We start from the raw sequence: 110,019 nt of genomic DNA, 5'->3' as shown, positions 1-110,019 counted from the left end.
AAGCTCCTGCGCGCCATTTTCGGTGAAAAGGCATCCGACGTGCGCGACACGTCCATGCGCATGCCGCCCGGCACCTACGGCACGATCGTCGAAGTGCGCGTCTTCAACCGCCACGGCGTTGAAAAGGACGAGCGCGCGATGGCAATCGAGCGCGAAGAGATCGAGCGTCTTGCAAAGGACCGCGACGACGAACAGGCGATCCTCGACCGTAACGTCTACGGCCGTCTGATCGACATGCTGCGCGGCCAGTCCTCCATTGCCGGCCCGAAGGGCTTCAAGAAGGGCACCGAGCTGTCGAACGCCGTCGTTTCCGAATATCCCCGCTCGCAGTGGTGGATGTTCGCCGTCGAAGACGAAAAGGTCCAGAGCGAGCTCGAAGCACTCCGCGGCCAGTACGACGAATCCAAGTCGCGCCTCGAACAGCGCTTCATGGACAAGGTCGAAAAGGTCCAGCGCGGCGACGAAATGCCTCCGGGCGTCATGAAGATGGTCAAGGTCTTCGTCGCTGTTAAGCGCAAGATCCAGCCGGGCGACAAGATGGCCGGCCGTCACGGCAACAAGGGTGTCGTATCGCGCATCGTTCCGGTCGAGGATATGCCGTTCCTCGAAGACGGTACGCATGTCGATATCTGCTTGAACCCGCTCGGCGTGCCTTCGCGCATGAACGTCGGCCAGATCCTCGAGACCCATCTTGCCTGGGCTTGCGCAGGCATGGGCAAGAAGATCGGCGAGTTGCTCGAAGAGTATCGCAAGACCATGGACATCACCGACCTGAAGCGCGAGCTGACGGACGTGTATGCTTCCCAAGCCAAGGACGAAGTCGCCAACTTCGACGACGCCTCGCTCGTCAAGCTGGCTGAACAGTCCCGCAAGGGCGTCTCCATCGCAACGCCGGTCTTCGACGGTGCGCATGAGCCCGACGTTGCCTCGATGCTGAAGAAGGCAGGTCTGCACGAGTCCGGTCAGTCGGTTCTGTACGATGGCCGTACCGGCGAGCCCTTCGACCGCAAGGTCACCGTTGGCTACATGTACATGATCAAGCTGAACCACCTTGTCGACGACAAGATCCACGCTCGTTCGATCGGCCCGTACTCGCTCGTTACCCAGCAGCCGCTGGGCGGCAAGGCGCAGTTCGGTGGCCAGCGCTTCGGCGAAATGGAAGTCTGGGCGCTTGAAGCCTACGGCGCAGCCTACACGCTGCAGGAAATGTTGACGGTGAAGTCGGACGACGTGGCCGGCCGCACCAAGGTCTACGAAGCGATCGTCCGTGGCGACGACACCTTCGAGGCCGGTATTCCGGAAAGCTTCAACGTTCTCGTCAAGGAAATGCGCTCGCTGGGTCTCTCGGTCGAGCTCGAAAATTCCAAGGTCGAGGATCTGCAGGCTGCAGGCCAGCTGCCGGACGCTGCCGAATAACCACTTGATAGGGTGTGCGCTCTTCGAAGGGGCGCACACCGTTCCCGCCATGGCCCCGTAATGTGTCGGTCGGGCAGGGACGCTTTCGCCGCATTCTGCGGTTATTGTCGTTTAAGCGATGGCGCGGCTCCCGGGAATTGGCCGCCAACCCTCGCAAGATAAGGGCGCTTTCGCCCATGAAGGAGACAGGCATGAACCAAGAGGTCATGAATCTTTTCAATCCGCAGGTGCCTGCACAGAACTTCGATTCCATCCGGATTTCGATCGCCTCTCCGGAGAAGATTCTTTCCTGGTCCTATGGCGAGATCAAGAAGCCGGAAACCATCAACTACCGCACGTTCAAGCCGGAACGCGACGGTCTCTTCTGCGCGCGCATCTTCGGACCGATCAAGGACTACGAGTGCTTGTGCGGCAAGTACAAGCGCATGAAGTACAAGGGCATCATCTGCGAAAAGTGCGGCGTCGAAGTCACGCTGTCGCGCGTTCGCCGTGAGCGCATGGGCCATATCGAGCTCGCCGCTCCCGTCGCCCACATCTGGTTCCTGAAGTCGCTGCCGTCACGTATTTCCACGCTGCTCGACATGACGCTGAAGGATGTCGAGCGCGTCCTCTACTTCGAACACTACATCGTCACCGAGCCGGGTCTCACCGCGCTCAAGGAGCACCAGCTCCTGACGGAAGAAGAATACATGCTCGCCGTCGACGAATATGGTGAAGACCAGTTCACGGCCATGATCGGTGCGGAAGCCATCTACGAGATGCTGGCATCGATGAATCTCGAAAAGATCGCTGGCGATCTGCGCTCCGAGCTTGCCGACACCACGTCGGATCTCAAGCAGAAGAAGCTGATGAAGCGCCTGAAGATCGTCGAGAACTTCATGGAGTCAGGCAATCGTCCGGAATGGATGATCATGAAGGTCGTTCCGGTGATCCCGCCGGATCTGCGCCCGCTCGTTCCGCTGGACGGCGGTCGTTTCGCGACGTCGGATCTGAACGATCTCTATCGCCGTGTCATCAACCGTAACAACCGTCTGAAGCGTCTCATCGAACTGCGCGCACCGGGCATCATCATCCGCAACGAAAAGCGCATGCTGCAGGAATCTGTCGATGCGCTCTTCGACAACGGCCGCCGTGGCCGCGTCATCACCGGCGCCAACAAGCGTCCGCTGAAGTCGCTGTCCGACATGCTCAAGGGCAAGCAGGGCCGCTTCCGTCAGAACCTGCTCGGCAAGCGCGTCGACTATTCCGGCCGTTCGGTCATCGTGACCGGTCCGGAACTGAAGCTGCATCAGTGCGGTCTTCCGAAGAAGATGGCGCTTGAGCTCTTCAAGCCGTTCATCTACGCCCGCCTCGACGCCAAGGGTTACTCCTCGACCGTCAAGCAGGCCAAGAAGCTGGTTGAAAAGGAAAAGCCGGAAGTTTGGGATATCCTCGATGAGGTCATCCGCGAGCATCCGGTTCTCTTGAACCGCGCGCCGACGCTGCACCGCCTGGGCATCCAGGCCTTCGAACCCATCCTGGTCGAAGGCAAGGCGATCCAGTTGCATCCGCTCGTCTGCACGGCCTTCAACGCCGACTTCGACGGTGACCAGATGGCCGTTCACGTGCCGCTGTCGCTCGAAGCCCAGCTCGAAGCCCGCGTTCTGATGATGTCGACCAACAACATCCTGCACCCGGCAAACGGCGCACCGATCATCGTTCCGTCGCAGGACATGGTTCTCGGCCTCTACTACCTCTCGATCGTAAACCAGAACGAGCCGGGCGAAGGCATGGCCTTCTCCGATCTCGGCGAGCTGCATCACGCGCTCGAAAACAAGGTCGTCACGCTGCACACCAAGATCCGCGGCCGCTTCAAGTCGATCGGCGAAGACGGCAAGCCGTACTCGAAGATCTATGAGACGACGCCGGGCCGCCTGCTCATTGGTGAGCTCCTGCCGAAAAACGGCAAGGTGACCTTCGACATCTGCAACCAGGAAATGACCAAGAAGAACATCTCCAGGATGATCGACGCGGTCTACCGTCACTGCGGCCAGAAGGACACGGTCATCTTCTGCGACCGCATCATGCAACTCGGCTTCACCCACGCCTGCCGCGCCGGCATTTCGTTCGGCAAGGACGACATGGTCATTCCGGAATCCAAGGCGAAGATCGTTGCCGACACCGAAAACCTGGTGAAGGAATACGAGCAGCAGTACAACGACGGTCTGATCACTCAGGGCGAAAAGTACAACAAGGTCGTTGACGCGTGGGGTAAGGCCACGGAGAAGGTCGCCGAAGATATGATGGCCCGCATTAAGGCTGTCGAGTTCGACGATAAGACTGGTCGCCAGAAGCCGATGAACGCCATCTACATGATGTCGCACTCGGGTGCCCGTGGTTCTCCGAACCAGATGCGTCAGCTCGGCGGTATGCGCGGCCTCATGGCCAAGCCGTCAGGTGAAATCATCGAGACGCCGATCATCTCGAACTTCAAGGAAGGCCTGACGGTCAACGAGTACTTCAACTCGACGCACGGCGCCCGCAAGGGTCTGGCAGACACCGCCCTGAAGACTGCGAACTCCGGTTACCTGACTCGCCGTCTCGTCGACGTCGCGCAGGACTGCATCGTCACGCACGTCGATTGCGGTACCGAAACCGGCCTCACTATGACCGCCATCGTCGATGCCGGTCAGGTCGTTGCTTCGCTCGGCGCCCGCATCCTCGGCCGTACGGCCCTCGACAACATCGACCACCCGGTTACCGGCGAGCGTATCGTCGATGCCGGCAAGATGATCCTTGAGCCCGATGTCACCGAGATCGAGAAGGCTGGTATCCAGTCGATCCGCATTCGCTCGGCACTGACCTGCGAAATCCAGACGGGCGTCTGCTCGGTCTGCTACGGCCGCGACCTCGCGCGCGGTACGCCGGTCAACATGGGCGAAGCCGTCGGCGTTATCGCGGCTCAGTCGATCGGCGAGCCGGGCACGCAGCTCACCATGCGTACCTTCCACCTTGGTGGCACGGCAACGGTGGTCGACCAGTCGTTCCTGGAAGCCTCGTATGAAGGTACGGTGCAGATCAAGAACCGTAACATCCTGCGCAACTCCGATGGCAACCTCGTTGCCATGGGCCGCAACATGACCGTCCAGATCCTGGACGAGCGTGGCGTGGAGCGTTCCTCGCAGCGTGTTGCCTATGGTTCGAAGCTGCATGTCGACGAAGGCGACAAGGTTAAGCGCGGTCAGCGTCTGGCGGAGTGGGACCCCTACACCCGTCCGATGATGACGGAAGTAGCCGGTACGGTTCAGTTCGAAGATGTCGTCGACGGCCTCTCCGTTCTCGAAGCGACCGACGAATCCACCGGTATCACCAAGCGTCAGGTTATCGACTGGCGTTCGACCCCGCGCGGTTCGGATCTGAAGCCGGCCATCGTCATCAAGGATGCAAGCGGCAATGTCGCGAAGCTCTCCCGCGGTGGCGAAGCCCGCTTCCTGCTCTCGGTCGACGCGATCCTATCCGTCGAGCCGGGCCAGAAGGTCTCCCAGGGTGACGTTCTTGCCCGTTCGCCGCTGGAAAGCGCCAAGACCAAGGACATCACCGGTGGTCTGCCGCGCGTTGCAGAATTGTTCGAGGCTCGTCGTCCGAAGGACCACGCCATCATCGCAGAGATCGATGGTACGATCCGCCTCGGCCGCGACTACAAGAACAAGCGTCGCGTCATCATCGAGCCGGCAGAAGACGGTGTCGAGCCTGTCGAATACCTGATCCCGAAGGGCAAGCCCTTCCACCTTCAGGAGGGCGACTATATCGAAAAGGGTGATTACATCCTCGACGGTAACCCGGCTCCGCACGACATCCTGGCGATCAAGGGCGTGGAAGCCTTGGCTTCCTACCTCGTCAACGAAATCCAGGAAGTCTATCGTCTGCAGGGCGTTGTCATCAACGACAAGCACATCGAGGTGATTGTCCGTCAGATGCTGCAGAAGGTGGAGATCACCGATGCAGGCGACTCCACCTACATCGTCGGCGACAATGTCGACCGTATCGAGCTGGAAGACGTCAACGACCAGCTCATCGAGGAAGGCAAGAAGCCTGCCAGTGGCGATCCCGTTCTGCTCGGCATCACCAAGGCATCGCTGCAGACCCCGTCCTTCATCTCGGCCGCTTCCTTCCAGGAAACGACCAAGGTGCTGACGGAAGCCGCGATTGCCGGCAAGACCGATGGCCTGCAGGGTCTGAAGGAAAACGTCATCGTCGGCCGTCTGATCCCGGCCGGTACCGGTGGCACCATGACCCAGATCCGCCGCATCGCGACGGCTCGCGACGACCTGATCCTGGAAGAGCGCCGCAAGGGCTCCGGGGCAGCGGCTGCAACGCCGATGCTGCAGGACCTGGCGAACGAAAGCGCGCCGGCCGCCGAATAACAGGCAGTCCAGAGTTTAAAAATTCAAGGCCGCCCGGAGAAATCCGGGCGGTTTTTCTTTGTCCGGAAATATCTGGATACCTCATTCCAAGCGGAAAACGATAAAGCCGCCGGCTTGCCGGCGGCTTTGCGATGAATGTCGAATTTGCTGGGGGCCGTTGGCGACGGTATCGCGATAACACGCTGCAGGTTCGCCGCCCTCATATATCTGCCAAAATGGAAAGGCGAGGGCGGGGGATCAGGCCCGCGCGGCGCGCAGCCCCGTTCTTTGTCTATAGGCTCAGCTGAAACGGATGATCGAGACTTCGCCGTCCAGTGCACCCTGATAGGCGGAGGCGTGCGGTTCTTCGGAGGGCACTTCGGTCAACATGCCGATCTGGTCGAGATCGGCCTCGATGAAGCCCTCCTCGGCAAGTGCGTTCAAGGCTTCCCGCACGGCGCTGTCATCGTCGGCAGCCTTCAGCATGACGTGCAGGTCCACGCCCTCGCTTGTATCGGATTCATAGCCCTTGCCGATGATGATGAAGATCATCGGTCCGTCGAAATTGTTGTCGTTGTCCGGTGTCCCGATCATTTTTTTGTCCTTCGGCTCTCTAAGAATCGCAATATGCAGGTCCCATATAAGGGCTTGATGTCTGCAAATACTGATTCCTATCTGTTTTTGCTGCAATGCCCAAGTTTATCTTGCCGGGTATCTTTAACCGGCTTAAAGAGCCTGTAAACAGCGTGTTCTCCGGGCATTTGAAGCTGCCGGGGCGGAGATTATTTCTTAACCGGCCTTGACGAGCAGGGCGGAAACCAGTAGTACGCCCGCCATCGGATCCCATGTGAGGTTTGGCTGTTCGGGGCGACGCGCCCTGAAGAACGCCTCAAACAAGGTTCTAAACGCACGTTGAAGTCATGATGCTGCACGCATGACGCACCTTTTTGCGTCCTCTGCTCTATGTGGTCCATCTGCGGAAGCGGATCGGGCCATATTTTGCGCATTGAGGGAAATATGTGTGGCAATGCCGGAAACGGCGAAGTTCGAGCCCGCAAGGGTACTGAGACAAACGTAAGGGATGGTTGAATGCCTACCGTAAACCAGCTGATCCGCAAGCCTCGCCAGGCGAACGTAAAGCGTAACAAGGTTCCCGCTCTTCAGGAGAACCCGCAGAAGCGCGGTGTTTGCACCCGCGTTTACACCACGACGCCGAAGAAGCCGAACTCGGCTCTGCGTAAGGTCGCAAAGATCCGCCTCACCAACGGCTTCGAAGTCATTGGTTACATTCCCGGTGAAGGTCACAACCTTCAGGAACACTCCGTCGTCATGATCCGTGGCGGCCGCGTCAAGGACCTTCCGGGTGTTCGCTACCACATCATCCGCGGCGTTCTCGATACCCAGGGTGTCAAGAACCGCAAGCAGCGCCGTTCCAAGTACGGTGCGAAGCGTCCGAAGTAATTTCGCCCCGGGCGATACCGCCCGGAAAGGCTTGAAAGTGAGATTCCGGCGCTGCGCGAGGTCCTCCGCGTGGTGAAGCGCCTTAACAGTTAAAGAGACGAGAAGTATGTCCAGACGCCATAAAGCAGAAAAGCGCGAGATCAATCCGGACCCGAAGTTCGGTGACCTCGTTGTCACGAAGTTCATGAATGCCATCATGCTGGACGGCAAGAAGTCCGTCGCCGAAAGCATCGTGTACGGCGCGTTTGACTCCGTGCAGGGCAAGTCGAAGCAGGAACCGCTCACGGTTTTCCATTCCGCGCTCGACAACATCGCTCCGCACGTTGAAGTCCGCTCGCGCCGCGTCGGTGGTGCGACCTACCAGGTTCCGGTCGATGTCCGTCCGGAGCGCCGCCAGGCTCTTGCCATCCGCTGGTTGATTGCTGCTGCGCGCAAGCGCAACGAAACCACCATGATCGATCGTCTTTCGGGCGAACTTCTCGACGCGTCCAACAACCGCGGTTCCGCGGTCAAGAAGCGCGAAGACACGCACAAGATGGCTGATGCCAACCGCGCGTTCTCGCATTATCGCTGGTAATCCCGAACGATATCGAAAGGCAGTCCATAATGGCTCGCGAATATAAGATCGAAGACTACCGCAATTTCGGTATCATGGCGCACATCGACGCCGGCAAGACCACGACGACCGAGCGTATCCTTTATTACACCGGCAAGTCGCACAAGATCGGTGAAGTCCACGATGGCGCAGCCACGATGGACTGGATGGAGCAGGAACAGGAACGCGGCATCACGATCACGTCCGCTGCCACCACGACCTTCTGGAAGGGCCGTGACGGCAAGATGCGCCGCTTCAACATCATCGACACCCCCGGCCACGTCGACTTCACCATCGAAGTCGAGCGTTCGCTGCGCGTTCTCGACGGTGCCATCGCGCTGCTCGACGCCAACGCTGGTGTTGAGCCGCAGACCGAAACCGTCTGGCGTCAGGCTGAGAAGTATCATGTTCCGCGCATGATCTTCTGCAACAAGATGGACAAGACCGGTGCGGATTTCTACCGCTCCGTCGAGATGATCAAGACCCGTCTCGGTGCGATCGCCGTCGTCATGCAGCTGCCGATCGGCGCTGAAAGCGACTTCAAGGGCGTGATCGACCTCGTCGAGATGAACGCTCTGATCTGGCGCGATGAATCTCTCGGCGCCCAGTGGGATGTCGTCGAGATCCCGGAAGATATGAAGGCCAAGGCTGAAGAATATCGCGAAAAGCTGATCGAGACGGTTGTCGAGATCGATGAAGCTGCGATGGAAGCCTACCTCGAAGGCGTCATGCCCGACAACGACAAGATCCGCGAACTTGTTCGCCGCGGTACGATCGACGTCAAGTTCCATCCGATGTTCTGCGGCACGGCCTTCAAGAACAAGGGCGTGCAGCCGCTGCTCGACGCCGTTGTCGACTACCTGCCGTCGCCGCTCGACATTCCCGCGATCAAGGGCATCGACTTCAAGACCGAAGCCGAAATCGAGCGTCATGCAGACGACGCCGAGCCGTTGTCCATGCTCGCGTTCAAGATCATGAACGACCCCTTCGTCGGTTCGCTCACCTTCGCCCGTATCTACTCCGGCAAGCTCGAAAAGGGTTCGTCGGTCATGAACACGGTCAAGGACAAGCGCGAGCGCGTGGGGCGCATGCTGCAGATGCACTCCAACTCGCGTGAAGATATCGAAGAAGCCTTTGCCGGCGACATCGTTGCTCTCGCAGGTCTCAAGGAAACCACCACGGGTGACACGCTCTGCGACCCGCTGAAGCCGGTTATCCTCGAGCGCATGGAGTTCCCGGAGCCGGTCATCCAGATCGCTATCGAGCCGAAGTCCAAGGGTGACCAGGAAAAGATGGGCCTCGCGCTCAACCGCCTGGCAGCCGAAGATCCGTCCTTCCGTGTGAAGACGGACCAGGAATCCGGTCAGACGATCATCGCCGGCATGGGCGAACTGCATCTCGACATCATCGTCGACCGCATGCGCCGTGAGTTCAAGGTCGAAGCAAACGTCGGCGCGCCGCAGGTTGCTTACCGCGAAACCATCACGCGCCAGCACGAAGAAGACTACACGCACAAGAAGCAGTCCGGTGGTACCGGCCAGTTCGCACGCGTCAAGATCGTCTTCGAACCGAACCCGGATGGCGACGACTTCAAGTTCGAATCCAAGATCGTCGGCGGTGCTGTTCCGAAGGAATACATCCCGGGCGTTCAGAAGGGTATCGAAAGCGTTCTGTCTTCCGGTCCGCTGGCTGGCTTCCCGATGCTGGGCGTCAAGGCGACGCTCATCGACGGCGCCTTCCACGACGTCGACTCCTCGGTTCTGGCATTCGAAATTGCTTCCCGCGCTTGCTTCCGTGAAGCGGCAAAGAAGGCTGGAGCTCAGCTTCTCGAGCCGATGATGAAGGTCGAAGTCGTTACCCCGGAAGACTATGTTGGTGACGTCATCGGCGACCTGAACTCCCGCCGTGGTCAGATCCAGGGTCAGGAAAGCCGTGGTGTCGCCGTTGTCATCAACGCCAACGTCCCGCTGGCCAACATGTTCAAGTATGTCGACAACCTGCGCTCCATGTCGCAGGGCCGTGCTCAGTACACGATGACCTTCGATCACTACGCGCCGGTCCCGTCGAACGTCGCAACCGAAATCCAGGCAAAGTATTCCGGTCAGAAGTGACCGGAATACCAATTGACCGATAACAAGAATTAGCGCCCCTCGGGCCAAAGAATGGAGAGCCGAAAATGGCAAAGAGTAAGTTTGAGCGCAACAAGCCGCACGTCAACATTGGCACGATCGGCCACGTTGACCACGGCAAGACGTCTCTGACGGCAGCGATCACGAAGTACTTCGGTGAGTTCAAGGCGTATGACCAGATCGACGCGGCACCGGAAGAAAAGGCGCGCGGCATCACCATTTCGACGGCTCACGTCGAGTACGAGACGCCGAACCGCCACTATGCGCACGTCGACTGCCCCGGCCACGCTGACTATGTGAAGAACATGATCACCGGTGCCGCGCAGATGGACGGCGCGATCCTGGTCTGCTCTGCTGCTGACGGCCCGATGCCGCAGACGCGCGAGCACATCCTGCTCGCCCGCCAGGTTGGCGTTCCGGCGATCGTTGTGTTCCTCAACAAGGTCGACCAGGTCGACGACGCCGAACTGCTCGAGCTCGTCGAGCTGGAAGTGCGCGAACTTCTGTCGTCCTACGACTTCCCGGGCGACGACATTCCGGTCGTCAAGGGTTCGGCGCTTGCTGCGCTTGAAGATTCCGACAAGAAGATCGGTGAAGACGCGATCCGCGAGCTGATGGCTCAGGTCGACGCCTACATCCCGACGCCTGAGCGTCCGATCGACCAGCCGTTCCTGATGCCGATCGAAGACGTGTTCTCGATCTCGGGCCGCGGTACGGTTGTGACCGGCCGCGTCGAGCGTGGCATCGTCAAGGTTGGTGAAGAAGTCGAGATCGTCGGCATCCGTCCGACCTCGAAGACGACGGTGACCGGCGTTGAAATGTTCCGCAAGCTGCTCGACCAGGGCCAGGCCGGCGACAACATCGGTGCGCTGGTTCGCGGTGTGAACCGTGACGGCGTCGAGCGTGGCCAGATCCTGTGCAAGCCGGGCTCTGTCAAGCCGCACAAGAAGTTCAAGGCCGAAGCCTACATCCTGACGAAGGAAGAAGGCGGCCGTCATACGCCGTTCTTCACGAACTACCGTCCGCAGTTCTACTTCCGCACGACGGACGTGACGGGTATCGTGACGCTTCCGGAAGGCACGGAAATGGTCATGCCTGGCGACAACGTCACCGTTGACGTCGAGCTGATCGTTCCGATCGCGATGGAAGAAAAGCTTCGCTTCGCGATCCGCGAAGGCGGCCGCACCGTCGGTGCAGGCATCGTTGCTTCCATCGTCGAGTAATCCATTCGGCTGCTCCGGTGGAGCAGCCGATTCGATGACATTATTATGAAGCAGGCGGCGCTGGCCGCTTGCTTATTACACAGAAATGTTGCAAATGGCGCGCGAGCGCGATTTGCGTACCGCTTTGGATGACGAAGCGGTGACTAAACAAACAATAAGGTGGGTCAAAAGGCCCTGAAGAATGGATAGGGATGCCGTAACAGGCATTTCTCTCGATCTTTGAAACCGGTGGTCCGCCTTAGGAAGAAAGAACAACCCATGTCTTGCCCAAAGACATGAGGGAAAACAAACACAAGGATAACGTCGAATGAACGGCCAAAATATCCGCATTCGCCTGAAGGCGTTCGATCACCGGATTCTCGATGCTTCCACGCGCGAGATCGTGTCGACGGCGAAGCGCACCGGTGCAAGCGTCCGGGGCCCCGTTCCGCTTCCGACCCGCATCGAGAAGTTTACGGTCAACCGGTCCCCGCACATCGACAAGAAGAGCCGCGAACAGTTCGAGATGCGCACGCATAAGCGCCTGCTCGACATCGTAGATCCGACCCCGCAGACGGTAGACGCGCTGATGAAGCTCGATCTCGCCGCAGGTGTCGATGTTGAGATCAAGCTCTGAGCTTGCTCGAGCTGAGTTGGAAGGATTGAACCGATGCGTTCAGGTGTGATTGCACAGAAGGTGGGAATGACCCGCGTCTACAACGACGCCGGCGAGCATGTCCCGGTAACGGTACTGCGTTTGGATGGCTGCCAGGTCGTGGCCCAGCGCACCGTAGAAAAGAATGGCTATACCGCGCTTCAGCTCGGTGCTGGCCAGGCCAAGGTAAAGAACACGTCCAAGGCGATGCGCGGCAACTTTGCCGTTGCTAACGTTGAGCCGAAGGCCAAGCTCCAGGAATTCCGTGTTTCGGAAGACAACCTGCTCGATATTGGCACTGAGCTTAAGGCTGGCCACTTTGCTGCTGGCCAGCTCGTCGATGTCACCGGCACCACGGTCGGTAAGGGCTTTGCCGGCGCCATGAAGCGCCACGGTTTCGGCGGTCTGCGCGCCACGCACGGTGTGTCTGTTTCGCACCGCTCGCATGGTTCGACGGGTTCGCGCCAGGATCCGGGCAAGGTTTTCAAGAACAAGAAGATGGCTGGTCATATGGGCCAGACGCGCGTGACGACGCAGAACCTTGAAGTGGTTTCGACCGACGAAGATCGTGGTCTGATCCTGATCAAGGGTGCAGTACCCGGTTCCAAGGGTGCCTGGATCATCGTGCGCGACGCCGTCAAGTCGGCAGCGAAGTAAGGGAGCCAGACCAATGGAATTGAACGTCAAGACCCTCGAGGGCAAAGACGCTGGGAAGGTTTCCCTTTCTGACGCGATTTTCGGCCTTGAGCCCCGCGAAGACATTCTCGCCCGCGTCATCCGCTGGCAGCTTGCCAAGAAGCAGCAGGGCACCCATCAGGCAAAGGGCCGCGCGGACGTTTCCCGCACCGGCGCCAAGATGTACAAGCAGAAGGGTACGGGCCGCGCTCGTCACCATTCGGCTCGTGCTCCGCAGTTCCGCGGCGGTGGTAAGGCCCACGGCCCGGTCGCCCGCAGTCATGAACACGACCTTCCCAAGAAGGTTCGCGCGCTCGGCCTGCGTCATGCGCTGTCCGCCAAGATCAAGGCAGACGAACTGATCATCATCGATGATCTGGTCGCCAACGAAGCAAAGACGAAGGCTCTGGCCGGCGTATTCGCCTCGCTGGGTCTCACCAACGCCCTCTTCATCGGTGGCGCCGAGCTCGACGGTAACTTCAAGCTCGCTGCTCAGAACATCCCGAACGTCGATGTTCTGCCGATCCAGGGCATCAACGTTTACGACATCGTCCGCCGCGGCAAGCTCGTGCTTTCCAAGGCTGCCGTTGAAGCGCTAGAGGAGCGATTCAAGTGACCGATCTTCGCCACTACGATGTGATCGTTTCTCCTGCGATCACCGAAAAGTCCACGCTGGTATCGGAAAACAACCAGGTTGTTTTCAATGTCGCCAAGAAGGCGACGAAGCCGGAAATCAAGGCTGCGGTCGAGGCGCTCTTCGGCGTCAAGGTCACGGCCGTCAACACCCTGCTGCGCAAGGGCAAAACCCGCCGGTTCCGCGGTTTTGTCGGCAAGCAGCAGGACGTGAAGAAGGCTGTCGTGACGTTGGCTGAAGGCCAGACGATCGACGTCTCCACCGGTCTCTGAGGAATAAAAAGATGGCATTGAAAACATTCAATCCGACGACCCCGAGCCAGCGCCAGCTGGTCATCGTCGACCGTTCGGGCCTCTACAAGGGCAAGCCGGTCAAGTCGCTGACGGAAGGTCTGACCAAGAGCGGCGGTCGTAACAACCTCGGCCGCATCACAGCCCGCTTCATCGGCGGCGGTCACAAGCGTACGTATCGCATCATTGACTTCAAGCGTCGCAAGTTCGACGTCGAAGGGACGGTCGAGCGTATCGAATACGACCCGAACCGTACGGCTTACATCGCGCTCGTCAGCTATGCCGACGGCGAGAAGGCCTACATCATCGCTCCGCAGCGTCTTGCTGCCGGCGACAAGGTCATCGCTTCCGACAAGGCCGTCGACGTCAAGCCCGGCAACACGATGCCGCTGCAGTACATTCCGGTCGGCTCCATCATCCACAACGTGGAAATGAAGCCGGGCAAGGGCGGTCAGATTGCCCGCTCCGCCGGTTCCTACGCACAGCTCGTCGGCCGCGACCAGGGCATGGCGATCCTTCGCCTGAACTCCGGCGAACAGCGCCTCGTGCACGGCACCTGCCTTGCTTCGATCGGTGCTGTGTCGAACCCTGACCATGCCAATATCAACGACGGCAAGGCCGGTCGTACCGTTTGGCGCGGCAAGCGTCCGCATAACCGCGGCGTCGTCATGAACCCGGTCGACCATCCGCACGGCGGTGGTGAAGGCCGCACCTCTGGTGGTCGCCATCCGGTGACGCCGTGGGGCAAGCCGACCAAAGGCAAGCGCACACGCTCTAACAAGGCGACCGACAAGTTCATTATGCGCTCGCGTCATCAGCGCAAGAAGTAAGAGAGGAAGTCCTCAATGGCTCGTTCAGTATGGAAAGGTCCGTTTGTTGACGGCTATCTTCTCAAGAAGGCTGAGAAGGTTCGTGAAGGCGGACGTGCAGAAGTAATCAAGATCTGGAGCCGTCGCTCCACGATCCTGCCGCAGTTCGTTGGTCTCACCTTCGGCGTCTACAACGGCAGCAAGCATGTTCCGGTCAGTGTCAACGAAGACATGGTCGGTCACAAATTCGGTGAATTCTCTCCGACCCGTACCTATTACGGTCACGGCGCGGACAAGAAGGCAAAGAGGAAGTAACGATGGGTAAGGCTAAAGCCGAACGCCGGCTGAAGGACAACGAGGCGCAAGCAGTCGCCCGTACGCTCCGCGTCAGCCCACAGAAGCTCAACCTGGTTGCTGCGGCTATCCGCGGCAAGAAGGTCGAGCGTGCACTCGCTGAGCTGGAATTCTCCCGCAAGCGTATCGCAGGTGCCGTCAAGAAGACGCTCGAATCTGCGATCGCCAACGCCGAGAACAACCATGACCTCGACGTCGACGCTCTCGTCGTCGCCGAGGCCTATGTCGGCAAGTCGATCGTCATGAAGCGCTTCCACGCTCGCGGCCGCGGCCGCGCATCGCGCATCGAACGTCCGTTCGCTCACCTGACGATCGTCGTTCGTGAAGTGCAGGCACAAGAGGAGGCCGCATAATGGGTCAGAAAATCAATCCGATTGGTTTCCGTCTTGGCATCAACCGTACCTGGGATAGCCGCTGGTTTGCGGACAATGCCGAGTACGGCCAGCTCCTGCACGAAGACCTGAAGATGCGGAAGTTCGTCATGAGCGAACTGAAGCAGGCCGGTATCTCCAAGGTGGTCATCGAGCGTCCGCACAAGAAGTGCCGCGTCACGATCCACTCGGCCCGTCCGGGCCTGATCATCGGCCGCAAGGGCGCCGACATCGACAAGCTCCGCAAGAAGCTGTCGGACATGACGAACTCCGAAACGCATCTCAACATCGTTGAAGTGCGCAAGCCGGAAATCGACGCGACGCTCGTCGCTCAGTCGATCGCCCAGCAGCTCGAGCGCCGTGTGGCTTTCCGCCGTGCCATGAAGCGCGCCGTTCAGTCCGCGATGCGTCTTGGCGCCGAAGGCATCAAGATCACCTGCGCCGGCCGTCTCGGCGGTGCAGAAATCGCTCGTACGGAATGGTACCGCGAAGGCCGCGTTCCGCTGCACACCCTGCGCGCCGACATCGATTACGGTACGGCTGAAGCCGAAACCGCATTCGGTATCTGCGGCATCAAGGTCTGGATCTTCAAGGGCGAAATCCTTGAGCACGATCCGATGGCTTCCGAACGCCGCGCGCTGGAAGGCGATGCACAGGGTCCGGCAAGCCGCGAACGCGACCGTGGCGATCGTCGCCGCGAACGCGACAACGCGTAATTAGCGCTGGCGAAAGATAAGCTCGGAGAAGTAAGAAAATGTTGCAGCCAAAGCGTACTAAGTACCGCAAGCAGTTCAAGGGCCGCATCAAGGGCGTAGCCAAGGGCGGTTCTGACCTGGCCTTCGGCGAATTCGGCCTGAAGGCTCAGGAGCCGAACCGCGTTAACGCACGCGAGATCGAAGCGGCCCGCCGCGCGATCACGCGTTACATGAAGCGCGCCGGCCGTGTTTGGATCCGCGTGTTCCCGGACGTTCCGGTAACCGCAAAGCCTACCGAAGTCCGCATGGGTAAGGGTAAGGGTTCCGTGGAATACTGGGCATGCAAGGTCAAGCCCGGTCGTATGATGTTCGAGATCGACGGTGTCTCCGAGGAAATCGCGCGCGAAGCGCTTCGCCTCGGCTCGGCCAAGCTCTCGGTCAAGACGCGCTTCGTTCAGCGCATCGCAGAGTAAGGAGAAGGCACGATGAAAGCCGAAGAAGTACGCGGCCTCACGGCCGACCAGCTCAAGGACAAGCTCGCCGACCTGAAGAAGGAGCAGTTCAACCTGCGCTTCCAGAAGGCGACCGGCCAGCTTGAGAAGTCCTCGCGCATCAACGAAGTCCGCAAGGACATCGCCCGCGTCAAAACCATTGCCCGCCAGAAGGCGGCAGAAGCAAAGGCTTAAAGGAAAAAAACATGCCGAAGCGTATTCTGCAGGGCGTCGTGGTTGGTGACAAGAACGAGAAGACTGTCGTAGTTCGCGTTGAGCGTCGTTTCGCTCATCCGCTGCTCCAGAAGACCGTTCGTCGCTCCAAGAAGTACAAGGCCCACGACGAAAACAATCAGTACAAGATCGGCGATATCGTCTCCATCGAGGAGTGCGCACCGATCTCCAAGGACAAGCGCTGGACGGTTATTGCCGCCCAGGCCAAGTAAGAATTTCGCGCGAGGCCTTGCGTCTCGCGGAAATTTCTGTATGAAGCAGCGTCGGAACGCTCGAATGCCGGGCGTTCTTTTGCTTTAAGCGCACGGAAGGTCCCATCTGGGAAACCACCCTGGCAACGATCGATCCCGCGCTATTCAAGCTATTGCCGTGCTTTCGCTGTTCCTGTGACGAGCGGCCGGCAGACAATTTTCATAAGCCGGGAGAGGGGGCTTTGCCCAACCATTCCGGTAAGAACAAGAAGGCGACCTGATATGATTCAGATGCAAACAAACCTCGACGTCGCGGATAATTCCGGCGCCCGTCGTGTCATGTGCATCAAGGTGCTGGGCGGCTCGAAGCGCAAGTATGCCTCGATCGGCGACGTCATCGTCGTTTCGATCAAGGAAGCTATTCCGCGCGGCCGTGTGAAGAAGGGTGACGTGATGAAGGCGGTTGTAGTTCGCACCGCCAAGGACATCCGTCGTCCGGATGGCTCTGTCATCCGCTTCGACACCAACGCAGCAGTCCTCATCGACAACAAAAAAGAGCCGATCGGCACCCGTATCTTCGGACCGGTTCCGCGCGAATTGCGTGCGAAGAACCACATGAAGATCATCTCGCTGGCTCCCGAAGTACTGTAAGGAGCGAGAACGATGCAAAAGATTCGTAAGGGCGACAAGGTCGTCATGCTCGCAGGCAAGGACAAGGGCCGCACTGGCGAAGTCATCCAGGTCCTGCCGAAGGAAGATCGCGCCGTCGTTCGCGGCGTAAACGTCGTAAAGCGCCATCAGCGCCAGACACAGACCCAGGAAGCCGGGATCATTTCCAAGGAAGCTTCGGTCCACCTGTCCAACGTCGCGATCGTCGACAAGGACGGCAAGCCGACCCGCGTCGGCTTCAAGGTTGTTGACGGCAAGAAGGTCCGCGTGGCCAAGCGTTCGGGAGAAGTGATCGATGGCTGAGGCAAAGTACGAGCCGCGGCTCAAGAAGGAATATGTCGAGCGGATCCGTAAGGCGATGCAGGAGAAGTTCTCCTACGCCAACGAGATGATGATCCCGAAGCTTGACAAGATAGTTATCAACATGGGTGTGGGCGAAGCCACGGCTGACTCGAAGAAGCCGACCGTTGCTGCTGCCGACCTGGCTGCCATTGCTGGCCAGAAGCCGGTTATCACCCGTGCACGCAACTCTATCGCTGGCTTCAAGGTCCGCGAAAACATGCCGATCGGCGCGAAGGTCACCCTGCGCGGCGCCCGCATGTACGAGTTCCTGGATCGCCTGGTCAACATCGCGCTTCCGCGCGTTCGCGACTTCCGCGGCCTGAACCCGAAGAGCTTTGACGGCCGTGGCAACTTTGCCATGGGCATCAAGGAGCACATTGTGTTCCCTGAAATCAACTACGACAAGGTTGATCAGATGTGGGGCATGGACATCATCGTTTGCACGACGGCCACGACCGACGACGAAGCTCGCGCTCTCCTCACGGAGTTCAGCTTCCCGTTCCGTCAGTAACCGTAACGACGAGCGTAGAAAAGGAACCTGACATGGCGAAGACAAGCGCAGTTGAAAAGAACAAGCGCCGCCGTAATACGGTCGCAAACCAGGCTGCCAAGCGCGCAGCTCTGAAGGCGATCATCATGAACCAGGCTCTTCCGATCGAAGAGCGGTTCAAGGCCTCGATCAAGCTGGCATCCCTGCCGCGTGACGGATCGAAGACCCGCATTCGCAACCGTTGCGAAGTGTCCGGTCGTCCGCGCGCTTATTACCGTAAACTGCGTATGTCGCGTATCGCGCTGCGCGAACTGGGCAATCTCGGCAAGGTGCCGGGCATCGTCAAGTCGAGCTGGTAAGGAGCAGGTTAGATGACAATGACTGATCCGTTGGGCGATATGCTCACCCGTATCCGCAACGGTGCTTCGCGTCGCAAGTCGTCGGTTTCGACGCCTGCTTCCAAGCTCCGTGCACGTGTTCTCGATGTCCTCCAGTCCGAAGGCTACATCCGTGGCTACTCCGTCGTCGATTTCGGCAACGGCAAGTCCGAACTGAACATTGAACTGAAGTACTATGAAGGCGCATCGGTGATCCGTGAGATCGGCCGTGTGTCCAAACCGGGCCGCCGGGTTTATGTCTCGGTCAAGTCCATTCCGCAGGTCGCGAACGGCCTCGGCATCACCATCCTTTCGACCCCGAAGGGCGTGATGGCCGATCACCAGGCTCGCGAACAGAACGTTGGTGGCGAGGTTCTCTGCTCTGTCTTCTAAGACAGCGCAGGGTCTCCATAGCGAACAGACAGGATTGAAACATGTCTCGTATCGGTAAGAAGCCCGTTCAGGTGCCTGCTGGGATCACGGCTACGGTCGATGGCCAGAAGGTTACCGCTAAGGGTCCGAAGGGCGAGCTGTTTTTCGTCGCAAACGACGAAATCAGCCTCAAGCTCGAAAACAATGCGGTCGTCGTAACGCCGCTCAGCCAGACGAAGAATGCTCGTTCGAAGTGGGGCATGTCCCGCACGATGATCGAAAACATCTTCAAGGGCGTCAAGGACGGCTTCGAGCGCAAGCTCGAAATCAACGGCGTTGGTTACCGTGCTTCCCTGCAGGGCAAGAACCTGCAGCTAGCGCTCGGTTTCAGCCACGACGTGGTCTACGAACCGCCGCAGGGCATCACGATCGCTGTACCGAAGCCGACGGAAATTATCGTCACCGGCATCAACAAGCAGCAGGTCGGTCAGGTCGCCGCCGAGATCCGCGAATATCGCGGTCCGGAGCCCTACAAGGGCAAGGGCGTCAAGTATGCCGAAGAGCGGATTGTCCGCAAAGAAGGCAAGAAGAAGTAAGGATCACGCGAAATGGCTAGCAGGAAAGAAGCACTTGCACGTCGTGCCAACCGCGTGCGCCGTCATCTCAAGTCGGTGGCCAACGGCCGTCCGCGCCTGTCGGTTCATCGCTCCTCGAAGAACATCTATGCTCAGATCATCGACGATGTTGCCGGCAAGACCCTTGCCGCTGCATCGACCCTCGACAAGGATCTGCGCGGTTCTCTGAAGACCGGTGCCGACACCGCAGCAGCAGCCCTCGTTGGCAAGCTCGTTGCAGAGCGCGCCTCCAAGGCAGGTGTCACTGAGGTCGTATTCGACCGTGGCGCCTTCATCTATCATGGCCGCATCAAGGCCCTGGCAGATGCAGCCCGCGAAAGCGGTCTGACCTTCTAATCAGTTTCCGGCCGAAGGCCTTTAAGCCTCGGCCGGATTTCACCGGACCGCAAACCGTTCCCTTGGGGAAGCCGATGCGGTCCTCGTTTTGTTTGCCGATTGCACCCGGAAAAGAAAAAGGAAGAGGACAATGGCACAGGAAAGAAGGCCGCAGCGGGAAGACCGCCAGAGCCGCGAAGAGCGCGATAGCGAATTCGTCGACAAGCTGGTCGCGATCAACCGCGTCGCCAAGGTTGTTAAGGGTGGCCGTCGCTTCGGCTTCGCCGCTCTCGTCGTCGTCGGCGACCAGAAGGGCCGCGTAGGCTTCGGCCATGGCAAGGCACGCGAAGTGCCGGAGGCCATCCGCAAGGCAACCGAAGCCGCCAAGCGCGAACTGATCTTCGTACCGCTGCGTGACGGCCGTACGCTGCATCACGACGTCCATGGCCGTCATGGCGCCGGCAAGGTTCTGCTGCGCTCGGCCAAGGTCGGTACCGGTATCATCGCCGGTGGTCCGATGCGCGCCGTCTTCGAAACGCTCGGCGTCCACGACGTCGTCGCCAAGTCGACTGGTTCGTCGAACCCCTACAACATGGTTCGCGCCACCTTCGACGCTCTGAAGCACCAGGTTCACCCGAAGGACATCGCAGCCCAGCGCGGCATCAAGTATGCTACGCTCCAGGCTCGCCGTGCCGCTTCTGGCAACGCCTCTGAAGAATAAGAGGAGCTGACCAATGGCCAAGGCTACCAAGAAGGCTGAAGCGAAGACTGTTACGATCGAACAGATCGGCAGCCCGATTCGCCGTCCGGACGTCCAGCAGCGCACGCTGATCGGTCTCGGACTGAACAAAATGCACCGTCGCCGCACGCTGGAAGACACTCCGGCCGTTCGTGGCATGATCCGTGCAGTCCAGCATCTCGTTCGCGTTGTCGACGAGAAGTGAGACCGGAGTAACGCTCATGAAACTCAATGAAATCAAGGATAACGAAGGCTCTACCCACAGCCGTAAGCGTCTCGGCCGCGGTATCGGCTCGGGCTCCGGCAAGACCGGTGGTCGCGGTGTAAAGGGTCAGAAGTCCCGTTCGGGCGTCGCCATCAACGGCTTCGAAGGCGGTCAGATGCCCATCTATCGTCGCCTGCCGAAGCGCGGCTTCAACAACATCTTCGCAGCCGACTACGTCGTCGTATCGCTGGCACGCATCCAGGCTGCCGTCGATGCCGGCAAGCTCGACGCGAAGGCAACGGTTGATGCGGCTGCTCTCAAGGCCGCCGGCGTCATCCGCCGCGCCAAGGACGGCGTTCGCGTTCTCGCCGACGGCGAGCTCAAGGCCAAGATCACGCTCGAAGTTGCAGGCGCTTCCAAGTCTGCCGTCGAGAAGATCGAAAAGGCCGGCGGCAAGGTAACGCTTCTTTCTGCCGCAGCGGCAGAATAATAAACTCATGATATATCGCCCGGGGTGCTTCACACCGGGCGATTTTGCTCCCATATGTGAGCCTCACAAAAACCTGCTTGGACGCATCCGCGTCGGGACGGTAAGACTGAAAACGAGGGTGAGGCATAGGGTTGCGCCAGCGATCCGTCCGAAGCCCGGTTTTTAAAAGAAATTCATACTGATTCCGGTGCCGGCCGACTCGAGAGCGCCCGGAATTGGTAGCGCGGAGAAACGCATGGCTTCTGCAGCGGAACAACTGGCTTCAAACCTCAATTTTTCGACCTTCGCCAAAGCCGAGGATCTTAAGAAGCGCCTGTGGTTCACACTGGCAGCTCTCCTCGTCTACCGGCTGGGTACCCATATTCCGCTTCCAGGCCTCAATCCGCAGGCCTATGCCCAGGCCTTCCAGGGTCAAGCTGGCGGCATTCTCGGCCTCTTCAACATGTTCTCCGGCGGCGCCGTACAGCGCATGGCGATCTTCGCGCTCGGCATCATGCCCTACATCTCCGCTTCGATCATCGTGCAGCTCATGACTTCGGTCGTGCCGGCGCTCGAAAACCTGAAGAAGGAAGGCGAGCAGGGCCGCAAGATCATCAACCAGTACACCCGCTACGGCACGGTCATCCTCGGCGCGCTCCAGGCCTACGGCATTGCCGTTGGTCTCGAAAGCGGTAACGGCCTCGTCGTCGATCCGGGCTGGTTCTTCAAAATTTCGACCGTTCTAACGCTTCTCGGCGGCACGATGTTCCTGATGTGGCTCGGCGAGCAGATCACCTCGCGCGGTATCGGCAACGGTATTTCGCTGATCATCTTCGCAGGCATTGCGGCCGGTCTTCCGACAGCCCTTGCCGGTACGCTGGAACTCGGCCGTACCGGTGCGCTGTCGACGACGCTCATCCTCGCCGTCATCGTCGTTGCGATCGCCGTCATCGCCGTCATCGTCTTCGTCGAGCGCGCGCAGCGCCGCCTTCTGATCCAGTATCCGAAGCGTCAGGTCGGCAACCGCATGTTCCAGGGCGACACCTCGCACCTGCCGCTGAAGCTGAACACCTCGGGCGTTATCCCGGCAATCTTTGCATCCTCGCTGCTGCTTCTGCCGGCGACGCTCGCAGGCTTTGCCAGCACGACGGCGATGCCCGCCTGGGCGACCGCCGTCGTTGCAGCGCTTGGCCACGGCCAGCCGCTTTACATGGTGCTCTATGCGGCACTCATCGCCTTCTTTGCCTTTTTCTACACGGCCATCGTCTTCAATCCGAAGGACACTGCCGATAACCTGAAGAAGCATGGCGGCTTCATCCCCGGCATCCGCCCGGGCGATCGCACTGCCGAATATATCGACTACGTGCTGACCCGTATCACGGTGATCGGCGCTATCTATCTCGTATTCGTCTGTATCCTGCCTGAGATCCTGGTGTCGCAAACCGGCATTCCATTAGCCCTTGGTGGGACTTCGCTTTTGATCGTGGTTAGCGTAACTCTTGATACGGTGGCACAGATCCAGGGCCATTTGATCGCACAGCAGTACGAAGGCCTGATCAAGAAATCGAAGTTGCGTGGAGGAAAGAGGGGGCGATGAGACTTATACTTTTGGGGCCGCCGGGCGCGGGTAAGGGGACCCAGGCCCAGCGGATCGTGGAAAAGCATGGTATTCCGCAGCTTTCCACGGGTGACATGCTGCGCGCCGCCGTTCAGGCGGGTACTGAAGTCGGCAAGCGCGCCAAGGCTGTCATGGACGCCGGAAATCTGGTCTCGGACGAGATTGTCAATGCCATCGTCTCCGAACGAATCGATCAGCCCGATTGCGCTAACGGTTTCATCCTCGACGGTTTCCCGCGCACGCTGGTGCAGGCGGATGCTACTGAGGCGATGCTGAAGGCCAAGGGTCTTGATCTTTCGGTCGTCATCGAATTCCGTGTCGACGACAAGGAACTGGTCCGCCGCGTGGCAGGTCGCTACTCCTGTGCTGAGTGCGGCACGGTCTATCACGATACGGACAAGGTTCCAGACAAGGAAGGTGTCTGCGACAAGTGCGGTTCGACCCACTTCAAGCGCCGTCCCGATGACAATGCCGAGACCATGACCAAGCGCCTCGAGGTCTACTACAAGGAAACCTCGCCGCTGATCGGCTACTACTACGCCAAGGGCAAATTGAAGTCCGTGGATGGCATGGCCGAAATCGATCAGGTTACCGCCGAGATCGAAGGCATTCTTTCCAAGCTTTAAAGCTTTGAAAATAAACTTGGCGGGAACGGTTGCTTTTTTGCACTGATTCCGCTAAACCGCGCCAACTCGCGACATCCCCTGCGATCGGCGCGGATTTCCCGAAGGAAATCCGGGTTCGGTCGTTTTGTGATGTTGCGAACCCGAATTTGAACGAGCGGCCTTTTGGCTGCATAACGAAGCCCTATTGCCGGACGGCAACTGGAATGCAAGGAGAATAGGCGTGGCACGTATCGCTGGCGTCAACATCCCGACTGCAAAGCGCGTCGTCATCGCGCTGACCTACATTCACGGGATCGGACAGAAATTCGCGCAGGAAATCGTCGAGAAGGTCGGTATTCCGGCTGATCGCCGCGTTCATCAACTCACGGATGCTGAAGTCCTTCAGATCCGCGAAACCATCGACCGCGACTATCAGGTCGAAGGTGATCTTCGTCGCGAAACCTCGATGAACATCAAGCGCCTGATGGACCTCGGCTGCTACCGCGGCCTGCGTCATCGTCGCGGCCTTCCGGTCCGCGGTCAGCGCACGCACACCAATGCTCGTACCCGCAAGGGTCCGGCAAAGGCAATCGCTGGTAAGAAGAAGTAATTTCCGGGAAACCGGGATGGGGAGGCTGGCGGTCTGCGCCGGCCTCTTTTGAGTTTGGAGCGGGGTCATGTAGGCACCGTTCCGGTGTAGCCGCTGGGATTACGGCGGTGAAGAGATCAACGAAAGGAATACCATGGCTAAGGAAGCCGTCCGCGTTCGCCGTCGCGAACGCAAGAACATCTCGTCGGGTGTCGCTCACGTCAACTCGACTTTCAACAACACGATGATCACCATCACCGACGCGCAGGGCAATGCAATTGCCTGGTCGTCGGCTGGCGCCAAGGGCTTCAAGGGCTCGCGCAAGTCGACCCCGTTCGCTGCCCAGATCGCTGCTGAAGACTGCGCCAAGAAGGCCCAGGAACACGGCATGAAGTCGCTGGAAGTCGAAGTTTGCGGCCCGGGCTCGGGTCGTGAATCGGCTCTGCGCGCGCTCCAGGCTGCCGGTTTCATGATCACGTCCATCCGCGACGTGACCCCGATCCCGCACAATGGCTGCCGTCCGCGCAAGAAGCGCCGCGTCTGATCATCGCTATCGTCACCGGTGAGCGCCTCAGCGCTCCCGGTGGTTTTCAAGCTCGGTTGCCACGATTGGATGGTGGCAACGAACGGAAGGCAAAATTATGATTCAGAAGAACTGGCAGGAACTGATCAAGCCGAACAAGGTGGAGTTCTCTTCGAGCTCGCGCACCAAGGCGACTCTCGTTGCAGAGCCGCTTGAGCGCGGTTTCGGCCTCACGCTCGGCAACGCGCTGCGTCGCGTTCTGCTCTCCTCTCTGCGCGGTGCCGCTGTTACGGCCGTGCAGATCGACGGCGTGTTGCATGAATTCTCCTCGATCCCGGGCGTTCGCGAGGACGTTACAGACATCGTGCTCAACATCAAGGAAATCGCCATCAAGATGGATGGCGACGATGCCAAGCGCATGGTCGTGCGCAAGCAGGGTCCGGGTGTTGTAACCGCTGGCGACATCCAGACGGTTGGCGATATCGAAATCCTCAACCCCGAGCATGTCATCTGCACGCTCGACGAGGGTGCCGAAATCCGCATGGAGTTCACCGTCAACAACGGCAAGGGCTATGTCCCGGCCGAGCGCAATCGTGCGGAAGATGCTCCGATCGGTCTTATCCCGGTCGACAGCCTCTATTCACCGGTCAAGAAGGTGTCCTACAAGGTTGAAAATACCCGCGAAGGACAGGTTCTCGACTACGACAAGCTGACCATGACCATCGAAACCGATGGCTCAGTCTCCGGCGAAGATGCCGTCGCTTTCGCGGCTCGCATCCTGCAGGACCAGCTTGGCGTCTTCGTCAACTTCGACGAACCGCAGAAGGAAGCCGAAGAAGAAGCCGTCACCGAACTGGCCTTCAACCCGGCGCTCCTCAAGAAGGTGGACGAGCTCGAACTGTCCGTTCGTTCGGCAAATTGCCTGAAGAACGACAACATAGTCTACATCGGTGACCTCATTCAGAAGACCGAAGCAGAAATGCTCCGCACCCCGAACTTTGGTCGCAAGTCGCTGAATGAAATCAAGGAAGTTCTCGCTTCCATGGGCCTGCACCTCGGCATGGAAGTGCCGGCATGGCCGCCCGAGAACATCGAAGATCTCGCCAAGCGCTACGAAGATCAATATTAAGAACCAAAAAGGCAGGCTCTTCACGGCTGCCTTTCCCCGTCAAACAGCAGGCCTATCGCCTGCATGTGCCAGGAAACGGCAGGCCCGGTAACGAAGTAAGGGCACTGCATTAAAGGAGAATAGCAATGCGCCATGGTAAAGCCGGCCGCAAGCTGAATAGAACTGCAAGCCACCGCAAGGCGATGTTCGCCAACATGGCGGCTTCGCTCATCACCCACGAGCAGATCGTAACGACCCTTCCGAAGGCCAAGGAAATCCGTCCGATTGTCGAAAAGCTCGTCACCCTCGGCAAGCGCGGCGACCTGCACGCTCGTCGTCAGGCGATCTCGCAGATCAAGGACGCCGCTGTCGTTTCGAAGCTCTTCGACACGATCGCTTCGCGTTACGCAACCCGCAACGGCGGCTACCTGCGTATCATGAAGGCGGGCTTCCGCCAGGGCGACAACGCCGCTCTCGCCGTCATCGAATTCGTTGACCGCGACGCCTATGCAAAGGGCGCAGCCGACAAGGCTCGCGTCGCTGCCGAAGAGCAGTCTGTCGCTGCCTGAGATTTTCCGGTTTCGGAAAAGCAGAAAAGCCGGGCCTTGCGCCCGGCTTTTTCGTAGGCAATAGAAGGCTGGCAGACCGTTTTCGCTCAGGTAGACTGAAGCGATCGATCGTCGCCGGCCTGTCACCGAGGACGGCTTGATGACATTGCGCACGCCGCAACGATCCTGGCCATGCCATGGCGGCGTCTCATTCCAGAACATCGAACGGTATAGCCTGCGGAAGTAACCGGGCGCTCCGAATCTAAAAACCAGCAGTCTCTCGCACCTCGATTGCCCCCATCCGAGCGAGCGAGTCCCGCTCTGCGATCTCCATTGCCTCCGCAAGGTTCTTCGCTTCAATGAGCAGGAAGCCGCCCAGATGCTCCTTAGTCTCTGCGAACGGCCCGTCGCTCCAACTGACCTTGCCGGCGCGAACGCGCAGTGTCTTTGCAGTCTTTGGGTCAGCAAGCGCGTTGGAGGCGAGATAGTGGCCTGATCGTTTGAGTTCTTCATTGGAAGCGAGAGACTCCCGGTCAATCTCGGCCCATTCCTCCTTGCTGGCGGCATCAGCAAGAGTTTGATCGATGTAGAAGAGACAGAGGTAGCGCATTAGGTTCTCCATGGTGCTGTCGATATTAGTCGCTTTTGGAGGCCACGATTCGACAAAGACCGAAAAAGAATCCTGCCACAACAGAGTCGCTTGGACTTCCGGCTCGCCTCTCCCGGACAGCGCAGCGGCAGCTACCATTGCCGCTATGACGCCGATTATCTGTGCGTCAAGATCGCCGAAATTGGTGCTGACATCGTCATCCCGGCGAAACGCAACCGCAAGCTCCAGCGCTCTTACGACGCCGTCTTCTACAGGGAGCGCAACCGTATCGAACGCTTGTTCAGCAAGCTCAAACAGTTCAGACGCGTCGCAACCCGATACGACAAGCTGCTCGCAAACTTCATGGGCTTCGTCAAAAAGCCCTGACCTCCGCCCCGTCAATCCTCGAGATGCACGAGAATACGCAAGCACGGCTTAAATTCCGTCACCTACCGTAAGGATGGGCGGCTTTGATCCCAGCCTCTGATCGTCTGGACAGGGAGGAAACCATTCTGCGATTTTCCCGGTTGAGATTTCCGGGGACACCAACCCGACGTCACGTAGCAGGCGAGCGTCAAACCGCGAAAGTTTGCTCAAGCTTCGGCGGTACCTTCGCTGATGCTTCAGCAGTACCCAAACCGCTTGCAAGGTGCGCACGACACTGAGGTGCTGCGACTGTAGTTGGACTTGTTCGGAGTGCTCAATGGAAACCATGGTTGGCTCTTCTTCTTCGACTAGCTCACCCTTAGTCGAAGGCGACAGGCCGAAATCGACACGCCGGTTTCAGGAACTTGACCCGCGTAGGCGACAAGACGGGTGAGCGGACCATGAGGCATCGTTTGATGCGTGACACGATCTTGAGGGAATAGAGCCGGCCGATCTGCAGGATTTTGCTAAGGTGCCTCCCGCAACGGCATTGCCTCCCCGACGCGACGCTGCCCTTCAATGCCTTGCTGAAGGTTGCAGACCGCGCTACTGGGACGAGCAGCTGCGGACCCACATATAGACGAGCCCTGCTCGCATTCGGCGGTGCATCTACCGGTTTGCTGGTTCGCTGCCTGTTTTTGCATTCATTCCGGCACGTGGATCTTGTATTTGATGTGCTTGAGGTTCGCGACGATCGTGAAGGTCATGATCACCAGCAGGCACCACGAACTCCATTTGCCGATATGCACGGTCGACCACGCGCCGATCTGGTTCGGATAGCGCCACACGCCGAAGAAGGTGCTGATGTTTTCCGCAAGCCAGATGAAGAAGCCGATCAGGATGAAGGCGAGAAGCAGGGGCATCTTGCGGTCCTGATCATAGGGCCTGAAAATGACGGTGGTGCGCGCATAAAGACCGAGCGTGCAGGCGGCGATGTACCAACGGTAGTCGCCGATATAGTGATGGGTGAAGAAGTTGGCGTAGATCGCCAATGCCATGAGCCCGGCCATCCAGTAGGGCGGATGATGTCTCACGCGCAGATCAAAAAGGCGCCAAGCCTGAATGACGTAGCTGCCGACAGCCGCATACATGAAGCCGGAAAAAAGCGGGACGCCAAACAGTTTGGTATAGGCGAAATCCGGATAGCTCCACGATTGGATGCTGCCTGAGGTCTTGAAGACCTCCAGTGCAAAACCAATCAGATGAAAGACAGAGATCGCCTTCAATTCGTCGATGGTTTCGAGCTTTGCCCAGACCATCCAAGCCTGAATCGCAAGAGCGATAATCAGCAGCAGATCATAACGCGGAATACCGATGATGCCTGCATGCGGGACCAGGAAGACCGACAGAAAAAACAGGCCTGCGAAGAGGCAGGCTCGGGCCTCCTTGACGGCAAAATAGAAGAATTCGACGATGAAGCGTTCGATGCCATTGCGTTGAAGATCGGCCGGCCGGTCGATCAGATGCTTGTCCAAAAGAGGAAGTAATTCCGGGAGTGCGGCGACTTTTGGCATATGCTGGCGAGCAACCTCTGTTTTGAAACAGTGCGAACCTACCGAGTGACGGCGACAGCTTGATATCTTGATGATTGGAAATTAGGCAGCGGAACTCGGTTAGAATTGTGGTTGCCTTTTTGAATTCACACAAGATTATTCGGCGCATCCATGCCCAGCGCCTCGCGGCCCTGCTGCTCATCATCATTTCCGGTTTGACACTCCGGCGATTCGGTTATGCGGCCGATCTTCCCTTCTTCATCGTCAAATACGGCGGCTCACTGCTCTGGGGATCGATGGTTTATGTCCTGCTTGCATTTATCATCGCAGGCCTCTTTGGGAGCATTCGCCCCGCAGGAATTGCTCTTATGGCGCTATGCGTTGCGATAAGCGTCGAGTTGTTCCGGCTCCATCACACGCCCTGGCTCGATGCGTTTCGATCGACGACCGCCGGCGCCTTGCTGCTTGGGAGAGTCTTCTCGCTCTGGAATATCGTCGCCTATTCTATCGGGATAGCTGCGGCCTATGCGCTTGATCCCGCACGCAGGCGATTGTCTTCCGAGCCGTAACGCGGATCTCTATGACGCTGATGATGCTACGGTTCGTCCGCGTGCCCGTCCTTGACCCATCTTTCGGCTCCGCCCGATGGGCTTGTAGGAGCGGTAGAGGATCAGCGCGATGATCAGCCCGACATAGATATATTGCTCGAGGTCCAGGATCTTCGTCGACAGAGCAAAGTGCAGTGCTGCCGATGCGGCAACGATGTAGACGAGGCGATGGAGCCAGATCCAGTTCTTGCCCAGCCTGCGGATCGAGAAATTATTGGATGTGAGCGCGAGTGGAACGAGCATCGCCAGTGCACCCATGCCGAACATGATGAAGGGTCGCTTCACGACGTCATCGATGACGGCAGCGACGTCCAGCGCCTGATCGAGCACCATGTAGACGGTGAAATGCATCAGAGCATAGTAAAACGTCAGAAGGCCGAGTGCGCGGCGATAGCGCAGGTAATTCCAGCCGAGAAGATCGCGGGCAGGGGTAACCGCAAGCGTCAGGATCAGGAAGCGGATGGTCCAGATGCCGAGGAAGAGCTCGAAGGTCTTCACCGGATCGGCGCCGAGCTGGTCCGTTGCGCCGAGATAGAAGTTCCAGGCTGCGGGCAGGAGCCCCACACCATAGAGCAGCCAGACGGATGCCGGCTGCAAGCGCTTCGGAATGGCGAGCGAAAACGCTGCCATCAGAAGTTCACCCGGAGATCCATGCCGTCGTAGAGACTGGCGACTTCGTCGGCATAGCCGTTGAAGGGCAGGGTGGGATGGCGGCTGGCGCCGAAGAAGCCGCTTTCGCCGATGCGCCGCTCCGTCGCCTGGCTCCAGCGCGGATGATCGACGGCCGGATTGACGTTGGCATAGAAGCCGTATTCCTGCGGGTTTGTCACCTGCCAGGTATTCTTCGGCTGCTGGTCGGTCAGCGTGATGCGCACGATCGACTTGATGCCCTTGAAACCGTATTTCCAGGGGACAACGAGACGCACCGGTGCGCCATTCTGGTTCGGCAGCGTTTCGCCATAGAGCCCGACGGCAAGCAGTGTCAGCGGGTGCCGGGCTTCGTCCATGCGCAGACCCTCCACATAGGGCCAGTCGAGCGACTGGAAGAAGCCGGCCTGACCGGGCATCTCCTCCGGCCGCACAACGGTCTCGAAGGCAACATATTTGGCGCTGCCCTGCGGTTCCACCTTGTCGAGAAGCGAAGCAAGCGGAAAGCCGCTCCACGGAATGACCATCGACCAGGCCTCAACGCAACGCATGCGGTAGACGCGTTCCTCGATGGGGAATTCCTTCATCAGCGCTTCGATATCGAAGGTGCCGGGCTTATTGACGAGGCCGTCGACCTTTATCGTCCAGGGCAGCGGCTTGAACTTGCCGGAAAGGGCTGCAGGATCGCCCTTGTCGAGGCCGAATTCGTAGAAGTTGTTGTAGGTGGTCACGTCCTTGATCGGCGTCAGCTTGTCATCGACCGTGTACTTGCTCTTGACGGTCGTAAGCGCCGCAGCGCTCGCCTTGCCAGCGCCGTAGAGCGCCATGGCGCTGAGTGTCGCGGCGCCAAGAAATTCCCGGCGCTTCATATAAACCTCGCGCGGCGTGATCTCGGAAGAAGGGACCTTGGGCGGACGATAGGTTGGCATGTCGAATTCCTCTTGGGCGGGGCAGCCCGCGTGAATCTTAAACGCAAATTACGCGCTTTGGATCAGTGTGTATGCCTTGAATCCTAGCGACGAAAAGCCAATTTTTTGTGTTCGTCCGTGATGGAATAGGCCGTAACAAAAGAGAGCTTGCGTCCGTATATACCCGATGGTGCTACCCGTACCGCTTTGGGCGTTCCCGGTAGTGACAGCTAGGGTCGATTGGATTAGGACAATTCCAAAAAGCAGCGACTGCCCGGCCTCCGCAAATCCTTTTGCCGCCCCGCATCGCCAGACAATTCCTGGATATTGAGGAAGACACCGATGCCAGCTTATCGTTCCAGAACCACGACCCACGGCCGCAACATGGCGGGCGCGCGCGGCCTTTGGCGCGCCACGGGCATGAAGGATTCGGATTTCGGCAAGCCGATCATCGCCGTGGTGAATTCCTTCACCCAGTTCGTGCCCGGCCACGTCCACCTCAAGGATCTCGGCCAGCTGGTCGCCCGCGAAATCGAAGCGGCCGGCGGCGTTGCCAAGGAGTTCAACACGATCGCCGTCGACGACGGTATCGCCATGGGCCACGACGGCATGCTCTATTCGCTGCCCTCGCGCGAACTGATCGCCGACAGCGTCGAATACATGGTCAACGCCCACTGTGCCGACGCCATGGTCTGCATCTCCAACTGCGACAAGATCACTCCCGGCATGCTGATGGCGTCGCTCCGCCTCAACATACCCACTATTTTCGTTTCCGGCGGCCCGATGGAAGCCGGCAAGGTCGTCCTGCATGGCAAGACGCATGCGCTCGACCTCGTCGATGCCATGGTCGCTGCTGCCGATGACAAGATCTCCGACGAAGACGTCAAGGTCATCGAGCGCTCTGCCTGTCCGACCTGCGGTTCATGCTCCGGCATGTTTACCGCAAACTCCATGAACTGCCTGACGGAAGCGCTCGGTCTGTCGCTGCCCGGCAACGGCTCGACGCTTGCCACCCATGCCGACCGCAAGCGCCTCTTCGTCGAAGCCGGCCACCTGATCGTCGATCTCGCTCGCCGCTATTACGAGCAGGAGGATGAGAAGACCCTGCCGCGCACGATCGCCTCGAAACAGGCTTTCGAGAATGCCATGGCGCTCGATATCGCCATGGGCGGCTCGACCAATACGGTTCTGCACATTCTGGCGGCTGCCCATGAAGGCGAGGTGGATTTCACCATGGCCGACATCGATGCGCTGTCGCGCCGCGTTCCCTGCCTTTCGAAGGTCGCTCCGGCCAAGTCCGACGTGCATATGGAAGACGTTCATCGCGCCGGCGGCATCATGTCGATCCTCGGCGAGCTCGATAAGGGCGGCCTCCTCAATCGCGACTGCCCGACGGTTCATGCCGAAACGCTGGGTGACGCGATCGATCGTTGGGATATCACCCGCACCAACAGTGAGACGGTTCGCAAGTTCTATCGCGCGGCTCCCGGCGGCATCCCGACCCAGGTTGCCTTCAGCCAGGAAGCCCGCTGGGATGAACTCGATACCGACCGCGTCGGCGGCGTCATTCGCTCCGTCGAGCATCCCTTCTCCAAGGATGGTGGTCTGGCCGTCCTCAAGGGCAATCTGGCGCTCGACGGCTGCATCGTGAAGACGGCCAGCGTCGATGAGTCGATCCTGAAATTCTCCGGTCCTGCCAAGGTCTTTGAAAGCCAGGACGCGGCCGTCAAGGGCATCCTCGGCAATGAAGTCGTTGCCGGCGATGTCGTCGTCATCCGTTATGAAGGCCCGAAGGGCGGCCCTGGCATGCAGGAAATGCTCTATCCGACGAGCTATCTGAAGTCGAAAGGCCTCGGCAAGGCTTGTGCGCTCATCACTGACGGCCGCTTCTCGGGTGGCACCTCCGGTCTCTCGATTGGCCATGCCTCGCCGGAAGCTGCCAACGGCGGCACGATCGGTCTCGTGCGCCAGGGCGACATGATCGACATCGATATTCCGAACCGTACGATCAGCCTGCGTGTCAGCGATGCGGAGCTTGCTGCCCGCCGCGCCGAGCAGGATCAGAAGGGCTGGCATCCGGCCGAGCCGCGCAAGCGCAACGTCTCGACTGCGCTCAAGGCCTATGCGGCTTTCGCAACAAGTGCCGACCGTGGCGCCGTACGCGATCTGAACGCCCGCTAAGACGTATAGTATTTCAAACCTACGACCCGCTGACTAAGAGTCAGCGGGTCGTGGCGTTTTCAGAGATGCCGCGTTTCGGTCGGCACATTCCACCAGCTATTGTTCCTGCCGTCGAAATATTGCACCGGCGCTTCCGCAAGCTCGGCGGGATCGAGATCGTCAAGGCAGGCGAGATTAATCGAGACATAGGCGCCGCCGACTGCCTCGACATAGCCGTCGCCGTAAGCCGCCACCCCGCAGTTGGCGCAGAAGCGGTGATGGCCGGAGAAGGTGCCGAACTGGTAATCGCTGATGCCGGTCTCCTCGCACAGAAGACGGAAATCCTCGGGCTTGATGTTGGCGCCCCAGTAGCGGCGCTTCCAGCAGATTGAGCAGTTGCACTTTCCCGTCCCGGCCTGAATGTCGATATCGGCCTCGTAGCGGATACGGCCGCAATGGCAGCTTCCGTGATAGGTCTTCTTCATGCGCTCCTCCTTGCGTGTTGCTGCACCATATGACAACATATTGTCATTATCAATGAATGACAATATGTTGTCAAGATGATGAGAAAACGTATGCCTGACGGCGATGCTTTTGCCGCCCTCTCTATCGCGGTGATCCGCCTTTCCTCCCACTTGCAGGCTGAAGGCGATGCGCTTGCCAGACCTGCCGGGCAGACCAGTGCGCGCTGGCAGGTGCTTGCTGCGGCCGACCACGCGCCTATGTCGGTTGCCGATGCAGCGCGTGCGCTCGGTCTTGCGCGCCAAGGCGTACAGCGGATCGCCGATCTTCTTGAAGGCGAGGGGCTGATTGCCTACCGCGCCAACCCGGTCCACCAGCGCGCCAAGCTGATGGAGCTGACCGAGGCGGGAAAGAAAGCGCTTGCAGATATCTCCGCCCGCCAGGCAGTATGGGCAAACGAACACGGTGCCACCTATGGCGAAGAACGGCTGCGCCAGGCCGCCAGCCTCATCAACGAGATGATTGCCGATTTCCAGGGCCGGGGAGATCAGGACTGAACGTCCTCAGAGCGGACGATTGATGTGCTTGTAGGTCTCACCGAGCTGCTTCAACCGTTCCTGATAGGCAGCACCAATGCAGGCGGCATCTGCGCCACAGGCCTGCCGCTTCTTCAGCCACGCGGTCTGCTCGTCCTGCAGCGTACCGCGCGCACCCATGGCGAGCAGGCCGGACAACAGCTCGAAGGTCGTCACCATCTTCACATCGGCATCGTTGAGTGGTCGGTTCTCGCAGATCACCTTCTCATCCGGCTGCAGCTCCTTTGCATCGCAGTTGAAGCTCGCCGCCTGCGCGCCATTCGGTGCAAGAGCGAATAACGTGGCGCAGATGGCGGCGGATAGGATGGCGGTCTTCATAATCTCTCCAGCTGTAAGGGCACTCTGTTTCGGCCTCACGGCAAAGATGATGCAGCTCCGTTTTATGGCAAGGATCAAACCCGCCGGGCCGCTTTCAAGATGATGTCCCTGCCCGGTGACTACGTCCTGCTTTTGAGCTTAGATATCAGTAACCTGCTTGATTTTGCTGATTCAAATTCCCAAATCCGCGATGCCTTTGTCTTCCATGCTTCCGCCCTCTTTCCTTTCTAGCGTCGGGCGCTACAACATTTTTCGTGAGAGCATTTCAAAAGGATTCCCATGCAAGGCCTGTTCAAGCACGCCTCCGTTTCGCTTCTGGCACTGACGCTCCTGCTGCCCGCCTACGCTCAGGCGCAGACCAAGACCGTGCCGGAAAGTCAGATGCAGATGCAGCTTTCTTTCGCACCTCTGGTCAAGCAGACCTCGGGCGCTGTCGTGAACGTCTATGCTGAAAAGACCATTCAGCGGCAGTCGCCCTTTGCCGGCGATCCCTTTTTCGAGCAGTTCTTCGGCCAGCAGATGCCAAACCGCTCCGAAAAGCAGTCTTCGCTCGGCTCCGGCGTCATCGTCGAGGCGAACGGCACCGTCGTGACCAATAATCATGTCGTCGAGGGTGCAGATGATATCAAGGTGGCGCTGTCGGACGGTCGCGAGTTCCCCTGCAAGGTGGTTCTGCGCGACGACCGCGTCGATCTCGCCGTGCTGAAGATCGACAGCAAGGCGGATTTCCCGGCACTGCCGATCGGCAATTCCGATGCGGTGGAAGTGGGCGATCTCGTGCTGGCAATCGGCAATCCCTTCGGCGTCGGCCAGACCGTCACCAGCGGCATCGTTTCGGCACTTGCCCGCAATCAGGTGGTCAAGAACGAATTCGGCTTCTTCATCCAGACGGATGCCTCGATCAATCCCGGCAATTCCGGCGGCGCGCTGATGAACATGAAGGGCGAGCTGATCGGCATCAACACGGCGATCTTCTCGCGCGGCGGCGGGTCTAACGGTATCGGCTTCGCCATTCCTGCCAATCTCGTCAAGGTCTTCCTCACCTCGGCCGATTCCGGGGTCAAATCCTTCGAGCGGCCCTATATCGGCGCGAGTTTCGATCCGGTGACCTCTGAGGTCGCCGATGCACTCGGCCTCGACAAGGCGCGCGGTGCGCTGATCGCCAAGGTCACGGCGGATAGCCCGGCAGCCAAGGCCGGCCTTAAGGCGGGCGAGGTGATCACTGCCGTCGACGGCGTCTCCGTTGAACATCCAGATGCGCTTCTTTATCGATTGACGACGGCTGGCCTCGGCAAGTCGGTCAACCTGACGGTCATGGAGAACGGGCGCGAGCAGCAGGTAACGCTTGCCCTTGCCCGCGCGCCGGAAACCCAGCCTCGCGATCAGCGCACGATCGGCGGACGCACGCCCTTTACCGGTGCGGTCGTGGAAAACCTTTCGCCGCGTGTCGCAGATGAGCTGAGGATGCCGCTCGATTCGACGGGTGTGGTTATCTCCGATGTTGAGGGCGGGTCTCCCGCTTCCCGCCTCGGCTTCGAGCCGAAGGATATCATCGTTTCCATCAATGGGGCCGAAGTGAAAAGCAGCCGCGACCTGGAGGCGATCGCCGATTCCGATCCCAGCCTCTGGCGGGTCGAGATCGAGCGCGATGGTCAGCGTATCAGGCAGTTCTTCCGATGAGTGATGATCTCTTCGCGCCGCGAGTTCCGGAAGAGGTCGCCAGCCGGCGGCCGCTTGCCGATCGCCTGCGGCCGAAGACGCTCGGTGAAGTCACCGGCCAGGAGCATCTGACCGGTGAAGACGGCGTTCTGCGCCGCATGATCGAGAGCGGCTCTCTCGGCTCCATGATCTTCTGGGGGCCACCGGGTACCGGCAAGACGACGGTTGCGCGGCTGTTATCGGGCGAGGCGGGGCTGGCATTCGAACAGATCTCGGCGATCTTCTCCGGCGTTGCCGACCTGAAGAAAGTCTTCGAGGCGGCCCGCATGCGCCGCATGGACGGTCGCCAGACGCTGCTCTTCGTCGATGAGATCCATCGCTTCAACCGCGCCCAGCAGGACAGTTTCCTGCCGGTCATGGAGGATGGCACTGTCATCCTCGTCGGCGCGACGACGGAAAACCCGTCATTCGAGCTCAACGCCGCCCTTCTGTCGCGCGCCCGCGTGCTGACCTTCAAGTCGCATGATGAAGAGAGCTTGGAGGAATTGCTGAAACGCGCCGAGACGGTCGAGGGAAGGCCACTGCCGCTGACCGAGGACGCACGCGCCAGCCTGATCCGCATGGCCGACGGCGACGGCCGCGCGGTGCTGACGCTGGCTGAAGAAGTCTGGCGCGCCACCCGCGAGGGCGAGACCTTTGATACCGAAGGCCTGACGCGCATCGTCCAACGCCGAGCTCCGGTCTATGACAAGGCGCAGGACGGCCACTACAATTTGATTTCGGCGCTTCACAAGTCCGTACGCGGCTCCGATCCCGATGCCGCCCTCTATTATCTCGCCCGTATGTTCGATGCTGGCGAGGATCCGCTCTATCTCGGCCGGCGGCTGGTGCGTATGGCGGTGGAGGATATCGGGCTTGCCGATCCGCAGGCGCTGGTGATCTGCAACGCCGCCAAGGATGCCTATGACTATCTGGGCTCACCGGAAGGCGAACTGGCCTTAGCGGAAGCCTGCGTTTATCTCGCAACCGCACCGAAATCGAACGCGGTCTATACCGCCTTCAAAGCGGCGACCATGGCCGCGAAGCAGAACGGTTCGCTCCTGCCGCCGAAGCATATCCTGAACGCGCCGACAAAGCTGATGAAGGGCGAGGGATATGGCGAAGGCTACCGCTACGATCACGACGAGCCGGATGCCTTCTCGGGCCAGGATTATTTCCCGGAAAAAATGGGCCGCCAAACCTTCTACGATCCGCCCGAACGCGGTTTCGAACGCGAGATCCGCAAGCGGTTGGACTGGTGGGCAAAACTTCGTAAGGAGCGCAATCCGCGCTGAAATCGGGCAGCGCTGATATCAGGCGCGCTTCTGTGTGGCTGGAGCGGTGATCAGCTTGACGGAAGAATCCGCCAGCCCGTGATGGCCTTCCATATCGACGACGATATGCCAGTGGCCGCTTTCGGGAATGGCGAGCTTGACCGGCGACTTGCGCGCGACGCCGCCGATATATTTGAAATCGAGCACTTCGGTGAACCGCTGGAAATTGGGAGCCGTCATCAGCCGCACATTGTTCACGGCGCTCAGCGACACCTCGACGATCGTTCCGGCGCGCTGTTCCTTGATATCATAATGGGTGAAGCGGAAGTTCGGTTTCGGCATTGGTCTCGCGGCATATGTAGTCTCTGCATGCGGGACTTTATCAGGACGGCAGTTAAGGAAAAGTTGGAAATCTCCGCCGTGTTGCCGCTCCTGCTGTGCCAAAACGGCAGGAACGGCACAGTATTCAGTGGATATTGCCGGTGCTGCGCGCAAGAGGTGCAAAATCGAGCACCGCGCCCGTTGCCGCACGGCAGATCTCATCTGGATTGTGGTTGCACTCTTCCGCTGCGAAATGGAGGGCCGCAGCTTCATTGACGAAGAGACCGCCGACGAGCCCCTCGCGATCCTGGACGATCCAGCGGCCACCCTTGTCGCGGCCGACGGTGAAGCGGGCCGGACGGGCGGCGACGGGAGCCGAAATCTGTCGGCGTTGGTGTACATTTGCCATTGTCGTCATCCTCGATCCGGCTCTTACTGGGAAATAAGGTGGAGGCTCACCTGCACGAGCCCGGCAAAGGCCATGACGGCGCCGAGCCGGAGTGCGACGGCCACAAGACCGGCAAAGAGCGGATGGGAAGGATCAACCGCAGCCGCATGGGGGCTTGCGCCACGTTGCAGCGGGTCAGTCTTGGTACAGGTATCAGTTAGGCGTGACATCGTTTGTCCTTTCGAAGTCTAACTCAACCGCCGTTTGAGTGTCGCGGCGGTGTCACGCTGATCAAGATAGATGCCGGCGGATAGGGTTTCCATTTGGCGCCGAAAGCGAAAATATTAAAATCTCATAGGGATAGCGCCATGCGCGCGACGCTGCCGCCGATGAAGGGGGCAAGCGACTTGGCGATCGCAAAGCAGCTGCCGGACTCAATCGGCACAAGCGGAAGGCGAAGATCCGAAGGCGTGCCGCGCAATATCTGCAGCGCATATTTCAGCCTTGCAGGATCGTCCTCGGGGCCGAGTGCGGCCACAACCGGCAGCAGCCTGTCGCTGAGCGCGAATGCCGCCGAGATATGGCTTCCATAAGCGGCCTTCTGCAGTGACGTGACGAGCTGGGGAAGGATATTTGCGGCCGCGGACACGATACCGTCGCCGCCCGAGAGATGGAAGGAAAGGGCGGTGGCGTCATGACCGGACAGGAATCGGAAGCGTTGCCGCAGCGCCGGCGGCAGGTTGGCGAAGCGGGCGATATCACCGGTCGAATCGACGATCGCGACGACCGCTTCGAACGCGGCAAGCCGCTCCAGCGTTTCCATGGTCAGATCGCTCGCCGTCCGCGCCGGCGCATTCTCGATGAGAACAGGCAGATCGGTTGCTGCGGCAATACGCTCGAAATGACGGACGATACCCTTCTGCCCCGGCTTGGAGTAATAAGGCGCAGTCACCAGCACGGCGCGGGCGCCGCACTCTTTCGCGTCCCGTATCAGAGCGATCGTGCTTTCGGTGCAATTGGTTCCGGCCGCGGCGATCACCGGGATACGGTCCGCCGCGGTCCGGATGCAGATGTCGAGCACCATGCGGCGTTCCTGAGGCGAAAGGGTCGGCCCTTCGCCCGCCGCGGTGCAGATCGCGAGTCCATCGACGCCGCTCAGCACCTGCCATTCAACAAGGTCCTCCAATGCTGCGCCGTCGACCTCACCGTCTCGGAACGGCGTGACGAGCGCGGTGATCGCGCCGCCTGGGCGCAGTTTTCCCGTATTGTTCATGATGGGCTCTCAGAGCGAGCTCAGGACCACATAGAGTTCGACGCAGGCGAGCACGATGCCGAACACCATCAGCGCCTGGGCCGTGCGCTTTTCGCGCATCTGCCTCTTGCCGCGCGTGATCCGGTGCGGGCGAAGCGGCTGGTATTGGGGGGACATGACATCTCGCATGGTGGTAACCTTTGTTGTTGTGTCAAAGGCTACTGCCACGTCCGATAGGAAATCCATTCGGGGTGGAGAGCGAAGATATAGGAATAGCATAAAGAGGCGGCTGTCAGCCGCCGCGCTGGTTTTCCTTGTCGAGCTGCGTGACGAGCGCCAGTATCACCTCGGAAACGGGCGTCGGCACTTTGGCCGTGCGCCCGAGCGCGACAACCATGCCGACGAGCGGCACGATTTCCAGCGCTTTGCCGGCCAGCAAGTCCTGCAACATCGAGGTGCGCACCGGGCCGATATGGCGTGACTGCTCAAGTCTCTCCTCAATGGTGATGCTGAATGTTGCACCAAGGGCGCTGCCGACAGCACGCACTTCGTTCATGATTTTACCGACCATGTCGAAAAGCGCAGGATCGGCCATGATATCGGTCATCAAGGCTCGCGTCAGCGCGCTGATCGGGTTGAAGGCTGCATTGCCCGTCAGCTTGTTCCAGATCTCGTCACGAATGCGCGGCGTGGTCGAGACAGTGAGGCCGGCCCTGGTGAAGAGACCGGCGACGGTTTCGAGATCGGCCGACATGTCGCCGGAGGGTTCGCCGAGCACGAAGCGGCCATTGTTGGAAAGGCGGATTTCGCCGGGATTGACGACTTCCGCACCCTGCATCGCCACACAGCCGATCACCCGCTCCGGGCCGATCAGGCGCCACAGCTTGCCGCCGGGATCGAGCTCATCGAATTGCAGCTCGGCATGGCCGCTTTGCATATCACGATGGAAATACCACCAGGGAATGCCGTTCAGCACCATGACGACCCGTGTATCGTCCTTCAGTAACGCGGCCATGCCTTCCGCCGCCGGGCCGAGCTGATGCCCCTTCAGTCCGGTGATGATGAGGTCCTGCGGCGGCAGCGTCGCGGGATCGTCCGTTGCCGTGATCCGCACATTGATCGGCCCATCGGCACCGGCTTCATGCAGGGAGAGGCCATCCTTGCGGATCGCCTCCAGATGCGCGCCGCGCGCGACGACCGAGACGGTCGCGTGATCGCCAAGCCGGCTTGCAAGCTTGACGGCGATCGCGCCTCCGAGGGCGCCGGCTCCGTAGATACAGATGGATGTGCTCGCCATGCCCTGCCTCTTCCTATTCGTGATGACGCGGTAGACATAGGCCATCGAAGCGCCGGGGCGAATGAAAATCTTGACCTGTTGAACGCTCTTCACGCTGAAATGAAACAAGCGCGCCGGCGGGCGCGCTTGTTGTTGTGGGGAAAGTCAGGCCTTCTCAGGCGGTCTGCTCGAAGTCCGTGGAGACGGCGAGCTTGCGCCATTGGGCAAGTTCCTTTTCCACATTGGCATGTTCTTCTTCGATCCTGGCGACCGTATCGCTGCCGAACGGCATGCGCAGCGGCGGGTGGGCGGCGTTCACCATTTCGATGATGCCGGCAGTCAGTTTGGCCGGATCGCCCGGCTGGGCATGGTTGGCGCTGGCTGCGAAGTCGCGCATGTTGCCGGCCGGTGTGCCGACATAGTCGGGGATGGAGGCAGGGCTGATCGCCAGCGAATTGTCATGCAGGAAGTCCGTGCGGAAGAAGCCGGGCTCGATGATCGTGACCTTGATGCCGAAAGGCTCGACTTCGGTCGCCAGCGATTCCGACAGACCCTCGACAGCAAACTTCGTGGAACCATAGACGCCCCAGCCGGGGAAGCCCGCATAACCGCCGATCGAGGAGAAGTTCAGGATATGGCCGGCGCGCTGGCGGCGCATGTAAGGCAGCACGGCGCGGGTGACCTTCAGCAGGCCGAAGACGTTGGTGGCATAGATCTTCTCGATCTCGGCGGCAGTGGCTTCTTCGACGGCGCCGAGCAGGCCGTAGCCGGCATTGTTGGCGAGGATGTCGATGCGACCGAAGCGGGCAACGGCGGCAGCGGCAGCTTGCCTAGCCTGGTCTTCATTGGTGACATCGAGAGCGACGGCAAGCAGGTTCGGATGATCGCCGAACTGTTCGGTGATGGTCTTGGGGTTGCGGGCGGTGGCAACGACAGCGTCGCCGTTGGCAAGAGCACCCTTGGTCATCAGCGCGCCAAAGCCGCGCGATGCACCCGTGATGAACCAGACTTTCATGGCAATTTCCTTTCGTCAGATTGTTTGTTTCAGCAGTTCGTTGCTGACGGAGAGGAATTTGACGCAAATCTCGCTCATGTATAAGATTTGTTATTTAAGAGATTGTGATGAGTGAAATTCAGCAATGAGGGCAACCGAGCTTTCCGAAATGGCAGCGTTCGCCGCTGTCGCCAGACACAAGAGCTTCCGCAAGGCGGGAGAGGAAAGGGGCGTGACCGCCTCCGCGATCAGCCACGCCGTCCTCAATCTGGAGGACCGCATCGGCATTCGCCTCTTGAACCGCACGACCCGCAGCGTCTCGCTGACGGAAGCCGGCGAACTGCTCCGGTCTCATCTCGATCCGGCCTTCGGCGAAATCAGCGCCGCGCTCGATGCGCTGAACCGCTTCCGCGATACACCTTTCGGTCGGGTCCGCATCAATGTCGGCAATTCCATTGCGCCTTTCGTCGTCGGTCAGGTCATCGGGCCGCTTCTGATGAAGAACCCCAATCTGCAGCTCGAAATAGCCGCAACGGACCGGCTGGTGGATATCGTCGAGGAGGGTTTCGATGCCGGCATCCGTTTCGGTGAGCGTGTCACGGAGGGTATGATCGCCGTTCGCATCAAGCCGCGCATGCGTCTCGTCGTCGTCGGTTCGCCCGCCTATTTCGAAACTCGACCATTGCCGGAAACGCCGCATGATCTGAAGCGGCATATCTGCATACAGAACATGTTTCCGTCAGGCGCGCGTTATCCCTGGGATTTCGAAAAAGACGGCCAGGCCATCACCTTCCATCCTACGGGTCCGTTGTCCCTCGACGACCATGAATTGATGACAACGGCTGCCCTCAGCGGTGTGGCGCTCGCCTATGTCTGGGAAGGCAGGGTGGCACCGCTGATTGCAAGCGGCCAGCTTGTTCAGGTGCTGGACGAATGGTGCCAGCCGGAAGAACCGCTTTATCTCTACTATCCCAGCCGGCGGCACATCTCGGCGGGCTTCCGCACAGTGATCGACGCGATCCGCGGCGATTAGAGTGCCGTGCGTCCAATCGGACGCACAGAGGATACTCTAACTCTTTGAATCCGCACATCAGGCTTTCCGAAAATCGATGCCGATTTTCGGGCCGATGCTGTAGTCGTCAGAGTTTTTGGAACTCCAGGCGGTAGACGACATCCTCTCCCGTTATCGGATCGGTGGCGGGTGCATCGCTGATGACGAGTATGTCGCCCTCGATATGCACCGGGCGGATCAGCGGCCGCTCCCATGTCGGATTCCAGGCGGCCTCGACATGATGGATCACTTTGTCGCCCTCCAGCGTATAGGCGGCGGTATAAGCCAGCATCGTATCGAAAAGTGCGGCCTTTTCGTTGTCGTTGGGGGCTTTGCCGTTGGGTCTCGGCCTGCGTCGGTTGGTAGCGAAAGCCATCATCCGGCCATCGGCATGATAGGCGATATATCCAATGGGATCGGCACCCATGGCATCGCTGACTTCCCCGGTCGCAACAACGGTTCGCGTCCACGAGATCATGCGCCACGTCCCGATGAGGGCGGCTCTGTCCATGATCTTCCCCTCCTTAAAGTAGTCTAGCACAACCAAAAAATGCGGACTACGAACCCGTAGCCTTTTCTGGTCAGAATACCCCAAGCTGACCGGGAAAAGCTCTCGGCAATCAGTCAAAACTCCCTTTTGACTCTCGGTGGCGAAGTGGAGAAGATGCGCCGCAAGAAGGAAGATCAGCGCCGGAGGGGCGAATGAGAAAGCCGTTTTTTTCTGCTGGCAGTCGGTGGAAAATGGAATGTCGCAAAGGGCTGCTGTCAGTGTTTGCAGCGATGATGTTGTCTGCCTTTCCGCTGGAAATATCGGCGCAGGAAATGCCGGCACAAACACCGGCTTCCAAGGAGCAGGTCGAAAAGCTGCTTTCCCGCTGGAAAGAACATTTCAAGGGTGCGGAGACCCTGCGGGATCGTCGCACCGCTTTCCGCGATTTCATGGAATCGCTGCCCGAGCCGACACGCATCCAGATCCGGCATGTCGATGCCGATGGCGTCGATGCCGAACTTGTCTGGCCTGCGCGCCTTCATCATCCGATCGGCCGGCGCGCCATCCTCTTCATCCATGGCGGCGGCTTCTATGGCGGTTCCATTCGCACACATCACCTGATCGCCGGTTCGCTCGCCAAGGCAGCGTCCAGCGATGTGTTGCTGATGGATTACAGACTGACGCCTGAATATAACTACCCGGCGCAGGTCAATGATGCGCTCACCGCCTACCGCTGGCTGCTTGACAGCGGCTACAGCAACGGAAATATCGTGGTGATCGGCGATGGTGCCGGTGGCAATCTGGCGCTCGAAGCCGTGTTGCGGCAGATGCGCTCCCGCCAGCCGCTGCCGGCAGCCGTCGTGGCGCTGAGCCCGATCACCGATCTATCCGCCTCAGGTGCATCGGTCACAGAGAATGCCACCAATGATCCGGTGCTGGACAAGGATGCGCTGGAAGCGTTGCGCAAGGCCTATCTCGGCAATAATTCCGCGACGGATCCCAACATTTCTCCGCTCTATGCCGATCTCTCGGGTTTTCCGCCCTTGCTGCTGCAGGTCGGTTCCGGCGAGCTGCTGCTCGACGATACGCTGCGGCTTGCCGACAAGGCGCACAAGGCGGGCGTCGACGTGACGACGCAGGTCTGGCCGGGAATGCCGCATCAATGGCAGCTTTTCCCCTCGGTGCTGGATGATGCTGACAAGGCAGGCCAGGAGATCGCCGAATTCGCGATCGCGCATTTTGCAGATCCGCCAGCGCAGTAAGGGCCAATCCGGAACCACACGATCGCAGTTCTTACGAGTGGCTCGAATTCAGCCCCTCGATCGGCCGGCCGATGGCTAGATTCTGACGCAGCTTGGGATCTAGCCGCTCGGCATAGGCGTGATCGGGCGCGGCACCCAGCGCATCCAGCATCTTGGAGAAAAAGCAGCGCGCGGCGGCTGCCGCGGTGACATCGAAGATCTCTGCGTCAACAAGCCCGTGCCGCTTCAAGCCATCGATGTCCTGCTGCGTCACCGAGGTCGCATCGCGCGCCACCTTGGCGGCAAAATCCATGATTGCCCGCTCGACGGCATCAATGGGCGCCTTCTCGCTGCCGCCAGCCACTGCCGAAAGGCTGTCATTGGTAAAACCGTCGCGCAGCAGTGCGGAACCATGGGCCAGCATGCAATAGGATGACTTGAGCTCTCTGGCTGCCGCCAGCGTGACCAGTTCATAACGCCGCTGGCTCATATGGCCGCGAATGCTGGCAAGCAGCGTCCCCCAGTTTTCCATCACTTCAGGCCGGTGTCCGAAGGCGCGGTACATGTTCGGCAGGTAGCCGTAGCTCGCTTCGGCCGAGGCGTACATCGAAGCCGTCTTCTTGCTGGCGGATGCATCGGGGGTCTGAATGAAGGCCATGGCGTGATCCTCCCTTGATCCAGTGGGAGAATAGAGCGGTGCCTGATGACATCAATCCGCCCGCCGATCGCTTTCCGCAAAACTGATGCCGGATACCTTGGCTGGTCGCCGGGTTTCCCGTTGGCGGTAGAATGGCAGGATGTGATGTTCCGTCAGGGATGCCATGATGATCTCGCCCGGCTCGGCCGGCGATATCCAACGGACCTCCTCGATCTCCGCCGTTGCCTTGATGTCGTGATCCTGTGCATGCATCAGAAAGACATCGGCGATGACGATATGATCCGGCTCGTTGGCGGCAGGCGCCTGAAACCGCCCCAGAAATTCGAACTCGGTGGCCGATGCGGTGACGCCGATCTCCTCTGCCAGCTCTCTGATCAGAGCGTCCTCAGGCGTCTCTCCGGGCTCGATCTTGCCGCCCGGCTGCATGAAGGCCACGGTGCCGCACTTGCGCACCAGAAGCGTATGGCCATCATCCCGCAACAGAAGGGCCGCCGATATTCTGATCATCTTCGTCATGCGCGGATCTGATCGGATTCGCTGTCGCAATTCAATTGCCGCGCTCGGGATCGGCCGTTTGTCAAAGGCAGTTTCACTGCCTATATCAGCGGTCTCGGAAACAGGAAGTGGATGTGACAATGTTCCAGGCGGCATCGATCGAATTAGGCAACAAGGTCGAGTTCTATCGCGAGCTTGCCCAGCAGCTGCAAGGCCTGCTCGAAGGCGAGCCGGACATGATCGCCAACGCCGCCAATACCTCGGCGCTGATGTACCAGATGATGCCTGACCTAAACTGGGCGGGCTTCTATCTCCTGAAAGGCGATGAACTCGTGCTCGGCCCCTTCCAGGGTAAGCCGGCCTGCGTGCGCATTCCCGTCGGCCGAGGCGTTTGCGGCACGGCGGTCAAGGAAGGCGCCTCCATTCTGGTGGAGGATGTCCATGCGTTCCCCGGCCATATCGCCTGCGATGTCGCGTCCCGGTCCGAGCTCGTCGTTCCCATCAGAAACGGCGACCGGATCGTCGGCGTCATCGACCTCGACAGCCCGCTTCCCGCCCGTTTCGATGCCGACGACCAGGTAGGGATCGAGCGCCTGGCGGAGATCTTCGCCGCGGCAACTCGCTTCTGAGTGGACTATCCCTTTGGGCTTGGCGACGCTCCCCCGGTAGCGTTGCGGCGCACAACGTTGAAAACGCCCTGATCGCGGCAGAAGCGCATCTGACGGAACTAGACAGCATAACCGGGGATGAGGCTTAGTCTCGGCTCCGGCAGCCGGTGGGTAAGACGCGGCTGCAAACGTCTGCAGGCTGCGTGAATGACGAAATCTTGATTGCCCACGCGGTTCCCGGAGCTTCGGACCAGCCTATCTGCCTAGCGATGACACGAGCCTGTAATGAGGTTCCGATGTCGTCGCTTATCGGTATGGGGGTAGATAAAATGTCCCAATTTCGAAAACTGCTGGCAGCCGGGGCAGCTGTCGTCGTCATAGCCTTGGCATCGTCCTGCACGACGAGCTCGGATAGTTCGATCCAGACCGGCTCGGTCGGGTATGGGCAAAGCGCCGACATTGGGCTCCGACCGGCGTGCTTGGGTGGATTTGGCAACGATAGACCTTGCAGTTATTGACAAACTGCCGAGCCGCCAGACGAAGCTCGGAAGTTGACTGAATGCTGGATCGCTAGCGCAGCGGACCGGGGGACGACGGCTTTCTCCGGTGAAGCCATTGAAAACGATCCAATATTGTCAGATAAGCAGAGGTGATGCAAAAGGACGCAGTTTTCTGTGATGGCGGAGCTTCGCATATTGCTGCCGGTGACATAGAGTGCAAGAAATCGATAATCGCTTGATCGCACCACGCCGACCTCGCTTGGTAGGCGGCACATTTTCATAACCTATGGGAGCTGCATGATGGAATATCGTCGTTTAGGGAAGTCGGGTCTGAAGGTGAGCGAGTTCTCCTTCGGATCGTGGGTCACGTTCGGCAAGCAGGTCAATGGCGGCGATGCCGTCGACCTCATGAAGCTCGCCTACGACAATGGGATAAACTTCTTCGACAACGCGGAAGGGTACGAAAGCGGCAAGTCCGAAATCGTCATGGGCGAGGCGCTGAAGTCGCTTGCCTGGAGCCGCGACAGCTACGTCGTATCCAGCAAGGTCTTCTGGGGAGGTCAAAAGCCGACGCAACGCGGCCTGTCGCGCAAACATGTGACGGACGCCTGCCACGCAGCGCTCAAGAGACTGCAGGTGGATTATCTCGACCTCTATTTCTGCCACCGCCCGGATATCGACACGCCGATCGAAGAAACGGTCCGCGCGATGCACGATCTCGTTGCCCAGGGCAAGGTGCTCTACTGGGGCACGTCGGAATGGTCCGCGCAGCAATTGACGGAAGCCTACGCCGTCGCCCGCGATCTGCGCATCACGCCGCCGACCATGGAGCAGCCGCAATACAACATCTTCGAACGTCAGAAGGTCGAAGCCGATTACCTTCCGCTCTACGACCTGATCGGCCTCGGTACCACCATCTGGTCGCCGCTTGCCTCGGGCGTGCTCACCGGCAAATACAATGACGGCATACCGGCCGACAGCCGCATGAACCTGCCCGGCTACGAATGGCTGAAGGAAAAATGGTCCACCGATGCCGGCGTCGCCCAGCTCGAACAGGTTCGCCAGCTTGCAAAGCTCTCAGACGAGATCGGCCTGTCGATCACCCATCTCGCCCTTCTCTGGTGCCTCGCCAACAAGAACGTCTCTACCGTCATCCTTGGAGCATCGCGCGCAAGCCAGTTGCAGGATAATCTCGCAGCCCTCTCGCACAAGAACAAGGTGACGGCTGACGTAATGGAGCGGATCGACAGCATCGTCGGCAACAAGCCGGAAGCACCGCGCCGCTTTTAGGCAAGGCCAAAGCCAGATCGGGTATCTTTGCCCTTGTCTTTATTCCAATACGAAAATGGCCGGACCTTTGGTTCGGCCATTTCATTTTTACTGCGCTTCATTGACCGCGCGTCAGAGCGGGGAGCTGATCGCTGTATCTGTCACAGGCTGATGGTCACCGTGGTCCCTGTCGGATTACCTTCGAGAGTTACACTCCCGCGGTGACGGGTCACGATCTGCTTCACGATGCTCAATCCGAGGCCGGCACCCGTGCTCCGTGGTGTGACCCTGTAGAATGGTTCGAACACGAGGTCTCGATGCGCTGCTGGAATTCCCGGGCCTTCGTCCGAGACCGAGATGCCTCCCCATTCGGACACGCGAACCGATATCGCGCCGCTATTTCCGCCATGGTCGATCGCATTGCGCACAAGGTTGCCTATGGCGCGTGCCATCGCCGACCGACTTACCAGGCGATAAAGCTCGTCCACGTCACTGTCGAACGAGATCTCATATCCATTTCTTATGGCAAGCGGGGCTTGGTCGGCGACGACGTTCCTGGCGATTTCTACCAAGTCGGCTTGTTCATATGGCTCCGGAGACTGCTCGCTCCGTTCGAAGTCGAGCAATTGCTCCGCCGTCTCCCGCAGACGCCCGATGTCATCCATCATGGTCTCGCGTGTGCTTCCTTCCAGGGTCGTATCGATACGCGTCTGCATGACGGCGATCGGCGTGCGGAGCTCGTGTGCGGCGTCGATCAGGAAACGTTCTCTGGCTGCGAACTGCTGCTCGAGGCGCTCCAGGACGGAATTGAACGCATGGATAAGCGGAACGACCTCGCTCGGAACCCGATCCACCGGCAGCCGGGATCCTGGCTGGCGAGGGTCGATCTCCGGCGCTTTCTGTACGACGTGGCTCAGCCCTAAGAGCGAACGCCTGACCAGTCGCGGCACGGCGAAGAAGAGGGCGGGCAAAGTAAACGCGAGCAGAGGCACGTAGATCGGATATGCGCTGCCGAGTATCGCAAGGAATGTCGACTCGCTTCCGTTGCGACCGCCATAAAGCACCCTGATCTCGGTCGTATTGATCTCAATGTCGTCGACTGAAGCTGGCACCGGGCCACTTGCCGACGTGTCGCGAATATCGGCGTCCTTGATAAGCGGCACGAACTTGGTGAGCTGTGTGTACGCAGGTGGAATGTTCCCATATGCCACAGCCGTTCCGTCTGGGGCCGCAGCGTAGAAAAAGAGATTGGGGGTATCATTCTTCAACGCTGTGAGCTCTTCGCTGTCCTTGATGCGAAGTCCTCGTCCAGGTTCGTAGTTCAAGGACCCCTCCAGGGCATTCAGAAGCCGGTGCTGCATACCGACGTTCGGAGAATGGATCATCGCCCCATAAATGCTCAGACCGACGATCTCCGTTGCCGTGATGACGACGAATGGCACGCTGAGCTGCCAGCTCAGTCTCCACCACAGCGACGACGTATTCGGAAATCGCATCAATGTTCCCTAAGCAGGTATCCGACCCCGCGGATGTTGTGGATGGACACGCCGGCATCCGCGTCGGCCAGGCGTTTTCTCAGTCGCGACACGTGAGCGTCCAGCGCGTTGGATTGGATCGTCTCTTCGTAATTGTATATTTCGGTTTCCAGCGCCGATCTGAGGACGGTCTTACCTTTTCGCTTCGCAAGGGTAACGAGCACCATCAGCTCTCGACGAGGCAGGTCGAGCTGCAGCTCGCCGACCATGACGTCCATCCGGATCGGATCCACGGTGATCCGTCCGACCACGATGGACGGCTCCGCCAGGCCCGACGGGCGTCGCAATAGCGCGCGCAGTCGAGCGAAAAGCTCCTCCATCAGAAACGGCTTGCCCAGGTAGTCGTCGGCGCCGAGGTCCAGGCCTGCGACCCTTTCTTTCGGTTCGTTTCTGGCCGTCAGGACGATGACCGGCGTTACGACGCCGGAGCTTCGTAACCAAGGGATGAATGTAATGCCGTCGCCGTCCGGCAGGCGTCTGTCGAGCACGATGGCATCGTAGGTCTGTTGTCGAGCGAGTTCGATTGCATCCCCAAGGAAAGCGGTGTGGTCCACCGTGATGCCGTTCTTGCCGAGCGAGGCCGCAATCGCTTCCGCCAGCCTTGTTTCGTCTTCGACCAACAGGATCTTCATGTCTCGTCCACCTTTCTGATCCTATGTTCACGACGACTATTGTGACAGGATTACGGCGCGAGCGTTAGAACGAGGGGAGGACGTGGGGGCGCTGCGAGTCGAATACAGCGGATCCCATGAGAGATTGCCGACCGCTCTGAATAAAGACTCCAGACGCGTGGCGCCTGGAGCTGTTTTCTGATCGGCCTGTCGATGACCGATCTCGCTTTTCTCTGGTGCCTCGCCAACAAAAACGCCTCGACCGTCATCCTCGGCGCTTCGCGCGCGAGCCAGTTGCAGGACAATCTCGCCGCTGTCTCGCACGAGAGCAAGCTGACGTCTGACGTGCTGGATCGGATCGACAGCATCGTCGAAACAAGCCGGAAGCACCGCGTCGTTTCGGATCCCCCTGGGCGAGGCCGAGCCTATCCGGCCCAAGCCTCATTGCTTCTATCAGTATTCCGATATGAAAATGGCCGAACCTTTCGGGTCCGGCCATTTTCAATTTCTAGCTCACTTCAATGACCGCGCTGCTTGTTAAAACCTTTTGAATAGCTTTTGCGATGGTGGGGTTGAAGGAGCAAGATATTCCTTCGCAGCAGCGGCAGGCCATAAGACCGTTGCGAGAAAGAGTAAATGCGAGGAGGAAACAACGATGGCCACCGAGCTCACTACATCCCATCTCCTGGATAGCGCCACGGACATTAAACGGCCGCCGCTACCCACGACCACGGGGGAAATCACCAACACGCTGAACCATTATTACCGCGGCGAGCTCGCGCGGATGACCAGTTGGCGGGACCGCATCGACCGGACGTCGAACTGGGCGATCACCGTCGTGGCGGCGCTGCTCTCCGTGTCCTTGTCGACACCAACGTCCCATCATGGCGTGTTGCTGTTTGGCATGATGCTGATCACATTGCTGCTGATGATCGAGGCGCGACGTTATCGGTTCTTCGACGTTTATCGGGCGCGGGTGCGGCAACTGGAGCGCAGCTATTTTGCGCAGATTTTGATGCCCGAAGCCGAGCTCAATCCCGATTGGGCGCTATCGATTGCCAAGAGCCTGCGTGCACCGCGGCTTCTCCTCGGCTATTTCGAGGCTATGCAGCGGCGGCTGCGGCGGAATTATTGCTGGATGTATGCGATTCTGCTGATGGCATGGATCTTGAAGATCTCGACGCCAAAGCTGCAAGCGGAAGGCGCGCCGCAAGAGCTGGCACATTCGTGGAGCTATATTGTCGACAACGCGGCACTCGGACCGATTTCCGGCTGGCCGGTTATCACGATGGTGGCTGTCTTCTATGTCGTCATTCTCTGCGGCACACTACGCCGCAAGTTGGACGATGGTGATTTTCCCCATGGCGAAGCGCATGTCTGATCGTCTGGCAATGCCGGACTAGTGCAGGATGAATTCTCCCTTCGCCGCCCGGCATTCGGTCGCCGAGATCGACCGGCGGTGAACATAGCTGCATCGCCATACAGTCATGATCCTCGCTATAGTGCCTGCTTTCAGGCGCATATCAAATGCACCCTCGCTTCCGCATGCGCTCCATCATCTTCGCCTTTTTTTCCACTTCGTTGCCGGGCCTCTTGCCACCTGAAGTATGCGACAATCGCTGCTGCATCTGCTCGCAGGTTCTGCGAGGACTGTTTTCATCGCGATCTCGTCGGCGGGCGTCGGCAAAGTCTACGCCTCCCACCAACATCGCCGCAAAAACAATGCATGCGAGTGCGATTTTCACTGGGGCCTCCGGTAAGACACCATCAATATCTTTATCCCGCATCCAAGGAACGGCAACAGGTTCGTGAGGACATGACAAGTCCATCGGACGCGGTTTGCCTTGCGCGGGAGACGATTTCTTCGGATTATTCAAGGAAATCGTCGCCCGTATGATGTTTGAGTGGGCACGACACCGATATGAAAACGGCCGGACCTTTCGGGTCCGGCCATTTCAATTTCTAGCTCACTTCAATGACCGCGCTTCAAACGAGTGGCGGCGGCCAGGATTTTCCGAAAAAATCAGCTGCAACCACTCGTCGCACCGCACGTGTCGCACTTCTCGCAGGTACCATTGCGCACCATCGTGAAGTTCTGGCACTCGCTGCACATATTACCTGTGTAACCCTGCATGATCGAGCGAGCGCGGCGTTCAGCCTCTACCTTCTTGGCTTCCGTCTTGGCGGTTGCAGCGTCGGCTGCGGCCTTGTCGGAGAAGAGGGCGGTTGCGTCTGCGCCTGCTTCTTCGAGCACTTCCTCGGCAATCTCTTCAGCCAGCTCCTTGGCGCGCTCTTCGTAATCGCGCTTGAAGGCGACGATTTCGGAGGTGGAGATGGCGACTGTCGGCTCCAGCTTGCGGGCGGCTGCACCTGCAAAGGAGGTTACCGAACCGCTCGAGGAGGCGCGGGCTGGGGCTGCCGTTGCCGCACCCTTCGGCTCGCCGAGCTGACGGTCGCTGCCGGTGTTGGAGACCAGCGTCGGCTTGTAGCCGCGGGTCCAGCCAGTCGAGACGAGGTTCGTCTTGCCTTCCTGGATACCCTTGCCGAGCGCCGTGTTGGAGAAATCCGACGTATCGACATGGGCGAGGTCGTGACGGCCGAGGTAGGAGACAGCGAGTTCGCGGAACACGTAGTCGAGGATCGATGTTGCGTTCTTGATCGCGTCATTGCCGATGACGATGCCGGCCGGCTCGAACTTGGTGAAGGTGAAGGCCTCCACATATTCTTCCAGCGGCACGCCATATTGCAGGCCGAGCGAGATCGCGATGGCGAAGTTGTTCATCATCGCACGGAAGGCTGCACCCTCCTTGTGCATGTCGATGAAGATTTCGCCGAGGCGGCCGTCACCGAATTCGCCGGTGCGCAGATAAACCTTGTGACCGCCAACGGCAGCCTTCTGGGTATAGCCCTGGCGGCGGTTCGGCAGCTTCTCGCGTTCACGGGAAACACGCTCGATCACCTTTTCGATGATCTTTTCGGTGACCGTTACGGCCTGGGCGGCGAGCGGCTGCTGGATCAGATCTTCCAGCGCATCCTCGTCGCTCTCGTCTTCGATCAGCGAGGCGTTGAGCGGCTGCGACAGCTTGGAGCCGTCACGGTAAAGCGCGTTCGCCTTCAGGCCGAGCTTCCAGGAGAGCATATAGGCGTTCTTGCAATCCTCGACCGTTGCCTCGTTCGGCATGTTGATCGTCTTGGAGATCGCACCCGAGATGAAGGGTTGGGCAGCCGCCATCATGCGGATATGGCTTTCGACCGAGAGGTAGCGCTTGCCGATCTTGCCGCAGGGATTGGCGCAATCGAAGACCGGCAGATGTTCTTTCTTGAGGAAAGGTGCGCCTTCCAGCGTCATCGCACCGCAGACGTGAATGTTGGCGGCCTCGATATCCTTCTTCGAGAAGCCGATATGGTCGAGCAGGCTGAAGCTCATGTCGGTGAGCTGCTCGTCGGAGACCTTCAGCGTGGTCTTCAGGAAGTCCGCGCCGAGCGTCCACTGGTTGAAGACGAACTTGATGTCGAAGGCGCTCTTCAGAGCCGCATTGACGGCTTCCACCTTCTCGTCGGTGAAGCCCTTGGCCTTCAGCGTCGAGGGATTGATGGCCGGAGCCTGGTTCAGGTTGCCGTGGCCGACAGCATAGGCTTCGATCTCGGCGATCTGGCTTTCCGAATAGCCGAGTGTGCGCAGCGCATCCGGAACGGCGCGGTTGATGATCTTGAAGTAGCCGCCGCCGGCGAGCTTCTTGAACTTCACCAGCGCGAAGTCAGGCTCGATGCCCGTCGTGTCGCAATCCATGACGAGGCCGATCGTGCCGGTCGGTGCGATGACCGAAACCTGCGCATTGCGGTAGCCGTGCTTTTCGCCGAGTTCCAGCGCCCTGTCCCAGGCAGCCATTGCATGGGCTGCCAGATCCTGGTCCGGGTTTTCCTGATGGATCAGCGCGACCGGGTTAACCGAGAGAGCCTCGTAGCCGGCATTCTCGCCATGGGCGGCGCGGCGATGGTTGCGGATGACGCGCAGCATATGCTCGCGGTTCGGCTCGTAGTTCGGGAACGGGCCGAGTTCGGCAGCCATTTCGGCCGAGGTCGCGTAGCAGATGCCGGTCATGATTGCCGTCAGCGAGCCGGCAATGGCGCGGCCTTCGGCGCTGTCATAAGGGATGCCCGAAGACATCAGCAGGCCGCCGATATTGGCGTAGCCGAGGCCGAGCGTGCGGTATTCGTAGGAAAGCTCGGCAATGCGCTTCGACGGGAACTGCGCCATCATGACCGAGATTTCGAGCACGACGGTCCACAGGCGAACAGCATGTTCGTAGTCGCCGATATTGATGCGCTTGGTGGCCTTGTCCTTGAACTGCAGGAGGTTCAGCGAAGCAAGGTTGCAGGCCGTGTCGTCGAGGAACATGTATTCCGAGCACGGGTTCGAGCCGCGGATCGGGCCGCCGGCCGGCGACGTGTGCCAGTCATTCATCGTCGTGTTGAAGTGGATGCCCGGATCGGCCGATGCCCAGGCGGCATAGGAAATCGTTTCCCAGAGATCGCGCGCCTTCAGCGTCTTCATGACCCTACCGTCCTTGCGGGCGGTCAGGTTCCAATCGCCATCTTCCTCGACAGCGCGCAGGAAGTTGTCCTTGATCGAGACGGAGTTATTGGAATTCTGGCCGGAGACGGTGAGATAGGCTTCCGAATCCCAGTCCGTGTCGTAGGTCTTGAACTCCATGTCCTTGTAGCCCTGGCGGGCGAACTGGATCACGCGCTGGACGTAGTTTTCCGGAACCTGGGACTTCTTGGCGTCGCGGATTTCGCGCTTCAGAGCCGGGTTCTTGGCCGGGTCGAAGCAATCGCCATTGTCGGCTTCACAATTGACGCAGGCCTTCATGATCGCCTTCAGATGCTTGGCGACGACCTTGGAGCCGGTCACGAGAGCGGCAACCTTCTGCTCTTCCTTGACCTTCCAGTTGATATATTCCTCGATGTCAGGATGGTCGATGTCGACGACGACCATCTTGGCCGCGCGACGGGTCGTACCACCAGACTTGATGGCGCCGGCAGCGCGGTCACCGATCTTCAGGAAGCTCATCAGGCCGGAGGAACGACCGCCGCCGGAAAGCTTCTCGCCTTCGCCGCGCAGCATGGAGAAGTTGGAGCCGGTGCCCGAACCGTACTTGAAGAGACGGGCTTCACGCACCCACAGGTCCATGATGCCGCCTTCGTTGACGAGGTCGTCTTCGACGGACTGGATGAAGCAGGCATGCGGCTGCGGATGTTCGTAGGCCGACTTGGACTTGGTGATCTTGCCGGTGAAGGGGTCGACATAGAAATGGCCCTGGCCGGGGCCGTCGATTCCATAGGCCCAGTGCAGGCCGGTATTGAACCACTGCGGGGAGTTCGGGGCGACGCGCTGCGTGGCGAGCATATAGGCAAGCTCGTCCTTGAAGGCTGCGGCATCTTCCTCCGAAGAGAAGTAGCCACCCTTCCAACCCCAATAGGTCCAGGTGCCGGCGAGACGATCGAAGACCTGGCGCGCGTCGGTTTCCGAGCCGGTCTGTTCGTCCTTTGGCAGGGTCTTCAGCGCCGCGTCGTCGGCAACGGAGCGCCACAGGAAGGAGGGGACATCGTTCTCTTCGACCTTCTTCAGGCGGGCCGGGACGCCGGCCTTGCGGAAATATTTCTGCGCCAGAACGTCTGTCGCGACCTGGGAGAACTGCGCGGGAACGTCGATGTTTTCGAGGCGGAAGACGATAGAGCCGTCAGGGTTCTTGATCTCGCTCGTCGCCTTGCGGAATTCGATATCCGCATAGGCGCCCTGACCAGCCTTCGTAAACCGACGTTCGATGCGCATGTCCTTAACCTCTTGTTGGCACCCGAAAGGGCGCAAAATTCCCTTCCGGCTACACGTTGTCCCTTCGTGCAGCCGGTGCTCGTTCCGTCTTGTGACAGGATGTCATCCAAAGATGTCTTTCCTGTATCTTGTGGTGAGGCTGGCTGCAAACGCTAAATATAGTGTTAACAGCTAAATTTTACCAGTCCTCGATATCGCTTTTTGAGGCTAGAAAAAGGCGCAAAAAACCTTACGGGCGTCACCGTTTTCGACGGTTCAACACCCTGATTCCGCGTTCAATTCTCCTTGGGAGAACCGGGCTCGTTACCTCCGGTTCAGTCGCCGCCGCAACATCTGAAACATTAAGTTTGAAACGGCTGATTCCGTCAAGGGGTGGAACGTAACCGTTTGCTAACCACAACATCTTGTGGATGTCCTTGTGGAGACTGGGGAAAACACGGGTAAGCCTGAAAATACAAGGGCTTGCGGCGGCGGTTTAATGACGGAAGCAGCGGAATGTCAGAAAAATCGAGTGCGGCAAAAGTTAGGGTGGCTTTTACGACGTAAATGCGCTTATCGATTCGTTGAGAGAAATCAGCAGTTTCTAGAGGGCGTCGATGGCGATCGTGACGGTCGCGGTGCCGATCGGCTTGCCCTTTTCGTCGGTGACGACGAAGCTCGCCTGAGTCTCCAGATGCTGCGTCGACTCGTCGCGCTCAGCCCGGCCGACATAGATATCCTGCGAACCGAGGGCGAAGGTTTTCAGAAACTTGTCCTCGTCACCCTGCCAGTAGTCCGTCGTGATGGTGCTCTGGCCGACATTCAGCCCGTAGCGGTCCGTGACGAAGAACTCGATGATCGCTCCCTGCGAATCGTCCTGCTTCGATTTGAGATAATGCGAGATGGATTTAGCCATCAGCGCCTTGACCATCTGGAAGTCGCCCTGCGCGACCTCCGCCCGGTAAGTTTCGTCGAGCACCCGCATGTCCATCTCGCTGACATCGCCGAATTTGGCGTTCTGCTCCTCGATCGCCTTCATGACGACAGGAGCCTCGACCATCGGCCGGACCAGCTTTTCGACATAGTCGCGCACAACGCCGATATAGGCCGGCTCAGCCCCGACAGGCGTATAAGGAAACAGGCAGCAGATCAGCCCGAAGGCTGCTGCCGTTCGAATCTTGCCCCAGCATGCCATTGCGCTTCCCCAACCGCATTCAGCCGCACTTTGTATCCGGCCTCTACGACCGGTAGTTGCCTGACGCTATGCTAATAAAATAAAACGGACGTTACCGAACGGGGCTGGAATCCGCTATCGGGGAGACAAAAATTGGGACAATTTCCGGTCGTAAAACTGGAGGTTGCTCGTGTTTGCGCTGTTAGAGCAATTCCAGCAAAAGTGCGTAGCGGTTTCGCGTCCGGAATTGCGTGAAAACAAAGAGAATACTCTAGCCGCGGGCGCCCTTGGCGATCGGCTCCTGGTAGGTGAAGCCCATATCCCAGGGGAAGTAGATCCAGGTGTCCTGGCTGACTTCGGTGATGAAGGTATCGACCGTCGGCACGCCCTTGGGCTTGGCGTAGACGCAGGCGAAATGCGCCTTGGGCAGCATGCCGCGCACCTGGGCGGCGGTCTTGCCGGTATCCGTGAGATCGTCGACGACGAGAACGCCTTCGCCGCCGTTTTCCATGAGTTCGGGCGCAATGCCCTTGAGCAGCACCATGTCGCCCTGATTGACGTAGTCATGATAGGAGGCGACGCAAACCGTTTCGATGAGGCGGATGTTCAGTTCGCGCGAAATGATCGCCGCCGGAACAAGGCCGCCGCGCGTGATGCAGACGATCGCCTTGAATTCCTGGCCGAGGCCGGCAAGCCGCCAGGCAAGCGCGCGCGCATCGCGGTGGAACTGATCCCAGGAAACGGGAAAGGCTTTATCGGGAAGGGACATCGGGCTGCTCCGCGGCATGAAAAAAACGACACGCCGTTTGCCGGCGACCGAGGGGACATCGGCTGGCAAAACGCAAATCGCGCAGCCGGAACTGCGCGATGGATGCCGAAGCCTGATATCATCGGTCGCCGCAATTAGCGGGATTTGGAGGCAAAAGGCAAGAGCGGGCTTAACGCGAGAGCAATGTCAGCGCCGTCATGGACTGCAAAAGCGTCTTCGTCGTCCCGCCGAAGATCGCCTGCCACAGCCAGGAATGCGTGTAGGCGCCCATGACGAGAAGGTCGATACTGTCGTCCGAAAGCCGGTTCTCGATGATGTGCGAGGCGTTCTTGTCGCCGCTTGCGGCCGTGGCGAGCGTTACATTCACGCCGTGACGGGCAAGCGTTGCGGCGATCTCCGCGCCGGCTGTCGTTGGCGACTGCGTGGCCGTTTCGGCCGGATCGACCGAGAAGATCTCCACCGCTTCGGCAGCCTTCAGGATCGGCAGGGCGTCGAAAGTGGCGCGTGTGGCTTCCTTGGAGCCGTTCCAGGCAATCAGCACGCGCTTGATCGGCTTCGGTTGGCGAATGATGTAGGGGATCATCAGCACCGGGCGGCCGCTTTCGAACAGGAAGTCATCGACATCAACATGACTGTCGGAGGGCCTTGCCGGATCGGCCTGCGAGGCGATCAGCAGATCTGCGCTGCGCGCGCTTTCGATCAGCGGCGCCGAGCCGTATCCCGTCGATGTGGCAAAGGCGCGCCATTCGAAGGAAGCACCGGAAGCCTCGCCACGGGCGCGGAAAATCCGCTCGACCTCGACAGTTTCGGAATGGGCCATATCCTGAAGCGCCTGCACGGCGACCGGATCGGGAATTTCCATTGGAGCGAGCAGCGGCACGGCGGCGATCGTTTCGGCATGCAGGCCGATCACATGGGCGCCGCTTTCAGCGGCAATGGCAAAGGCGAAATCGGCAACGGCGCCGCTATTGTCTGCTGTATCCAGAATGGCGAGAATGGTTTTATAAGACATATCAATTCTCCTTTGCGGCTGAAATAATGGCCCGCGAGGAAAGAAATGCGCCGGGACGCGCTGCGGTTCCTTGACCGGGATCAAGACCGCAGAACCTCCTTCACGCTTCCGCCTGATAGTTCTCGGCAATGTCCTTCCTGCGTCTGATATCCTCGATCATGGCCCGCACGTCCGCACCCGCAGCCTCGATCACATCCTGCGAGCGACCGCGCACGACGATTTCGGTCGAAAATTTCTGCCCGACATACCGGGGATAGGAGCCGATGCTGGTTTCCGGATGTGCCTTCTGGATCGCAGTGAGCGGCGTGCCGATCTCGCCTTCGCCATAGGGGCAGGCGATAGCGAGCGACAGGACGGGCGTGCCTGTCCTCAGCGTCGGCAGCACATTGTCGACCATGGCCTGGAAGACCTGCGGAACGCCGGCCATCACATAGACATTGCCGATGACGAAGCCGGGCGCTGTCGAAACCGGGTTGGCGATATGCGCAGCACCGCGCGGCATGCGCGCCATGCGCTGGCGGGCCTCGGTGAATTCCATTTCGCGGCGCCTGTACATTTCCGCAAGCAGCGCCATCGCCGCCGTATCATGCTCGCAGGGCACGCCGAAAGCCTTCGAGACGGCATCCGCGGTGATATCGTCATGCGTCGGCCCGATACCGCCCGAGGTGAAGACATAATCGTATTTGCCGCGAAGCGCATTCAGCGCCGCGACGATTGCATCCTCATCGTCGGCAACGATGCGCACCTCCTTCAGGTCTATGCCCGAAATGGTCAGCATGTCGGCGAGGTGGCCGATATTCTTGTCCTTGGTGCGGCCGGAAAGAAGCTCGTCGCCGATGGCTAGCACGGCGGCGGTAACGACGGTCTCATTGCTCATGGGGATATTTCCGTAGTGTGAAGCTCGGAAATAGGTAGCGCCGTTTGGCCACTTTGCAAACGGCAAAGCGACGCGGCCCAAGGGTCGAAACGAAACGGCAAGTGAAATTTCGTCTACAGGCGGTGAACAGTGAGTTCTTGCGTGCAGGACTATGTTGAACCGGACGCACTGGTAGAACGGTCGCGGTCACGAAATTCAACCAGTCCTCGTTGGAGATAACAATGGCGAAGATTCTCGTCCTCTACTACTCGGCTTACGGCCACATCGAAACCATGGCTTATGCCGTAGCCGAAGGCGCGAAGTCCGCCGGCGCTGAAGTTGTTGTCAAGCGCGTTCCGGAACTGGTTTCCGAAGAAGTCGCCAAGGCCTCCCACTACAAGCTCGATCAGGCAGCGCCGATCGCCACCGTCGACGAACTGCCTGACTACGATGCGATCATCGTCGGCGCCGGCACGCGTTTCGGCACGGTTGCATCGCAGATGCGCAACTTCTGGGACCAGACGGGCGGCCTGTGGTTCACCGGCAAGCTCGTCGGCAAGGTCGGCTCGATGTTCACCTCGTCCGCGACCCAGCACGGCGGCCAGGAATCGACGATCCTCGGTTTCGTTCCAACCTTCCTCCATCAGGGTATGGCCTATGTCGGCCTTCCCTATGCATTCCAGGGCCAGATGGGTACGGAAGAAGTCAAGGGCGGCTCGCCCTACGGCGCATCCACCATCACCAACGGCGACGGCTCCCGCCAGCCTTCGGCAATCGAACTCGAAGCTGCCAAGTATCAGGGCGCGCACGTCGCCAAGATGACTGCAAAGCTCGCCTGAGTTCAGTCTAAATCTTTCTCTGAACGGCGGTCCTTCGGGCCGCCGTTTTATTTTGGGACAGCGATATCCGAGACAGGTTTCCCGAGCAGTCGCAACACCACGCAAACATTGTCTTGACGAATCCGCCCAAGTCGTTGATCTGGACGGCGCGCGAGCGTGGCGAAACTGGTAGACGCAAGGGACTTAAAATCCCTCGGCCTTAGGCTATACGGGTTCGATCCCCGTCGCTCGCACCACATTGAATTATCGTTTGAAAAGCAGCTTATCCTCCCTCGAACAGAAATCCCGATATTTCCTGGGGGAGGGGCAGCCGGGGCGCGGACGCGGAGACTAGGCCAAACAGGCCATAACGTTGTTGGATGGATTTCTAACAAACTCCCGGACTGCTTGTTGCCTTGCAGACATGGTCGATTTTGCAAAGAAAGTATAGGCCTCATCTATCTTCACGGATGTTAAAGCGCTGGCTGCTTTGCCCGCCTCGCATCATCAGTTGACGCTAATTTAGATAGGTGATCGCAACGGCCTGCGGTAGAATGGGCCGAGACCGCCAATTCCGGTCTGGTCATGGCGAATCCTTTGTTGGCAAATCGATGAAACAAAGACTAGCAGCAGTCCTGGCGGCCGACATGGCAGGCTATAGCCGACTGATGGAGGCGGACGAAGCAGGCACGCTCGCCCGCCTCAGAACCCACCGGATAGAGTTGATCGACCCTGCCATCGCCAAGAACGAGGGCCGCATCATCAAGACGACGGGCGACGGTATGCTGGTCGAATTCCAGAGTGTGACCGACGCTGTGAGATGCGCCGTGGAAATCCAGCAGCGCATGAAGCGGCGCAATTCCGACGTGCCGCAGGATCGACGGATCGAATTCCGGATCGGCATCAATGTCGGCGATATCATTTTCGACGACGATGACATTTTCGGTGATGGTGTGAACATTGCCGCGCGCGTCGAACAACTGGCCGATGTCGGAGGCATCTGCATCACGGCCGCGGTGGCGACGCAAATTGCCGACCGACTCGAAGTGGCCATCGAGGATCTTGGCGAGAAGGCACTGAAGAATATCAGCCGTCCGGTTCACCTTTATCGGGTCGGGGTCGATGACACCGTCCTGGCGCCCGCGGCGGATGCTGCGGGCGCCAGGCGGACCGCTTCCAAACCCACGATCGTCGTTCTTCCCTTCAACAACATGAGCGGCGATCCCGAGCAGGAGTTCTTCGCCGACGGCCTGACTGAGGATATCCTCACCGAACTGTCGCGCCGCCACGAGCTCTTCGTCATCTCGCGCAACTCCAGCTTCGTCTACAAGAACCAACCCGTCAATGTGCGCGAGGTGGCCGAGAAGCTCGGCGCCCAGTACCTGGTCGAAGGCAGCGTACGGAAAATCGGCGACAGGGTGCGCGTCACGGTCCAGTTGATCGATGCGGTCAACGATGCCCATGTCTGGGCGGACAAATACGACCGCAAACTCGACGACATTTTCGCCATCCAGGACGAGGTGACGGCCGCGATCGCCGCCACGCTTCCCGGGCGCGTCGAGGCGGCCCAGCGAGACCAACTCGCACGCACGAAGCCGGCAAACATGGCCGCCTACGAGTGTGCGCTCGCGGCCAAGGTGCTGCACCATAGAAGCAGCGCCTCGGACAATGAGCAAGCCCAGGCGCTGATCGACAGGGCCATCGAACTCGACCCAGGCTATGCGCATGCCCATGCCTGGCGGGCTTGCATCCTCGGGCAGGCCTGGGTGAATGGCTGGTGCAGTGACAAAGATGCGGCTTGGGCGCAAGTCAATTCCGAGCTGGAGCGGGCGCTTGCGCTCGACGACAACGACGCCGACGTGCATCGCATTCTCGCCGCGGTCAATGTCAACAACAACCAGCTGACGACGGCACGATATCATCAGGAGCGCGCCCTCTCGCTCAACCCCAATTACGACCTGGTGGTGGTTCAGCAGGGTGAGTTGCTGACCTGGCTCGGCCGGCCGGAAGAAGGAGTCGAATGGATCCGCAAGGCCATGCGGCTCAACCCGCATCATCCGGCACGTTTTTGGAGTCACCTCGGAAAGGCCCATTTCACCGCCCGGCAATATGGCGAGGCGATCGAGGCCTTCATGCATCTTTCCGCCATGGACCACGTCCAGCACGCTTTCGTCGCGGCCTGCTATGGCTGGCTCGGCGACGATATTGCCGCATCCGCACATATGAAGCAGGTCAAAGCGCTTGCGCCCGACTTCAGCATCGAGCCGTTCCTCGCTACGCTGCACTACACCCAAGAATCCGATACGCAGCATATCCGCGAGGGGCTGATCAAGGCGGGTGCCGGCGAGATCGTCTCAACGGCCAGCGACCTGGAGAAACGCAGGAACCTTGGCTGAATTCCACATCTCTCGACAGTTGGCAGCGCCAGATCCCCGCAACACCGCGACAAGAAAGCCGTGGATTGGCGTAGCGAGATATCCGTGGTTGCTGCTCGGCGCTTGTACCGCCGGTGAATGTGAGTGTCCCCTTGATACTCGGGGGAGTATGCTTTCAAGGTATCCTGAAGCGAGGGCGGCGCGATCGAAGCGCCTCGCAGCAGTTTGATACTGAGCGCTGACTCAAGAGGTAGAGTTGTGACAGAAGCGAGCATCTTTCTGGGATGCTCCCGTGGGTTCGATCCCCGTTGCTCGCACCATCTTTATAAACCCGTTCGAATATGCTTGTATAATGTGGATAAACCATAGGCAGCGCTTGTCTATGGTCTCAACGGTGCAAAAAATGTAGGCACTGTGCGGTTGAGTAAGTGTTGTCTTAGTGGGAGTAAGACGATGGTTTACGACTGGAATGGTGCAAGGACGCGTCGCATCAGACTTTTCAAGATGAGTGCCCTCCTGCTGTTGGGAACGGCAGTGGCAGCGGTGCCGTTGTTCTTCTGGGCCTTGCAACTGCGCGGACTTTAACGTCCCTGTTTACGGTCAGCGTCTGGCAAAGTCTGTGGCGGCATCCGCCATGGCTCTTGCCTCCCGCCATTTGTTGAAGGCCCAGCCGGCGACTAGGCCGACTGCTGCGCCTGCTGCCTTGACGCCTGCATCGTGAAGGCGCGCATGCCGCGTCGGCGACAGGTACTGCAGATATTCGATCGCGATGGCACCGAAGATCAGCAGCGCGGCGACCATTTTCCATTGTCTCGGATAAGCAAGAGCGAAAGCCAGCCCTGCCGCCAGGTAAGCCGCAGCGCGGTCGATGTCAGGTGTCTCGATCGTGTGAGGTCGCAATTCGATCGGTGAAACTGTCACGAACAGGATGAAGGCGAGAAGAAGCCATGCCAGTAGCTTTGTGATCTTGGATGTCATCTTGCTGTCATATTAGCAATTGCTGTGCGACATCAAGTTAAAAGCCGTCCACGTGACCTGGATCTTGGGCGCAATCTGGAGACGCGCTTAAGGAAGCCTTTCATCGGGCGAACCGCAAATGGCGCAAACGGGCTTCTTTCCACAAGCGGCCTGTGTCATAGCAACGTCTGGATTTTTGAAGAATGGACGAACGCCCGTGACAAGACACGATGTCGAAGGCGCCGAAGAGGCGATGCGCAGCCTTTTCCCCGCAACGCCGCTACAGCTCAATGATCACCTTTCCGCCCGCTATGGCGCCGATATCTGGCTGAAGCGCGAGGATCTTTCGCCGGTGCGATCCTACAAGATCCGCGGCGCATTCAATTTCTTCCGCAAGGCGATTGCCAAGGGCGCGGGCGGCAAGACCTTCGTCTGCGCCTCCGCCGGCAATCATGCGCAGGGCTTTGCCTTCGTCTGCCGCCATTTCGGCGTGCCGGGCGTCGTCTTCATGCCGGTCACCACGCCGCAGCAGAAGATCGACAAGACCCGCATGTTCGGCGCCGGCTTCATCACCATCGAACTCATCGGTGATTTCTTCGACCAGTGCTATCAGGCGGCCCGCGATCATGTGGAGGCGATCGGCGGCGTCATGGTGCCGCCCTTCGATCATGCTGATATCATCGAGGGGCAGGCGACGGTCGCCGCGGAAATCATGCAGCAGCTTCCCGAGGGAACAGTACCGGATATGATCTTCTTGCCGGTCGGCGGCGGCGGCCTTGCCGCCGGTATCACCGGTTTTCTCGACGGCGTTGTGCCGCAATCCGACTTCGTCTTTGCCGAGCCTGCCGGCGCGCCGAGCCTGCGCCGCAGCCTCGAAGCGGGGCAGATCGTCACGCTGTCGAAGGTCGACAATTTCGTCGACGGCGCAGCGGTCGCCCGCATCGGCGACCTGAATTTCGCAGCGCTGAAGAGTTTTTCGGCCGAACAGGTCAGGCTGATGCCGGAAAACGCCATCTGCGTCACCATCCAGGAGATGCTGAACGTCGAAGGCGTGGTGCTGGAACCGGCCGGAGCCTTGGCGCTGACGGCGATCGCCGCCATGGATCGCGAGGCCATCAAAGGCAAGACGATCGTTGCTGTCGTCTCGGGCGGCAATTTCGATTTCGAGCGGCTGCCCGATGTCAAGGAAAGGGCCATGCGCTACGCCGGTCTGAAGAAATACTTCATCCTGCGCCTTGCCCAGCGTCCCGGCGCGTTGCGCGATTTTCTCAATCTTCTCGGACCGCATGACGATATCGCCCGCTTCGAATATCTCAAGAAATCGGCGCGCAATTTCGGTTCGATCCTGATCGGCATCGAGACGACGGCTCCGGAGAACTTCGCGACGCTGGTCGCCAATTTCGAAAGATCAGGCATGGGCTTCGAGGACATCACCGAAAACGAGATCGTCGCAAACCTGATCATTTGACTTTGCGTAGACAGCACTGCGTGCTAAAGGCGGATTATGGCTTCGTTCCTTTCAAACATTCTTTCGGTCTTCTCCGGCGGTGGCAAATCCTCAGATGAGGCGGCTGCGGGTCCTTCCGGCGAGCCGCAGCTCTATGGCGATTGCACCATCTATGCCGAGCCGCAGAAGGAAGGCGGCCAGTATCGTCTAGCCGGCCGGATCGAGAAGAAAGTCGGTGAGGACGTTCTCGTGCGCAAGTTCATCCGCGCCGATCTCTTCTCCTCGTCCGATGATGCGATCGAATGCACGGTGCGTAAGGCGCAGCAGATTATCGACCAGCACGGCCCCTCTCTTTTCAGCGATGGCGAGAAGCTTCGGCAGGTCTGAGGGCGCGAGCCGGGCGAACCTTGTCCGAGCTGACATTTCCCGTTGTTTTTCAAAACTATGACAGCATTTCGGTGACGGAAACTGCTGGTTTGATCACCTAATCTTAAAGGATTATGGCGAAGGTGGCGCCTGCAGGTTTTGCAGGGCGCCGCTTGTGTTTGAGCTTTCCGGACGATTGACCAGAAGATCCGCCGCGGTGGCTGTGGCTCGCTCGTGCGCTCCTGTTGTCGGCGGAGGGCAGTGATGGAACTCCTCAACACCGCGCTCTTCATCGTCGAAGCCGTCAGCTATTTCGTGCTGATGGTCAGTCTCCTGCATTTTCGACAGCGCCTCGGACTGGGTGTCTTCCTGACGGCGCTCGGCGTCATGCATTTCATGGAGACCTATCTTGCTGCGGTCTTCTATGTTTCCCTGCCATTCGGGAACGTATCGCCGGGGTCTTCGATCTTCTTTTCCGGCAAGCTGATGATGATCCTCATGCTCTACCTGCAGGAGGATGCGGCGACCGTCCGCCAGCCGATCTATGGTCTGTTTCTCGGCAATCTCCTGACCGTCGCCATTGCCTGGGTGCTGCAGCTTCATCAGCCGCTGGATCTGTCGCCCGGCCATCCGGCAGACGTTAATTTCCTGAAGGAAATGGGGTGGCTGATGGTGTGGGGCACGGCAATCCTCTACCTCGACTCGCTCGGCATCATCCTGCTCTACGAGAAGCTTGGCGATTTCACGCGTCGCCGCGTCGTGCTGCGCTTCATGATCTCGGGCCTTGTACTTCTGACATTTGACCAGATCCTCTTCTTCAGCGGCCTGCATTATTTCGTGGGCGTGCCGATGACGGCCTTCTGGGCTGGATGGAAAGCCAAGATGCTGGCCGTCTGCCTCTATTCACTGATGTTCGCCGTCTATGAATACCGTATCCGCCGGGACGGTGTTGCCGCCTCGGCCCGCTCGATCAGCGACCTCTTCGGGGATCTGACATTCCGCGAGCGCTATAACGATCTCCTGGAGCGCACCGGCCGCGACATGTTGACCGGCGTCTATGACCGCAGCCGCATGGAACTGGAGGCGCCGCTGATGGTGCGCGAAGCGCTGCGGCAGGGCCAGTACGCGACCGTTCTCATCATCGATGCCGACCATTTCAAGGACGTCAATGACGGCTTCGGCCATCTGCAGGGCGACAAGGTTCTGAAGGCCATTGCCTCGAGGCTAGGAACGACGCTGCGCTCCAGCGACCGTATCTTCCGATTCGGCGGCGAAGAGTTTGTCGCCGTTTGTCCAGGCACAAGCCATGAGGAAGGCTTGCTGCTCGCCGAGCGCCTGCGCTGGACGATCGTGACCAGTGTGAAGACGCCCGATGATGCGTCGGTATCGGTGAGCATAGGGGCTGCAACCGCCGACGAAGACGGTACCAGCTTCACGACCGTGCTTTCGGCGGCAGACAGCCGCCTCTACGAGGCAAAGAAGAGCGGCCGCAACTGTGTCGTCGGCCGCTCCGGTGTCGTGAAAGTCAGCTAGCTTCCGCCCGCTCAGGCGGCGCGGAAAAGCTTGGCGCCGGAGGGAGCGCTCGTCATACCGCCGTCGACGGTAATTTCGATCCCGGTGACATTGCTGGAATCGCTGGAGGCGAGATAGAGCGCGGCCTTTGCGATCTCATCTGCTTCGCTCATGCGGCCAAGCGCGCTCATGTTCCCGAGCTTTTCTTCGAGTGCCGACATCGCATCTTCGGTCTGCGCATAGGGCGACCAGATCGGTGTGCGCGTGCCGCCCGGCGTTACCTGATTGACGCGGATACCGCGGGGCGCAAGCTCGGAGGCAAGGTTGCGCGTCATGGAGCGCACGGCACCCTTGGTGGCGGCATAGGCCGACCAGCCGGGCGCGCCAAGAACGGCATGGACCGAGCCGTTGAGGATGACAGAAGCGCCATCATTCAGATGCGGAAGTGCCGACTGAACCGTGAAGAAAACCGAGGTCAGGTTGGTGCTGATGATCTTTTCGAACTGTTCCAGCGAGGTCTGGCCGAGCGGCGTTGCGCCGCCGATGCCGGCATTGGCAAAGACGACATCGAACTTGCCGACGGCAGAAGCTGCCTCGGCGAAGACCTTCTCCGCCGCCGCAACGTCTGTGAGATCGATCTTCAGCGTCAGCACGTCGCCGCCAAGTGCTTTCTTGGCCGCTGCCAGCGTTTCGGGGTTGCGGCCGGTGATGATGACCTTCGCGCCTTCGGCAACGAAAACCTTGGCAGTGGCAAGCCCGATACCGCTGTTGCCGCCGGTAATGAGCGCGATCTTGTTCTTGAGACGCATGGAATGGCTCCTATTGGAAAATGGCTCGATCTGGATTATGATCGATATCTACAAGGATTATGATTATAATCCACATAAGTCAAGTCCGCATATCGGGAGATTTTCGATGGGTCATTCGCAATTGGAAAAGCAGAAGACGCACGACAGGATCGTCGAGATCGCTTCCAAGCGTCTGCGAGAGAAAGGACTGGAAGGGCTCGGCGTGGCCGATCTAATGAAGGAGGCGGGGCTGACTGTTGGCGGCTTCTACAAGCATTTTGCCTCGCGCGACGAGATGGTGGCCGAAGCCATGAAACTGGCTTTCGGCTCCTGGGAAGCGAAGGTGCGTTCGGAGGGCAGGGCACCCGCAGATATCCCGATGGCGGAATATTCCGCCAATTATCTGAGCCCGCATCATCGCGAGGACGTGAGCGGCGGCTGCCCCTTTGCTGCTCTGACGGCCGACCTTGCCCGTAGCGGCGAGAAATGCCGTTCGCTTGCGACCGATCAGTTGAAGGCGAATCTGGGAAATATGGCCGGACGTGTGGCAGCGGCCGATGAGGCGCAGGCACGTCGAAAGGCGATTATCCTCTCCAGCCTGATGACGGGCGCCGTCGGCCTCGCACGCATTGTCGACGACGAAGAGCTCTCCGACGAAATCCTGGAAACGGTCCGCTCCTTCACCGATGACTTCGCGGGAAAATGAAAGGGCCGGCATCGCGCCGGCCCCGTCGAGTGGTACTTCTTAGTTCACGGATTAAGCAGCAAGCGCGAGCTCTTCGACGCGCGACTTGGCAGCGCCGATGGCCTTCTCCGCTGCTTCCGGGCCGAAGGCGAGACCTTCGACATAGATGGTTTCGATATCGGTGATGCCAAGGAAACCGAGAACCGACTTTAGGTACGGAACGGCGTGGTTCATGCCGGCGGCCGGACCCTGGGAGTAGACGCCGCCGGAGGCGAGAACGACATAGACCTTCTTGCCGGTCGCGAGGCCGACCGGGCCGCTTTCGGTGTACTTGAACGTAAGGCCTGCGCGGGCAACGTTGTCGATCCAGGTTTTCAGCGACGAATAGATGTTGAAGTTGATGAGGCCGGTGCCGATGACGATGCTGTCGGCGGCGAGAAGCTCGTTGACCAGCTCATCAGAAGTCTTCACGGCTGCAGCTTCCTCAGCCGTACGGGCTTCCGGCGGCTTGCGGATGGCAGCAGTGAACAGGTCATCAATATGCGGCAGCGGATTTGCGGCGAGGTCGCGACGAACGACGACGCTACCCGGGTTCTGGCTCTTGAGCTTGTCGGCGAGCTCGGCAGCGATCGACGTGGAAAGTGATTCCGAACGCGGGCTGGACGTCAGAAGAAGAATGGAAGACATAGTTGAATTTCCTCTCGAATTGGATTTCAGCTGCCGGTTGGAAACGGCAAACCGCTGTGTTCGAGTGTGAAAATAAGGCTGGCCCGCTATCGAAAAAACTGGGATAATGTCGATCAAAATTATCGATGGATTGGATGGAAGATGCTTCCCAACCCGACACTGGATCAATTGCAGGTTTTCCTGACGGTCGCCGAAACCGGCAGCTTTTCGGCCGCCTCGCGCGTGCTGAACCGCGCGCAGTCGGTGGTCAGCTATACGATCGCCAATCTGGAAGCCCAGCTCGAAGTGCCGCTCTTCGAGCGTTCCGGCGCCCGCCAACCGAAACTGACGGATGCCGGCAAGGCGATGCTGGAGGATGCCCGCCGGCTGATGGCCGACCTCGAAGTCATGCGCGCCCGCGTGAAAAGCATCAAGCAGGGGTTGGAGGCGGAGCTTTCTCTGGCAATCAGTGTCATGGTGCCTGCCGATGCCGCTATGATGGTGCTGCGCGAGTTCCGCGAAAAATTCCCGGGTGTAGCCCTCAACCTCAATGTCGGCGAGCTCGGCATGGTCATGGACATGGTGATGAACGACAAGGCCGATATTGGGATTGGCGGAGCGCTTGTGAGGCAGGACGATTCGCTTGTGGCCGAAAAGATCGGCTACTCGTTCATGGTTCCCGTGGTCGCACCCGATCATCCGCTGGCGAGCATTGGCCGCCCGCTGACGCTGGCTGATGTGCGCGAAGAGATCCAGCTTGTGGTTTCCGATGCCTCCGGCCTGACCAAGGGGCGGGACTTCAACGTCCTGTCTTACAGGACATGGCGTGTCAGCGACATTGCGACCAAGCACCAGCTCATCAGGGGTGGTCTCGGCTGGGGTGGCCTTCCGGTTTCGGTCGTCGGAGAGGACATCATGAAGGGCAATCTGGTCGCCATCAAGCTGGAGGCTTACGAGCAGGGCGAATATCCGATCTATGCCATGCGCAGGGCCGCAAATCCGCCAGGCCCCGCCGGGCAATGGCTGGTCGAGGCCTTTCGCGGGCGGCTCTCCATGTGCCCGAGCCATGGCGAAATGATCAACATACTGGGCATTGACGGGCTGCATGCCATTCCCGAAGCTGCCGAATAGCTGCACGGTTGACGGGTTTCCGGCCTTTGCTATAACGGCGTTACGGTCTGCAGTTCACCGAGGCGTCGCCGTCCCGCAAGGGAAGCTAAACCTGCTCCAGAGAGATGATCAGCACTTGTCCTGTGCCGAAGTCGAAAGCCGGCGACCACCGACACCTTTTTCAGGGAACGGCGCGTTGAGGATAAGACGTGACCAGATCTATCTTTCCAATGGAAATCGCCGATCTTTCGGCTTTCGCCAAATCTCTCCGCAAGCAGATCGAAGCGCTCGCTGACAATCCGAGCCATGTCGAGATGCTCAACCTGCTGACCCGCGCGGCGGGTTATCGCAACTACCAGCATTTCCGCAGCGTGGCGCAGTCCGCTGCGGTCCTGAAGGACTGGAGCCTGAAGCTGGATCCCGAGCCTTTGCCGAATGAAGACCGCGTGCTGAAGGCATCGCGCCATTTCGATGGCAACGGGCAATTGATCCGCTGGCCGGGCAGGAGGGGGCTGCAGGAACTTTGCTTGTGGTTCCTGTGGTCGAAAATACCGGCGGATACGGAACTGACGGAACGCGAAATCAGCGATTTGCTGAGCCGCCTGCACCTCTTCGGCGATGCCGCACTGCTGCGCCGCGAGCTTTTCGATTTCGGGCTTGTCCACCGCACCCGGGATGGCAGGCAATATCGCAGGATCGAAAAGAAGCCGCCGGCCGAACTCGGCTTGCTTGTTCGTCGCATCGAAGCTGAGGCGGAAACTGCTTGAGCGAAAAGGGCGCGGTTGAAGAAACCGCGCCCCTGCGGCTTTAGAGAATCAGTCTGAATTTTGTGAAGCCCTCGGCGCCTTCGCCGGCATCCTCGATCTTCACGCTCTTGACGTCGGCAAGGTACTGCTTGGCCTTCGGGCCGCTTTCGAACACGACGGTCGTGCCGGGCAGCGGCTTGAAGGTCCAGTTGCCGTCGGCGGACGGGTTGATCGTGCCCTGATCATGGACATAGCGGACGATGACGTCGCGGTTGGTATCCGGCGCCTGGAAGATCACCTTATCGGAGGCGATGTCCGGGAAGTTGCCGCCGCCGCCTGCACGGTAGTTGTTGGAGACGACCACAAATTTCTGCGCCGGATCGATCGGCTTGCCCTCGAAGGCCAAGTTCTGGATTCGATTGGCGTCCGGATTGATGGCCTTGCCCGACGAATCATATTTCGGCGGCTGCGACAGGTCGATCTGATAGTTCACACCGTCGATGATGTCGAAATTGTAGGACGGAAAGTCCTTGTTGAGGAGGACCGCGTCCTTCGCGCCGGGTTCGATATGGTTGAACATGCCGGCGGACATCTCCAGCCACTCCTTCACCTGCGCGCCGGTGATGGCGACGGCCTGAACCGTATTCGGATAGAGATAGAGGTCGGCGACGTTCTTGATGGCGATATCGCCGGCTGGAACATCCGTATAGTAGTCCGCACCGCCGCGACCGCCGGCCTTGAAGGGGGCTGCCGCGGAGAGAACGGGCAGATCCTTGAACTGCGTATCCGCCAGCATCTGCTTGATATACCAGGTCTGCGCCTGTGAAACGATCTGTACCGACGGATCGTCGGCGACGAGCGCAAAGTAGGAATAAAGCGGCGCGGAGGTCTTGCCGACAGGCGTGCGGACATAGGCAAGCGTTGCCTCATGCTCTGCCTTGGCTGCCTCGACGACTTCCTTCTTGTCGGCAACATCGGCAACGACTTTCTTCTTGTCGTCGCGATGGTAGATCGGCCGCGCCTCGGAGGTGAAGTCGACGATCTTCCAGCTGTTGCCGTCTTTTTCCAGCAGGAGGTCGATCAGGCCGAGATGCGAACCCCAGAAGCCTGCCATGACGGCGGGCTTGCCATGCAGCGTGCCCTTGACCGGATCGGCATTGCTTATGCCATCCCAGCTCTTCGGACCGGGGAAGACAAGATGCTGGTGACCGGTGAAGATCGCATCGATGCCCTCGACGGCAGCGAGGTGGAGCGAGGCATTTTCCATCTTTTCGGACGGGGCGGAACCGTCGATGCCGGAATGGGAAAGGGCGATGACGATGTCGGCGCCGGCTTCCTTCATGGCCGGCACCCAGGCCTTGGCCGCCTGGACGATATCGCGGGTCTGCGCCTTGCCTTCGAGATTCTTGACATCCCACAGCATGATCTGCGGCGGCACGAAGCCGATAAAGCCGATCTTGACCGGGCTTTCATTGCCGGAGCCATCCTTGATCTGCTTTTCGACGATAATGTAGGGCTTGAAGAACAACTCGTCCTGCTTCGGGTCGGAGGCGAGCTGGCCCTTGGTCAGGTTGGCGCAGACGAAGGGGAAGTTCGCGCCGTTCAGCACCTTGAACATGAAGTCCAGGCCATAGTTGAACTCGTGGTTACCGAGCGTGCCGACGGTGTAGCCGAGCGTGTTCATCCCCTTGATGACCGGATGGATATCGCCGTCCTTCATGCCGTGCTGATAGGCCATATAGTCGCCCATCGGATTGCCCTGCAGCACATCGCCATTGTCGATCAGCAGCGAGTTGACGGCTTCTGCCCGGATTGTGTCGATGATGGTTGCCGTACGTGACAGGCCCATCGTGTCGTTCGGCTTGTCGGCATAATAGTCATAGGGGAGGACGTTGACATGGATGTCGGTCGTTTCCATCAGCCGCAGATGCGCCTGGTTTGCGGCAGCGCGGGCGCTGAATGGGTGCAGCAGCACGAGAGCGGAAGTGGCGGCGAGACCGCCGAGCAGGGAACGGCGCTCATCGTAGGCACATCGAAAATGGAAGACACGGCAACACTCCTTTTGACATCATGCATCACCCGGTTCGCTGAACTTAGGATGATTGGCGAAGGAGTACATCGCGAAAATGACAGAAGAGCAACAACGATGCTGCAAAGGCGGCATCGTTTTGAAAAACCTTAGCGAACGCGCGGCACGTCGCGATGGAAGAAGCGGAAATAGGAGGCAATGAGCGCACGCGCATTGGAATTCACGTCGAACTGGATGCCGACGCGGCCATTGTGTTTCCAGCGGATGACGCCGTCGAGCAGGCCGAGATCCTCGGCTTCGATGCGTACTTTGCTGCCGGAGGCCGCGTAGAGCGGCGCCTTGACCTCGAGCGCTGCTCCCGTGGCGGAAAGATCGAGGATGCGGGCATCCACCTGGCTGTTCATATAGCGGATCTTGCCGAAGACGCGGCAGTTCTTGCGGTCAGCCTTCCGGGCAGTGATCTTGAGATTACGTGTCATGCTTGTCCCCCTGAAGAATTCGGGAAAAGCATAGGCGCGGAAGATTGAAATGCCTTTAGAGGCTTGTCTAAAATTGCGCCGAAAGTCTCAATTCCGCACGGCCGCCCGCCGCGCCACGACATGTTCGCGCCAGACTGTGAAGATACCCGCCGCGACCACGATGAGCGAGCCGACGATCATGTTCAGCGTCAGCGTTTCCCCGTAGATCAGCACCCCGAGGATGGAGGCGTAGACGAGCTGGATGTAGGTGAGCGGCTGGACCGCGGCCGCATCGAGAGCGTCATAGGCGCGGATCAGGAAATAATGGCTCGACGTGCCGGTCAGGCAAACCGCAAGCATCCACATCCAGTCCCATCCATGGACCGGCGCCCAGTAAAAAGGCCCGGCAAGCGTCATGACGGCGGCTCCGACGACACCCGTATAGAAGAAGCTCGTCATCGCCGAATCCTGCCGGCTCACGTAACGCGTGGCGATCACATAAAGCGCGAAGTTGAAGCAGGAAACGACCGCGAGAAGCAGATTCACATCGAAAAATCCGCCTTCCGGCTTCAGGATCAGCAGCACGCCGAGAAGCCCGACACCGATCGCGGTCCAGCGGCGCCAGCCGACCTTCTCGCCGAGAAGCGGAATGGCAAGCAGTGCGACGATGATCGGGGTGGCGGCAAAGATCGCCTGCGAATGCGCAAGGCCGATCAGCGCAAAGCAGGTGATTGCCAGCACCACCTGCGTGGCAAGCAGAACACCGCGCGAGAACTGAAGAAAGGGATGTTTCGTGCAGGCGGTGGCAGCGATGCCGCCGCGCATCCTTGCGGCCAGGATCACGGTGAACAGACCGAAAGCCCAATAGCGCACCATTGTCACGAAGATGGGCGAATAGGTTGAACCAAGATGTTTCGAGATTGCGTCCTGCGCTGAAAAGATGGTGAGCGCGAGAAGCAGGAAGATATAGCCGTGGGTCTTGGATTTCATGTCTTGCCGTTGAAGCGGAAGATGCCCGCAGAGCCAAGCTAGGGCAGGGTTTCACTCGCTTTGCAAGGGCTCAGAAGCCGACATTCGGCCTGTCGATGATTTCGCGGAGCGCAAAGCTGGAGTTGATCTTCACCACATGCGGCAGCGCCGAAAGCCAGTCGCGATGGATGCGCTCATAATCTTCGAGGTCACGTGCGGCGACCCGCAGGATATAGTCGTACTCGCCGGACATCAGGTAGCAGACGAGCACGTTCGGACAGCGCTTCACTGCCGCCTCGAATTCCGACAGCGTCTTGGCGAACTGGCCGGACAGCGAGATATGCACGATGGCGATCATCTTGTAGTCGAGCGCCTTATGCGAAACCCGCGCATGATAGCCGCCGATAACGCCACTCTTTTCGAGAATGTCGAGCCGCCGAGAACAGGCGGAAGGCGACAGTCCCACCTTGTTGGCAAGCTCCGCATTGGTGATACGCGCATTGATCTGCAACGCCTTCAGAATCGCAAGATCGATATTATCGAGGTCGGACATTCGAAGAACTTTCGAAAAATGGAGGAGTGACGCAATAATCTTCGAAACTTCGCCTCAAGGCAAATCCTCTTTGCAAGGACATTTCGTGGCCGTGGTGGTTGGATTTAGGGGCAAGAAAACGCTCCGCGGAATGCGGACATAAGATGAGAGGAACGCGAATGCGTGTCGGCTGCCCGAAGGAAATCAAGAACCATGAATATCGCGTCGGTCTGACGCCGGCTTCTGTGAGGGAATATGTCGCCCACGGCCATGAGGTTTGGGTGGAAACGAAGGCAGGTGCCGGCATCGGTGCCGATGACGCGGCCTATGTGGCTGCTGGCGCGAAGATCGCCGCCTCGGCCAAGGATATCTTCGAAAAATGCGACATGATCGTCAAAGTAAAGGAGCCCCAGCCTTCGGAATGGGCGCAACTCCGCGACGGGCAGCTGCTTTATACCTATCTGCATCTCGCGCCAGATCCGGAACAGACCAAAGGCCTGCTCGCTTCCGGCGTCACGGCCATTGCCTATGAGACGGTGACTGACGATCGCGGCGGGCTGCCGCTCTTGGCGCCGATGTCTGAAGTCGCAGGCCGCCTTTCGATCCAGGCCGGTGCGACCGCCCTGCAGAAAGCCAATGGGGGCCTCGGAATCCTGCTCGGCGGTGTGCCTGGCGTTCTGCCGGCCAAGGTTGCCATCATCGGCGGCGGTGTCGTCGGCCTGCATGCGGCCAAGATGGCTGCCGGTCTCGGCGCTGATGTCAGCATTCTCGACAAGTCGCTGCCGCGCCTGCGCCAGCTCGACGACATCTTCAATGGCCGTATCCACACGCGCTATTCCAGCATCCAGGCGCTGGAAGAAGAGGTCTTCTCTGCCGATCTCGTCATCGGCGCCGTACTGATCCCTGGCGCTGCCGCGCCTAAGCTCGTTACCCGTGAAATGCTCTCGGGCATGAAAAAGGGTTCCGTCATTGTCGACGTTGCCATCGATCAGGGCGGCTGCTTCGAAACCTCGCACGCGACGACGCATTCCGAGCCGACCTATGTCGTCGACGGCGTCGTGCACTATTGCGTTGCCAATATGCCGGGTGCCGTTCCCGTCACCTCTGCTCACGCGCTGAACAATGCGACACTCGTCCACGGTCTGGCGCTCGCCGATCGCGGCCTGCGCGCCATTGCCGAGGACAAGCACCTGCGCAACGGCCTGAACATCCACCGGGGGCGTATCACCAACAAGCCTGTTGCCGAGGCCTTGGGTTATGAAGCCGTGGCCCCGGAGAGCGCGCTGAACGTGGCTTAAACGTGCTGACTCAAGGTCAGATAAAAGCGCCGGCTTCCGCAGGGGCCGGCGCTTTTTCTTTGTCGATCCGGCACTGGTAGCAATTGTTGCGTGCCGATCGCACATGCACATAGGCAATGCCCGGCCGCGTGAGCAATTCGGTCGCATAGGCAGGAATCCTCTCGATCGGCGTCACTGCACCGGTGCCGTAGACGATCCTGTCGCTCTCGCCATAGCCGCGGACAATGAAATCCGGGCTCGTGGTCAGCACCGGAGGCAGAACCTCGTTGGCGGAATAGCGTTCGCAGGGCTGTTTGTGCAGGAAGATCGGGCCGGTCTCGGCATAGGGCTGTAGTTCCGGAAAGGGCCGATAGGCGAAGACGAGCAGCTCTTCTCCCGCGCCGATGTTCCGCAGGCAATGCCGGCAGGGATTACCGTCGCCATCTGAGACCATTGTTTCCGGCAAACGGTCATACGCGTCGCGGCCGCCATTCCATAGCGCTTCTGCATCTGCTGTCGGCATGGCGGAAAATTGAATGCTGGTCATGGCAAATCTCCTTTGAGCTTTGCCACACTTTCTGCTCAGGCAACCTCTGAAGCCACCCGATTCTTGCTTCGAAGAGACTGACCGCTGCGCGTGCAAACGCGTCAGCCTCTTCTGGCTATTTCCAGCAGTTCCTTGTCGCTGAGCGGTCTGACGATCCCGGTACCTGTGGAGACGGGAGAGAACCCAAACATCTGGTAGAGCTGCAACGCGCGCGGATGGTCCAGATTGTTGGTGGTCGTCGTGACCTTCTTCGGATTCAGCGTCCAGATGGCGTAGAGTGCCTGAAGCAGAAACCATTTGCCGATGCCGAGGCCGAGCGCGTGTTCGAAAAGCCCGAAATGGCTGAGCTCGATCGTGTCCTCATCCTCACAGAAATATTCAAAGAAGCCAGCCGGCGCACCGTTGACATAGAGCACGCTGATATTGTTGCGCTTGTCATGGAGCGTTGCGGCAAGCTCTTCGTCGGTCATCCGCATCCGGTCGACCCACTGCCAACGCGCGCCGACCTGCCGATAGAGGTAGCGATAGAAGGCAAGCGGAATGCCGGGCGCGCGCATGATCGCCGTCTGAATGTTGACGGGCACGGGCAGGCTCGTCTTTGGCGGCGCGACCATTTCAAGTCGCGTGATATGGGCCTTGAGCGAGGCGGGCGTCTTTCCCATGGCGTTCAGGCTTTGACCGGTTCCGGCGGGCCGGTCACGACGGGCGTGTCCTCGCGGCTGCCCCATTCGCTCCAGGAGCCGTCATAGAGCTTGTTGTCGGTATGGCCGAGCGATTCCAGTGCCAATGTAATGATCGCCGCGGTGATGCCTGATCCGCAGGAGGTGACAACCGGCTTGGAGAGATCGATGCCGGCATCCTCGATCGTCTGCTTCAGTTCGGGCAGTGATTTGAAGCGGCCCTGATTGGCGAAGACGCCTGATGGCAGGCTGCGGGCGCCGGGCATATGACCGGAGCGCATGCCGGCGCGCGGTTCTGGCTCGCTGGCTGCGAAACGGCCGGCGCTACGGGCATCGGCGATCTGCAGGGCCGCACTCGAAACGATATCGCGCATCTGATCGAGGTGGACGACGCGGCTGGCGTCGTAATTCGCCTTGAAGGCTGCCGGTGCATAGCGTGGTACTTCGGTTTCGAGTGGTCGTCCTTCGGCCTTCCAGCCATCCAACCCGCCGTCGAGCACGAAAACGTTCTTTGCGCCCATCACCCGGAACAGCCACCAGACGCGCGGCGAGGCGAACATGCCGATGCCGTCATAGACGACGATGCGATCATTCTCGCTGATGCCGAGCTTGCCGGCTTCCGCCGCGAAATAATCGGGTGAGGGGATCGTGTGAGGCAGGTTCGTCGAGTGATCGGCGATCTTGTCCTGGTCGAAGCGGATCGCGCCGGGAATATGCCCGGCGGCATATTCCGCGTCGGCGTCACGCTTCTGCGCCGGAAGATAGAAGGATGCGTCGAGGACGCGCAGGTCCGGCTTGCCGAGTTCGGCCTGCAGCCACTCGGCCGAGACGACGAAACGGCTCTTGGTGTCGCTCATGATGATCTCCCCAGATATCAGAATTCGGCTATCAGGATTCGTTGCCGGGCGCGCCGAAGCGAATGCGGAAGCGCCGGTTCTCTTTGCCTTTCTTCTCGATCTTGGCAATATGAATCTGGCCGACTTCTTGTGTTTCCGAAACATGCGTGCCGCCGCAGGGCTGGCTGTCGATGGCGGAGTTCTCGCCGATGCAGACGAGGCTGACGCGGCCGAGTCCAACAGGCGGGCGCACATTCTTCGATTTGACGATGCCGGGATTGGCCGCAAGCTCCTCGTCCGTAATCCACTGAAGGTAGACCGGATGGTTCTGGTTGACGAGATCCATGAGCTTAGCCGTCACATCATCCTTGTCGATCGTGTCGGTCATGTCGAAGTCGACGCGGCTTTCTTCCTCGCCGACGGCGGCCCCGGTGATCGGATAGGAACAGACGACGGAGAGGAGATGGCAGGCCGTGTGCATGCGCATGAGCTTGTAGCGGCGCGGCCAGTCGATGTGCAGCACCAGCTTTTCGCCGATTTCCGGCTGTGCCTGACCTTCCAGCGGCATATGGATGACGACGTCCTTGGTCGCGCCATGTTTCGCCTGGCCAAGCTCTACCTTGGAGCCGTCGCCCCGTTCGAAGAAGCCGGTATCGCCTGGCTGCCCGCCCGATGTTGCATAGAAGCAGGTCTGGTCCAGTTCGATGCCCCCGTCCTCGTGAACGGCCGTGACGACCGCTTCGCACGTAGAGAGATAGAAGTCGTCACGGTAGAGGGCATCGACTGGCATCGGGGCTCACGCTGCGGGTTCGTAGGGTATTTTGATATCCGTCGAGCCGACCATCCATTCGGGAATGGGAAGGCCCTTAGATGAGAGGAAATCCGGATTGAAGAGCTTGGACTGATAGCGGTTGCCATAATCGCAGAGGATTGTCACGACCGTGTGGCCGGGGCCGAGATCCCTGGCGAGCCGGACTGCGCCGGCAATGTTGATCGCCGTGGAGCCGCCAAGGCAAAGCCCCTCATGCTCGACGAGATCGAAGAGGTAGGGAAGCGCCTCGGCATCGGTGACGTGATAGGAAAAGTCCGGCGTGAAGCCCTCGAGATTGGCGGTGATCCGTCCCTGGCCGATGCCTTCGGTGATCGACGAGCCCTCGGACTTCAAGGCGCCATTCTTGTAGAACTCGTAGAGCGCCGCACCCTCGGGATCGGCAATGCCGATCTTGATGTCCTTGTTGAAGGTCTTGAGACCTGCGGCGACACCGGCAAGCGTACCGCCCGAGCCGACCGAGCAGACAAAGCCGTCGAGCTTGCCGTCCGTATCCTTCCAGATCTCGGGTGCGGTGGTTTCGATATGCGCCTGCCGGTTCGCGACATTGTCGAACTGGTTGGCCCAGATCGCGCCGTTCGGCTCGCTCTTGGCAAGCTGCTCGGCAAGACGGCCCGAAACCTTCACGTAGTTGTTCGGGTTCTTGTAGGGAACGGCTGGAACTTCGACGAGCTCTGCACCGAGCAGCCGCAGCGCATCTTTTTTTTCCTGGCTCTGCGTTTCCGGGATGACGATGACCGTGCGATAGCCAAGCGCCTTGGCGACGACCGTCAGGCCGATGCCGGTATTGCCCGCCGTGCCCTCGACGATCACACCGCCAGGCTTGAGCAGCCCCTTCTTCTCAGCATCACGAATGATATAGAGCGCCGCTCGGTCCTTCACCGACTGGCCCGGATTGAGGAACTCGGCCTTGCCGAGAATGGTGCAGCCGGTCGCCTCGGAAACACCCTTGAGCTTGATGAGGGGCGTGTTGCCGATAGCCTCGATTACGGAGGGGTGGAAGGTCATGGAATCTGCCTCGTTTACGCATAGTTTAGGAACGGTCTTTTCCCTTCACAAGGCGCCATTGGCAAGAAATCCTATTCCATGCCTTCGGAGCCCGCGATAAAATTAGTCTTCCGTTTCCAGCCTTTCTCCCAGCTCGGGCAAGTAGTGATCCGAAGATTGACTTTCGACGTATGGATGACGACAAAGCAAGCGCGGGCGCAGGAACAAGGCGTGTCCGAATCTGAGATGGTTCACGAGAATATCGATACGATCGATGCATTGATGGCGCATTATGTTGCTGGCTCCCTTCCGGGGCCGGCTCGCGCACTCGTGGAATCCCACCTGGAAATGAAACCGGACAATCGCAGCCTGGTGGCTGACCTCGAACGGCTGGCGGGAGAGGCGCTGGAAAGTATCCCGCCAAGCCTGGTTGGCGACCGCGATGCGAAGCTTGCGTCAATCTTCGGCTCGAAGGCCCCGGCTTCCCGTCCGAAGCTCTCGCCACGTCCGCAGGGTGCTCTTTTCCCGCGCGCCTTGCGCAATCTCATCGGTTTCGAAGCTGATGACGTGCCATGGCGCAAGCGGCTTCCGGGCTTCAAGGAATATGCGACCGATATTGACGGCTGCGAGGTCAGCCTGATGTGGATACGGCCGGGCCGCGCGCTGCCGGCCCATACACATGCGGGCATGGAGCTGATCCTCATTCTCGACGGAGCCTTCCGCGATGAACGTGGCCGTTTTGGGCCGGGAGATATCTCGGTTGCTGACGCGACCGTCGACCATCGCCCTGTCGCCGAGAAGGACCGGCCCTGCATCGCCTTCGCCGTTTCGGACGGCCCAATCAAGCTCACCGGATCGTTCCGGCAGATCATTGGCGACCTCATCGGCTGAAAGCAGCCATAATGCTGTGATAGAGCCATGGTCCCGGGGGAGATGAGAAGCTTCCGGGCCAGTATTCGTGTTCAAATCGACAGACCGGAGGAAGTGTCATGCGTAATTTCATCGCCCGCCCGGAGCATGGTATCGTCTGGATTTCCGGCGCGAGTTCCGGAATAGGCCGGGCGCTGGCGCTGAAGCTCGCAGGCGAGGGATACGGGGTCGCCGTCACCGCCCGCAATCACGAAAAACTGGTGGAATTGCAGGTCGATGCAGCTGAACTGCCCGGCAGCATCATCGTTCTCGATGGCGATGTCACCGATGCCGAAGACATGGAACACGTCATGGCCTCGATCGAATATGAGCACGGCGCGCTCGCCATGGCGATCCTGTGTGCGGGCATCTATCAGCCCGTCCATGGCGAGGATTTGAACCGGGCTGATTTCGAGAAGACTTTTGCCGTCAACCTGTCAGGCATCGTCAATTGTCTGCTGCCGGCGATCCGCCACATGAAGGCGAAAGGGCAGGGGCAGATTGCGATCGTTTCCTCGGTGACGGGCTACACGGGATTGCCGACCGGCGCCGCTTACGGCGCGACCAAGGCCGCCCTGATCAACATGGCCGAAAGCCTGAAATTCGATCTCGACAAGATCGGTATCCGCATCCAGCTCATCAATCCGGGTTTCGTCGACACGCCGGCAACGCGCAAGAATGCCTTTCCCATGCCGGCACTGGTTTCGCCCGAGACGGCGGCGGAGCGCATTGCGGCGGGCCTTAAATCGCAGGCTTTCGAAATCACCTTCCCGAAGCGCTTCACCTACGTACTGAAGTTCCTGCGGATCTTGCCTTATGGTCTCTATTTCGCACTGGTGAACCGCTTCACCGGTTGGGGTGAGCGACGCGCCAACTCCGGTCACCGCCCGGTGACACCGCATCCAGCCGAGTGATCAAGGCCGCGAAAAGACCACCTGCCGCACATCGATGTTGCGGGCACGAAAGCCTGCCTCGCAGTAGAAGAGGTAAAATTCCCAGAGCCGCTTGAACCGGTCGTCGAAGCCCAGTGGCCTGAGTTTGTGCCAGACGGACCAGAAACGCTCGCGCCATTCCGCCAGCGTACGGGCATAATCAAGGCCGAAACCGAAGTCCCTGACCAGTAACATGTCCATCTTCCTGCCGAGTTCGGCGAGATGGTGGCGCGTCGGCAGCATGCCGCCGGGAAAGACATATTTCTGTATGAAGTCCGGATTGCAGCGATATTGCTCGAAAGCTTCAGGCCGGATGGTGATGATCTGCAGCCCAGCCTTGCCGCCCGGCTTCAGGCATTGTTTCAGCTTGGAAAAATAAGCTGGCCAATATTTCTCGCCGACAGCCTCGAACATCTCGATTGAGACGATGCGATCGTAGACCCCTGTTTCGTCGCGATAGTCCTGGAAGCGGAAATCGACCTTGTCGCTGAGGCCTGCCTTGCTGATGCGCGCCTGCGCGAAGGCAAGCTGCTCGCGGCTGATGGTCAGGCCCGTCACCCGGCAACTCAGTTCGCTTGCCGCGAACTCGGCGAAGCCACCCCAGCCACAGCCGATTTCCAGCACGTGATCGCCGGGCTTGATGCCGGTTGCCTCCGCCAACGCGCGATATTTGGCATTCTGCGCCGACTGCAGGTCATTGGCGCCGGTCGAATAGAGCGCCGAGGAATAGGTCATGCTCGGATCGAGCCATTGCTTGTAGAAGTCGTTGCCGAGGTCGTAATGAGCCGAGATGTTGCGCTTCGAGCCTATTCTGGTGTTGGCGTTCATCCAGTGGCGGATGCGCTCGACGAGGCGGCCGACACCGCCCTTGCCATGCGAATAGCTATGCGCGGCCTCGCCATTGACGAGGAAAAGCTCGAGGAAGGCAGTGATGTCGGGGCTGTCCCAGTCGCCATCCATATAGGTTTCGGCGACACCGATCGTGCCGCTGGTCAGAGCCCGGTCTGGAAGGTTCCAATTCCGGAGCGTGAGCGCTGCGTTCGGTCCGGCGATCCTTCCCTTGATGAACACCCTGCGCCCGTCGGGCAGGGTGACGGCAAGCGAACCATGCTGCATGCGCAGCAGCCCCCGCAGCGCAAGCTTGGCCTTGAAAGGCAGGCCTTTGACGATGCGCGAGACGTTCTCTGCCGTCAATGTCACGGCATCCCGGGCAGTTTGGTTCCAGTCTTGTGTTTTGCTCATCCTCCGTCCTCCCGCATTTTCTGGCCGGTTGGGGACGACGCCTGCGCCTCTCCTCCGGCGATCGAGGCGAACGCTAGATTCATTCCGCAGCTTCTGCAAGCCGGCTTGGGGGGCTTCACGCTGACGGGCGGCGGAGGCGGTGGCCGGCGAATATAGACGGCGCCTTTCAGCCAGAGTTTCAGAGCCTCCCAGTGAATTCCAGCCATGATCTTGACGGTCAAGAAGGGAATGGCCGCAAGAAGATAGCCGAGCGTCCAGCCCGTCAGCGGCTTTTGCCGGCCGCTGAATGTGGCTGCAAGAAGCGGCCCCTCTGCATCGGTCTCAAGTATGCGCCAGCGGATAGAGGCAATCGGATCAACAGTTTCAGCAGGCGGGCATGAAAAAGGCCGGTCAAGCCGGCCTCTCTCAACGAATGGGTCTTTGCCCGATCAATTGTCATATTCGCGGCATGCCTCACTGATCGAAGCGCCGCTTTCACCGCCGCGCGTATCGATGCCCGTGCGCTGCTGCGGCATTCCCGGGCATTCGATTGCCTGGCCACCGATGCTCTGCGTTGTGGTCGGGTCTACCGGACTTGCGGGAACCGGATGAATGCCGTTGCTGTCACTCGTATAGTCGGACGAGTAATTGCCCGAATTTGGGTCCGTGGAACCGCCATTGGTCGGGCCTATGCTGTCGGGATTGGACTGGGCAAATGCCGACGACGCCATGCCGATGGCAAGCAGCGATGCGGCGATAAGGGATTTACGCATAGGGCTATCCTCCTTCGATTTTCATCTTTGGTGACATTCCCCTAACCCCTCAGCGAACTCCTTGTTCCGAAATTTGATCGGAGCGGTTGCGGCGACAATGACTTATGCGATGGATTTTCCAGCCCTCGCGTGGGTTTTGGAGCTTTGTTTCTTTAGTCTATAAATTTAATAGATAATTTTGGTTGAGCTGCGTCGCAGCAGATTGCTGCGCATTCGCCAGGAGATAGCCCAGGAGATAACAGTGACAAAAATCCTGATCGTGCCGGGTCTGTTCGGTTCTGACGAGGGGCATTGGCAGCGCTATTGGCTCCATGATGTGCCGCAGAGCCGGCTGATAGAACAGGACGACTGGAACCACGCGCGTCTGGACCACTGGATGGAGCGGCTGGAGCAGGCGCTGCTGGAGGCGGGAGAAGCCTATATCGTTGCCCATAGCCTCGGCTGCATCCTGACGGCAAGGCTCGCCGACCGGCCCCTGGCTTATAGAGTAAAGGGGGCACTTCTGGTCGCCCCTTGTGATCTGCACGCAACGGAGCGACTGCATCCCGGTTCGCTCGCCTTCGGCCCCATGCCCACAAACCCGCTTCCGTTTCCGAGCCTCACCATCGGCAGCCTCGACGACAAGTACATGTCGCTCGACCGTTTGAGCTTCTACACCCGCCTCTGGAAAACCGAGGTCCGCAATATCGGTCTCGCAGGCCATATCAACATTGCCAGCGGTTTCGGCCGCTGGACCGGCGGCTACGCATTGTTCGATGCGGTAAAAGGCAAGGCGAAGGCAAAGAGACCGCAGATATCCACGTTTGCGGCAACCGCCGCATCGGCCTGACGCTTTATCGGGGCATGCGCAAGAAACGGGTTGAACTTAAGCTTCCGCGGTACGATTCTAATGACCAACGGACGTGAGGGCTTCACCATGGCTCAGAAAGTGCATCAATATCTGATCTTCGAAACCGCTGGCGGCTTTTGTGGCATTGCCTGGAGCGACGCCGGCGTGACGCGGTTCCAGCTGCCGACGAAGAGCGCCGAGTCGACCGAACGCCTGCTGTTGCGCCGTTTGACGGTTGCTGAACCGGGCGCACCGACGCCACTGATTCAGGAGGCGGTTGCCGCTGTGAAGCGCTATTTCGAAGGTGAGGAAATCGACTTCTCCAGCGTGCCTGTCGATCTCGACGGTCAAGACGCATTTTTCCGCGATATCTATGCCGCCGCGCGCCGCATCGGTTGGGGCCATACGACGACTTATGGCACGCTTGCCAGGGAGCTCGGAGCAGGGCCGGAAGCAGCACGGGATGTGGGGCAGGCGATGGCAAAGAACCCAGTCGCGCTCATCATCCCCTGCCATCGCGTGCTTGCCGCAGGCGGCAAGATTGGAGGTTTTTCCGCACCCGGCGGTTCGACCTCCAAGCTTCGCATGCTGGAGCTCGAAGGCGTGCAGGTCGGCCCGCCTGCGCCGGCTCAACAATCGCTGGATTTTTGAGGGCGTAGTGCAAGCAAGTGCTTGGAATGTGTTGAGAAACCTCGCTATAAATCTCTGTCTGTAGCGAGGTTTTTTCATGAAGAAGATTTTCAATCCGCCATCTGTCCGCCGCCCCTTTGGAAATTACAATCACGGCCTCCTCGTGCCGCCGGGCGCGTCCCTGCTGGTCACGTCCGGTCAGCTCGGCATCAGCCTCGATGAAAAAATCCCTGACGATGTGACGGCACAGGCCGAGCTCTGCTTCGAAGCGATCAAGGCGATCCTTGCCGAGGCCGAGATGAGCTTTGCCGATGTCATCCGCATTTCCGGCTTCGTGACGAAGCGGGAAGATTTCCCTGCCTATATGGCGGTGCGCGACCGGTTCACGCTCGACCCAAAACCTGTTTCGACGCTCATCATCGTCAGCGGTTTTACCCGGCCTGAATTTCTGGTCGAAGTAGAAGTCACGGCCGCAAAGGTCGTTTGACCTCTACGGCTTGATCGCAAGCTCTGCGTGAAAACAAAGAGATAGAGCATTTCCGTGGTTCGGAGATAAACGGAAATTCTCTAGAAGCGTTCCATCGCGGTCTGCACCTTGGCGAGAAATGCTGCCCGCGTTTCCGGCGTGCAGTTGTTCATGTCGTAATGGGCGAGAAAGGTGACCGGTTTGAGCGGGTTGATCTGCGCCCGCAGAACCCGTTTCACGATCTTTTTCGGGGGATTGCCGGCGACAAAGGCACGGAAAGGTGTCGCGCCATAGGTCAGCACCGCTCCGAGCTTTTTGATATGGCGGAGGCGCGATTCAACCTTGCCGTCCACGAGTTCGAAGGAGACGCCGGGAAGCCAGACTCGATCGAAATAACCCTTGAGGATGGCCGGGAAACCGAAGTTCCACACCGGTGTGCAGATGACCAGCGCCTCGGCCTGCCTCAGTCTGTCGACATAGGGTTTTACCAGAGACGTATTCTCCGGATAGTCGTGATAGACCAGCCGGTCATGCTGGGAGAGAACGGGATCGAATTTTTCGGCATAGAGATCGCAGGCGTCCACCTCATGCCCGGCCCTGGCGAGGCTCTCCAGGGTCTGCCTGTAGAGCGCTTTGCCGTAGCTTTCCTCGACCGGGTGCGAGTGGATGACGAGAACCCTCATGAGGCCTCCATGACGGCCGCAAGACCGGGGAAGAGGTAATTCTTGCCGGCGTTGAAGTCGAAATTGGGATTCTCCCAGGCGATCATCTTGCCGGGGTTGAGCAACCCCTTCGGGTCGGTCTCATGCTTGAAGGCGAGCTGTACCTTGTCGGTGCGCTTCATGCCGCCTTCTTCCAGCGTATAGCGGTGCGGATTGAAGATTGGGCAGCCGTGGTCCTGGTGGATCTTGATGATTTCTTCCAGCCGTTCCTCTGTCGTGTAGCGTACCAGCGGCAGGCCCGAGCACTGGATCTGCCCGTCGAACCTGATGAATTCGAGATGACCCGGCACCTCGTCGCCGAAAATCTCGACCATTTTCCGCACCTTGGCGACATGATCCGGCCCCGGATACTGCACCTGCAGATAGGTGAATGTCGGATCGACCTTGAGCGCACGCAGCGTCGTATGGTTCCAGGCAAGCTCATAGGCATGCGGAATGCCGCGCATGCTCTCGACCTTGTCGGAGCGGAACATGATCTCACCCTTCTGAGCTGCAGTAAACGCAAGGAAGGCATCCATGGAATGCGGCGCGATCATCAGCACGACAATCGACTGGCCCTGACGGATATAGGGCTTGTGCCGGGTGAAATAGTCATGCGGGATGGGAGCGGCGATCGGCGCGATTTCCTTGACGAGAATGCCGTTGCACTTCGCCAGCGCATCGGAGAAACGCACCGCATCCATGAAGTCGTCATAGCCGACGAGAACGTCCACCCAGTCATAGGCGGGTGCGAGCGGCATTTCGATTTCCGTAATGATGCCGTTGGTGCCATAGGCGTGGCTGACTTTCTGCAGGTCCCAGCCAGTGAGATCGAGCACCCGGGGCTCCGCCTCCATGGTCACGACGCGCAGGCGTAGGATATTGCCAAGGTCGCGCAATCCGCCCCAGGTGATCGAACCGACGCCGCCAGAACCGCCGGCAATGAAACCGCCGACCGTCGCCATCTGGGCGGTCGAGGGGTGGAAGCGCAATTCCTGGCCGGAATGCGCCTTGGTCTGCTTGTCGAGCTGGGCGATCACGATACCGGGTTCGCAGATGACGCGACCGGGATGGATCTCCTTGATCTTGTCCATGGCGGCAAGGTTCAGGATGATGCCGCCGGAAAGCGGCATGGCCTGGCCGTAATTGCCGGTGCCGCCGCCGCGCGGGGTCACTGGGACGCCATGGGCATAAGCGACCTTCAGCGTCTGGATGACCTCGGCCTCGTTCTTTGGTGTGACGACGATATCGGCCGTCACATTGTCGAGCTGCGCCTTCAGGATCGGCGAATACCAGTAGAAATCCCGGCTCTTCTGGCGAACGAGCGCCGGATTGTCCTCGATCGCGATGCCTTCGAGTTCTCTTTTGATCTTCTGAAAATCGGCCATGTCAGCCTCCAACGACGCTATCGAGTTCACGGTAATCCGGCAGGCTGCGGTCGATCACCTTGCCGCGGCGAAGCACGACGCGGTCAGACTGCGGACGGGAAAGGAATTCGCTCCAGCGCCGGGCGCTGAAGAGCACGAGATCGGCGGGATTGCCGACGGCAATACGGCTCATCTGCGGCCTGCCGGCAATCCTGGCCGGTGACGTCGTGACGACACGCGCCGCGTTGTCGAGCGGATGATCGAGATGCAGGATGCGCACTGCCTCGCGGAATACCTCGACCGGATCGAGATCGCCATAGGCATAGAAGGGATCGCGGGTATTGTCGGAGGCGACTGCCGTCTCGACACCGGCAGCCGCCAGTTCCTTGAAGAGCGTAATCCCGCGCCAGCGTGGCGTTCGGTCCGGATAGCGATCCTGCAGATACATGTTGCACATCGGCAGCGAGATGATCGAAATCCCCGCCTGGTGGACCAGTTCCACCGTCCGCTGCGCCGTATCGTCATCCTGCCGAGCAAGCGAGCAGCAATGACCTGCCGTCACCTTCCCCTCGAACCGGTTGCGCAGGACGGCTTCGGCGATCGCCTTCAATGTCTCCACGCCCGGATCGTCGGTCTCGTCGACATGCAGATCGACATCGAGTCCGTTCTTTGCTGCCGCGCGCAGAAGCGTATCGAGCTGCCAGTCGAGCAATGGTCCCATCTTGGTGACACCGCCGAGCAGGCCGCCCTTGTCTTTGACGACGGCGACGAGATCGGCGAAGAAACCTTCGTCGACCATATTGTCGAGCGGGAAAAGGGCAACCGCCTGCAGGGCGATCTTGTCCTTCCACTCGTCGCGTATTTCGGCAAAGACCTCAAAGGAAATGCGGTGTTGCGGGGCAAGCGAATCCAGATGCGTGCGGATCAGCCCGGTGCCATGTGCATAGGCCGAACGCAGCGAGAATTCCATGCGCTTGCGCACATCGGCTGTCGACCAGTTTGCCTCCCGGTCTCTGCCTACGGCTTCCAGCGCACCCATGAAGGTTCCATCCGGATTGGGTTTGCGCGGCCAGATATGGCCCTTGTCCAGATGTGTGTGGATATCGGCAAAGCAAGGCCAGACCATACCCTCTTTCATATCGGATTTGGCGAACTCCGCCGAAGCCGTGCCCGGCGGCAGGATCGCTGCAATTAAGCCGTCCGCAATCACGATGTCAGCTTTGATGAGCCCCTCGGCTGCTGCCGCCGCATAGCCTGTCGCAACGGCCGGAAGCGTCGCATTGGCAAGCACGAAGCGGCCCGCATTGGGAGGAGACATGAAAGAATAGGTCATCAATTTTCCCGCTTCAGGCTGCTCTCATGCCAGCGATGCAGGCTGAGCCATGAAATGAAGGAGGTAATGGCAAAGATTGCGACCCCGAGCATCGACAGCATGAAGAGCGCGGCGAATAGGCGGGGAATGTTCATGCGATATTGTGCTTCAAGGAGCCGGAAGGCGAGGCCGGAGCCCGCACCTGCCGAACCGGCTGCAAACTCGGCCACAACTGCCGCAATCAGGGCCAGACCGCCGCCGATGCGAAGCCCGGTCATGAAATAGGGCTGGGCTGCGGGCAACTTCAAATAAAGCAGCGTCTGCCAGCGCGAGGCGCCGTAGAGCTCGAAGAGATTGATGAGGTTGTGGTCGACGCTCTTCAATCCCTGTACCATGTTCGACAGGATCGGAAAGAAAGCGACGAGAAAAGCGCAGATCAGCAACGCCACCTGCGTGGACGGCGCATAGATCAGGATCAGTGGCGAGATCGCCACGATCGGCGTGACCTGCAGGATGACGGCGAGCGGATAGAAGGCGATCTCGATCCAGCGCGACTGCACTAGGAAGACCGCAAAACCGACGCCGCCGATCAGCGCGAGCGCCAGTGACATGAAAGTGATCTTGGTCGTAACCCAGAGCGCCGGCGAAAGCGTGCCCCAATCGCTGACGAGCGCTCCGGCAACCGCAAATGGGCTCGGAAGGATATAGGGCGGCACGCCCGAAACCTTGACATAGGTCGCCCAGATCGCAATCAGCACGATGATGGCGAGAAAAGGCACGCTAATGCGGAGCGCCAGATCCCGGCGCTTCGCATTGAGCGGATTGGACATGGCCGGCAGGGAGTTTTCGACTGTCTCTATGCTCATCAGTCTTCCTTTGCTGCGTTGATCGCGCCAATCAGCGAATAGGAAACGGTCTCGCAGGCCCGCCGGTATTCCTCGGAAGTTCGGTAGTGCGCATCACGATCGACGCTCGTGGTCAGCGGAATATCGGCATGGACGCGGCCCGGCCGCGCCTTCATCACCACGATCCGATTGGAAAGGTAGGCAGACTCAAAGACGGAATGCGTGACGAAAATCACCGTGATGCCGGTCGCCTTCCACAACCGCAAAACGTCGTCATTGAGCTTTTGGCGGGTAATCTCGTCCAGAGCGGCAAAAGGCTCGTCCATCAGCAGCAGTTTCGGTTTGGTCACCAAGGCGCGGGCGATCGACACACGCATCTTCATGCCGCCGGAGAGTTCGCGCGGATAGGCATCGGCGAAATCATGCAGGCCGACAGTCGCGAGCGCTTGCATGATCCGGTCGCTCGCCTCCGCCTTGGAAACGCCGCGCAATTTCAGCGGCAGATAGACATTGCCGAAAACGGTCTTCCACGGCATCAGCGTCGGCTCCTGGAAGACGAAGCCGATATCGCCTTCTGGCAGGCCCTTCGAATTGATGCGCGAACTTGGCCAGTCGATCTTGCCCGCCGTGGCGTCGCCAAGGCCGGCGATGATGCGCAGGGCCGTGGATTTGCCGCAGCCGGAAGGACCGAGAAGGCTGATGAACTCGCCGCTTTCGACTGTCAGGGACATGCCCGAAAGCGCGATCGTGCCGCTGGAAAAAACCTTCGAGACGGACTGCATGACGACCAGCGGCCGCTTGCGTATTTCCTTCGAAGGCGCCGCCTTGGTTTCGGCTAGGGACATTCTCTCGCTCTTTTATCGAAGGGGATGCGGCCCGCCGCCTGAGAGCGACGAGCCTGCCTTGGGAGGCTATTTCTTCAGTGATACACCGACGCTCTTGCAGACGAATTTCGTCGTAAAGGCCTTGGTGTAGTCGGTGTCGGTCTTGAAGACCTTGATCGCCACCATTTCGTCGAAGAACTTCTTGTAGTGGGCGTCCGTGATGCAGCCGATGCCCTTGTCCAGGCCATCACCGGATTCGATGATGCCGTATTCCTTCATCTTGGCGATCGAATAAGCGATCTGGCCATCCGTCATTTCGGGATTGTCCTTCTTGATCAGCTCGTTGGCCTTGCTGTTGTCGCCGTAGAGATAGTTGTACCAGCCCTCGATCGAGGCATCGACGAAGCGCTGCACTACGTCCGGCTTGCTATCGATCATCTGCTGCGTCGTCGTGATCATCGTCGAATAAGGCGAGTAGCCGTTATCGGCGAGCAGGAAGACCTTCGGTTCCCAGCCGGTCTGCTTCTGGATTTCGTAGGGCTCGGAGGTCAGATAACCCTGCTGGGCAGATTGCTTATCGGCAAGGAAGGGACCTGGGTTGAAGTTGTAAGGCTTGTACTGCTCGTCCTTGAAACCTGGAAAGTTTGCCTTCATCCACTCGAAATAGGTGAGGTAACCGTCCTTGCTGAGGAACAGCGCCTTCAGCTTGGCAAGGTCCTCGAACTTATCGACGCCGACATCGGGATGAGCGATCAGGATCTGCGGATCCTTCTGAAAGATCGCGGCGACATCGACGAGCGGAATGCCCTGCTCGACAGCGGAGATTTCACCCTGCGGTCCGCCCATGTAGAAATCGATCTTGCCTGATATCAGCAGCGCATTGTTGGCGGCGTTCGGCCCGCCCTGCACGATGGAAACGTCGAGGCCGTATTTGGCATAAGTTCCGTCGGCGACCGCCTGGTAGAAGCCGCCATGCTCGGCCTGCGCCAGCCAGTTGGTGCCATAGCTGACCTTGTCGAGCGCATAGCCGGGTACGCTGGCGGCAAACATGCCGCCAAGCCCAAGAACTGCAGAAAATACGGATGTTTTCAATCTGTTGGACATGGCGGCATTCCCCTTCTGGTGCCTTGGAAGCTCGTTTTCGACCCCCGATTTTCTTCATTTGAGCGATTGCTTCGCTCTTTGAAAAGCAGCAAAATTCGTGCGCAGTGATGCCTTTTTGGCATCCCACTGGATTCTGTGCCTGAATTGGGCGCTGTGCTCAAAAACGATGCAATGAGGTCGCAATGCTGCACTCCAGAAAGCTTCTCTACATCAACGAGATTGCCCGCACGGGCTCGATCCGAAAGGCCGCAGCGCGCCTCAACGTTGCCTCTTCGGCGATCAACCGGCAGATATTGGCGCTGGAGGAGGAAATGGGCGCTCCGCTCTTCGAGCGCCTACCGAGGGGGCTTCGGCTGACGGCCGCCGGCGAGCTCTGCATCGAACATATCCGTGAGGTTCTGAAGAACTACGAGCGGCTGGAGGGGCGTATCAAAAGCCTCAAGATGCAGCAGGCCGGCAAGGTCAGGTTGGTGACGACTGTCGGTCTTGCCTCAGGTCCATTGCCGGAGATCATCACCCGCTTCCAGTCCGAGCATCCGCGCGTCTTCATTCAACTGCGCAACGATGCCGGGACGATGACGGTCAATCCGGTGCTGTCGGGTGAGGTGGATATCGGCCTGGGCTTCAATATTCCGGCCACACCCGGCATCCGCACGCTCGGAAATTTCGATATCCCGATCGGCGTCATCCTGCCGCCTGGCCATCCCTTGATCGGACCCGGACCGATCAGCCTTGCCGACGTCGTGCAGGAACGGCTGGTGCTTGCGCAGCAAGGTACCAGCCTGCGTGAGGTCATCAACCTCGCAATGGCCAGGCTCGATATCCCTGTCGAGCCGGTTCTGGAAACCAATGCATCGGAAATGCTGAAGAAACTGGTCAAATGTGGGGCAGGGCTCTCCATGCTGAACCCGCTCGATGTCATTACCGAATGCCGCCAGGGCGAGCTGGTGTTCCGCCCTCTTGCCGAGCCGCACAGCCGCCATCAGCCGATGAAGCTTTTCGCGCGTGCCCGCGCGCCGCTCGATTCCGCGACCAGCCTTTTCGTCGAATATCTGCTGGCCGAGCTTGCGGGCCTCGTTCAGGAGTTGCAGGCCAAGGGACACATCCCGCTGGAGCGGCCTGTCGTTGCGTAATTACTGCGAATAGAGGTTGGAGAGCGGATAGCGCTTCAGGTCGTAGAGCAGCTCTATGAAGCCCTTCACCTGATGGCGGCAGATCGCGTCGCCCTTTTCGGCTGTGCCCTTCGAGGCATCGCCGACCACGCCATTCGGATTGAGATCGTGGGCGATCCAGGCAAGTGAATGCGGTGGCAGCGGCTGGATATAGCGCGATTGCGCGCGCATCCATTCGGCCTTTGATATGAAATTCTCAGCCTTTTCCATCCGCACCAGATCCGGTCGGAAATGCAGCATCAGCGATGTCTCCACTTCGCCGCCATGAATGCCGTAACGCGTTTCGTGCTCGCTGATCATGCCCTCGGGATTGCCGAACCGGCCCCATTGGGTGGAAACGACGGCCATCTGGTAGCGTACCCTGAGCTCGCGGGCGACGATGCTCATGATATCGACATTGCCGCCATGCGAATTGACGATCACGAGCTTGCGCAGGCCGGCTTCCGCCACCTTCGCGCCGATCGCCGTCCAGACGGGGATCAGCAGCTCGGCGCTGAGGGAAAGCGTGCCTGGACCGTAGACATGCTCGTTGGCCTTGCCGATTTCCTGTGTCGGCAGGACGAGGATATCGAGGTCATCGGGCCGTTGCCGGCGCAGTTCCGCCAGCATGCCGTTGGCGATCGCCACATCGGTTGCGACGGGCAGATGCGGACCGTGTTGCTCCGTCGAGGCGATCGGCAGGATGGCGATGGTCGTTTCGGCAGAGAGAGCGGCAAAATCATAAGTGTTCAGTTCATTCCAGTAGAATGGTGTCGCCATCGCCGCTTTCCCTCTTTGTCAGTCCTTGACAGTGAGTAGGGAATATTGCGGCATGCGAAAAGCATCGATTTGCGCGCGCGCCGCTGCCTTTTTGAGCGCATCATATCTTAGCTCGATGTCACGCCATCGTTGCCTGCGGGAAATAATATTCCGCCGCCGCCCTTTTCGCGGAAGGCTTTGGTTTGACCGCGCTCGGCACAAGTCTGTAGATAGTCACCAGCATGCGGGCACGTCTGCAAGTGTTCAAGATAAACGATTGGCAACAGGAGGGCCGACCATGAGCTTACGTATTAACGATATTGCTCCCGATTTCACCGCCGACACCACCCAGGGTCCCATCAAGTTCCATGACTGGATCGGCAATGGCTGGGCCGTCCTCTTCTCGCATCCCAAGAACTTCACGCCGGTCTGCACGACCGAGCTTGGCACGATGGCCGGCCTCGAAGGCGAATTTAAGAAGCGCGGCGTCAAGATCATCGGTATCTCCGTCGATCCCGTCGAAAGCCACGCCAAATGGAAAAATGACATCAGGACGGCGACCGGCTTCGATGTCGAATATCCGCTGATCGGCGACAAGGACCTCAAGGTCGCCAAGCTCTACGACATGCTGCCCGCCGGCGCCGGCGAGAGCTCCGAAGGCCGCACGCCCGCCGATAACGCCACCGTGCGCTCGGTCTTCGTTATCGGCCCGGACAAGAAGATCAAACTGATCCTCACTTACCCGATGACGACGGGCCGCAATTTCAACGAGATCCTGCGCGCCATCGATTCCATCCAGCTGACCGCCAAGCATCAGGTCGCAACCCCAGCCAACTGGAACCAGGGCGACGACGTCATCATCACTGCTGCCGTTTCCAACGAAGACGCGATTGCCCGCTTCGGCTCCTTCGATACGGTTCTGCCCTATCTCAGGAAGACCAAGCAGCCTTCGGCGTAAGTTCGCCGCGGATTTCGATCGAATCAAAAAGACGCCCCGGTTTCCGGGGCGTCTTTGTTTTCGGTGACTGAGCCTGCCTCTGACGCGATTGCGAGCCGCCGGCTCTTATTTGCTGGAGGTAATGCTCGCAAAAGCGAGGCCGACTGCGAAAAACGCAAATGCTGCGACAACGCCACTGACGATGATGATGGTATCTGTTGGCATAGGAATCTCCGTTGGTTGTGACCGGAGATTACGTCTGCTTCAGCCCGGATCGTTTGAGCGAGATCAAATCCTACTGGCCTATTCGGATGGCGTCACACGGGTCCAGAACTCGTTGAATGCGACCGAATCGAAGAAGGCCGAAGCGCGGACGATACGGTCGTCGCGCATGTCGAGGAACCAGGCATAGGTATTGACGTAAGGTTTCCCGTCGCGGGCGATGCCGCGGGCGTCGAAAAAGACGATCACGGTGTCACCGTCGGCATAGACGTTGCGGATCACGGGCTTCAGCGGCGCCTTCATGCGGGCGTTGAACGGGCGGATCACCTCGCGCAGAAACGCCTCGCGGCTCGGATAAGTCTTCGACGCCAGCGAATAACCCTCGATCGTCCAGCGGGCGTCGTCGGCGAGCAGGTCATAGGGGCTGCCTGTGCCGGCCGCCCACGCTTCAAAGCCGGCCTCGACGGCCGCCTTGTTGCGGCGTTCGGTTTCGGTCAGCGTCTGCGGCGCGGCACGGGCTTCGAGCCCGCCCAGGGCCAGGATTGTGGCGGCAATGCCGAGAGCAGCGTTTAAGATGCGGCGGGCAACGGATGTCGGGCTGCGGACAGTTGCGCTTGCAGGGATGGACATGGTTTCCTCCAGGGATTGGGACGGTGGTGCGGCACCCGCCAGCGGGTGCCGCTGCGACGCGCGATGCCGATCAGATCTGGTTTTCCCAGGCCTTGAGCTGATGCTCCCTAAGCATGTCCTCGATAACTTTCGGAACCACGTTGCGGAATTTGCCAGTATCGGCTGGAACGATCTCGATCATCCGGTCGATCATTTCCGTCGGGTCCATCTTGCCTTCGGGGGTGGCAAAGAAGTCGTTGAAGCCGTTGCGCAGGTCGGCCCGCTTGGTGAAATTCTTACTGTCATCCAGCCAGCGGAACGGATTGTCGGCCATCGTCTCGTTATAGCCAGTGTAATAGGCGCCCGGATTGATCGTCTGGATCTTGATGCCGTAGGGGCCGAGCTCCTGCTGCAGCGCTTCGGCGATCGATTCCAGAGCGTGCTTGGTGGAGACGTAGGTGCCCCAGTTGGCCGGCGTGAACAGGCCGCCCATCGATGAGGTGAAGACCACCTTGCCCTTCTTGCCTTCGCGCACCCATTTCTGGACGACACCCTGGGTCAGCGTGAGCGGCAGGAAGACGTTGACTTCGTAGTTCTTGCGGACGAGATCAATCGGAATTTCCCAGACCGGGCCGGCTTCGCCCATGCCGGCATTGTTCCAGAGCACGTCGAAATCGAAGCCTTGGGCCTGCTTGATGTCGTAGGGGTCGGTAAGGTCGAGGCGCTCGACGCGGAAACTCCTCAGGCCAAGGGCGGCGGCTTCTTCGCGCAGCGGCGTGACCTGTGAGGAAACCTGCGCGGTGGCGATGATGTTGTGGCCGTTCTTGGCCATGCCGATGGCGGCGGCTTTGCCGAAGCCGGAGCCTGCGCCGGTGATGAGAATGGTCTTGGTCACAATAACTTCCTTTCGATGTGCTTGGGTTGAAAAAAGGTAGTTCAGACGGAGAAAAGTCGTTCAGGCGGTGAGGGCAGCCGCTGCAGCCTGGGCAATTTCAAGGTCCTGGGCGACGGCCCCTCCGGACACGCCGACTGCGCCGATCATGATGTTACGTCCATCGGTGAGGGGAATGCCGCCGGCGAAGACGACGAGGCCGCCATTGGTTTGCTCTAGGCCGAACGAGGTGCCGCCGGGTTTACAGAATTCGCCGATTGCTTCGGTGCGCATGGAAAACAGCGCCGCCGTCCGGGCCTTGTTGACGGCGATGTCGATGGAACCCAGCAAGGCGCCGTCCATGCGGGCAAAAGCCTTCATGTGAGCGCCGGCGTCGAGCACGGCGATATTGGCTGGAACGCCAATTTCTCTTGCTCGCGCCTCGCCGGCGGCGATGACCCTGCGCGCTTCTTCAGCGGTAATCATGTCCCTGTCTCCTCTTCGTTCGAGGGTGGGTGCTCCCCGTTCGATGAGACAGGTGTAGGCCGAAGGCGCGTTGCCGTATTTCCATCTCTTGCTGCACTATGTGCAGATCTTGCGCTCGAATGGGCACGCAGAGGGGGCGGCGAACGCGTCCGGACGGCGGATATTGCTAAGAGGTGAAGAGCGCGCGGTACTGGCCGGGCGTCAGGCCGGTTATCTTGCGGAAGACGCGGGTGAAATTGGCCTGTGAGCCGAAGCCGGTATCGATAGCGATCTCCACCAGCGAGGACTGCGCGAGCCGCAGTTTCTCCTTGGCCGCCTCGATCCGTCGCTCGGTAACGTAGCGATGCGGGGCCTTGCCGGTGGCCACGCGAAAGATGCGAGAAAAGTGAAAGGGGCTGAGACAGGCCTCCGCCGCAAGATCCTCCAGCGAGATTTCCGCCGCAATGCGAGCCTCGATGAAATCGAGGACGCGCCTCAGCCTTTTCGGATCGATGGCGGGTGTCCGCGTCGGCGGACGCCAGCGGGCGGACGAATAGGTGCCAAGCAAATGCGCCGCCAGCGCCAGCTGAATCCCGTCGAGAAACAGCCGGTCTGTCGCTTCCAGTTTTCGGTTCAACACACCACGAAAAAGCTCACCGAGCTGCAAGACCACTGGATCAGGGACGCCGCCCGCATAGGCGAGCTGCACTCTCGCCGGATCGATGTCAAAGTTTGAAAGTGCACTCTCACCGACGAGCGATGGCGGCAGGAAGATGTGAAGGGACTCAGGCATCGTGCCGACGATTTCTACAGCGCTCTCATTGACTCCAGCCGGACATACCCATGCGACTCCGGGGCGGGCGATAGCTTCCCGCCTGTGACCGTCACCGGTCCATCGGATCTTCGACTGTCCCGAGAGCAGGACGGCTATTTCTGTGCATTCGAGTGTAAGGTCGACCTGCCAGCCCGGATCGAAACGCCGGAGCTCGACCTGCAGCCCTGAACAGTCGACAAGCCCGCCCACGCGCTCGCTGGTCCGATATTTTCTGTCCCCTTGCGATGCGTCGAAATCCATGTCGCCTTCTCGCCGTGAAGATAGGTCGGAAAATTCGAATTAATGGGTATCGTGGCTTGATTGCTGCCGTCGCCGCATCGGCCCTGAAGTTCTATAATAAATATTCGCCGGCGCGAGCCATGATTGTCAGGCGCCTGCGCACTGCAATCAGGATTTTGACGAAAACCCAAGCGAGTGCAAGTGTCATAGCCCGAAGGTGTACTGCTGCCATCTCGGTGACTTCAGCACCTACGGCGAATGGAGCGGTCAAGTGCTGTCGAGCGTCATGAATACGCACCAAATGCCAAGAGAAGTGCGCCGACTGCGATAATGACAAGGGCTTGCCAGTTTTGGGATACACCGAGAAACCTGATGCCCTGGTGCCGTGGTTCAAGCGTGGTGCCGCCTTGGGGTATTTGATGCGGATCACTCGATCTTCGACGAAGCGTCGATGAAAAGAATAAAAGTAGTCCGCCAATTATAAGAGCGGCACCGATCAAGATAGCCCACATCGTAGCCTCCGCTAGCGACAAGTGTCTGAATTAAACCAAACTCGGACTTGATGGTTCCGCCTTATGGGGCGCGCGTTGCGGCTACTGCCTGACAAAAATGCGTTCCCAAAGTGGGAAGGGAGGTAGGAGAGGGAGTGGGAAAGAAAGCGCCTGCTTCGGAATATTCAACGAAAACAGGCGCTTATCTTCAAATTGGCTCCCCGGGCCGGATTCGAACCGGCGACCTGTCGATTAACAGTCGAATGCTCTACCGCTGAGCTACCAGGGATCACCGCTTGGCCGCGGCGTGAGCGGGGTAATACAAATGCTTTCCCGATTTGCCAAGCAGTTTTTTCAAAAAAATGAAATCAGCTTGTATTTGCGGTGTTTGCGCCCATCTCTTGTGGATGACTAACAGGAAAAATGGGCCGAAAAAGGCCGGAGAAACGCATTTCGGGATCGATCACCGGGATGGCAAGCTGGTTCTCGGCTCGTTGCGCGTGCCTATGCCGCGCTCGCGCATCGCACGCATGACGACCGGAACACTGCTCATTTTCGGCGGCATTCTGGGCTTTTTGCCTGTTCTCGGCTTCTGGATGTTACCGCTCGGCTTCCTCGTGCTGTCCCACGAGCTACCGGTCGCACGCAGATGGCGACGCCGCGTCGCAGTCTGGTGGCATCGCCGAAAGCGCCCTGCTTGAAGCCTCCGGGGAAACAGCAAGCGGCCTGCGATGTCGGTTGTTTGCCGCCCGAATCGCGCCATGGATTCATGCGGCATTGCGCTCTCATTGTGGAGAGATGACAGCACCGTCAACGGACGCCGGAGCGGCTGTTCCTGACTCGGTGATTTCCGACAGGTAGATCGGCAGCTCGCCACTTTCCTCAAGCGCGGTCGTTGTGATCACGAGTACGCCGATCAGAAATATCAAGAGTTTTACCGCATAGGAGCTGGCGCCGAGGCTCTGCCACCAGCCGGCTTGGACACGCGACGGTTCCAGATAGTATTTATAATAAAATTCCGGATCGTCGGTTTCGATGAGGTTGTCGTAGATATGGGGCAGCACCCCGTTATGTCGCACTGATCGGCCGCCGGCAAATTTGATATGAAGCACTTGGACTTGCGGATCGTAGGATACAGCACGGATCTGCTTGGAATTCAAAGGCACCCAATTCATTTCTGCTCCTATCTCTCCCAAGAGGAGGATGGAATGACGATGATGAAAGTCAAGTTAAGAATTTGTTACTCATATTTTAGGTTAACTTCCGAAGTTTCTAATATAATTAAAGTGGAGGCGATGTCGTCACGACGGATGACGCCTCGGGGATAAATATAGGCAATAGGCTGAGGGCATGTTGATTTCGCCTATTGCACAATCCGGAGCGCAAGGAGGCCTATTCGAGCGGCTGTTGGCCTAATTATTGTTCAAGAAAGCTCGAACTTTTTGCGGGGTAGGCCTTTTATCATCAGATATGGAGGCGGCTGTCTCGCCGCCTTCCGGCGCTGGATCGACCCTTATTCCGTACGACCCGGATGTGGCCAGAGTTTGAAATTGCAGGAAATGTTTTTGGAAAGCCCTCTTGCGATTTCCTTACGATCATTCTAAACGCTCGCCACGGCTAAGTTGACAGCCTGTGAGGCCTCGTGGCGGAGTGGTGACGCAGAGGACTGCAAATCCTTGTACCCCGGTTCAATTCCGGGCGAGGCCTCCAATATCTTCTCACCATGACATAGAACTCCGGCCGCGTCATATGAGGCGTGCCAACGGCGTCGCAGTTCCACTCACCAGATACCGGGGATTTGGGTGAAATCGAATTGGGCTGGCTTGATGCCGGTGAGGGAATAAAGCGCCCGCAATCCGCCGCTGCGCAGGCCCGCCAGATAGTCGGCGTCACCCTCTGCCGTTTGGTTCCCTATCTGCACATCTGGACCGAGCAGTCGTTGCAGCGCCTGCGCCGAGATCCGTGTGAAATTGCAGATGGCGCCGTTTTTGAACTTCACAAGCAAGAGCCGCGCTTCCGGATTGTAGTGAAGCGCTTCGATATCTGGGGATTGAACGGCGAATGTTTGCATGCCGCAAACCTAGCGAAAGCCGCGGCTGGCGCAACAGTATGGTTGATATAGAGTTAATGACGCAATCGGCCGTGCCAGTTTGACCCGGCTGGGTGCCGAAAACCATTTCTTCGGCGCGCCGAGCAAGCGGCCAGGCAACTTTTACTGAGAGAATACGATCTGTTCAGGTCGATTTGCCGTCCAGCAGCCCGCAGCAGAATATGCCGACGAGCGCTGCGGCGATGAAAAAGTCGAACAGCGTGAAATATTCCAGAACGGCAGACATGGCCTGCTCCTCCTCATTTCCTCCAATCGCAATAATACCATGAAATCGCCATTTGTTCCACGCAGAAGTTGCAGCTATCGCTTTTCACCTGTTGCATGCGGCGAGGGGTTTCCGGGATTCTTCAAACGCGCCTCCGGCAAGCCTTGAAAGCATCCGTGCCGGAGATTAAGAGACGGAAGACTGAACCGCTTTCATCGGCGAGAGGATATGATGGATTTCGAAGCAGCACGCGTAAAGATGGTCGACAACCAGGTCCGCACCACGGACGTTACCTCGCATTCGGTGCTGACGGCCTTCCTCACCGTCCCGCGCGAGGCATTCGTGCCGGAGAAAGCGAAGGCGCTGGCCTATATCGACAATGATATCGAAATTGCTCCGGCGGCTGCCGGCAATCCGGGCCGTTTCCTCATGGAGGCGTCGCCGCTCGCAAAGCTGTTGCAGCTCGCCGCCATCACCAAGGATGATGCGGTGCTCGAAGTTGGCGCCGGCACCGGTTACGCGTCCGCGCTGTTGTCGCTGATCGCAGGCTCCGTCGTCGCGCTCGAATCGGATGAGACCCTTGCTGCTGAAGCCAAGGCAAATCTCGCCGGTTATGCAAATGTGCAGGTGGCAACTGGCCCGCTCGAGAAGGGCAATGCCGACGGCGCTCCTTATGATCTGATCTTCATCAACGGTTCGGTGGAGGAAGTTCCAGCGGCACTTCTTGGCCAGTTGCAGGATGGCGGCCGTCTCGTTGCCGTGCAGGGTTATGGCAATGCTGCCCGCGCGAAGGTCTTCGTCAGCGAGCGCGGCGCTGTTTCCGAAAACGTCTTCTTCAATGCTTCGGTCAAACCGCTGCCCGGTTTCGCCAAGGCTCGTGAATTCGTATTCTAAGGCGTTTCTGCCTTCGTTTTTTTGAGCGGGCGCCATAGGCGCCCGTTTTCGTTTCGGCTGTCAAAAAAGCCTTCACAGACTTCGCTTACACTTGGGTAACAAAACTGTGCACGGCTGCATTTGTTTGATTCGCGCTGATTTTTTTCCCCTTTGGGGTATTCTAAGGTCATGGTGATTCGGATGCATGCTCCACGCCGTCCGATCGTTGTTTAAGGGATAACGGGGATAGATATGGCTCAGCCAGGTGTAGTGCGTGAACCGTCCATGGAAGAGATTCTGGCCTCCATTCGCCAGATCATCGAAAGCAATGAGCCAGGCGCCGGAAAGGCGATATCCGCCTCGCTTCCCCCTGTTTACGGTGCGGAAGAGGAAAACGACTCCGAAATCCATCTGACGGTTGACGACACCTATGCTGGCGTCGAGTTTCCGGAGCCTCCAGCGCTGCGTGGCGATCCGCGTTTCGTCGCTGCAAATTCCGCCGGTACCGCTCCGGAGCCGGAAATGCCTGCTCGCGCCATGTCGCTTGCCGATGTCGCAGCCCGCGTCCGTGCCGCTTCCGAGCGCAGCGCCGTTCAGGCCGGCCAGGCTCTCCGTGACATGCCCCAGCCGTCCCGCGAACCGCAGCCGCAATTCGAGCCGCAGGCAGCCTACGAAGCGCCGCGCGCCGCTGCCGATCCGCGCCCGGTCGAGCCGGCTCCGGCTCCACGCGTTGCTCCGATTGTTCCCGTCGCCCAATATGCTGCCGAGCCTGCACCCGTCTTTGCCGAGCCGCGCCTGCCCGAGGTTCCGCAGCCTGCGCTCGTCGAGGAGTCGCCCGTGCTTCCCGCTGTCGAACTGCGCGTCGAGCCGGTAGCCTTCCAGCCCGCCGAGCTTGCGCCTGCGCGTGTCGCAGAAGAAGCGCAGCCGTCACTTCTGTCCCAGAACACCGGCCTGCAGGTTGCCCGCTCCTTCGAAGAGCTTGCCGCTGCCATCGATGGTGCCGCCGAGCGCCGCTCTCTTGATGAGATCGCCGAAGACATGCTGCGTCCGATGCTGCGCGAGTGGCTGGATGACAACCTGCCGACGCTCGTCGAACGCCTCGTGCGCGAAGAGATCGAACGCGTGGCGCGCGGCCCGCGCCGCTGATCGGATCGCTTTTTCCAGACAAGAGCCGCTCCGGTCTCCGGGGCGGCTTTTTTATTGACTTGGCCGTAGCCATCCTATTTACAAAACGCCCATCCTCGAACCTCGAATTGGTCAGAAAATGCTCGAAAAGACCTACGATTCCGCCGCCGTCGAACCGAAAATCGCTGCGAAATGGGATGAGGCCGATGCCTTTCGCGCCGGCGTCAACGCAAAGCCGGGTGCTGACAGCTTCACCATCGTCATCCCGCCGCCGAATGTCACGGGCTCGCTGCACATGGGTCATGCGCTGAACAACACGCTGCAGGACGTCATGGTGCGGTTCGAGCGCATGCGCGGCAAGGATGTTCTCTGGCAGCCGGGCATGGACCATGCCGGCATCGCCACGCAGATGGTCGTCGAGCGCAAGCTGATGGAGCAGCAGCTTCCCGGCCGCCGCGATATGGGCCGCGACGCTTTCATCGAAAAGGTCTGGGAGTGGAAGGGCGAATCGGGTGGCCTGATCTTCAACCAGCTGAAGCGCCTCGGCGCCTCCTGCGATTGGTCGCGCGAGCGCTTCACCATGGATGAGGGCCTGTCGCAGGCCGTTCTCGAAGTCTTCGTCACGCTCTACAAGGAAGGCTTGATCTATCGCGACAAGCGTCTGGTCAACTGGGATCCGAAGCTGCTGACGGCAATCTCCGACATCGAGGTCGAGCAGCACGAGATCAAGGGCAATCTCTGGTACCTGCGTTATCCGCTGGAGCCGGGCGTCACCTATCAGCATCCGGTTGCTTTCGATGAAGAGGGCAAACCGACCGAATGGGAGACCCGCGATTATCTGGTCGTCGCCACCACACGTCCGGAAACTATGCTCGGCGATACCGGCATTGCCGTCAATCCAGAGGACGATCGCTATAAGGCGATCGTCGGCAAGCATGTCATCCTGCCGATCGTTGGCCGCCGCATCCCGATCGTTGCTGACAGCTACGCCGATCCGACTGCCGGCAGCGGCGCGGTCAAGGTTACACCGGCGCATGACTTCAACGACTTCGATGTCGGCAAGCGCACGGGCCTGCGTGTCATCAACATCATGAATGTCGACGGCACGATCACCATCAGGGACAACGAGGATTTCCTCGAAGGGCTCGATCATCCGGTGGCACTGCACGGCGCCTGGGATCGCCTCGAAGGGCAGGATCGTTTCTATGCCCGCAAGGTTATCGTCGAGATCTTCGAGGAAGCCGGCCTGCTCGACAAGATCGAGCCACACAAGCACATGGTTCCGCATGGCGACCGTGGCGGCGTACCGATCGAACCGCGCCTGACCGAGCAATGGTATGTCGATGCCAAGACGCTGGCTGAGCCGGCGATCGCCTCCGTTCGCGAGGGCCGCACCAATTTCGTGCCGAAGAACTGGGAAAAGACCTATTACGAGTGGATGGAAAACATCCAGCCCTGGTGCGTTTCGCGTCAGCTCTGGTGGGGTCATCAGATCCCGGCCTGGTACGGTCCGGACGGTCAGGTCTTCGTCGAGAAGACCGAGGAAGAGGCGCTGCAGGCTGCTATCCAGCATTATCTCTCGCATGAAGGCCCGATGAAGGCTTTCGTTCAGGACAAGCTGGAAAACTTCCAGCCCGGTGAGATCCTGACGCGCGACGAAGACGTGCTCGATACATGGTTCTCTTCGGCCCTCTGGCCGTTCTCGACGCTCGGCTGGCCGGACAAGACGCCGGAGCTCGAGCGCTATTATCCGACCAGCGTTCTCGTCACCGGCTTCGATATCATCTTCTTCTGGGTCGCCCGTATGATGATGATGTCGCTGCACTTCACGAAGGATGAGGACGACAATCCGGTCGAGCCGTTCCACACCGTTTATGTCCACGCCCTGGTGCGCGACAAGAACGGTCAGAAGATGTCGAAGTCCAAGGGCAACGTCATCGATCCGCTCGAACTGATCGACGAATACGGTGCGGACGCGCTGCGCTTCACGCTGGCGATCATGGCCGCGCAGGGGCGCGATGTGAAGCTCGATCCGGCCCGCATCGCCGGCTACCGCAATTTCGGCACCAAGCTCTGGAACGCCACGCGCTTTGCGGAAATGAACGGCGTGAAGAGCGATCCGCATTTCGTGCCGGAAGCCGCCGAACTGACGATCAATCGCTGGATCCTGACGGAACTTGCCCGCACGGAACGTGACGTAACGGAAGCTCTTGAATCCTACCGCTTCAACGATGCTGCCGGTGCGCTCTATCGTTTCGTCTGGAACCAGTTCTGCGATTGGTATCTCGAGCTTCTGAAGCCGGTTTTCAGCGGCGAAGATCAGGGCGCAAAGGCCGAAGCTCAGGCCTGCAGCGCCTATGTTCTGGAGGAGATCTACAAGCTGCTGCACCCCTTCATGCCCTTCATGACCGAGGAGTTGTGGGCGCATACGGCGGGTGAGGGCGCCGAACGCGACGGTCTTCTCTGCCATGCCGAATGGCCGTCGCCCTCTTATGCCGACAACGCCGCAGCCGATGAGATCAACTGGCTGATCGACCTCGTTTCCGGCATCCGCTCGGTCCGCTCGGAAATGAACGTGCCGCCATCGGCAACCGCGCCCCTCGTCGTCGTCGGTGCCAACAGCCTGACGCGCGAACGCCTGTTCCGTCACGACGCCGCCATCAAACGCCTGGCGCGTGTAGAAGCCATTTCGCTGGCTGAAGCTGCACCGAAGGGTGCCGCTCAGATCGTCGTCGCAGAAGCGACCGCCTGCCTGCCGCTCGGCAATCTGATCGATCTTGCGGCGGAAAAGAGCCGCCTTGAAAAGGCGATTGCAAAGGCCGATGGCGAAATCGCGCGCATCGACGGCAAGCTCTCGAATGAGAAGTTCGTCGCCAATGCCAACCCGGAAGTGGTGGAAGCCGAGCGCGAACGCCACGCTGAACTGACGGGCCAGATCGAGAGCCTGAGGACCGCTCTGGCGCGAGTTAGCGAAGCGGGGTAATCGCGGTTAACGAGTATAATATTCCTGAAGGCGCGTTCCCCGTGAGCGCGCCTTTTGCGTTTTAAAAGTATGATGATTCGTGAGAAACGCGCTGTTTTGACCCTTTAGCCTGTGGATATCACCCGTTTGAGGGATGCTGAACGCGAAAACTGCCACTGTTGTCACTTAGATACAGCTCCCACTCTTCGTGGAATGAGAATCTAATCAACCCCTCAAAACTGACAGGCAGAAGAATAGAATTTTATCTATCTGATTTTTTGACGTGCCCGTCAATCAGTTACGTAAATTAGCCATAACGCAACTTCGCATCGCAGCGGAGCGCTTCGTTGCGATTTATTAAGTTCACTACCACAGTGTGATTACTTCAATTGCTTGAGTGGGGAAGACACAATGGCAGCGCGTATGTTTTCCAGGGGCGTAACATCGCTCATCGTATTTTCGGCACTGGCTTCGCCGTCCTTCGCGGGCGGTCTGGAGCGCGGTGGCTACAATATCGATCAGCTGTTCGATACCTCACCTTTCTCGTTCCAGTCGGGCATCATCTATGTCACGCCTCAACGCAAGCTAAAAGACGTACGCGACACGGATACGTCAATTGGCGGCGGCGGCAATCTGAACAACCGTCCGAGTACTGCAGACGATACCGCGAATTACACCGTTCCTTATATTGGCTTCAAGGCTGGTTTCGGCGATGCGATCGACTGCCTTGTCGACTATTCTGAGCCATTCGGCGGGCATTCCAATCCCGGTTTGAACTGGGCCGGCGCCAACAACAATATCGAGACGGAGATCAAAACCCGCAATTATGGCGGCACCTGCTCCTATCGCTTCGATGTCGGTCAGGGACAGCTTCGCTTCATCGGCGGCGCCTTCTATCAGGAAGTCGAGGGCTTCAAGGAGCGTCTGGTTTCTACGGTTCCGCTTCTGACCGGTACGGGCAATGGTATCGGTCGCCTCGATCTCGAGGACAATGGCTGGGGCTGGCGTGCCGGTCTCGCCTACGAGATCCCGGAATATGCAATGCGTGCGAGCCTCGTCTATAACAGCCGCGTCAAGTACGATAACCTGACCGGGACTGTTGATCTCCGTCAGGTTCCGGTCGTGCCGATATTCGGAGGCAAAATCACACCCGTCTACGGTTCCGCCGAAGCGCCGGATTCGCTGGAACTGAAGCTGCAGAGCGGTATCGCCCCGGATTGGCTTGCTTTCGGCTCGGTGAAGTGGACGAACTGGAGTGTACTGCAGTCCGTGCCGTTTTGCCCAACATCGACGAAGGGCTTGGTCGCCTGCACCAGCGCGACGCAACTCACCTCGCTCGACCTTCTCTATCGCGACGGCTGGACCATCACCGGTGGTGTGGGCCACAAGTTCAACGACCAATGGGCAGGCGCGGTCAGCCTGACCTGGGACCGTGGCACCAGCCAGGGCTACGGCTCTCAGACCGATAGCTGGACGCTGGGCGTCGGTGCAGCCTTCACGCCGACCGAACATATCGAGTGGCGCGTCGCTGGTGCCGTTGGCGTGCTGACAAGCGGTTCGTCTGGCGTTGTGACCGAGGACGGCGTCACGTTTGGAGATGATGTCTCCTATTCCTTTGGCAACGATCTGGTTGCCGCGCTGTCGACCAGCATAAAGGTCAAGTTTTAATTCCTGATTTGAAGAATTGAGGAGCCCGGCCCAGCCGGGCTCTTCTTTTGTTTGCCGCCGTTAATCATCCCATTTTCTCGTCCCGTTTTGTGACGATTCAGCAACACTTTTTTACGATGGTTCGCGTATGGTGTCGGCGGGGCGAATTTGTCCATTTCCCGCCACAAAGAGGGCGCAGCGATATTGGCGGGCGAGGAGATGACAAGCGTAGGGTGTGTGTAAGCAGTAGCATGGGTCGAATTTTTTCCGTTAACGCCAGACAGTGCGATAGCAGCGGCGAGAAGCCAGCGGCAGCAGCCGTTTTGCTTTCCGCTAAAGGCATTTCCGGCCGGAAATCCGCACCTTCGGCAGTGTTGCAGATTCACGTCTTTCCATCATTTTCGATCCCCCGGCATGAAGCTTCATTCTCCCGGGAAGGGCGCGATACCGGTTTGGTCACATTTGCTCTTTACGAAGACGATGAAGGCGGACGGGTGGGGACCTGGATCGCAGAGGAAGTACCGCAGGCATCACATGCGGGCCGTGCCGGAAGCCGGATGGTTTGCAAGGATGTGCTGGTTTTGAAAGAGGGGCATGGGGCTGGAAGCGACGCGGGTAAAGGGGCCTTGGAGCCCGCCGCGGGATCGCTCGCCTGGAAGGAATGCATCCGCGCGGGCAGAACGGCGAACAAGGCCGCCGCCAAGCGTCTGGGATGAACGAAAGAAACCGGTAAAGATGGTAACGTCCGAGTTCAGATTGTTCAAATTCATGCTGGTCAGCATGTCGATGGCCGTTTCCCTGGCTTTAGCCTGTCCGGTCCTGGCATTCGACATCAAGACGGGCGTTACGAAAGAATCAGGCCCCTTCGATCTCTTCAAATTCGGTTTCAAGGCGTACAAGAACGGTCAGAAGGAAGAGGCGGTCGAAGCCTATAAGTATGCCGCCGAAAAGGGCCACACCGGTTCGCGCTGGGCGCTCGCCAACATGTATGCCGACGGCGACGGCGTGGCGCAGGATGATTTCGAAGCCTTCAAGATCTATAGCGAGATCGCACAGCAGGGTGTGGAGCCCGGTTCGGAGGATACCGGCTTCTTCATCAATGCGCTGCTGTCGCTTGCCAGCTATTACAAGCACGGCATTGCCGGCAGCCCCGTGAAGATCGATCTCAATCAGGCCCGCCAGCTCTATTTCCAGGTCGCTTCCACCTTCGGCGTCCCCGAGGCGCAGTTCCAGCTTGCGCAGATGATGCTCGCAGGCGAGGGCGGCAGCGCGAGTATCAATCAGGCCAAGAAATGGCTCAATCAGGCCCGCAAGAGCGGCCACCCCGGCGCCATGTCGGTCTTCGGCAACATCCTTTTCGATGAAGGCCAGTCTGCCCGCGGTCTGGCGCTGATGACGGCGGCTCTCGACCGCTGCAAACCGAAGGATTGCAGCTGGATGCAGTCGCTGCAGGAAGATGCTTTCTCGGTCGCCAGCGAGGCGGATCGGCGCGCGGCCGTATCCCTGTCGCATTCGATTGCGACCGGCTCGGACGACTGAGCTTTCGAGCAATTCCAGCAGCAACAGTGCGCAGCGGTTGTTGTCTAATCGCGTAAAACGGAAGTGCTTTAAAGCTCAGGCAGCAAACTCGAAGTAAGCCACGACAGGCACGTGGTCGGACGGCTTTTCCCAGGCGCGCACATGCTTTTCGATCGCCGCCGACGTCATGCAGTCGGCTGCTTCCGGCGACAGCATCAGATGGTCGATGCGGATGCCGTTGTTCTTCGGCCAGGCGCCGGCCTGATAATCCCAGAAGGAATAGAGCGCTGTCGCATCGGTTGCCGAGCGCACCGCATCGACGAGCCCCAGATTTTCCAGCCGGCGGAAGGATTCGCGCGTTTGCGGCAGGAAGAGTGCGTCGCTTTCCCAGACCTTCGGGTCAAAGCAGTCATGTGGCTCGGGAATGACGTTGTAGTCGCCTGCGAGAATGAAGATTTCCTCGAATTCCAGGCGTTCGGCCGCGAATTTGCGCAGACGCTCCATCCATGCCAGCTTGTAGGGATATTTTTCCGTTTCCGGCGGGTTGCCGTTCGGCAGGTAGAGGCAGCAGACGCGCGCCACCTTGTTGCCGGGCAGCGAGAACACGGCTTCGAGGAAACGTGCCTGTTCGTCGAGCGGATCACCCGGCAGGCCGCGATTGACTTCGGAAGGCGAGCTCTTGGAAAGAATGGCGACGCCGTTGAAGCCTTTCTGCCCATGCGTTTCGACATGGTAGCCAAGCGCCTCGATTTCCAGCCGCGGGAAGCCTTCATCGACTGTCTTTATTTCCTGCAGGCAGACGATATCGGG

Annotated in this window: 119 protein-coding genes, 3 tRNA genes and 5 pseudogenes (2 of these 127 cut by a window edge); 71 read left to right on the top strand and 56 right to left on the bottom strand. The window is 59.3% G+C overall.

Features of this window, described 5'->3' with window-relative positions; genetic code table 11:
* Together rpoB and rpoC are read left to right on the top strand one after the other, a co-directional pair.
* Positions 1–1,416: the 3' portion of a DNA-directed RNA polymerase subunit beta gene (rpoB, locus tag FHT82_RS11600; RefSeq protein WP_183730071.1), read on the top strand. It extends 2,724 nt beyond the left edge of the window; only the last 1,416 of its 4,140 coding nucleotides appear in the window; its start codon lies beyond the left edge, outside the window; the stop codon is at positions 1,414–1,416.
* A gap of 191 nt (positions 1,417–1,607) precedes the next feature.
* Entirely contained in the window at positions 1,608–5,819 is a 4,212-nt protein-coding gene (rpoC, locus tag FHT82_RS11595) for a DNA-directed RNA polymerase subunit beta' (protein ID WP_183730069.1), read from the top strand.
* 279 nt (positions 5,820–6,098) lie between these two features.
* Here the strand turns inward: rpoC and FHT82_RS11590 are convergent, their stop codons facing one another.
* Positions 6,099–6,392: a transcriptional regulator gene (locus FHT82_RS11590; RefSeq protein ID WP_112547859.1), complete on the bottom strand. Its 294-nt coding sequence runs from the start codon at positions 6,390–6,392 to the stop codon at positions 6,099–6,101.
* 495 nt (positions 6,393–6,887) lie between these two features.
* Here FHT82_RS11590 and rpsL point away from each other — a divergent pair, with 495 nt between their 5' ends.
* From rpsL to rplQ, 31 genes are all read left to right on the top strand, one after another.
* Entirely contained in the window at positions 6,888–7,259 is a 372-nt protein-coding gene (gene rpsL, locus FHT82_RS11585; RefSeq protein WP_003547537.1) for a 30S ribosomal protein S12, read from the top strand.
* A gap of 106 nt (positions 7,260–7,365) precedes the next feature.
* Positions 7,366–7,836, top strand: coding sequence for a 30S ribosomal protein S7 (gene rpsG / locus FHT82_RS11580; protein WP_007817128.1), 471 nt, complete (start codon positions 7,366–7,368; stop codon positions 7,834–7,836).
* A gap of 29 nt (positions 7,837–7,865) precedes the next feature.
* Positions 7,866–9,965: an elongation factor G gene (gene fusA, locus FHT82_RS11575; RefSeq protein WP_183730066.1), complete on the top strand. Its 2,100-nt coding sequence runs from the start codon at positions 7,866–7,868 to the stop codon at positions 9,963–9,965.
* A gap of 65 nt (positions 9,966–10,030) precedes the next feature.
* Positions 10,031–11,206: an elongation factor Tu gene (tuf, locus tag FHT82_RS11570; protein ID WP_183730064.1), complete on the top strand. Its 1,176-nt coding sequence runs from the start codon at positions 10,031–10,033 to the stop codon at positions 11,204–11,206.
* Between the two features lie 307 nt (positions 11,207–11,513).
* Entirely contained in the window at positions 11,514–11,822 is a 309-nt protein-coding gene (gene rpsJ, locus FHT82_RS11565) for a 30S ribosomal protein S10 (protein ID WP_003547547.1), read from the top strand.
* Positions 11,823–11,855: 33 nt separating this feature from the next.
* The gene (rplC, locus tag FHT82_RS11560; RefSeq protein WP_183730061.1) at positions 11,856–12,497 is read left to right on the top strand and encodes a 50S ribosomal protein L3; all 642 of its coding nucleotides are present in this window, start codon (positions 11,856–11,858) and stop codon (positions 12,495–12,497) included.
* Positions 12,498–12,510: 13 nt separating this feature from the next.
* On the top strand, positions 12,511–13,131 hold the full coding sequence (gene rplD, locus FHT82_RS11555; protein WP_183730058.1) for a 50S ribosomal protein L4: 621 nt from the start codon (positions 12,511–12,513) through the stop codon (positions 13,129–13,131).
* Positions 13,128–13,421 carry a 50S ribosomal protein L23 gene (locus FHT82_RS11550; RefSeq protein ID WP_007812862.1) on the top strand — a complete coding sequence of 98 codons (294 nt, stop codon included), beginning with the start codon at positions 13,128–13,130 and terminating at the stop codon, positions 13,419–13,421. Before rplD ends, FHT82_RS11550 begins: the two co-directional genes overlap by 4 nt.
* A gap of 11 nt (positions 13,422–13,432) precedes the next feature.
* Complete coding sequence (rplB, locus tag FHT82_RS11545; protein WP_183730054.1) at positions 13,433–14,269, top strand: 50S ribosomal protein L2; 837 nt, start codon at positions 13,433–13,435, stop codon at positions 14,267–14,269.
* A 15-nt stretch (positions 14,270–14,284) separates the two neighbouring features.
* Positions 14,285–14,563: a 30S ribosomal protein S19 gene (rpsS, locus tag FHT82_RS11540; protein WP_007531666.1), complete on the top strand. Its 279-nt coding sequence runs from the start codon at positions 14,285–14,287 to the stop codon at positions 14,561–14,563.
* Between the two features lie 2 nt (positions 14,564–14,565).
* Positions 14,566–14,955, top strand: coding sequence for a 50S ribosomal protein L22 (gene rplV / locus FHT82_RS11535; protein ID WP_007812866.1), 390 nt, complete (start codon positions 14,566–14,568; stop codon positions 14,953–14,955).
* Positions 14,955–15,689 (top strand): 30S ribosomal protein S3, encoded by a 735-nt coding sequence (rpsC, locus tag FHT82_RS11530; protein ID WP_112572305.1) that lies wholly within the window; start codon positions 14,955–14,957, stop codon positions 15,687–15,689. The genes rplV and rpsC overlap by 1 nt, the downstream gene beginning before the upstream one ends.
* Positions 15,690–15,727: 38 nt before the next feature.
* The gene (gene rplP / locus FHT82_RS11525) at positions 15,728–16,141 is read left to right on the top strand and encodes a 50S ribosomal protein L16 (protein WP_003573792.1); all 414 of its coding nucleotides are present in this window, start codon (positions 15,728–15,730) and stop codon (positions 16,139–16,141) included.
* Between the two features lie 12 nt (positions 16,142–16,153).
* A complete protein-coding gene (gene rpmC, locus FHT82_RS11520; RefSeq protein WP_007531673.1) occupies positions 16,154–16,354 on the top strand; it encodes a 50S ribosomal protein L29 in 201 nt (66 codons plus the stop codon).
* An 11-nt stretch (positions 16,355–16,365) separates the two neighbouring features.
* Positions 16,366–16,605, top strand: coding sequence for a 30S ribosomal protein S17 (gene rpsQ / locus FHT82_RS11515; protein WP_007812872.1), 240 nt, complete (start codon positions 16,366–16,368; stop codon positions 16,603–16,605).
* Positions 16,606–16,866: 261 nt separating this feature from the next.
* Positions 16,867–17,235 (top strand): 50S ribosomal protein L14, encoded by a 369-nt coding sequence (rplN, locus tag FHT82_RS11510; RefSeq protein ID WP_003573790.1) that lies wholly within the window; start codon positions 16,867–16,869, stop codon positions 17,233–17,235.
* Between the two features lie 12 nt (positions 17,236–17,247).
* Positions 17,248–17,556, top strand: coding sequence for a 50S ribosomal protein L24 (gene rplX / locus FHT82_RS11505; RefSeq protein ID WP_037106636.1), 309 nt, complete (start codon positions 17,248–17,250; stop codon positions 17,554–17,556).
* A complete protein-coding gene (gene rplE, locus FHT82_RS11500; RefSeq protein WP_007812878.1) occupies positions 17,549–18,106 on the top strand; it encodes a 50S ribosomal protein L5 in 558 nt (185 codons plus the stop codon). Before rplX ends, rplE begins: the two co-directional genes overlap by 8 nt.
* A gap of 32 nt (positions 18,107–18,138) precedes the next feature.
* Positions 18,139–18,444, top strand: a complete 306-nt coding sequence (gene rpsN / locus FHT82_RS11495; protein WP_018115514.1) for a 30S ribosomal protein S14 — start codon at positions 18,139–18,141, stop codon at positions 18,442–18,444.
* A gap of 12 nt (positions 18,445–18,456) precedes the next feature.
* The gene (gene rpsH / locus FHT82_RS11490; protein WP_004674934.1) at positions 18,457–18,855 is read left to right on the top strand and encodes a 30S ribosomal protein S8; all 399 of its coding nucleotides are present in this window, start codon (positions 18,457–18,459) and stop codon (positions 18,853–18,855) included.
* 41 nt (positions 18,856–18,896) lie between these two features.
* Entirely contained in the window at positions 18,897–19,430 is a 534-nt protein-coding gene (gene rplF, locus FHT82_RS11485; RefSeq protein ID WP_183730051.1) for a 50S ribosomal protein L6, read from the top strand.
* A gap of 12 nt (positions 19,431–19,442) precedes the next feature.
* Positions 19,443–19,805 (top strand): 50S ribosomal protein L18, encoded by a 363-nt coding sequence (rplR, locus tag FHT82_RS11480; RefSeq protein WP_183730048.1) that lies wholly within the window; start codon positions 19,443–19,445, stop codon positions 19,803–19,805.
* Positions 19,806–19,935: 130 nt separating this feature from the next.
* Positions 19,936–20,505 carry a 30S ribosomal protein S5 gene (rpsE, locus tag FHT82_RS11475; protein ID WP_007812885.1) on the top strand — a complete coding sequence of 190 codons (570 nt, stop codon included), beginning with the start codon at positions 19,936–19,938 and terminating at the stop codon, positions 20,503–20,505.
* 13 nt (positions 20,506–20,518) lie between these two features.
* The gene (gene rpmD, locus FHT82_RS11470; RefSeq protein ID WP_007812887.1) at positions 20,519–20,728 is read left to right on the top strand and encodes a 50S ribosomal protein L30; all 210 of its coding nucleotides are present in this window, start codon (positions 20,519–20,521) and stop codon (positions 20,726–20,728) included.
* Positions 20,729–20,744: 16 nt separating this feature from the next.
* Positions 20,745–21,218: a 50S ribosomal protein L15 gene (gene rplO, locus FHT82_RS11465; RefSeq protein WP_112572293.1), complete on the top strand. Its 474-nt coding sequence runs from the start codon at positions 20,745–20,747 to the stop codon at positions 21,216–21,218.
* 235 nt (positions 21,219–21,453) lie between these two features.
* Positions 21,454–22,794, top strand: coding sequence for a preprotein translocase subunit SecY (secY, locus tag FHT82_RS11460; RefSeq protein ID WP_183730045.1), 1,341 nt, complete (start codon positions 21,454–21,456; stop codon positions 22,792–22,794).
* Positions 22,791–23,441 carry an adenylate kinase gene (locus FHT82_RS11455; RefSeq protein WP_183730043.1) on the top strand — a complete coding sequence of 217 codons (651 nt, stop codon included), beginning with the start codon at positions 22,791–22,793 and terminating at the stop codon, positions 23,439–23,441. Before secY ends, FHT82_RS11455 begins: the two co-directional genes overlap by 4 nt.
* A gap of 220 nt (positions 23,442–23,661) precedes the next feature.
* Entirely contained in the window at positions 23,662–24,030 is a 369-nt protein-coding gene (gene rpsM, locus FHT82_RS11450) for a 30S ribosomal protein S13 (protein ID WP_113297881.1), read from the top strand.
* 133 nt (positions 24,031–24,163) lie between these two features.
* Positions 24,164–24,553, top strand: a complete 390-nt coding sequence (gene rpsK / locus FHT82_RS11445; RefSeq protein WP_003547577.1) for a 30S ribosomal protein S11 — start codon at positions 24,164–24,166, stop codon at positions 24,551–24,553.
* Positions 24,554–24,650: 97 nt separating this feature from the next.
* Positions 24,651–25,661 carry a DNA-directed RNA polymerase subunit alpha gene (locus FHT82_RS11440; RefSeq protein WP_018115507.1) on the top strand — a complete coding sequence of 337 codons (1,011 nt, stop codon included), beginning with the start codon at positions 24,651–24,653 and terminating at the stop codon, positions 25,659–25,661.
* 125 nt (positions 25,662–25,786) lie between these two features.
* Positions 25,787–26,209, top strand: a complete 423-nt coding sequence (gene rplQ / locus FHT82_RS11435) for a 50S ribosomal protein L17 (RefSeq protein WP_183730040.1) — start codon at positions 25,787–25,789, stop codon at positions 26,207–26,209.
* A gap of 241 nt (positions 26,210–26,450) precedes the next feature.
* Here rplQ and FHT82_RS11430 read toward each other — a convergent pair whose 3' ends face one another.
* Entirely contained in the window at positions 26,451–26,798 is a 348-nt protein-coding gene (locus tag FHT82_RS11430) for a YciI family protein (protein WP_183730037.1), read from the bottom strand.
* Between the two features lie 144 nt (positions 26,799–26,942).
* On the opposite strand from FHT82_RS11430, the pseudogene FHT82_RS11425 reads away from it, so the two are divergent.
* Positions 26,943–27,164 (top strand): annotated as a pseudogene (locus FHT82_RS11425) (transposase); the annotation flags it as partial.
* Between the two features lie 683 nt (positions 27,165–27,847).
* Here FHT82_RS11425 and FHT82_RS11415 read toward each other — a convergent pair.
* Positions 27,848–28,717, bottom strand: a complete 870-nt coding sequence (locus FHT82_RS11415; RefSeq protein WP_183730031.1) for a DUF817 domain-containing protein — start codon at positions 28,715–28,717, stop codon at positions 27,848–27,850.
* A gap of 107 nt (positions 28,718–28,824) precedes the next feature.
* On the opposite strand from FHT82_RS11415, the gene FHT82_RS11410 reads away from it, so the two are divergent.
* Positions 28,825–29,265, top strand: a complete 441-nt coding sequence (locus FHT82_RS11410; RefSeq protein WP_348647595.1) for a DUF2809 domain-containing protein — start codon at positions 28,825–28,827, stop codon at positions 29,263–29,265.
* Between the two features lie 9 nt (positions 29,266–29,274).
* Here the strand turns inward: FHT82_RS11410 and msrQ are convergent, their stop codons facing one another.
* The gene (gene msrQ / locus FHT82_RS11405; RefSeq protein ID WP_183730028.1) at positions 29,275–29,934 is read right to left on the bottom strand and encodes a protein-methionine-sulfoxide reductase heme-binding subunit MsrQ; all 660 of its coding nucleotides are present in this window, start codon (positions 29,932–29,934) and stop codon (positions 29,275–29,277) included.
* Positions 29,934–30,881, bottom strand: coding sequence for a protein-methionine-sulfoxide reductase catalytic subunit MsrP (msrP, locus tag FHT82_RS11400; RefSeq protein ID WP_183730025.1), 948 nt, complete (start codon positions 30,879–30,881; stop codon positions 29,934–29,936). The genes msrQ and msrP overlap by 1 nt, the downstream gene beginning before the upstream one ends.
* Positions 30,882–31,202: 321 nt before the next feature.
* Here msrP and ilvD point away from each other — a divergent pair, with 321 nt between their 5' ends.
* Positions 31,203–33,041, top strand: coding sequence for a dihydroxy-acid dehydratase (gene ilvD / locus FHT82_RS11395; RefSeq protein ID WP_183730022.1), 1,839 nt, complete (start codon positions 31,203–31,205; stop codon positions 33,039–33,041).
* Positions 33,042–33,100: 59 nt separating this feature from the next.
* Here ilvD and FHT82_RS11390 read toward each other — a convergent pair whose 3' ends face one another.
* Positions 33,101–33,505: a GFA family protein gene (locus FHT82_RS11390; RefSeq protein ID WP_183730019.1), complete on the bottom strand. Its 405-nt coding sequence runs from the start codon at positions 33,503–33,505 to the stop codon at positions 33,101–33,103.
* A 90-nt stretch (positions 33,506–33,595) separates the two neighbouring features.
* Here FHT82_RS11390 and FHT82_RS11385 point away from each other — a divergent pair, with 90 nt between their 5' ends.
* Positions 33,596–34,039, top strand: coding sequence for a MarR family winged helix-turn-helix transcriptional regulator (locus tag FHT82_RS11385; RefSeq protein WP_246698111.1), 444 nt, complete (start codon positions 33,596–33,598; stop codon positions 34,037–34,039).
* A 6-nt stretch (positions 34,040–34,045) separates the two neighbouring features.
* Here the strand turns inward: FHT82_RS11385 and FHT82_RS11380 are convergent, their stop codons facing one another.
* Entirely contained in the window at positions 34,046–34,396 is a 351-nt protein-coding gene (locus FHT82_RS11380) for a hypothetical protein (protein ID WP_183730015.1), read from the bottom strand.
* Between the two features lie 279 nt (positions 34,397–34,675).
* Here FHT82_RS11380 and FHT82_RS11375 point away from each other — a divergent pair, with 279 nt between their 5' ends.
* Together FHT82_RS11375 and FHT82_RS11370 are read left to right on the top strand one after the other, a co-directional pair.
* On the top strand, positions 34,676–36,076 hold the full coding sequence (locus FHT82_RS11375) for a DegQ family serine endoprotease (protein ID WP_183730012.1): 1,401 nt from the start codon (positions 34,676–34,678) through the stop codon (positions 36,074–36,076).
* The gene (locus FHT82_RS11370) at positions 36,073–37,389 is read left to right on the top strand and encodes a replication-associated recombination protein A (RefSeq protein WP_183730009.1); all 1,317 of its coding nucleotides are present in this window, start codon (positions 36,073–36,075) and stop codon (positions 37,387–37,389) included. The genes FHT82_RS11375 and FHT82_RS11370 overlap by 4 nt, the downstream gene beginning before the upstream one ends.
* 18 nt (positions 37,390–37,407) lie before the next feature.
* Here FHT82_RS11370 and FHT82_RS11365 read toward each other — a convergent pair whose 3' ends face one another.
* The 7 genes from FHT82_RS11365 to FHT82_RS11335 all read right to left on the bottom strand — a co-directional run bounded on the left by FHT82_RS11365 (position 37,408) and on the right by FHT82_RS11335 (position 41,620).
* Positions 37,408–37,710, bottom strand: a complete 303-nt coding sequence (locus FHT82_RS11365; RefSeq protein ID WP_183730006.1) for a DUF1883 domain-containing protein — start codon at positions 37,708–37,710, stop codon at positions 37,408–37,410.
* A gap of 124 nt (positions 37,711–37,834) precedes the next feature.
* A complete protein-coding gene (locus tag FHT82_RS11360) occupies positions 37,835–38,098 on the bottom strand; it encodes a hypothetical protein (protein WP_183730003.1) in 264 nt (87 codons plus the stop codon).
* Between the two features lie 23 nt (positions 38,099–38,121).
* Positions 38,122–38,307, bottom strand: coding sequence for a hypothetical protein (locus FHT82_RS11355; RefSeq protein WP_183730000.1), 186 nt, complete (start codon positions 38,305–38,307; stop codon positions 38,122–38,124).
* Positions 38,308–38,429: 122 nt separating this feature from the next.
* Positions 38,430–39,350 carry a 4-hydroxy-tetrahydrodipicolinate synthase gene (gene dapA, locus FHT82_RS11350; protein ID WP_183729997.1) on the bottom strand — a complete coding sequence of 307 codons (921 nt, stop codon included), beginning with the start codon at positions 39,348–39,350 and terminating at the stop codon, positions 38,430–38,432.
* Positions 39,351–39,359: 9 nt separating this feature from the next.
* A complete protein-coding gene (locus FHT82_RS11345) occupies positions 39,360–39,506 on the bottom strand; it encodes a hypothetical protein (RefSeq protein ID WP_183729994.1) in 147 nt (48 codons plus the stop codon).
* Between the two features lie 115 nt (positions 39,507–39,621).
* The gene (locus FHT82_RS11340) at positions 39,622–40,626 is read right to left on the bottom strand and encodes a 2-dehydropantoate 2-reductase (RefSeq protein WP_183729991.1); all 1,005 of its coding nucleotides are present in this window, start codon (positions 40,624–40,626) and stop codon (positions 39,622–39,624) included.
* Positions 40,627–40,780: 154 nt separating this feature from the next.
* Complete coding sequence (locus FHT82_RS11335) at positions 40,781–41,620, bottom strand: oxidoreductase (protein WP_183729988.1); 840 nt, start codon at positions 41,618–41,620, stop codon at positions 40,781–40,783.
* Between the two features lie 124 nt (positions 41,621–41,744).
* On the opposite strand from FHT82_RS11335, the gene FHT82_RS11330 reads away from it, so the two are divergent.
* Positions 41,745–42,632, top strand: a complete 888-nt coding sequence (locus FHT82_RS11330) for a LysR family transcriptional regulator (protein WP_183729985.1) — start codon at positions 41,745–41,747, stop codon at positions 42,630–42,632.
* Positions 42,633–42,738: 106 nt separating this feature from the next.
* On the opposite strand, the gene FHT82_RS11325 is transcribed toward FHT82_RS11330, so the two are convergent.
* Positions 42,739–43,161 (bottom strand): lipocalin-like domain-containing protein, encoded by a 423-nt coding sequence (locus FHT82_RS11325; protein WP_183729982.1) that lies wholly within the window; start codon positions 43,159–43,161, stop codon positions 42,739–42,741.
* 269 nt (positions 43,162–43,430) lie between these two features.
* Between FHT82_RS11325 and FHT82_RS11320 the strand changes: the two genes are divergently transcribed.
* A complete protein-coding gene (locus FHT82_RS11320) occupies positions 43,431–44,402 on the top strand; it encodes an alpha/beta hydrolase (protein ID WP_246698126.1) in 972 nt (323 codons plus the stop codon).
* A gap of 31 nt (positions 44,403–44,433) precedes the next feature.
* Here FHT82_RS11320 and FHT82_RS11315 read toward each other — a convergent pair whose 3' ends face one another.
* Together FHT82_RS11315 and FHT82_RS11310 are read right to left on the bottom strand one after the other, a co-directional pair.
* On the bottom strand, positions 44,434–45,039 hold the full coding sequence (locus FHT82_RS11315) for a carboxymuconolactone decarboxylase family protein (protein WP_183729976.1): 606 nt from the start codon (positions 45,037–45,039) through the stop codon (positions 44,434–44,436).
* A gap of 51 nt (positions 45,040–45,090) precedes the next feature.
* Complete coding sequence (locus FHT82_RS11310; protein WP_183729973.1) at positions 45,091–45,555, bottom strand: NUDIX domain-containing protein; 465 nt, start codon at positions 45,553–45,555, stop codon at positions 45,091–45,093.
* Positions 45,556–45,674: 119 nt separating this feature from the next.
* Between FHT82_RS11310 and FHT82_RS11305 the strand changes: the two genes are divergently transcribed.
* From FHT82_RS11305 to FHT82_RS11300, 3 genes are all read left to right on the top strand, one after another.
* The gene (locus FHT82_RS11305; protein ID WP_183730999.1) at positions 45,675–46,163 is read left to right on the top strand and encodes a GAF domain-containing protein; all 489 of its coding nucleotides are present in this window, start codon (positions 45,675–45,677) and stop codon (positions 46,161–46,163) included.
* 308 nt (positions 46,164–46,471) lie between these two features.
* Entirely contained in the window at positions 46,472–46,660 is a 189-nt protein-coding gene (locus tag FHT82_RS30330) for a hypothetical protein (protein WP_246698125.1), read from the top strand.
* A gap of 282 nt (positions 46,661–46,942) precedes the next feature.
* Positions 46,943–47,932 (top strand): aldo/keto reductase, encoded by a 990-nt coding sequence (locus tag FHT82_RS11300; RefSeq protein WP_183730997.1) that lies wholly within the window; start codon positions 46,943–46,945, stop codon positions 47,930–47,932.
* A gap of 140 nt (positions 47,933–48,072) precedes the next feature.
* Here the strand turns inward: FHT82_RS11300 and FHT82_RS11295 are convergent, their stop codons facing one another.
* Together FHT82_RS11295 and FHT82_RS11290 are read right to left on the bottom strand one after the other, a co-directional pair.
* On the bottom strand, positions 48,073–49,407 hold the full coding sequence (locus tag FHT82_RS11295) for a HAMP domain-containing sensor histidine kinase (protein ID WP_183729970.1): 1,335 nt from the start codon (positions 49,405–49,407) through the stop codon (positions 48,073–48,075).
* Entirely contained in the window at positions 49,407–50,078 is a 672-nt protein-coding gene (locus tag FHT82_RS11290; RefSeq protein ID WP_183729967.1) for a response regulator transcription factor, read from the bottom strand. Before FHT82_RS11290 ends, FHT82_RS11295 begins: the two co-directional genes overlap by 1 nt.
* Positions 50,079–50,258: 180 nt before the next feature.
* Between FHT82_RS11290 and FHT82_RS11285 the strand changes: the two are divergent.
* Both FHT82_RS11285 and FHT82_RS11280 read left to right on the top strand, forming a co-directional pair.
* Positions 50,259–50,458 (top strand): annotated as a pseudogene (locus FHT82_RS11285) (aldo/keto reductase); the annotation flags it as partial.
* 254 nt (positions 50,459–50,712) lie between these two features.
* Positions 50,713–51,438, top strand: coding sequence for a DUF2270 domain-containing protein (locus FHT82_RS11280; protein WP_183729964.1), 726 nt, complete (start codon positions 50,713–50,715; stop codon positions 51,436–51,438).
* Positions 51,439–51,580: 142 nt separating this feature from the next.
* Here FHT82_RS11280 and FHT82_RS11275 read toward each other — a convergent pair whose 3' ends face one another.
* The 6 genes from FHT82_RS11275 to FHT82_RS11250 form a co-directional block, all read right to left on the bottom strand.
* Positions 51,581–51,802: a hypothetical protein gene (locus FHT82_RS11275; RefSeq protein ID WP_183729962.1), complete on the bottom strand. Its 222-nt coding sequence runs from the start codon at positions 51,800–51,802 to the stop codon at positions 51,581–51,583.
* A 278-nt stretch (positions 51,803–52,080) separates the two neighbouring features.
* The gene (locus FHT82_RS11270) at positions 52,081–55,893 is read right to left on the bottom strand and encodes a vitamin B12-dependent ribonucleotide reductase (protein WP_183729959.1); all 3,813 of its coding nucleotides are present in this window, start codon (positions 55,891–55,893) and stop codon (positions 52,081–52,083) included.
* Between the two features lie 583 nt (positions 55,894–56,476).
* Positions 56,477–57,067 (bottom strand): hypothetical protein, encoded by a 591-nt coding sequence (locus FHT82_RS11265; RefSeq protein ID WP_183729956.1) that lies wholly within the window; start codon positions 57,065–57,067, stop codon positions 56,477–56,479.
* 250 nt (positions 57,068–57,317) lie between these two features.
* The gene (gene gpt / locus FHT82_RS11260; RefSeq protein WP_007812968.1) at positions 57,318–57,815 is read right to left on the bottom strand and encodes a xanthine phosphoribosyltransferase; all 498 of its coding nucleotides are present in this window, start codon (positions 57,813–57,815) and stop codon (positions 57,318–57,320) included.
* A gap of 169 nt (positions 57,816–57,984) precedes the next feature.
* On the bottom strand, positions 57,985–58,827 hold the full coding sequence (locus tag FHT82_RS11255; RefSeq protein WP_183729953.1) for a universal stress protein: 843 nt from the start codon (positions 58,825–58,827) through the stop codon (positions 57,985–57,987).
* 100 nt (positions 58,828–58,927) lie between these two features.
* A complete protein-coding gene (locus FHT82_RS11250; protein WP_183729951.1) occupies positions 58,928–59,704 on the bottom strand; it encodes a competence/damage-inducible protein A in 777 nt (258 codons plus the stop codon).
* Between the two features lie 221 nt (positions 59,705–59,925).
* Between FHT82_RS11250 and wrbA the strand changes: the two genes are divergently transcribed.
* The 3 genes from wrbA to FHT82_RS11235 all read left to right on the top strand — a co-directional run bounded on the left by wrbA (position 59,926) and on the right by FHT82_RS11235 (position 62,897).
* Positions 59,926–60,522, top strand: a complete 597-nt coding sequence (gene wrbA, locus FHT82_RS11245) for an NAD(P)H:quinone oxidoreductase type IV (protein WP_183729948.1) — start codon at positions 59,926–59,928, stop codon at positions 60,520–60,522.
* 150 nt (positions 60,523–60,672) lie between these two features.
* Positions 60,673–60,758, top strand: a tRNA-Leu gene (locus FHT82_RS11240).
* Positions 60,759–61,112: 354 nt separating this feature from the next.
* Positions 61,113–62,897, top strand: coding sequence for an adenylate/guanylate cyclase domain-containing protein (locus FHT82_RS11235; protein WP_183729945.1), 1,785 nt, complete (start codon positions 61,113–61,115; stop codon positions 62,895–62,897).
* Between the two features lie 579 nt (positions 62,898–63,476).
* Here the strand turns inward: FHT82_RS11235 and FHT82_RS11230 are convergent.
* Positions 63,477–63,854 carry a VanZ family protein gene (locus FHT82_RS11230; protein ID WP_183729942.1) on the bottom strand — a complete coding sequence of 126 codons (378 nt, stop codon included), beginning with the start codon at positions 63,852–63,854 and terminating at the stop codon, positions 63,477–63,479.
* Positions 63,855–64,050: 196 nt separating this feature from the next.
* Here FHT82_RS11230 and ilvA point away from each other — a divergent pair, with 196 nt between their 5' ends.
* The 3 genes from ilvA (at position 64,051) to FHT82_RS11215 (ending at position 67,179) form a co-directional block, all read left to right on the top strand.
* Complete coding sequence (ilvA, locus tag FHT82_RS11225; RefSeq protein ID WP_183729939.1) at positions 64,051–65,301, top strand: threonine ammonia-lyase; 1,251 nt, start codon at positions 64,051–64,053, stop codon at positions 65,299–65,301.
* Between the two features lie 36 nt (positions 65,302–65,337).
* Positions 65,338–65,667 carry an HlyU family transcriptional regulator gene (locus tag FHT82_RS11220; protein WP_183729935.1) on the top strand — a complete coding sequence of 110 codons (330 nt, stop codon included), beginning with the start codon at positions 65,338–65,340 and terminating at the stop codon, positions 65,665–65,667.
* A gap of 240 nt (positions 65,668–65,907) precedes the next feature.
* Positions 65,908–67,179 carry a GGDEF domain-containing protein gene (locus FHT82_RS11215; RefSeq protein ID WP_183729932.1) on the top strand — a complete coding sequence of 424 codons (1,272 nt, stop codon included), beginning with the start codon at positions 65,908–65,910 and terminating at the stop codon, positions 67,177–67,179.
* 11 nt (positions 67,180–67,190) lie between these two features.
* Here FHT82_RS11215 and FHT82_RS11210 read toward each other — a convergent pair whose 3' ends face one another.
* Positions 67,191–67,967: an SDR family oxidoreductase gene (locus FHT82_RS11210; RefSeq protein ID WP_183729929.1), complete on the bottom strand. Its 777-nt coding sequence runs from the start codon at positions 67,965–67,967 to the stop codon at positions 67,191–67,193.
* A 106-nt stretch (positions 67,968–68,073) separates the two neighbouring features.
* On the opposite strand from FHT82_RS11210, the gene FHT82_RS11205 reads away from it, so the two are divergent.
* Entirely contained in the window at positions 68,074–68,652 is a 579-nt protein-coding gene (locus tag FHT82_RS11205; RefSeq protein ID WP_183729926.1) for a TetR/AcrR family transcriptional regulator, read from the top strand.
* A 51-nt stretch (positions 68,653–68,703) separates the two neighbouring features.
* On the opposite strand, the gene FHT82_RS11200 is transcribed toward FHT82_RS11205, so the two are convergent.
* Entirely contained in the window at positions 68,704–69,318 is a 615-nt protein-coding gene (locus FHT82_RS11200; RefSeq protein ID WP_183729923.1) for an FMN-dependent NADH-azoreductase, read from the bottom strand.
* 141 nt (positions 69,319–69,459) lie between these two features.
* On the opposite strand from FHT82_RS11200, the gene FHT82_RS11195 reads away from it, so the two are divergent.
* Positions 69,460–70,428, top strand: a complete 969-nt coding sequence (locus tag FHT82_RS11195; protein WP_183729920.1) for a LysR family transcriptional regulator — start codon at positions 69,460–69,462, stop codon at positions 70,426–70,428.
* 188 nt (positions 70,429–70,616) lie between these two features.
* A complete protein-coding gene (locus tag FHT82_RS11190) occupies positions 70,617–71,174 on the top strand; it encodes a DUF2087 domain-containing protein (protein WP_183729917.1) in 558 nt (185 codons plus the stop codon).
* Between the two features lie 40 nt (positions 71,175–71,214).
* Here the strand turns inward: FHT82_RS11190 and FHT82_RS11185 are convergent.
* The 4 genes and pseudogenes from FHT82_RS11185 to FHT82_RS11170 form a co-directional block, all read right to left on the bottom strand.
* Positions 71,215–73,202: pseudogene (locus FHT82_RS11185) on the bottom strand (bifunctional 2',3'-cyclic-nucleotide 2'-phosphodiesterase/3'-nucleotidase).
* A 144-nt stretch (positions 73,203–73,346) separates the two neighbouring features.
* A pseudogene (locus FHT82_RS11180) lies at positions 73,347–73,661 on the bottom strand (PilZ domain-containing protein); the annotation flags it as partial.
* Between the two features lie 87 nt (positions 73,662–73,748).
* Positions 73,749–74,630, bottom strand: coding sequence for a DMT family transporter (locus FHT82_RS11175; RefSeq protein WP_183729911.1), 882 nt, complete (start codon positions 74,628–74,630; stop codon positions 73,749–73,751).
* 70 nt (positions 74,631–74,700) lie between these two features.
* On the bottom strand, positions 74,701–75,162 hold the full coding sequence (locus tag FHT82_RS11170) for an Lrp/AsnC family transcriptional regulator (RefSeq protein ID WP_183729908.1): 462 nt from the start codon (positions 75,160–75,162) through the stop codon (positions 74,701–74,703).
* Between the two features lie 158 nt (positions 75,163–75,320).
* On the opposite strand from FHT82_RS11170, the gene ald reads away from it, so the two are divergent.
* Positions 75,321–76,439, top strand: a complete 1,119-nt coding sequence (gene ald / locus FHT82_RS11165) for an alanine dehydrogenase (RefSeq protein WP_183729905.1) — start codon at positions 75,321–75,323, stop codon at positions 76,437–76,439.
* 16 nt (positions 76,440–76,455) lie between these two features.
* Here ald and FHT82_RS11160 read toward each other — a convergent pair whose 3' ends face one another.
* The 5 genes from FHT82_RS11160 to FHT82_RS11140 all read right to left on the bottom strand — a co-directional run bounded on the left by FHT82_RS11160 (position 76,456) and on the right by FHT82_RS11140 (position 80,318).
* Positions 76,456–76,965 (bottom strand): DUF1203 domain-containing protein, encoded by a 510-nt coding sequence (locus tag FHT82_RS11160; protein ID WP_183729902.1) that lies wholly within the window; start codon positions 76,963–76,965, stop codon positions 76,456–76,458.
* Between the two features lie 101 nt (positions 76,966–77,066).
* Entirely contained in the window at positions 77,067–77,627 is a 561-nt protein-coding gene (locus FHT82_RS11155; RefSeq protein ID WP_183729899.1) for a GNAT family N-acetyltransferase, read from the bottom strand.
* Positions 77,628–77,632: 5 nt separating this feature from the next.
* Positions 77,633–78,502, bottom strand: a complete 870-nt coding sequence (gene sseA / locus FHT82_RS11150) for a 3-mercaptopyruvate sulfurtransferase (RefSeq protein WP_183729896.1) — start codon at positions 78,500–78,502, stop codon at positions 77,633–77,635.
* Between the two features lie 31 nt (positions 78,503–78,533).
* Entirely contained in the window at positions 78,534–79,271 is a 738-nt protein-coding gene (locus FHT82_RS11145) for an alanyl-tRNA editing protein (protein ID WP_183729893.1), read from the bottom strand.
* Between the two features lie 6 nt (positions 79,272–79,277).
* Positions 79,278–80,318 carry a cysteine synthase A gene (locus FHT82_RS11140; RefSeq protein WP_183729890.1) on the bottom strand — a complete coding sequence of 347 codons (1,041 nt, stop codon included), beginning with the start codon at positions 80,316–80,318 and terminating at the stop codon, positions 79,278–79,280.
* Between the two features lie 210 nt (positions 80,319–80,528).
* On the opposite strand from FHT82_RS11140, the gene FHT82_RS11135 reads away from it, so the two are divergent.
* Both FHT82_RS11135 and FHT82_RS11130 read left to right on the top strand, forming a co-directional pair.
* Complete coding sequence (locus FHT82_RS11135; protein WP_183729888.1) at positions 80,529–81,188, top strand: ChrR family anti-sigma-E factor; 660 nt, start codon at positions 80,529–80,531, stop codon at positions 81,186–81,188.
* A gap of 98 nt (positions 81,189–81,286) precedes the next feature.
* A complete protein-coding gene (locus FHT82_RS11130; RefSeq protein WP_183729885.1) occupies positions 81,287–82,120 on the top strand; it encodes an SDR family NAD(P)-dependent oxidoreductase in 834 nt (277 codons plus the stop codon).
* Here FHT82_RS11130 and FHT82_RS11125 read toward each other — a convergent pair whose 3' ends face one another.
* The 3 genes and pseudogenes from FHT82_RS11125 to FHT82_RS11115 form a co-directional block, all read right to left on the bottom strand.
* Positions 82,121–83,380, bottom strand: a complete 1,260-nt coding sequence (locus tag FHT82_RS11125; RefSeq protein ID WP_183729882.1) for a cyclopropane-fatty-acyl-phospholipid synthase family protein — start codon at positions 83,378–83,380, stop codon at positions 82,121–82,123. It lies immediately after the preceding gene.
* A gap of 101 nt (positions 83,381–83,481) precedes the next feature.
* Positions 83,482–83,727: pseudogene (locus FHT82_RS11120) on the bottom strand (DUF1365 family protein); the annotation flags it as partial.
* 81 nt (positions 83,728–83,808) lie between these two features.
* The gene (locus tag FHT82_RS11115) at positions 83,809–84,132 is read right to left on the bottom strand and encodes a hypothetical protein (protein ID WP_183729879.1); all 324 of its coding nucleotides are present in this window, start codon (positions 84,130–84,132) and stop codon (positions 83,809–83,811) included.
* Positions 84,133–84,373: 241 nt separating this feature from the next.
* Between FHT82_RS11115 and FHT82_RS11110 the strand changes: the two genes are divergently transcribed.
* From FHT82_RS11110 to FHT82_RS11100, 3 genes are all read left to right on the top strand, one after another.
* The gene (locus tag FHT82_RS11110) at positions 84,374–84,961 is read left to right on the top strand and encodes an alpha/beta fold hydrolase (protein WP_183729876.1); all 588 of its coding nucleotides are present in this window, start codon (positions 84,374–84,376) and stop codon (positions 84,959–84,961) included.
* An 87-nt stretch (positions 84,962–85,048) separates the two neighbouring features.
* Entirely contained in the window at positions 85,049–85,612 is a 564-nt protein-coding gene (locus FHT82_RS11105; protein ID WP_183730992.1) for a methylated-DNA--[protein]-cysteine S-methyltransferase, read from the top strand.
* A 76-nt stretch (positions 85,613–85,688) separates the two neighbouring features.
* On the top strand, positions 85,689–86,078 hold the full coding sequence (locus FHT82_RS11100) for a RidA family protein (RefSeq protein WP_183729873.1): 390 nt from the start codon (positions 85,689–85,691) through the stop codon (positions 86,076–86,078).
* A gap of 80 nt (positions 86,079–86,158) precedes the next feature.
* Here the strand turns inward: FHT82_RS11100 and FHT82_RS11095 are convergent, their stop codons facing one another.
* The 6 genes from FHT82_RS11095 to FHT82_RS11070 all read right to left on the bottom strand — a co-directional run bounded on the left by FHT82_RS11095 (position 86,159) and on the right by FHT82_RS11070 (position 92,156).
* On the bottom strand, positions 86,159–86,740 hold the full coding sequence (locus tag FHT82_RS11095) for an NAD(P)H-dependent oxidoreductase (RefSeq protein WP_183729870.1): 582 nt from the start codon (positions 86,738–86,740) through the stop codon (positions 86,159–86,161).
* Positions 86,737–88,146, bottom strand: a complete 1,410-nt coding sequence (locus FHT82_RS11090; protein ID WP_183729868.1) for an FAD-binding oxidoreductase — start codon at positions 88,144–88,146, stop codon at positions 86,737–86,739. Before FHT82_RS11090 ends, FHT82_RS11095 begins: the two co-directional genes overlap by 4 nt.
* Position 88,147: 1 nt before the next feature.
* Positions 88,148–89,458 (bottom strand): cytosine deaminase, encoded by a 1,311-nt coding sequence (locus FHT82_RS11085; protein WP_183729865.1) that lies wholly within the window; start codon positions 89,456–89,458, stop codon positions 88,148–88,150.
* Positions 89,458–90,303 (bottom strand): ABC transporter permease, encoded by an 846-nt coding sequence (locus FHT82_RS11080; protein WP_183729862.1) that lies wholly within the window; start codon positions 90,301–90,303, stop codon positions 89,458–89,460. Before FHT82_RS11080 ends, FHT82_RS11085 begins: the two co-directional genes overlap by 1 nt.
* Entirely contained in the window at positions 90,303–91,127 is an 825-nt protein-coding gene (locus FHT82_RS11075; protein ID WP_183729860.1) for an ABC transporter ATP-binding protein, read from the bottom strand. Before FHT82_RS11075 ends, FHT82_RS11080 begins: the two co-directional genes overlap by 1 nt.
* A 66-nt stretch (positions 91,128–91,193) precedes the next feature.
* Positions 91,194–92,156 carry an ABC transporter substrate-binding protein gene (locus FHT82_RS11070; protein WP_246698123.1) on the bottom strand — a complete coding sequence of 321 codons (963 nt, stop codon included), beginning with the start codon at positions 92,154–92,156 and terminating at the stop codon, positions 91,194–91,196.
* A 236-nt stretch (positions 92,157–92,392) separates the two neighbouring features.
* Between FHT82_RS11070 and FHT82_RS11065 the strand changes: the two genes are divergently transcribed.
* On the top strand, positions 92,393–93,343 hold the full coding sequence (locus tag FHT82_RS11065) for a LysR family transcriptional regulator (protein ID WP_183729854.1): 951 nt from the start codon (positions 92,393–92,395) through the stop codon (positions 93,341–93,343).
* Here the strand turns inward: FHT82_RS11065 and FHT82_RS11060 are convergent, their stop codons facing one another.
* Positions 93,344–94,141 carry a creatininase family protein gene (locus tag FHT82_RS11060; RefSeq protein ID WP_183729851.1) on the bottom strand — a complete coding sequence of 266 codons (798 nt, stop codon included), beginning with the start codon at positions 94,139–94,141 and terminating at the stop codon, positions 93,344–93,346.
* Positions 94,142–94,418: 277 nt separating this feature from the next.
* On the opposite strand from FHT82_RS11060, the gene FHT82_RS11055 reads away from it, so the two are divergent.
* Positions 94,419–95,078 carry a peroxiredoxin gene (locus FHT82_RS11055; RefSeq protein ID WP_183729848.1) on the top strand — a complete coding sequence of 220 codons (660 nt, stop codon included), beginning with the start codon at positions 94,419–94,421 and terminating at the stop codon, positions 95,076–95,078.
* Positions 95,079–95,360: 282 nt separating this feature from the next.
* Here FHT82_RS11055 and FHT82_RS11050 read toward each other — a convergent pair whose 3' ends face one another.
* The 6 genes from FHT82_RS11050 to FHT82_RS11025 form a co-directional block, all read right to left on the bottom strand.
* Entirely contained in the window at positions 95,361–95,909 is a 549-nt protein-coding gene (locus FHT82_RS11050) for a nuclear transport factor 2 family protein (RefSeq protein ID WP_183729845.1), read from the bottom strand.
* A gap of 70 nt (positions 95,910–95,979) precedes the next feature.
* Entirely contained in the window at positions 95,980–96,783 is an 804-nt protein-coding gene (locus FHT82_RS11045; protein WP_183729842.1) for an SDR family oxidoreductase, read from the bottom strand.
* 60 nt (positions 96,784–96,843) lie between these two features.
* Positions 96,844–97,245: a heme-binding protein gene (locus FHT82_RS11040; protein ID WP_183729839.1), complete on the bottom strand. Its 402-nt coding sequence runs from the start codon at positions 97,243–97,245 to the stop codon at positions 96,844–96,846.
* Between the two features lie 166 nt (positions 97,246–97,411).
* The gene (locus FHT82_RS11035) at positions 97,412–98,299 is read right to left on the bottom strand and encodes an AraC family transcriptional regulator (protein ID WP_183729836.1); all 888 of its coding nucleotides are present in this window, start codon (positions 98,297–98,299) and stop codon (positions 97,412–97,414) included.
* Between the two features lie 263 nt (positions 98,300–98,562).
* Positions 98,563–98,790, bottom strand: a complete 228-nt coding sequence (locus FHT82_RS30325; protein ID WP_246698110.1) for a hypothetical protein — start codon at positions 98,788–98,790, stop codon at positions 98,563–98,565.
* 193 nt (positions 98,791–98,983) lie between these two features.
* Positions 98,984–99,058 (bottom strand) — tRNA-Asn (locus FHT82_RS11025).
* 118 nt (positions 99,059–99,176) lie between these two features.
* On the opposite strand from FHT82_RS11025, the gene FHT82_RS11020 reads away from it, so the two are divergent.
* Complete coding sequence (locus FHT82_RS11020; RefSeq protein WP_183729830.1) at positions 99,177–99,470, top strand: hypothetical protein; 294 nt, start codon at positions 99,177–99,179, stop codon at positions 99,468–99,470.
* Between the two features lie 84 nt (positions 99,471–99,554).
* On the opposite strand, the gene FHT82_RS11015 is transcribed toward FHT82_RS11020, so the two are convergent.
* On the bottom strand, positions 99,555–99,944 hold the full coding sequence (locus FHT82_RS11015) for a KTSC domain-containing protein (protein ID WP_183729827.1): 390 nt from the start codon (positions 99,942–99,944) through the stop codon (positions 99,555–99,557).
* Between the two features lie 461 nt (positions 99,945–100,405).
* On the opposite strand from FHT82_RS11015, the gene FHT82_RS11010 reads away from it, so the two are divergent.
* Positions 100,406–100,479 (top strand) — tRNA-Cys (locus FHT82_RS11010).
* Between the two features lie 70 nt (positions 100,480–100,549).
* Here the strand turns inward: FHT82_RS11010 and FHT82_RS11005 are convergent.
* The gene (locus FHT82_RS11005) at positions 100,550–100,840 is read right to left on the bottom strand and encodes a hypothetical protein (protein ID WP_183729823.1); all 291 of its coding nucleotides are present in this window, start codon (positions 100,838–100,840) and stop codon (positions 100,550–100,552) included.
* A 472-nt stretch (positions 100,841–101,312) separates the two neighbouring features.
* Here FHT82_RS11005 and FHT82_RS11000 point away from each other — a divergent pair, with 472 nt between their 5' ends.
* The 6 genes from FHT82_RS11000 (at position 101,313) to exoR (ending at position 109,230) form a co-directional block, all read left to right on the top strand.
* Positions 101,313–101,978: a protein-L-isoaspartate O-methyltransferase gene (locus FHT82_RS11000; RefSeq protein WP_183729819.1), complete on the top strand. Its 666-nt coding sequence runs from the start codon at positions 101,313–101,315 to the stop codon at positions 101,976–101,978.
* A 231-nt stretch (positions 101,979–102,209) separates the two neighbouring features.
* Positions 102,210–103,103, top strand: coding sequence for a DUF2497 domain-containing protein (locus tag FHT82_RS10995; RefSeq protein WP_183729816.1), 894 nt, complete (start codon positions 102,210–102,212; stop codon positions 103,101–103,103).
* 118 nt (positions 103,104–103,221) lie between these two features.
* Positions 103,222–106,065 carry a valine--tRNA ligase gene (locus FHT82_RS10990; RefSeq protein WP_183729813.1) on the top strand — a complete coding sequence of 948 codons (2,844 nt, stop codon included), beginning with the start codon at positions 103,222–103,224 and terminating at the stop codon, positions 106,063–106,065.
* A 390-nt stretch (positions 106,066–106,455) separates the two neighbouring features.
* Positions 106,456–107,712 (top strand): OmpP1/FadL family transporter, encoded by a 1,257-nt coding sequence (locus tag FHT82_RS10985; RefSeq protein WP_183729798.1) that lies wholly within the window; start codon positions 106,456–106,458, stop codon positions 107,710–107,712.
* A 230-nt stretch (positions 107,713–107,942) separates the two neighbouring features.
* Positions 107,943–108,407: a hypothetical protein gene (locus FHT82_RS10980; RefSeq protein WP_246698109.1), complete on the top strand. Its 465-nt coding sequence runs from the start codon at positions 107,943–107,945 to the stop codon at positions 108,405–108,407.
* Positions 108,408–108,426: 19 nt separating this feature from the next.
* On the top strand, positions 108,427–109,230 hold the full coding sequence (gene exoR / locus FHT82_RS10975; protein WP_183729795.1) for an exopolysaccharide production regulator ExoR: 804 nt from the start codon (positions 108,427–108,429) through the stop codon (positions 109,228–109,230).
* A 75-nt stretch (positions 109,231–109,305) separates the two neighbouring features.
* Here the strand turns inward: exoR and xth are convergent, their stop codons facing one another.
* On the bottom strand, positions 109,306–110,019 hold the 3' portion of the coding sequence (gene xth, locus FHT82_RS10970) for an exodeoxyribonuclease III (protein WP_183729792.1). The gene runs 78 nt beyond the window's last position; the window shows 714 of its 792 coding nt (coding positions 79–792); the start codon falls outside the window, past its right edge; the stop codon is at positions 109,306–109,308.

It is taken from the genome of Rhizobium sp. BK275, from assembly GCF_014193555.1.
Taxonomy (GTDB): Bacteria; Pseudomonadota; Alphaproteobacteria; order Rhizobiales; family Rhizobiaceae; genus Rhizobium.
Note: the sequence above shows the minus strand (reverse complement) of the source record. Positions and strands in the feature narration are given on the sequence as shown.

Excerpts from the sequence above, each read along its gene's own strand:
- rpoC (WP_183730069.1), top strand. The coding sequence starts at position 1,608 with ATGAACCAAGAGGTCATGAATCTTTTCAATCCGCAGGTGCCTGCACAG.
- FHT82_RS11590 (WP_112547859.1), bottom strand. The coding sequence starts at position 6,392 with ATGATCGGGACACCGGACAACGACAACAATTTCGACGGACCGATGATC.
- rpsL (WP_003547537.1), top strand. The coding sequence starts at position 6,888 with ATGCCTACCGTAAACCAGCTGATCCGCAAGCCTCGCCAGGCGAACGTA.
- rpsG (WP_007817128.1), top strand. The coding sequence starts at position 7,366 with ATGTCCAGACGCCATAAAGCAGAAAAGCGCGAGATCAATCCGGACCCG.
- fusA (WP_183730066.1), top strand. The coding sequence starts at position 7,866 with ATGGCTCGCGAATATAAGATCGAAGACTACCGCAATTTCGGTATCATG.
- tuf (WP_183730064.1), top strand. The coding sequence starts at position 10,031 with ATGGCAAAGAGTAAGTTTGAGCGCAACAAGCCGCACGTCAACATTGGC.
- rpsJ (WP_003547547.1), top strand. The coding sequence starts at position 11,514 with ATGAACGGCCAAAATATCCGCATTCGCCTGAAGGCGTTCGATCACCGG.
- rplC (WP_183730061.1), top strand. The coding sequence starts at position 11,856 with ATGCGTTCAGGTGTGATTGCACAGAAGGTGGGAATGACCCGCGTCTAC.
- rplD (WP_183730058.1), top strand. The coding sequence starts at position 12,511 with ATGGAATTGAACGTCAAGACCCTCGAGGGCAAAGACGCTGGGAAGGTT.
- rplB (WP_183730054.1), top strand. The coding sequence starts at position 13,433 with ATGGCATTGAAAACATTCAATCCGACGACCCCGAGCCAGCGCCAGCTG.
- rpsS (WP_007531666.1), top strand. The coding sequence starts at position 14,285 with ATGGCTCGTTCAGTATGGAAAGGTCCGTTTGTTGACGGCTATCTTCTC.
- rplV (WP_007812866.1), top strand. The coding sequence starts at position 14,566 with ATGGGTAAGGCTAAAGCCGAACGCCGGCTGAAGGACAACGAGGCGCAA.
- rpsC (WP_112572305.1), top strand. The coding sequence starts at position 14,955 with ATGGGTCAGAAAATCAATCCGATTGGTTTCCGTCTTGGCATCAACCGT.
- rplP (WP_003573792.1), top strand. The coding sequence starts at position 15,728 with ATGTTGCAGCCAAAGCGTACTAAGTACCGCAAGCAGTTCAAGGGCCGC.
- rpmC (WP_007531673.1), top strand. The coding sequence starts at position 16,154 with ATGAAAGCCGAAGAAGTACGCGGCCTCACGGCCGACCAGCTCAAGGAC.
- rpsQ (WP_007812872.1), top strand. The coding sequence starts at position 16,366 with ATGCCGAAGCGTATTCTGCAGGGCGTCGTGGTTGGTGACAAGAACGAG.
- rplN (WP_003573790.1), top strand. The coding sequence starts at position 16,867 with ATGATTCAGATGCAAACAAACCTCGACGTCGCGGATAATTCCGGCGCC.
- rplX (WP_037106636.1), top strand. The coding sequence starts at position 17,248 with ATGCAAAAGATTCGTAAGGGCGACAAGGTCGTCATGCTCGCAGGCAAG.
- rplE (WP_007812878.1), top strand. The coding sequence starts at position 17,549 with ATGGCTGAGGCAAAGTACGAGCCGCGGCTCAAGAAGGAATATGTCGAG.
- rpsN (WP_018115514.1), top strand. The coding sequence starts at position 18,139 with ATGGCGAAGACAAGCGCAGTTGAAAAGAACAAGCGCCGCCGTAATACG.
- rpsH (WP_004674934.1), top strand. The coding sequence starts at position 18,457 with ATGACAATGACTGATCCGTTGGGCGATATGCTCACCCGTATCCGCAAC.
- rplF (WP_183730051.1), top strand. The coding sequence starts at position 18,897 with ATGTCTCGTATCGGTAAGAAGCCCGTTCAGGTGCCTGCTGGGATCACG.
- rplR (WP_183730048.1), top strand. The coding sequence starts at position 19,443 with ATGGCTAGCAGGAAAGAAGCACTTGCACGTCGTGCCAACCGCGTGCGC.
- rpsE (WP_007812885.1), top strand. The coding sequence starts at position 19,936 with ATGGCACAGGAAAGAAGGCCGCAGCGGGAAGACCGCCAGAGCCGCGAA.
- rpmD (WP_007812887.1), top strand. The coding sequence starts at position 20,519 with ATGGCCAAGGCTACCAAGAAGGCTGAAGCGAAGACTGTTACGATCGAA.
- rplO (WP_112572293.1), top strand. The coding sequence starts at position 20,745 with ATGAAACTCAATGAAATCAAGGATAACGAAGGCTCTACCCACAGCCGT.
- secY (WP_183730045.1), top strand. The coding sequence starts at position 21,454 with ATGGCTTCTGCAGCGGAACAACTGGCTTCAAACCTCAATTTTTCGACC.
- FHT82_RS11455 (WP_183730043.1), top strand. The coding sequence starts at position 22,791 with ATGAGACTTATACTTTTGGGGCCGCCGGGCGCGGGTAAGGGGACCCAG.
- rpsK (WP_003547577.1), top strand. The coding sequence starts at position 24,164 with ATGGCTAAGGAAGCCGTCCGCGTTCGCCGTCGCGAACGCAAGAACATC.
- FHT82_RS11440 (WP_018115507.1), top strand. The coding sequence starts at position 24,651 with ATGATTCAGAAGAACTGGCAGGAACTGATCAAGCCGAACAAGGTGGAG.
- rplQ (WP_183730040.1), top strand. The coding sequence starts at position 25,787 with ATGCGCCATGGTAAAGCCGGCCGCAAGCTGAATAGAACTGCAAGCCAC.
- FHT82_RS11430 (WP_183730037.1), bottom strand. The coding sequence starts at position 26,798 with ATGCGCTACCTCTGTCTCTTCTACATCGATCAAACTCTTGCTGATGCC.
- FHT82_RS11415 (WP_183730031.1), bottom strand. The coding sequence starts at position 28,717 with ATGCCAAAAGTCGCCGCACTCCCGGAATTACTTCCTCTTTTGGACAAG.
- msrQ (WP_183730028.1), bottom strand. The coding sequence starts at position 29,934 with ATGGCAGCGTTTTCGCTCGCCATTCCGAAGCGCTTGCAGCCGGCATCC.
- msrP (WP_183730025.1), bottom strand. The coding sequence starts at position 30,881 with ATGCCAACCTATCGTCCGCCCAAGGTCCCTTCTTCCGAGATCACGCCG.
- ilvD (WP_183730022.1), top strand. The coding sequence starts at position 31,203 with ATGCCAGCTTATCGTTCCAGAACCACGACCCACGGCCGCAACATGGCG.
- FHT82_RS11390 (WP_183730019.1), bottom strand. The coding sequence starts at position 33,505 with ATGAAGAAGACCTATCACGGAAGCTGCCATTGCGGCCGTATCCGCTAC.
- FHT82_RS11385 (WP_246698111.1), top strand. The coding sequence starts at position 33,596 with ATGCCTGACGGCGATGCTTTTGCCGCCCTCTCTATCGCGGTGATCCGC.
- FHT82_RS11380 (WP_183730015.1), bottom strand. The coding sequence starts at position 34,396 with ATGAAGACCGCCATCCTATCCGCCGCCATCTGCGCCACGTTATTCGCT.
- FHT82_RS11375 (WP_183730012.1), top strand. The coding sequence starts at position 34,676 with ATGCAAGGCCTGTTCAAGCACGCCTCCGTTTCGCTTCTGGCACTGACG.
- FHT82_RS11370 (WP_183730009.1), top strand. The coding sequence starts at position 36,073 with ATGAGTGATGATCTCTTCGCGCCGCGAGTTCCGGAAGAGGTCGCCAGC.
- FHT82_RS11365 (WP_183730006.1), bottom strand. The coding sequence starts at position 37,710 with ATGCCGAAACCGAACTTCCGCTTCACCCATTATGATATCAAGGAACAG.
- FHT82_RS11360 (WP_183730003.1), bottom strand. The coding sequence starts at position 38,098 with ATGGCAAATGTACACCAACGCCGACAGATTTCGGCTCCCGTCGCCGCC.
- FHT82_RS11355 (WP_183730000.1), bottom strand. The coding sequence starts at position 38,307 with ATGTCACGCCTAACTGATACCTGTACCAAGACTGACCCGCTGCAACGT.
- dapA (WP_183729997.1), bottom strand. The coding sequence starts at position 39,350 with ATGAACAATACGGGAAAACTGCGCCCAGGCGGCGCGATCACCGCGCTC.
- FHT82_RS11345 (WP_183729994.1), bottom strand. The coding sequence starts at position 39,506 with ATGTCCCCCCAATACCAGCCGCTTCGCCCGCACCGGATCACGCGCGGC.
- FHT82_RS11340 (WP_183729991.1), bottom strand. The coding sequence starts at position 40,626 with ATGGCGAGCACATCCATCTGTATCTACGGAGCCGGCGCCCTCGGAGGC.
- FHT82_RS11335 (WP_183729988.1), bottom strand. The coding sequence starts at position 41,620 with ATGAAAGTCTGGTTCATCACGGGTGCATCGCGCGGCTTTGGCGCGCTG.
- FHT82_RS11330 (WP_183729985.1), top strand. The coding sequence starts at position 41,745 with ATGAGGGCAACCGAGCTTTCCGAAATGGCAGCGTTCGCCGCTGTCGCC.
- FHT82_RS11325 (WP_183729982.1), bottom strand. The coding sequence starts at position 43,161 with ATGGACAGAGCCGCCCTCATCGGGACGTGGCGCATGATCTCGTGGACG.
- FHT82_RS11320 (WP_246698126.1), top strand. The coding sequence starts at position 43,431 with ATGATGTTGTCTGCCTTTCCGCTGGAAATATCGGCGCAGGAAATGCCG.
- FHT82_RS11315 (WP_183729976.1), bottom strand. The coding sequence starts at position 45,039 with ATGGCCTTCATTCAGACCCCCGATGCATCCGCCAGCAAGAAGACGGCT.
- FHT82_RS11310 (WP_183729973.1), bottom strand. The coding sequence starts at position 45,555 with ATGACGAAGATGATCAGAATATCGGCGGCCCTTCTGTTGCGGGATGAT.
- FHT82_RS11305 (WP_183730999.1), top strand. The coding sequence starts at position 45,675 with ATGTTCCAGGCGGCATCGATCGAATTAGGCAACAAGGTCGAGTTCTAT.
- FHT82_RS30330 (WP_246698125.1), top strand. The coding sequence starts at position 46,472 with ATGTCCCAATTTCGAAAACTGCTGGCAGCCGGGGCAGCTGTCGTCGTC.
- FHT82_RS11300 (WP_183730997.1), top strand. The coding sequence starts at position 46,943 with ATGGAATATCGTCGTTTAGGGAAGTCGGGTCTGAAGGTGAGCGAGTTC.
- FHT82_RS11295 (WP_183729970.1), bottom strand. The coding sequence starts at position 49,407 with ATGCGATTTCCGAATACGTCGTCGCTGTGGTGGAGACTGAGCTGGCAG.
- FHT82_RS11290 (WP_183729967.1), bottom strand. The coding sequence starts at position 50,078 with ATGAAGATCCTGTTGGTCGAAGACGAAACAAGGCTGGCGGAAGCGATT.
- FHT82_RS11280 (WP_183729964.1), top strand. The coding sequence starts at position 50,713 with ATGGCCACCGAGCTCACTACATCCCATCTCCTGGATAGCGCCACGGAC.
- FHT82_RS11270 (WP_183729959.1), bottom strand. The coding sequence starts at position 55,893 with ATGCGCATCGAACGTCGGTTTACGAAGGCTGGTCAGGGCGCCTATGCG.
- FHT82_RS11265 (WP_183729956.1), bottom strand. The coding sequence starts at position 57,067 with ATGGCATGCTGGGGCAAGATTCGAACGGCAGCAGCCTTCGGGCTGATC.
- gpt (WP_007812968.1), bottom strand. The coding sequence starts at position 57,815 with ATGTCCCTTCCCGATAAAGCCTTTCCCGTTTCCTGGGATCAGTTCCAC.
- FHT82_RS11255 (WP_183729953.1), bottom strand. The coding sequence starts at position 58,827 with ATGTCTTATAAAACCATTCTCGCCATTCTGGATACAGCAGACAATAGC.
- FHT82_RS11250 (WP_183729951.1), bottom strand. The coding sequence starts at position 59,704 with ATGAGCAATGAGACCGTCGTTACCGCCGCCGTGCTAGCCATCGGCGAC.
- wrbA (WP_183729948.1), top strand. The coding sequence starts at position 59,926 with ATGGCGAAGATTCTCGTCCTCTACTACTCGGCTTACGGCCACATCGAA.
- FHT82_RS11235 (WP_183729945.1), top strand. The coding sequence starts at position 61,113 with ATGAAACAAAGACTAGCAGCAGTCCTGGCGGCCGACATGGCAGGCTAT.
- FHT82_RS11230 (WP_183729942.1), bottom strand. The coding sequence starts at position 63,854 with ATGACATCCAAGATCACAAAGCTACTGGCATGGCTTCTTCTCGCCTTC.
- FHT82_RS11220 (WP_183729935.1), top strand. The coding sequence starts at position 65,338 with ATGGCTTCGTTCCTTTCAAACATTCTTTCGGTCTTCTCCGGCGGTGGC.
- FHT82_RS11210 (WP_183729929.1), bottom strand. The coding sequence starts at position 67,967 with ATGCGTCTCAAGAACAAGATCGCGCTCATTACCGGCGGCAACAGCGGT.
- FHT82_RS11205 (WP_183729926.1), top strand. The coding sequence starts at position 68,074 with ATGGGTCATTCGCAATTGGAAAAGCAGAAGACGCACGACAGGATCGTC.
- FHT82_RS11200 (WP_183729923.1), bottom strand. The coding sequence starts at position 69,318 with ATGTCTTCCATTCTTCTTCTGACGTCCAGCCCGCGTTCGGAATCACTT.
- FHT82_RS11195 (WP_183729920.1), top strand. The coding sequence starts at position 69,460 with ATGCTTCCCAACCCGACACTGGATCAATTGCAGGTTTTCCTGACGGTC.
- FHT82_RS11175 (WP_183729911.1), bottom strand. The coding sequence starts at position 74,630 with ATGAAATCCAAGACCCACGGCTATATCTTCCTGCTTCTCGCGCTCACC.
- FHT82_RS11170 (WP_183729908.1), bottom strand. The coding sequence starts at position 75,162 with ATGTCCGACCTCGATAATATCGATCTTGCGATTCTGAAGGCGTTGCAG.
- ald (WP_183729905.1), top strand. The coding sequence starts at position 75,321 with ATGCGTGTCGGCTGCCCGAAGGAAATCAAGAACCATGAATATCGCGTC.
- FHT82_RS11160 (WP_183729902.1), bottom strand. The coding sequence starts at position 76,965 with ATGACCAGCATTCAATTTTCCGCCATGCCGACAGCAGATGCAGAAGCG.
- FHT82_RS11155 (WP_183729899.1), bottom strand. The coding sequence starts at position 77,627 with ATGGGAAAGACGCCCGCCTCGCTCAAGGCCCATATCACGCGACTTGAA.
- sseA (WP_183729896.1), bottom strand. The coding sequence starts at position 78,502 with ATGAGCGACACCAAGAGCCGTTTCGTCGTCTCGGCCGAGTGGCTGCAG.
- FHT82_RS11145 (WP_183729893.1), bottom strand. The coding sequence starts at position 79,271 with ATGCCAGTCGATGCCCTCTACCGTGACGACTTCTATCTCTCTACGTGC.
- FHT82_RS11140 (WP_183729890.1), bottom strand. The coding sequence starts at position 80,318 with ATGACCTTCCACCCCTCCGTAATCGAGGCTATCGGCAACACGCCCCTC.
- FHT82_RS11130 (WP_183729885.1), top strand. The coding sequence starts at position 81,287 with ATGCGTAATTTCATCGCCCGCCCGGAGCATGGTATCGTCTGGATTTCC.
- FHT82_RS11125 (WP_183729882.1), bottom strand. The coding sequence starts at position 83,380 with ATGAGCAAAACACAAGACTGGAACCAAACTGCCCGGGATGCCGTGACA.
- FHT82_RS11115 (WP_183729879.1), bottom strand. The coding sequence starts at position 84,132 with ATGCGTAAATCCCTTATCGCCGCATCGCTGCTTGCCATCGGCATGGCG.
- FHT82_RS11105 (WP_183730992.1), top strand. The coding sequence starts at position 85,049 with ATGGCTCAGAAAGTGCATCAATATCTGATCTTCGAAACCGCTGGCGGC.
- FHT82_RS11100 (WP_183729873.1), top strand. The coding sequence starts at position 85,689 with ATGAAGAAGATTTTCAATCCGCCATCTGTCCGCCGCCCCTTTGGAAAT.
- FHT82_RS11095 (WP_183729870.1), bottom strand. The coding sequence starts at position 86,740 with ATGAGGGTTCTCGTCATCCACTCGCACCCGGTCGAGGAAAGCTACGGC.
- FHT82_RS11090 (WP_183729868.1), bottom strand. The coding sequence starts at position 88,146 with ATGGCCGATTTTCAGAAGATCAAAAGAGAACTCGAAGGCATCGCGATC.
- FHT82_RS11085 (WP_183729865.1), bottom strand. The coding sequence starts at position 89,458 with ATGACCTATTCTTTCATGTCTCCTCCCAATGCGGGCCGCTTCGTGCTT.
- FHT82_RS11080 (WP_183729862.1), bottom strand. The coding sequence starts at position 90,303 with ATGAGCATAGAGACAGTCGAAAACTCCCTGCCGGCCATGTCCAATCCG.
- FHT82_RS11075 (WP_183729860.1), bottom strand. The coding sequence starts at position 91,127 with ATGTCCCTAGCCGAAACCAAGGCGGCGCCTTCGAAGGAAATACGCAAG.
- FHT82_RS11070 (WP_246698123.1), bottom strand. The coding sequence starts at position 92,156 with ATGTTTGCCGCCAGCGTACCCGGCTATGCGCTCGACAAGGTCAGCTAT.
- FHT82_RS11065 (WP_183729854.1), top strand. The coding sequence starts at position 92,393 with ATGCTGCACTCCAGAAAGCTTCTCTACATCAACGAGATTGCCCGCACG.
- FHT82_RS11060 (WP_183729851.1), bottom strand. The coding sequence starts at position 94,141 with ATGGCGACACCATTCTACTGGAATGAACTGAACACTTATGATTTTGCC.
- FHT82_RS11055 (WP_183729848.1), top strand. The coding sequence starts at position 94,419 with ATGAGCTTACGTATTAACGATATTGCTCCCGATTTCACCGCCGACACC.
- FHT82_RS11050 (WP_183729845.1), bottom strand. The coding sequence starts at position 95,909 with ATGTCCATCCCTGCAAGCGCAACTGTCCGCAGCCCGACATCCGTTGCC.
- FHT82_RS11040 (WP_183729839.1), bottom strand. The coding sequence starts at position 97,245 with ATGATTACCGCTGAAGAAGCGCGCAGGGTCATCGCCGCCGGCGAGGCG.
- FHT82_RS11035 (WP_183729836.1), bottom strand. The coding sequence starts at position 98,299 with ATGGATTTCGACGCATCGCAAGGGGACAGAAAATATCGGACCAGCGAG.
- FHT82_RS30325 (WP_246698110.1), bottom strand. The coding sequence starts at position 98,790 with ATGTGGGCTATCTTGATCGGTGCCGCTCTTATAATTGGCGGACTACTT.
- FHT82_RS11020 (WP_183729830.1), top strand. The coding sequence starts at position 99,177 with ATGACTAACAGGAAAAATGGGCCGAAAAAGGCCGGAGAAACGCATTTC.
- FHT82_RS11015 (WP_183729827.1), bottom strand. The coding sequence starts at position 99,944 with ATGAATTGGGTGCCTTTGAATTCCAAGCAGATCCGTGCTGTATCCTAC.
- FHT82_RS11005 (WP_183729823.1), bottom strand. The coding sequence starts at position 100,840 with ATGCAAACATTCGCCGTTCAATCCCCAGATATCGAAGCGCTTCACTAC.
- FHT82_RS11000 (WP_183729819.1), top strand. The coding sequence starts at position 101,313 with ATGATGGATTTCGAAGCAGCACGCGTAAAGATGGTCGACAACCAGGTC.
- FHT82_RS10995 (WP_183729816.1), top strand. The coding sequence starts at position 102,210 with ATGGCTCAGCCAGGTGTAGTGCGTGAACCGTCCATGGAAGAGATTCTG.
- FHT82_RS10990 (WP_183729813.1), top strand. The coding sequence starts at position 103,222 with ATGCTCGAAAAGACCTACGATTCCGCCGCCGTCGAACCGAAAATCGCT.
- FHT82_RS10985 (WP_183729798.1), top strand. The coding sequence starts at position 106,456 with ATGGCAGCGCGTATGTTTTCCAGGGGCGTAACATCGCTCATCGTATTT.
- FHT82_RS10980 (WP_246698109.1), top strand. The coding sequence starts at position 107,943 with ATGGGTCGAATTTTTTCCGTTAACGCCAGACAGTGCGATAGCAGCGGC.
- exoR (WP_183729795.1), top strand. The coding sequence starts at position 108,427 with ATGGTAACGTCCGAGTTCAGATTGTTCAAATTCATGCTGGTCAGCATG.